Annotated in this window: 114 protein-coding genes, 1 pseudogene and 3 riboswitches (2 of these 118 cut by a window edge); of the genes and pseudogenes, 30 read left to right on the forward strand and 85 right to left on the reverse strand. The window is 43.2% G+C overall.

Translation table 11 applies throughout. The features are described from left to right. Together AE2B122_RS13235 and AE2B122_RS13240 are read right to left on the reverse strand one after the other, a co-directional pair. Positions 1 to 343, reverse strand: the beginning of a protein-coding gene (locus tag AE2B122_RS13235) for an MFS transporter (RefSeq protein WP_095272995.1). It extends 917 nt beyond the left edge of the window; the window shows 343 of its 1,260 coding nt (coding positions 1-343); it begins with the start codon at positions 341 to 343; its stop codon lies beyond the left edge, outside the window. 89 nt (positions 344 to 432) lie between these two features. Next, the gene (locus AE2B122_RS13240; protein WP_141230073.1) at positions 433 to 732 is read right to left on the reverse strand and encodes a hypothetical protein; all 300 of its coding nucleotides are present in this window, start codon (positions 730 to 732) and stop codon (positions 433 to 435) included. 43 nt (positions 733 to 775) lie between these two features. On the opposite strand from AE2B122_RS13240, the gene AE2B122_RS13245 reads away from it, so the two are divergent. Then, positions 776 to 1,636: a cation diffusion facilitator family transporter gene (locus tag AE2B122_RS13245; RefSeq protein ID WP_095219535.1), complete on the forward strand. Its 861-nt coding sequence runs from the start codon at positions 776 to 778 to the stop codon at positions 1,634 to 1,636. Positions 1,637 to 1,672: 36 nt separating this feature from the next. Here the strand turns inward: AE2B122_RS13245 and map are convergent, their stop codons facing one another. Both map and psiE read right to left on the reverse strand, forming a co-directional pair. Further along, positions 1,673 to 2,428, reverse strand: coding sequence for a type I methionyl aminopeptidase (gene map, locus AE2B122_RS13250; protein ID WP_175074382.1), 756 nt, complete (start codon positions 2,426 to 2,428; stop codon positions 1,673 to 1,675). 97 nt (positions 2,429 to 2,525) lie between these two features. Then, the gene (psiE, locus tag AE2B122_RS13255) at positions 2,526 to 2,948 is read right to left on the reverse strand and encodes a phosphate-starvation-inducible protein PsiE (RefSeq protein WP_095219537.1); all 423 of its coding nucleotides are present in this window, start codon (positions 2,946 to 2,948) and stop codon (positions 2,526 to 2,528) included. A 145-nt stretch (positions 2,949 to 3,093) separates the two neighbouring features. Here psiE and AE2B122_RS13260 point away from each other — a divergent pair, with 145 nt between their 5' ends. Both AE2B122_RS13260 and AE2B122_RS13265 read left to right on the forward strand, forming a co-directional pair. Further along, a complete protein-coding gene (locus tag AE2B122_RS13260) occupies positions 3,094 to 3,816 on the forward strand; it encodes an ABC transporter ATP-binding protein (RefSeq protein ID WP_095272180.1) in 723 nt (240 codons plus the stop codon). Next, positions 3,809 to 5,443, forward strand: a complete 1,635-nt coding sequence (locus AE2B122_RS13265) for a hypothetical protein (protein WP_175074383.1) — start codon at positions 3,809 to 3,811, stop codon at positions 5,441 to 5,443. The genes AE2B122_RS13260 and AE2B122_RS13265 overlap by 8 nt, the downstream gene beginning before the upstream one ends. 44 nt (positions 5,444 to 5,487) lie before the next feature. Here AE2B122_RS13265 and AE2B122_RS13270 read toward each other — a convergent pair whose 3' ends face one another. The 4 genes from AE2B122_RS13270 to AE2B122_RS13285 form a co-directional block, all read right to left on the reverse strand. Then, positions 5,488 to 5,604 (reverse strand): YjcZ family sporulation protein, encoded by a 117-nt coding sequence (locus AE2B122_RS13270; protein ID WP_095219540.1) that lies wholly within the window; start codon positions 5,602 to 5,604, stop codon positions 5,488 to 5,490. 78 nt (positions 5,605 to 5,682) lie between these two features. Next, positions 5,683 to 6,438: an SDR family NAD(P)-dependent oxidoreductase gene (locus AE2B122_RS13275; RefSeq protein ID WP_095219541.1), complete on the reverse strand. Its 756-nt coding sequence runs from the start codon at positions 6,436 to 6,438 to the stop codon at positions 5,683 to 5,685. Next, complete coding sequence (locus tag AE2B122_RS13280; protein WP_095219542.1) at positions 6,435 to 6,962, reverse strand: mismatch-specific DNA-glycosylase; 528 nt, start codon at positions 6,960 to 6,962, stop codon at positions 6,435 to 6,437. Before AE2B122_RS13280 ends, AE2B122_RS13275 begins: the two co-directional genes overlap by 4 nt. Before the next feature lie 80 nt (positions 6,963 to 7,042). Beyond that, positions 7,043 to 7,795 (reverse strand): C39 family peptidase, encoded by a 753-nt coding sequence (locus tag AE2B122_RS13285; RefSeq protein WP_254593504.1) that lies wholly within the window; start codon positions 7,793 to 7,795, stop codon positions 7,043 to 7,045. Positions 7,796 to 7,931: 136 nt separating this feature from the next. Here AE2B122_RS13285 and AE2B122_RS13290 point away from each other — a divergent pair, with 136 nt between their 5' ends. After that, positions 7,932 to 8,066, forward strand: a complete 135-nt coding sequence (locus tag AE2B122_RS13290) for a small, acid-soluble spore protein L (protein WP_141230074.1) — start codon at positions 7,932 to 7,934, stop codon at positions 8,064 to 8,066. A gap of 28 nt (positions 8,067 to 8,094) precedes the next feature. Here AE2B122_RS13290 and AE2B122_RS13295 read toward each other — a convergent pair whose 3' ends face one another. The 5 genes from AE2B122_RS13295 to AE2B122_RS13315 form a co-directional block, all read right to left on the reverse strand. Then, positions 8,095 to 8,754: a class I SAM-dependent methyltransferase gene (locus tag AE2B122_RS13295; protein WP_095219543.1), complete on the reverse strand. Its 660-nt coding sequence runs from the start codon at positions 8,752 to 8,754 to the stop codon at positions 8,095 to 8,097. A gap of 158 nt (positions 8,755 to 8,912) precedes the next feature. Beyond that, complete coding sequence (locus tag AE2B122_RS13300) at positions 8,913 to 9,431, reverse strand: GNAT family N-acetyltransferase (RefSeq protein ID WP_371809644.1); 519 nt, start codon at positions 9,429 to 9,431, stop codon at positions 8,913 to 8,915. Next, positions 9,424 to 9,996 carry a nucleotidyltransferase family protein gene (locus AE2B122_RS13305; RefSeq protein WP_175074384.1) on the reverse strand — a complete coding sequence of 191 codons (573 nt, stop codon included), beginning with the start codon at positions 9,994 to 9,996 and terminating at the stop codon, positions 9,424 to 9,426. The genes AE2B122_RS13300 and AE2B122_RS13305 overlap by 8 nt, the downstream gene beginning before the upstream one ends. Next, positions 9,989 to 10,828: an alpha/beta hydrolase gene (locus AE2B122_RS13310; RefSeq protein ID WP_175074385.1), complete on the reverse strand. Its 840-nt coding sequence runs from the start codon at positions 10,826 to 10,828 to the stop codon at positions 9,989 to 9,991. The genes AE2B122_RS13305 and AE2B122_RS13310 overlap by 8 nt, the downstream gene beginning before the upstream one ends. Continuing rightward, entirely contained in the window at positions 10,815 to 11,120 is a 306-nt protein-coding gene (locus AE2B122_RS13315) for an MGMT family protein (RefSeq protein WP_175074386.1), read from the reverse strand. The genes AE2B122_RS13310 and AE2B122_RS13315 overlap by 14 nt, the downstream gene beginning before the upstream one ends. Positions 11,121 to 11,290: 170 nt before the next feature. Between AE2B122_RS13315 and AE2B122_RS13320 the strand changes: the two genes are divergently transcribed. Then, on the forward strand, positions 11,291 to 11,656 hold the full coding sequence (locus AE2B122_RS13320) for a thiol-disulfide oxidoreductase DCC family protein (protein WP_095219548.1): 366 nt from the start codon (positions 11,291 to 11,293) through the stop codon (positions 11,654 to 11,656). 28 nt (positions 11,657 to 11,684) lie between these two features. On the opposite strand, the gene AE2B122_RS13325 is transcribed toward AE2B122_RS13320, so the two are convergent. After that, complete coding sequence (locus AE2B122_RS13325; protein WP_175074387.1) at positions 11,685 to 13,091, reverse strand: SpoVR family protein; 1,407 nt, start codon at positions 13,089 to 13,091, stop codon at positions 11,685 to 11,687. A gap of 82 nt (positions 13,092 to 13,173) precedes the next feature. Continuing rightward, entirely contained in the window at positions 13,174 to 14,541 is a 1,368-nt protein-coding gene (locus AE2B122_RS13330) for a dipeptidase (protein ID WP_175074388.1), read from the reverse strand. A 116-nt stretch (positions 14,542 to 14,657) separates the two neighbouring features. Between AE2B122_RS13330 and AE2B122_RS13335 the strand changes: the two genes are divergently transcribed. Then, entirely contained in the window at positions 14,658 to 15,428 is a 771-nt protein-coding gene (locus AE2B122_RS13335) for a type 1 glutamine amidotransferase domain-containing protein (RefSeq protein ID WP_175074389.1), read from the forward strand. A 16-nt stretch (positions 15,429 to 15,444) separates the two neighbouring features. Here AE2B122_RS13335 and AE2B122_RS13340 read toward each other — a convergent pair whose 3' ends face one another. The 4 genes from AE2B122_RS13340 to AE2B122_RS13355 are packed head-to-tail and all read right to left on the reverse strand — an operon-like array spanning position 15,445 to position 18,630. Further along, on the reverse strand, positions 15,445 to 16,581 hold the full coding sequence (locus AE2B122_RS13340; protein ID WP_095219557.1) for a bifunctional cystathionine gamma-lyase/homocysteine desulfhydrase: 1,137 nt from the start codon (positions 16,579 to 16,581) through the stop codon (positions 15,445 to 15,447). Further along, positions 16,578 to 17,504 (reverse strand): PLP-dependent cysteine synthase family protein, encoded by a 927-nt coding sequence (locus tag AE2B122_RS13345; protein ID WP_095272215.1) that lies wholly within the window; start codon positions 17,502 to 17,504, stop codon positions 16,578 to 16,580. The genes AE2B122_RS13340 and AE2B122_RS13345 overlap by 4 nt, the downstream gene beginning before the upstream one ends. 9 nt (positions 17,505 to 17,513) lie before the next feature. Next, on the reverse strand, positions 17,514 to 17,978 hold the full coding sequence (locus AE2B122_RS13350; protein WP_095219559.1) for an S-ribosylhomocysteine lyase: 465 nt from the start codon (positions 17,976 to 17,978) through the stop codon (positions 17,514 to 17,516). Positions 17,979 to 17,991: 13 nt separating this feature from the next. Beyond that, complete coding sequence (locus tag AE2B122_RS13355; RefSeq protein WP_095272218.1) at positions 17,992 to 18,630, reverse strand: class I SAM-dependent methyltransferase; 639 nt, start codon at positions 18,628 to 18,630, stop codon at positions 17,992 to 17,994. Positions 18,631 to 18,847: 217 nt separating this feature from the next. Between AE2B122_RS13355 and ltaE the strand changes: the two genes are divergently transcribed. Beyond that, positions 18,848 to 19,879 (forward strand): low-specificity L-threonine aldolase, encoded by a 1,032-nt coding sequence (ltaE, locus tag AE2B122_RS13360; RefSeq protein WP_095219561.1) that lies wholly within the window; start codon positions 18,848 to 18,850, stop codon positions 19,877 to 19,879. A gap of 29 nt (positions 19,880 to 19,908) precedes the next feature. Here the strand turns inward: ltaE and AE2B122_RS13365 are convergent, their stop codons facing one another. Continuing rightward, complete coding sequence (locus AE2B122_RS13365) at positions 19,909 to 20,523, reverse strand: YhcN/YlaJ family sporulation lipoprotein (RefSeq protein ID WP_175074390.1); 615 nt, start codon at positions 20,521 to 20,523, stop codon at positions 19,909 to 19,911. Positions 20,524 to 20,678: 155 nt separating this feature from the next. Here AE2B122_RS13365 and AE2B122_RS13370 point away from each other — a divergent pair, with 155 nt between their 5' ends. Then, complete coding sequence (locus AE2B122_RS13370; RefSeq protein ID WP_038559122.1) at positions 20,679 to 20,915, forward strand: YhdB family protein; 237 nt, start codon at positions 20,679 to 20,681, stop codon at positions 20,913 to 20,915. Between the two features lie 40 nt (positions 20,916 to 20,955). On the opposite strand, the gene AE2B122_RS13375 is transcribed toward AE2B122_RS13370, so the two are convergent. From AE2B122_RS13375 to AE2B122_RS13395, 5 genes are all read right to left on the reverse strand, one after another. Further along, positions 20,956 to 22,518 carry a bifunctional GNAT family N-acetyltransferase/carbon-nitrogen hydrolase family protein gene (locus AE2B122_RS13375; protein WP_095219563.1) on the reverse strand — a complete coding sequence of 521 codons (1,563 nt, stop codon included), beginning with the start codon at positions 22,516 to 22,518 and terminating at the stop codon, positions 20,956 to 20,958. 138 nt (positions 22,519 to 22,656) lie between these two features. Beyond that, positions 22,657 to 23,928, reverse strand: coding sequence for an anti-sigma factor domain-containing protein (locus AE2B122_RS13380; RefSeq protein ID WP_175074391.1), 1,272 nt, complete (start codon positions 23,926 to 23,928; stop codon positions 22,657 to 22,659). After that, complete coding sequence (gene sigI / locus AE2B122_RS13385) at positions 23,928 to 24,659, reverse strand: RNA polymerase sigma-I factor (RefSeq protein ID WP_245840379.1); 732 nt, start codon at positions 24,657 to 24,659, stop codon at positions 23,928 to 23,930. Before sigI ends, AE2B122_RS13380 begins: the two co-directional genes overlap by 1 nt. Positions 24,660 to 24,924: 265 nt before the next feature. After that, a complete protein-coding gene (locus AE2B122_RS13390; protein ID WP_175074392.1) occupies positions 24,925 to 26,958 on the reverse strand; it encodes an ABC transporter ATP-binding protein in 2,034 nt (677 codons plus the stop codon). Continuing rightward, a complete protein-coding gene (locus tag AE2B122_RS13395) occupies positions 26,955 to 28,706 on the reverse strand; it encodes an ABC transporter ATP-binding protein (protein WP_095272231.1) in 1,752 nt (583 codons plus the stop codon). The genes AE2B122_RS13390 and AE2B122_RS13395 overlap by 4 nt, the downstream gene beginning before the upstream one ends. Before the next feature lie 510 nt (positions 28,707 to 29,216). Here AE2B122_RS13395 and AE2B122_RS13400 point away from each other — a divergent pair. Beyond that, complete coding sequence (locus AE2B122_RS13400; RefSeq protein ID WP_095219567.1) at positions 29,217 to 29,783, forward strand: carbonic anhydrase; 567 nt, start codon at positions 29,217 to 29,219, stop codon at positions 29,781 to 29,783. Positions 29,784 to 29,790: 7 nt separating this feature from the next. On the opposite strand, the gene AE2B122_RS13405 is transcribed toward AE2B122_RS13400, so the two are convergent. The 9 genes from AE2B122_RS13405 to AE2B122_RS13445 form a co-directional block, all read right to left on the reverse strand. Next, positions 29,791 to 30,870 (reverse strand): undecaprenyldiphospho-muramoylpentapeptide beta-N-acetylglucosaminyltransferase, encoded by a 1,080-nt coding sequence (locus tag AE2B122_RS13405; RefSeq protein WP_095219622.1) that lies wholly within the window; start codon positions 30,868 to 30,870, stop codon positions 29,791 to 29,793. 211 nt (positions 30,871 to 31,081) lie between these two features. Further along, positions 31,082 to 32,245 carry a sporulation protein YhbH gene (gene yhbH, locus AE2B122_RS13410; protein ID WP_095272236.1) on the reverse strand — a complete coding sequence of 388 codons (1,164 nt, stop codon included), beginning with the start codon at positions 32,243 to 32,245 and terminating at the stop codon, positions 31,082 to 31,084. An 81-nt stretch (positions 32,246 to 32,326) separates the two neighbouring features. Further along, complete coding sequence (locus tag AE2B122_RS13415) at positions 32,327 to 33,445, reverse strand: Ger(x)C family spore germination protein (RefSeq protein WP_095219569.1); 1,119 nt, start codon at positions 33,443 to 33,445, stop codon at positions 32,327 to 32,329. Then, a complete protein-coding gene (locus AE2B122_RS13420) occupies positions 33,442 to 34,551 on the reverse strand; it encodes a GerAB/ArcD/ProY family transporter (RefSeq protein ID WP_175074393.1) in 1,110 nt (369 codons plus the stop codon). Before AE2B122_RS13420 ends, AE2B122_RS13415 begins: the two co-directional genes overlap by 4 nt. Continuing rightward, complete coding sequence (locus tag AE2B122_RS13425) at positions 34,544 to 36,034, reverse strand: spore germination protein (protein WP_175074394.1); 1,491 nt, start codon at positions 36,032 to 36,034, stop codon at positions 34,544 to 34,546. The genes AE2B122_RS13420 and AE2B122_RS13425 overlap by 8 nt, the downstream gene beginning before the upstream one ends. 121 nt (positions 36,035 to 36,155) lie before the next feature. Further along, positions 36,156 to 37,421, reverse strand: coding sequence for a 2-oxoglutarate dehydrogenase complex dihydrolipoyllysine-residue succinyltransferase (gene odhB, locus AE2B122_RS13430; RefSeq protein WP_095219572.1), 1,266 nt, complete (start codon positions 37,419 to 37,421; stop codon positions 36,156 to 36,158). Beyond that, on the reverse strand, positions 37,418 to 40,264 hold the full coding sequence (locus AE2B122_RS13435) for a 2-oxoglutarate dehydrogenase E1 component (RefSeq protein WP_175074395.1): 2,847 nt from the start codon (positions 40,262 to 40,264) through the stop codon (positions 37,418 to 37,420). Before AE2B122_RS13435 ends, odhB begins: the two co-directional genes overlap by 4 nt. A 307-nt stretch (positions 40,265 to 40,571) precedes the next feature. Then, entirely contained in the window at positions 40,572 to 46,349 is a 5,778-nt protein-coding gene (locus AE2B122_RS13440) for a lamin tail domain-containing protein (protein WP_175074396.1), read from the reverse strand. A 157-nt stretch (positions 46,350 to 46,506) separates the two neighbouring features. Further along, positions 46,507 to 47,391, reverse strand: coding sequence for a LysR family transcriptional regulator (locus tag AE2B122_RS13445; RefSeq protein ID WP_175074397.1), 885 nt, complete (start codon positions 47,389 to 47,391; stop codon positions 46,507 to 46,509). Between the two features lie 106 nt (positions 47,392 to 47,497). Between AE2B122_RS13445 and AE2B122_RS13450 the strand changes: the two genes are divergently transcribed. Then, positions 47,498 to 48,268, forward strand: coding sequence for a sulfite exporter TauE/SafE family protein (locus AE2B122_RS13450; protein WP_342747550.1), 771 nt, complete (start codon positions 47,498 to 47,500; stop codon positions 48,266 to 48,268). Positions 48,269 to 48,306: 38 nt separating this feature from the next. Here AE2B122_RS13450 and AE2B122_RS13455 read toward each other — a convergent pair whose 3' ends face one another. The 5 genes and pseudogenes from AE2B122_RS13455 to AE2B122_RS13475 all read right to left on the reverse strand — a co-directional run bounded on the left by AE2B122_RS13455 (position 48,307) and on the right by AE2B122_RS13475 (position 53,286). Beyond that, positions 48,307 to 50,202, reverse strand: coding sequence for a PrkA family serine protein kinase (locus tag AE2B122_RS13455; RefSeq protein WP_095219623.1), 1,896 nt, complete (start codon positions 50,200 to 50,202; stop codon positions 48,307 to 48,309). Between the two features lie 98 nt (positions 50,203 to 50,300). After that, on the reverse strand, positions 50,301 to 51,323 hold the full coding sequence (locus tag AE2B122_RS13460; RefSeq protein WP_175074398.1) for an HD-GYP domain-containing protein: 1,023 nt from the start codon (positions 51,321 to 51,323) through the stop codon (positions 50,301 to 50,303). A 58-nt stretch (positions 51,324 to 51,381) separates the two neighbouring features. Continuing rightward, positions 51,382 to 51,467: riboswitch (cyclic di-GMP riboswitch) on the reverse strand. A 77-nt stretch (positions 51,468 to 51,544) separates the two neighbouring features. Further along, a pseudogene (locus tag AE2B122_RS19375) lies at positions 51,545 to 51,760 on the reverse strand (helix-turn-helix domain-containing protein); the annotation flags it as partial. Positions 51,761 to 51,905: 145 nt separating this feature from the next. After that, complete coding sequence (gene trmL / locus AE2B122_RS13470; protein WP_095219578.1) at positions 51,906 to 52,379, reverse strand: tRNA (uridine(34)/cytosine(34)/5-carboxymethylaminomethyluridine(34)-2'-O)-methyltransferase TrmL; 474 nt, start codon at positions 52,377 to 52,379, stop codon at positions 51,906 to 51,908. A gap of 55 nt (positions 52,380 to 52,434) precedes the next feature. Further along, positions 52,435 to 53,286 carry an amidase domain-containing protein gene (locus tag AE2B122_RS13475; protein WP_254593505.1) on the reverse strand — a complete coding sequence of 284 codons (852 nt, stop codon included), beginning with the start codon at positions 53,284 to 53,286 and terminating at the stop codon, positions 52,435 to 52,437. 245 nt (positions 53,287 to 53,531) lie between these two features. Here AE2B122_RS13475 and nfsA point away from each other — a divergent pair, with 245 nt between their 5' ends. Next, positions 53,532 to 54,281 carry an oxygen-insensitive NADPH nitroreductase gene (nfsA, locus tag AE2B122_RS13480; RefSeq protein ID WP_095272266.1) on the forward strand — a complete coding sequence of 250 codons (750 nt, stop codon included), beginning with the start codon at positions 53,532 to 53,534 and terminating at the stop codon, positions 54,279 to 54,281. A 26-nt stretch (positions 54,282 to 54,307) separates the two neighbouring features. Here the strand turns inward: nfsA and AE2B122_RS19425 are convergent, their stop codons facing one another. Both AE2B122_RS19425 and queG read right to left on the reverse strand, forming a co-directional pair. Beyond that, positions 54,308 to 55,132 (reverse strand): methyl-accepting chemotaxis protein, encoded by an 825-nt coding sequence (locus AE2B122_RS19425; protein WP_175074399.1) that lies wholly within the window; start codon positions 55,130 to 55,132, stop codon positions 54,308 to 54,310. Between the two features lie 179 nt (positions 55,133 to 55,311). After that, positions 55,312 to 56,460 carry a tRNA epoxyqueuosine(34) reductase QueG gene (gene queG, locus AE2B122_RS13490; protein ID WP_175074400.1) on the reverse strand — a complete coding sequence of 383 codons (1,149 nt, stop codon included), beginning with the start codon at positions 56,458 to 56,460 and terminating at the stop codon, positions 55,312 to 55,314. Between the two features lie 273 nt (positions 56,461 to 56,733). Between queG and dat the strand changes: the two genes are divergently transcribed. Beyond that, positions 56,734 to 57,597: a D-amino-acid transaminase gene (gene dat, locus AE2B122_RS13495; protein WP_095272270.1), complete on the forward strand. Its 864-nt coding sequence runs from the start codon at positions 56,734 to 56,736 to the stop codon at positions 57,595 to 57,597. Between the two features lie 33 nt (positions 57,598 to 57,630). On the opposite strand, the gene AE2B122_RS13500 is transcribed toward dat, so the two are convergent. From AE2B122_RS13500 to AE2B122_RS13515, 4 genes are all read right to left on the reverse strand, one after another. After that, entirely contained in the window at positions 57,631 to 58,800 is a 1,170-nt protein-coding gene (locus AE2B122_RS13500; protein ID WP_175074401.1) for a hypothetical protein, read from the reverse strand. Next, entirely contained in the window at positions 58,797 to 59,981 is a 1,185-nt protein-coding gene (locus AE2B122_RS13505; protein ID WP_175074402.1) for a DUF58 domain-containing protein, read from the reverse strand. Before AE2B122_RS13505 ends, AE2B122_RS13500 begins: the two co-directional genes overlap by 4 nt. Next, positions 59,981 to 60,928: a MoxR family ATPase gene (locus tag AE2B122_RS13510; protein ID WP_095219585.1), complete on the reverse strand. Its 948-nt coding sequence runs from the start codon at positions 60,926 to 60,928 to the stop codon at positions 59,981 to 59,983. The genes AE2B122_RS13505 and AE2B122_RS13510 overlap by 1 nt, the downstream gene beginning before the upstream one ends. A 97-nt stretch (positions 60,929 to 61,025) precedes the next feature. Next, positions 61,026 to 61,667, reverse strand: coding sequence for a TVP38/TMEM64 family protein (locus AE2B122_RS13515; protein ID WP_095219586.1), 642 nt, complete (start codon positions 61,665 to 61,667; stop codon positions 61,026 to 61,028). Between the two features lie 319 nt (positions 61,668 to 61,986). On the opposite strand from AE2B122_RS13515, the gene murA reads away from it, so the two are divergent. The 3 genes from murA (at position 61,987) to AE2B122_RS13530 (ending at position 64,613) form a co-directional block, all read left to right on the forward strand. Beyond that, positions 61,987 to 63,267, forward strand: a complete 1,281-nt coding sequence (gene murA / locus AE2B122_RS13520; RefSeq protein ID WP_095219587.1) for a UDP-N-acetylglucosamine 1-carboxyvinyltransferase — start codon at positions 61,987 to 61,989, stop codon at positions 63,265 to 63,267. Between the two features lie 93 nt (positions 63,268 to 63,360). Then, positions 63,361 to 63,867, forward strand: coding sequence for a metallophosphoesterase (locus AE2B122_RS13525; protein ID WP_095219588.1), 507 nt, complete (start codon positions 63,361 to 63,363; stop codon positions 63,865 to 63,867). Positions 63,868 to 63,872: 5 nt separating this feature from the next. Next, a complete protein-coding gene (locus tag AE2B122_RS13530) occupies positions 63,873 to 64,613 on the forward strand; it encodes a glucose 1-dehydrogenase (protein WP_095272276.1) in 741 nt (246 codons plus the stop codon). Positions 64,614 to 64,646: 33 nt separating this feature from the next. Here the strand turns inward: AE2B122_RS13530 and AE2B122_RS13535 are convergent, their stop codons facing one another. The 14 genes from AE2B122_RS13535 to AE2B122_RS13600 form a co-directional block, all read right to left on the reverse strand. Continuing rightward, positions 64,647 to 65,432: an SDR family oxidoreductase gene (locus AE2B122_RS13535; protein WP_175074403.1), complete on the reverse strand. Its 786-nt coding sequence runs from the start codon at positions 65,430 to 65,432 to the stop codon at positions 64,647 to 64,649. 17 nt (positions 65,433 to 65,449) lie between these two features. After that, a complete protein-coding gene (locus AE2B122_RS13540; protein ID WP_095272281.1) occupies positions 65,450 to 66,310 on the reverse strand; it encodes a GRP family sugar transporter in 861 nt (286 codons plus the stop codon). A 93-nt stretch (positions 66,311 to 66,403) separates the two neighbouring features. Beyond that, on the reverse strand, positions 66,404 to 68,137 hold the full coding sequence (gene cydC, locus AE2B122_RS13545) for a thiol reductant ABC exporter subunit CydC (protein WP_254593506.1): 1,734 nt from the start codon (positions 68,135 to 68,137) through the stop codon (positions 66,404 to 66,406). After that, the gene (cydD, locus tag AE2B122_RS13550) at positions 68,124 to 69,845 is read right to left on the reverse strand and encodes a thiol reductant ABC exporter subunit CydD (protein WP_175074404.1); all 1,722 of its coding nucleotides are present in this window, start codon (positions 69,843 to 69,845) and stop codon (positions 68,124 to 68,126) included. The genes cydC and cydD overlap by 14 nt, the downstream gene beginning before the upstream one ends. Beyond that, positions 69,845 to 70,861: a cytochrome d ubiquinol oxidase subunit II gene (gene cydB / locus AE2B122_RS13555; RefSeq protein ID WP_175074405.1), complete on the reverse strand. Its 1,017-nt coding sequence runs from the start codon at positions 70,859 to 70,861 to the stop codon at positions 69,845 to 69,847. Before cydB ends, cydD begins: the two co-directional genes overlap by 1 nt. Then, positions 70,848 to 72,248: a cytochrome ubiquinol oxidase subunit I gene (locus AE2B122_RS13560; protein ID WP_095219594.1), complete on the reverse strand. Its 1,401-nt coding sequence runs from the start codon at positions 72,246 to 72,248 to the stop codon at positions 70,848 to 70,850. The genes cydB and AE2B122_RS13560 overlap by 14 nt, the downstream gene beginning before the upstream one ends. A 231-nt stretch (positions 72,249 to 72,479) precedes the next feature. Then, complete coding sequence (locus tag AE2B122_RS13565; RefSeq protein WP_175074406.1) at positions 72,480 to 73,013, reverse strand: hypothetical protein; 534 nt, start codon at positions 73,011 to 73,013, stop codon at positions 72,480 to 72,482. Positions 73,014 to 73,036: 23 nt separating this feature from the next. Further along, positions 73,037 to 73,507 (reverse strand): GNAT family N-acetyltransferase, encoded by a 471-nt coding sequence (locus AE2B122_RS13570; RefSeq protein ID WP_175074407.1) that lies wholly within the window; start codon positions 73,505 to 73,507, stop codon positions 73,037 to 73,039. A gap of 11 nt (positions 73,508 to 73,518) precedes the next feature. Continuing rightward, entirely contained in the window at positions 73,519 to 73,701 is a 183-nt protein-coding gene (locus AE2B122_RS13575; RefSeq protein ID WP_095219597.1) for a DUF4177 domain-containing protein, read from the reverse strand. A 49-nt stretch (positions 73,702 to 73,750) separates the two neighbouring features. Beyond that, complete coding sequence (locus tag AE2B122_RS13580; RefSeq protein ID WP_175074408.1) at positions 73,751 to 74,167, reverse strand: GNAT family N-acetyltransferase; 417 nt, start codon at positions 74,165 to 74,167, stop codon at positions 73,751 to 73,753. After that, positions 74,145 to 74,942 carry a S9 family peptidase gene (locus tag AE2B122_RS13585; RefSeq protein WP_175074409.1) on the reverse strand — a complete coding sequence of 266 codons (798 nt, stop codon included), beginning with the start codon at positions 74,940 to 74,942 and terminating at the stop codon, positions 74,145 to 74,147. Before AE2B122_RS13585 ends, AE2B122_RS13580 begins: the two co-directional genes overlap by 23 nt. 291 nt (positions 74,943 to 75,233) lie before the next feature. Further along, entirely contained in the window at positions 75,234 to 76,103 is an 870-nt protein-coding gene (locus AE2B122_RS13590; RefSeq protein WP_175074458.1) for a GAF domain-containing protein, read from the reverse strand. A 138-nt stretch (positions 76,104 to 76,241) separates the two neighbouring features. Then, positions 76,242 to 76,382: a hypothetical protein gene (locus AE2B122_RS13595; RefSeq protein ID WP_175074410.1), complete on the reverse strand. Its 141-nt coding sequence runs from the start codon at positions 76,380 to 76,382 to the stop codon at positions 76,242 to 76,244. A gap of 126 nt (positions 76,383 to 76,508) precedes the next feature. Beyond that, positions 76,509 to 77,507, reverse strand: coding sequence for an acryloyl-CoA reductase (locus tag AE2B122_RS13600; RefSeq protein ID WP_175074411.1), 999 nt, complete (start codon positions 77,505 to 77,507; stop codon positions 76,509 to 76,511). Positions 77,508 to 77,738: 231 nt separating this feature from the next. Between AE2B122_RS13600 and AE2B122_RS13605 the strand changes: the two genes are divergently transcribed. Next, entirely contained in the window at positions 77,739 to 78,587 is an 849-nt protein-coding gene (locus AE2B122_RS13605; RefSeq protein WP_217468089.1) for a YitT family protein, read from the forward strand. A gap of 270 nt (positions 78,588 to 78,857) precedes the next feature. Beyond that, entirely contained in the window at positions 78,858 to 79,868 is a 1,011-nt protein-coding gene (locus AE2B122_RS13610; RefSeq protein ID WP_175074412.1) for an STAS domain-containing protein, read from the forward strand. Positions 79,869 to 79,891: 23 nt separating this feature from the next. Here the strand turns inward: AE2B122_RS13610 and AE2B122_RS13615 are convergent, their stop codons facing one another. The 5 genes from AE2B122_RS13615 to celB form a co-directional block, all read right to left on the reverse strand. Next, positions 79,892 to 80,371, reverse strand: coding sequence for a GNAT family N-acetyltransferase (locus AE2B122_RS13615; RefSeq protein WP_254593507.1), 480 nt, complete (start codon positions 80,369 to 80,371; stop codon positions 79,892 to 79,894). After that, a complete protein-coding gene (locus AE2B122_RS13620) occupies positions 80,368 to 80,529 on the reverse strand; it encodes a hypothetical protein (RefSeq protein WP_175074413.1) in 162 nt (53 codons plus the stop codon). The genes AE2B122_RS13615 and AE2B122_RS13620 overlap by 4 nt, the downstream gene beginning before the upstream one ends. 232 nt (positions 80,530 to 80,761) lie before the next feature. Continuing rightward, on the reverse strand, positions 80,762 to 81,052 hold the full coding sequence (locus AE2B122_RS13625) for a hypothetical protein (RefSeq protein ID WP_175074414.1): 291 nt from the start codon (positions 81,050 to 81,052) through the stop codon (positions 80,762 to 80,764). 82 nt (positions 81,053 to 81,134) lie between these two features. Beyond that, complete coding sequence (locus AE2B122_RS13630) at positions 81,135 to 81,719, reverse strand: hypothetical protein (protein ID WP_095272324.1); 585 nt, start codon at positions 81,717 to 81,719, stop codon at positions 81,135 to 81,137. 167 nt (positions 81,720 to 81,886) lie between these two features. Further along, positions 81,887 to 83,200 (reverse strand): PTS cellobiose transporter subunit IIC, encoded by a 1,314-nt coding sequence (gene celB, locus AE2B122_RS13635; RefSeq protein WP_175074415.1) that lies wholly within the window; start codon positions 83,198 to 83,200, stop codon positions 81,887 to 81,889. Between the two features lie 190 nt (positions 83,201 to 83,390). Between celB and AE2B122_RS13640 the strand changes: the two genes are divergently transcribed. Continuing rightward, entirely contained in the window at positions 83,391 to 84,218 is an 828-nt protein-coding gene (locus AE2B122_RS13640; protein ID WP_095219607.1) for a dihydrodipicolinate synthase family protein, read from the forward strand. A 55-nt stretch (positions 84,219 to 84,273) separates the two neighbouring features. Here AE2B122_RS13640 and AE2B122_RS13645 read toward each other — a convergent pair whose 3' ends face one another. Together AE2B122_RS13645 and AE2B122_RS13650 are read right to left on the reverse strand one after the other, a co-directional pair. After that, positions 84,274 to 85,038: a GTP pyrophosphokinase family protein gene (locus AE2B122_RS13645; RefSeq protein ID WP_095219608.1), complete on the reverse strand. Its 765-nt coding sequence runs from the start codon at positions 85,036 to 85,038 to the stop codon at positions 84,274 to 84,276. A 179-nt stretch (positions 85,039 to 85,217) separates the two neighbouring features. Next, positions 85,218 to 87,398, reverse strand: coding sequence for an MMPL family transporter (locus AE2B122_RS13650; RefSeq protein ID WP_175074461.1), 2,181 nt, complete (start codon positions 87,396 to 87,398; stop codon positions 85,218 to 85,220). 225 nt (positions 87,399 to 87,623) lie between these two features. Between AE2B122_RS13650 and AE2B122_RS13655 the strand changes: the two genes are divergently transcribed. Further along, positions 87,624 to 88,166: a TetR/AcrR family transcriptional regulator gene (locus AE2B122_RS13655; RefSeq protein ID WP_095219610.1), complete on the forward strand. Its 543-nt coding sequence runs from the start codon at positions 87,624 to 87,626 to the stop codon at positions 88,164 to 88,166. A 101-nt stretch (positions 88,167 to 88,267) separates the two neighbouring features. Here the strand turns inward: AE2B122_RS13655 and AE2B122_RS13660 are convergent, their stop codons facing one another. Further along, positions 88,268 to 89,170 (reverse strand): AraC family transcriptional regulator, encoded by a 903-nt coding sequence (locus AE2B122_RS13660; protein WP_095272335.1) that lies wholly within the window; start codon positions 89,168 to 89,170, stop codon positions 88,268 to 88,270. Positions 89,171 to 89,329: 159 nt separating this feature from the next. Between AE2B122_RS13660 and AE2B122_RS13665 the strand changes: the two genes are divergently transcribed. Next, positions 89,330 to 90,316, forward strand: coding sequence for an aldo/keto reductase (locus tag AE2B122_RS13665; protein ID WP_175074416.1), 987 nt, complete (start codon positions 89,330 to 89,332; stop codon positions 90,314 to 90,316). Positions 90,317 to 90,386: 70 nt separating this feature from the next. Next, on the forward strand, positions 90,387 to 90,680 hold the full coding sequence (locus tag AE2B122_RS13670) for an HPr family phosphocarrier protein (protein WP_175074417.1): 294 nt from the start codon (positions 90,387 to 90,389) through the stop codon (positions 90,678 to 90,680). A gap of 6 nt (positions 90,681 to 90,686) precedes the next feature. Here the strand turns inward: AE2B122_RS13670 and AE2B122_RS13675 are convergent, their stop codons facing one another. After that, entirely contained in the window at positions 90,687 to 91,211 is a 525-nt protein-coding gene (locus tag AE2B122_RS13675; protein ID WP_175074418.1) for a hypothetical protein, read from the reverse strand. Positions 91,212 to 91,312: 101 nt separating this feature from the next. Here AE2B122_RS13675 and AE2B122_RS13680 point away from each other — a divergent pair, with 101 nt between their 5' ends. Then, positions 91,313 to 92,773: a PLP-dependent aminotransferase family protein gene (locus tag AE2B122_RS13680; RefSeq protein ID WP_175074419.1), complete on the forward strand. Its 1,461-nt coding sequence runs from the start codon at positions 91,313 to 91,315 to the stop codon at positions 92,771 to 92,773. Positions 92,774 to 92,825: 52 nt separating this feature from the next. Here AE2B122_RS13680 and AE2B122_RS13685 read toward each other — a convergent pair whose 3' ends face one another. Continuing rightward, positions 92,826 to 93,029 (reverse strand): zinc ribbon domain-containing protein, encoded by a 204-nt coding sequence (locus AE2B122_RS13685; RefSeq protein ID WP_175074420.1) that lies wholly within the window; start codon positions 93,027 to 93,029, stop codon positions 92,826 to 92,828. Between the two features lie 119 nt (positions 93,030 to 93,148). Here AE2B122_RS13685 and AE2B122_RS13690 point away from each other — a divergent pair, with 119 nt between their 5' ends. Beyond that, a complete protein-coding gene (locus AE2B122_RS13690) occupies positions 93,149 to 93,523 on the forward strand; it encodes a hypothetical protein (RefSeq protein WP_175074421.1) in 375 nt (124 codons plus the stop codon). Positions 93,524 to 93,595: 72 nt separating this feature from the next. On the opposite strand, the gene AE2B122_RS13695 is transcribed toward AE2B122_RS13690, so the two are convergent. The 3 genes from AE2B122_RS13695 to pdxS all read right to left on the reverse strand — a co-directional run bounded on the left by AE2B122_RS13695 (position 93,596) and on the right by pdxS (position 96,581). Beyond that, positions 93,596 to 94,891 (reverse strand): aldehyde dehydrogenase, encoded by a 1,296-nt coding sequence (locus AE2B122_RS13695; protein WP_175074422.1) that lies wholly within the window; start codon positions 94,889 to 94,891, stop codon positions 93,596 to 93,598. 204 nt (positions 94,892 to 95,095) lie between these two features. Beyond that, positions 95,096 to 95,677 (reverse strand): pyridoxal 5'-phosphate synthase glutaminase subunit PdxT, encoded by a 582-nt coding sequence (gene pdxT / locus AE2B122_RS13700; RefSeq protein ID WP_175074423.1) that lies wholly within the window; start codon positions 95,675 to 95,677, stop codon positions 95,096 to 95,098. Between the two features lie 19 nt (positions 95,678 to 95,696). Beyond that, positions 95,697 to 96,581 (reverse strand): pyridoxal 5'-phosphate synthase lyase subunit PdxS, encoded by an 885-nt coding sequence (gene pdxS / locus AE2B122_RS13705; protein WP_095219632.1) that lies wholly within the window; start codon positions 96,579 to 96,581, stop codon positions 95,697 to 95,699. Positions 96,582 to 97,062: 481 nt separating this feature from the next. Between pdxS and AE2B122_RS13710 the strand changes: the two genes are divergently transcribed. Further along, a complete protein-coding gene (locus tag AE2B122_RS13710; RefSeq protein WP_175074424.1) occupies positions 97,063 to 97,401 on the forward strand; it encodes a hypothetical protein in 339 nt (112 codons plus the stop codon). A 181-nt stretch (positions 97,402 to 97,582) separates the two neighbouring features. Here AE2B122_RS13710 and AE2B122_RS13715 read toward each other — a convergent pair whose 3' ends face one another. The 10 genes from AE2B122_RS13715 to AE2B122_RS13760 form a co-directional block, all read right to left on the reverse strand. Beyond that, a complete protein-coding gene (locus AE2B122_RS13715) occupies positions 97,583 to 98,470 on the reverse strand; it encodes a DMT family transporter (RefSeq protein ID WP_175074425.1) in 888 nt (295 codons plus the stop codon). 194 nt (positions 98,471 to 98,664) lie between these two features. Next, on the reverse strand, positions 98,665 to 99,342 hold the full coding sequence (locus tag AE2B122_RS13720) for a transaldolase family protein (protein ID WP_175074426.1): 678 nt from the start codon (positions 99,340 to 99,342) through the stop codon (positions 98,665 to 98,667). A 19-nt stretch (positions 99,343 to 99,361) separates the two neighbouring features. Beyond that, complete coding sequence (srlD, locus tag AE2B122_RS13725) at positions 99,362 to 100,147, reverse strand: sorbitol-6-phosphate dehydrogenase (RefSeq protein ID WP_095272367.1); 786 nt, start codon at positions 100,145 to 100,147, stop codon at positions 99,362 to 99,364. Between the two features lie 20 nt (positions 100,148 to 100,167). Beyond that, positions 100,168 to 100,527, reverse strand: a complete 360-nt coding sequence (locus tag AE2B122_RS13730; protein WP_095272369.1) for a PTS glucitol/sorbitol transporter subunit IIA — start codon at positions 100,525 to 100,527, stop codon at positions 100,168 to 100,170. A 13-nt stretch (positions 100,528 to 100,540) separates the two neighbouring features. After that, positions 100,541 to 101,548, reverse strand: coding sequence for a PTS glucitol/sorbitol transporter subunit IIB (locus tag AE2B122_RS13735; protein WP_175074427.1), 1,008 nt, complete (start codon positions 101,546 to 101,548; stop codon positions 100,541 to 100,543). Positions 101,549 to 101,552: 4 nt separating this feature from the next. Further along, positions 101,553 to 102,113 (reverse strand): PTS glucitol/sorbitol transporter subunit IIC, encoded by a 561-nt coding sequence (locus AE2B122_RS13740; RefSeq protein WP_095229619.1) that lies wholly within the window; start codon positions 102,111 to 102,113, stop codon positions 101,553 to 101,555. A 1-nt stretch (position 102,114) separates the two neighbouring features. Further along, positions 102,115 to 102,558, reverse strand: coding sequence for a transcriptional regulator GutM (locus tag AE2B122_RS13745; protein WP_175074428.1), 444 nt, complete (start codon positions 102,556 to 102,558; stop codon positions 102,115 to 102,117). Beyond that, entirely contained in the window at positions 102,555 to 103,502 is a 948-nt protein-coding gene (locus tag AE2B122_RS13750) for a sugar-binding transcriptional regulator (protein ID WP_095272382.1), read from the reverse strand. Before AE2B122_RS13750 ends, AE2B122_RS13745 begins: the two co-directional genes overlap by 4 nt. Before the next feature lie 195 nt (positions 103,503 to 103,697). Further along, a complete protein-coding gene (gene lipA, locus AE2B122_RS13755) occupies positions 103,698 to 104,618 on the reverse strand; it encodes a lipoyl synthase (RefSeq protein ID WP_256366462.1) in 921 nt (306 codons plus the stop codon). Between the two features lie 12 nt (positions 104,619 to 104,630). Continuing rightward, positions 104,631 to 105,440, reverse strand: a complete 810-nt coding sequence (locus AE2B122_RS13760; RefSeq protein ID WP_175074429.1) for a biotin/lipoate A/B protein ligase family protein — start codon at positions 105,438 to 105,440, stop codon at positions 104,631 to 104,633. A 210-nt stretch (positions 105,441 to 105,650) separates the two neighbouring features. On the opposite strand from AE2B122_RS13760, the gene AE2B122_RS13765 reads away from it, so the two are divergent. Further along, entirely contained in the window at positions 105,651 to 106,190 is a 540-nt protein-coding gene (locus tag AE2B122_RS13765; RefSeq protein WP_095219646.1) for a sugar O-acetyltransferase, read from the forward strand. A 33-nt stretch (positions 106,191 to 106,223) separates the two neighbouring features. Here the strand turns inward: AE2B122_RS13765 and AE2B122_RS13770 are convergent, their stop codons facing one another. The 3 genes from AE2B122_RS13770 to AE2B122_RS13780 are packed head-to-tail and all read right to left on the reverse strand — an operon-like array spanning position 106,224 to position 109,634. Next, entirely contained in the window at positions 106,224 to 107,330 is a 1,107-nt protein-coding gene (locus AE2B122_RS13770) for a 5-methyltetrahydropteroyltriglutamate--homocysteine S-methyltransferase (protein WP_175074430.1), read from the reverse strand. A 19-nt stretch (positions 107,331 to 107,349) separates the two neighbouring features. Further along, positions 107,350 to 108,522 (reverse strand): aminotransferase class I/II-fold pyridoxal phosphate-dependent enzyme, encoded by a 1,173-nt coding sequence (locus AE2B122_RS13775; RefSeq protein WP_175074431.1) that lies wholly within the window; start codon positions 108,520 to 108,522, stop codon positions 107,350 to 107,352. A gap of 11 nt (positions 108,523 to 108,533) precedes the next feature. Then, complete coding sequence (locus AE2B122_RS13780; RefSeq protein WP_175074432.1) at positions 108,534 to 109,634, reverse strand: methionine biosynthesis PLP-dependent protein; 1,101 nt, start codon at positions 109,632 to 109,634, stop codon at positions 108,534 to 108,536. Between the two features lie 80 nt (positions 109,635 to 109,714). Continuing rightward, positions 109,715 to 109,818: riboswitch (SAM riboswitch) on the reverse strand. A 198-nt stretch (positions 109,819 to 110,016) separates the two neighbouring features. Further along, a riboswitch (SAM riboswitch) is annotated at positions 110,017 to 110,120 on the forward strand. A 110-nt stretch (positions 110,121 to 110,230) separates the two neighbouring features. On the opposite strand from AE2B122_RS13780, the gene AE2B122_RS13785 reads away from it, so the two are divergent. From AE2B122_RS13785 to AE2B122_RS13805, 5 genes are all read left to right on the forward strand, one after another. Continuing rightward, positions 110,231 to 111,427 (forward strand): M20 family metallopeptidase, encoded by a 1,197-nt coding sequence (locus AE2B122_RS13785; RefSeq protein WP_175074433.1) that lies wholly within the window; start codon positions 110,231 to 110,233, stop codon positions 111,425 to 111,427. A gap of 12 nt (positions 111,428 to 111,439) precedes the next feature. Beyond that, the gene (locus AE2B122_RS13790) at positions 111,440 to 113,026 is read left to right on the forward strand and encodes an ABC transporter substrate-binding protein (protein WP_175074434.1); all 1,587 of its coding nucleotides are present in this window, start codon (positions 111,440 to 111,442) and stop codon (positions 113,024 to 113,026) included. A gap of 69 nt (positions 113,027 to 113,095) precedes the next feature. After that, positions 113,096 to 114,040 (forward strand): ABC transporter permease, encoded by a 945-nt coding sequence (locus AE2B122_RS13795; RefSeq protein ID WP_175074435.1) that lies wholly within the window; start codon positions 113,096 to 113,098, stop codon positions 114,038 to 114,040. Positions 114,041 to 114,061: 21 nt separating this feature from the next. Beyond that, positions 114,062 to 114,910 (forward strand): ABC transporter permease, encoded by an 849-nt coding sequence (locus AE2B122_RS13800; protein WP_175074436.1) that lies wholly within the window; start codon positions 114,062 to 114,064, stop codon positions 114,908 to 114,910. Positions 114,911 to 114,923: 13 nt separating this feature from the next. Continuing rightward, positions 114,924 to 115,343, forward strand: partial view of an ABC transporter ATP-binding protein gene (locus AE2B122_RS13805; RefSeq protein ID WP_175074437.1) — the 5' portion only. 597 nt of this gene lie beyond the right edge of the window; the window shows 420 of its 1,017 coding nt (coding positions 1-420); it begins with the start codon at positions 114,924 to 114,926; the stop codon falls past the right edge of the window.

The following is a 115,343-nucleotide window of genomic DNA, read 5'->3' on the forward strand; positions in this document are numbered from 1 at the left end:
TTAGGATCCAAAGGTAAGGACTTTCACTACCGACTGAGAATATCCCGGCTATCAGTCCACCGGCTCCAGCAATGACCAGCGAGGGCAGAATTACTGCTTTTCGTCCAAATCGATCTGATAGAAAGCCAGCAATCGGAATGAATATGATGGCTACAATGGAATAGAATGTAATGATAAAACTTGATTGCAGTTTCGTTATATCCAATTCCTCTTCCATCAACGGAAGCACAGGCAGCAGCATGCTGTTCCCAAGTGTCATTATCAAGGGAATGGAAGCCAAAGCTATAATTGCCCCGCGCATTTCCTTTGGTGAGTTACCTGATGATGTATTCTTTTCACCCATATGTCGTCTCCTGCCTTTCACATACTACTTTCATTTTTTGCAAAGCAGGAGGTTTTTATCCAATGAAAAAATCCCAGACTTATCTGGGATTAATTTGCCTGCTGCAGCAGGGCTGGAATATCTGCATAAGTCCAATAACAATTGCGCCAGCCTTGTTCTCGGGCCAGCTTCTCGAAGTTCTCTGCGTCGCTTCCGTAAAAACGGATGATCGCTCGTTCGGGCGTCTCTGCCTCGGGGCCGATCACGATATCCAGTTCCTTGTAAAACCGTACCCCTTCCAAGCTGCCTTCAATAATGATCTTTTCCTGGCTCATTTTTTTCAACCCCTTCGTATAATGATCAAACAGAAGAATATAATGTACTATCTTGTACCCATTCTGGACACGCACTAACCGTTCCTGCTCCAGAATTAGATCGGAGGAAACTTTACATATGGGCCAGTACGATAATCTGAAAGCTGGTGAGAAAGGAGCTTTGCTTAGCATCGCAGCTTATTTGCTGTTATCCTTTATCAAATTGCTTGTCGCCTACATTGGAGATTCAGATGCCTTGCTTGCCGACGGGCTGAACAATACAACGGATGTCGTAGCCTCTGTTGCCGTGCTGGTCGGACTGCGCATCTCCCGCAAACCGCCTGACCCCGACCATAGATATGGGCATTTCCGAGCGGAGACCATTGCATCACTTGTTGCTGCTTTTATTATGATCTCGGTTGGACTTCATGTCTTATTCGATACACTTGAGCGTTTAATGGAGCCAGATTATGTCCAGCCTGATATGCTGACAGGTTGGACTGCCTTAGGATCAGCTTTCGTTATGATGCTGGTATACCGTTACAACTATGCCCTGGCCAAACGAATTCAAAGTCCTGCCCTTATGGCTGCTGCACAAGATAATCGTTCTGACGGAATGGTCAGTATAGGTGCTTTCGTCGGAATCTTCGGGGCTCAGTTCGGCTATTATTGGCTTGATCCGCTGGCAGGATTCGTCGTTGGAATATTGATCTGTAAGACAGCATGGGATATTTTCTATGATGCAACGTATGCGCTTACCGATGGTTATGATGTGGACAGGTTATTGAAGATCCGTCACAGTATTCTCGAGGATAAAGATGTTCTGGAGGTAGTCGAAATCAAAGCAAGACTGCACGGCAATCAATCACTCGTTGATGTCATCATCCGGGTGGATGCATCCCTCAATGTGAAAGAAAGCCATGCCATCACGGAAAGATTGGAAAAGCTCCTCACCAAGAAGCATGACATCTTTCATACTTTTATCCATATTGAGCCATAGAAAAAAGCCTATACCAAGCGTGGTATAGGCTTCTCTTTATTCTTCGTCTTGATTTGTCAGGATGACTGGTCCATCTTTTGTGATAACGATTGTATGTTCATATTGAGCAGACAAAGAACCGTCCACCGTTCGAGCAGTCCAATTATTATCATCCATCTGGCTGCCCCATTCGCCGATATTAAGCATCGGCTCGATTGTTATGACCATACCTTCTTTCAAACGAGGTCCTTTATTAGGCAAACCGAAATGAGGAATATGCGGTTCTTCATGGATAGTTGGTCCAATTCCGTGTCCTGTGAAATCACGTACAACAGAATAGCCTTCTGCTTCTGCAAATTGTTGAATTGCATGGCCGATATCACCAATTCTGGCGCCAGGTTGTGCTTTTTCAATTCCTTTGTACAAAGATTCCTTTGTTACTTCCAGCAAACGCTGTGCTGCTTCACTGATTTCGCCGACACCATAAGTCCAAGCAGAATCAGCCAGACCTCCATTTAAGTTAACAACCATATCGATTGTTACAATATCTCCATTTTTCAATGGCTCATTTCTTGGGAATCCGTGGCAGATTTCATCGTTGAGAGAAGCACAAGTTGCAAATGCATAGCCATTGTAGCCCTTCTGCTCAGCTGTTGCGCCATGCTTGGCCAAGTAATCTTCCACGAATGAATCGATTTCCATTGTTGTGATTCCTGGCTTGATCATGTTACGAATTTCTTTATGAATATCGGCAAGCAGCTGACCCGCTGCCCGCATCATTTCTATCTCACGCTCACTTTTGCGATTAATCATTTGTTTCTCTTCCTTTCTGACGGCAAAGCTTACTTTTCCACTATAGAGTGTATCATATTATGCCAAATCGTTTAAATCGTTACGCTGTTTACTTTATTCAATCCAACGGTTCATTGTCCTTTATATTAGAATGGTTGGCAATCAGCAAAGCAAATACAAGCAAGACTATCGCCAACGCATACAGAAGGATAGTGAGAGGATTTTCGTGGTCAATGATAATGAGCCGAATGATTGCTGTAATTCCTATGTAGATAAAATAGCGAAGGGGAAAATGGTAGTCATGCGTAAAGTACTTGATGATTAAACTGATGAACTCGAAATAGAGAAAATAGACGATGATACCTTCCGCCAAATAAAAATAGCCTACCTCTTCATTACGGATAAGCAGTACATCAAAAATGAATACTGTTTTCTTTAACAGAAAGACCACAAGGATCATCGCAAGGATGGTCAAAGTGATATTTAATATCGTTTGCAGAAATCCAGCGATAAACGCCGTTTTCTTTTGCAGTTCCCGCATTTTTCACCCTCCTATGCTTGTCTTAAATATACTGGTGTTAGCAAAATTATATGCGTCGAAGGTATAGGCTTTTTTTATACAAGATACCCTTGAATAATTGGAAAGGAAAGGCCAGAATGGAAGTAACATACAAGGAGGTCATGCAGTGATTCAAATCGATCATGTACATAAGCAATATGGAAATAAGAAGGCTGTGAGCGACGTGAGTCTGACAGTCCCTACCGGAAAGATATTCGGTTTTCTGGGACCAAATGGTGCAGGTAAGTCCACTACGATTAAAATGGTGACTGGTATCCTGCCAGTTGATTCAGGAACAATCACCGTTAATGGGAAGGACATCACGTCGGATACAATCGCTGCAAAACAGGAATTCGGCTACGTTCCGGATAGTCCAGATCTATTTCTACGGCTAAAAGGCTTGGATTATCTTCATTTCCTAAGTGATATTTATGGGATTGCCGCCGATGTGAGAGAAGCAAGAATTGAGGAATACAGCAAGATGTTCAGTATCTACGAAGCATTAGGAGATCAGATTAAAACATATTCGCATGGAATGCGGCAGAAGCTGTTTATAACCGGAATGCTCGTACAGCAGCCATCTGTCTGGATTCTGGATGAGCCAATGACTGGATTAGATCCGAAATCTTCTTATCAACTGAAGGAACTAATGCGAAATCATGCTGCGAACGGCCATACGGTCTTTTTCTCCTCTCATGTGTTAGAGGTTGTGGAACAGCTTTGTGATGAAGTGGCCATTATTCGTAAGGGTGAGCTTCTTTTCCAAGGTACTTTAACGGAAATGAGGGAGAAATTCCAATCAGATGATAGCTTGGAGCATATTTTCCTGGAGCTGACTCAGGATGCATAAGCCGATCCGCTCGCTCATCCGCATTCAGCTGAAAATGCAGTATGCCAACGTATTCCAGAAACCTAGTGTAGTTATCGGTTTGGTATTCGGGATAATCGGACTCCTTTTTCTAGGCATGATGTTCGGCGGGTATATGCTGCAAATCATTGATGTTATGTACGGCTTGCTGGAACCGTCGGGTAATACCAATGTGATATTAGGGTCGTTATTCTTGATGAATTTCTTCCTCATTTTCATCCTATCGTTGATGCTGATCATGAATACGTTCTATTTCACGGAGGATATTACGTCATTCCTTCATCTGCCTGTCCATTCTTACCAGCTGCTTATCGCCAAATCGCTGAATCCGCTGATTTATGTTTATTTGCTTACAGCGGCCATGTATTTACCTGTCAGTATTTACTATGGCATATTAAGTGGTGCTGATTTGATGTATTACGTCTTTGTTCTTCTCCTCTTCCTCCTGATTCCGACCATACCTTATGCTTTGGCAGCTGCTGTGGTCATGTTCGCTATGCAGTTCGTCAATAAAGGAAAGAACAAAGATAGAAGTAAGGTCATCGGCGGTATTATTGGATTTGTTTTAATCATCTTATTAAATGTCGTCTTACGGTTACAGCAAGATCCAGAGCAAATTGCTCAGGTAATTGCAGACAGTGCTGAAAAAGGCGGACTGCTGCAGATGGCCACACTGTATTACCCACTTGCATCGCTGATGTCACATATACTTACAAGTCCAGGCACCTGGCAAAGCCTGCTGTACTTTTTCATCGTATTGCTGCTTGCACTTTTTGCGGGGCTGATATTCTTTGCAGCTGCACAGAAATTTTATTTGAAAGGTGCATTAGGCCTTAATACTGGTACAGGAAAAGTATACAGTGGCAAAGGTCTGCACCGAAAACCAAGGTCGATTATCAGTACATACCGCGCAAAAGAATTACAGACTATCTTCCGGACACCGACATTCTTCCTGCAATGTGTCGCTGGCGCTTTTGTCATGCCTGCACTATTGATCGTTATCTTTTTCATGGGGGATTTCGCTTCTGCTACAACCATGATTGAAGGAATAAGCGGCAGCATGTTATTTGTGGTCATCCTTTTCGCGAATGTCTTCTCGGTCGGACTAAACCCGATCAGCATCGTCAGCTTCTCCAAAGATGGGCAGAGCTGGGAAGCACATCTATTTCTGCCATTAACCATGCGGCAGATTGTCCTTTCCAAGCTGCAAGCTGCGTTCCTGATCAATTTGCTCCCGCTTACCGTTTTATTTGTGATAGCTGTGCCTGTGATACAGATGAATCTATGGGAAGCCTTGCTATGGGTGATCATTGCATTGTTTGTTAATGCGGCGGTCACAGTCATCGGAATGGTCAGCGATTTACTTTATCCGAAGCTTGGCTGGACAGAAGAGACAGAGCTATTTCAGAACAGGCTGGCAAATCTAATCTCCATTGTAATTTCAGCAGGGGCATTCGCTTTCCTGTTAGCTTTGCTGCTCATCCTGAAAATGTCGATGGTCGTTTCGTTTATTGTCACCTTGCTTTACATCAGTGCGATGATTGTTCTCTTACTCTATATTGTCAGTAGGCTGCTGAAGACTGCCGACCGAACAAGTCTCTCCAGATAAAAAGAAGCTTTGCACGATTTGTGCAAAGCTTCTTCATTTATAAATTAATAGCCGTAACCGTAATCGTTGCCACCTACATAAGATGAACCGACAATGATTAAAAGGATGAATAATACAACCAAAAATGCGAAGCCGAAGCCTCCCTCATTCCCTTTAGACATTTTACTTCCCCCTTTTCTTACAGGATAATGCATTGTATGTGCAGAACCCAAAAAGGAAAGGGCGCATACCTAAACTACTTAAACAAAATCCTTCACTGCATAACGTTTCCCGTTTTCGATTTCACTTCCAGTTAGGACATCGGCTAGTACACCCGCGACAAACATCGGATCCCTAAGCGACTTGTTCTTTACATAATCCTTGAACTTCTGTACGTCTTGGAATTGTTCCGGTTCGCTTGAACGTATATCTGCCTGCATATCCGTGTCCATGATGCCGGGATTATAAGCGATAGCGATATTATTGGTACCAGCTTCTGCCTCTTCAAGAGCTACTGTTTCCGTGTAGCGGTTCAGACCAGCTTTCGATGTACTATAAGCACTCCAGCCATGCACAGAGCGTTCCGCTGCACCGGAAGTAACATTTACGATAACAAGCGGGATGTTATGCGTTTTAGCATATTTCAAAAAAATGGAGCACGCCAGCATCGGCGCAGTTAAATTGATGGCCATATGCGCTTCCCATTCGGCTAGACTGTATGCATCAGCAGTAGCAATCGGGCCAACCACACCTGCATTGTTAATCAAGTAGACAGTATCATCGGCTTTTGTGAAAATGTCTGCTGCCAATTCCTCAAAAGCCTTCGCACAAGCAGCTGTATCCTGTAAGTCACCATAACGGTATGTATAACTGGCATTATCCTTTCCTTCATAAGAAGGCAGATTGTCACTATTCTTCCTTGCAACTCCAATTACTTGAATTCCTTTTTCCATCATTTGCTTGGCGATTGCTTCCCCTAACCCGCGAGAAGCCCCTGTCACTACTGCTGTTTTCATTTTCTCTCCTCCAATTCCTCTAATATAGCTGGGATTTCTGCATAGATACTGACGATTTCTTTTATCGGCATTCGTACCAGTCCGCTTGAAGACGGCGCAACAAATTCTATTACATCTTGCGTCACCGAAGACTCCTGAATTCCCCAGCCTGTCTGTTTCACCTTACTGTATTGTTGGTAAACACCTTTGCCGACAAAACAAGCCACTTGCGGACGATAACAAGCCAGTTTCTCACGAAGCAGCTGCGCCCCTTCTATGTATTCTTCCTTGGTTATATCTGCTGCAGCCTTAGTCGGCCTTGCCACTATATTCGTAAATCCTATTCCCTTACCTAGCAGATCCTGATCTTCAAAAGGTTCACATTTCCGTTCAGTAATGCCTGCTTGATACAGGATATTCCAGAAACGGTTATTCCGATTTGCGTAGTGATGACCAGTTTCGCTTGAGCGTACACTCGGATTAAACCCGATGAACAAAAGTCGCAGTCCTTTTTCTATATGATCTGGTATTGGTTCAAGTCCCATTTCAGCACCTCCGCTCTTCTTACATTGTAGCTTGAGGGTCCTAAAGACGCAAAAAAAGCACAGTTTCAGCTGTGCTTTTCTCAGTTTTCGATATAAATTGCTTGGCTGCCAAGCTGCTCCCAAGCCTTTTCGAAATTTTCCCGGTCCACTTCCTGATCTTTCTGGCCATATGGATTATTGACGAATACAGTATCTTCTGTATAACCTGTGACTGCAACGCTATGAACACTGTAGGTTACGTCTACCTCTCCATTTGGTGTGTCCCATGTTTCCATGTCATTAACCGGAGCCAGATTTGCAGTTGTAATGATCCAGACTGGATTGCCATTGTCCAATGGTTTGTAAATAGCATCCTCGACCGATTTCCCAGTCATATCGACTGCTTTATCACCGGCTACTTCTTTTGCTACATCCATGACTGGCCCATGATAAACGCCAAGTCCTGGTCCATTCGGCATGTCTCCGACAAACCCCTCATTTGGATCGCCATGAAGACCGTTGTCATAATTCAGCGGAACGTTTGCAATTTGATCGGCCAAGTCATTCTTTGTCACATCGTATCCTGCATACAGCAGGACCATCGCCAAGCTCGTTACCTCACAGCCATTATATAATCGTGGTGCATCCATTTGATTGAGCAGCGGTACATCCAACGGACCTTCCTCTACAGCTGATATCTGTGGTGTATCTTCTTTTTTTGTAACCTCTGTTTTTCTTGTAGCAGTCCCTGATTCCGCCCGTAAATCATCCGCACGGTTCTGGTAAGTAAGAACTGCCAAGACAAGAGTAATTGCTGCCATGCTCACTAAGATTGCTACATATATATTCTTCATACATTTCTCTCCAATTTGATGGCTAGTTAGAAATCATGACACTAATTATAAAGTAGCCAAGCTAACGATTACAATACACATGATTATTTTAATAAGATTTAGGACAAATGCCATACTAATCAGGAGGTGATTGGAAATGAGCAGAAAAAAAAGCCAGAATGAAAAAGCGGCTACTAGTGTAAATAGACAAGGATTGACTGAAGACGCAGCAAATCAGGAACCGAAAAGCCAGCTGGAGCAGCGTGCTAAAAAGAAGAACACGAAGATATAAGAAAAACAGCCTCACTAGAGGCTGTTTTTCATTTTTTCCGTGCTACGACGAACCAAAGCTGGGCATCTTGTTCCGCACCTGCTTTAAAATCTATTCGCTGTTTATGAAGTGTCATCTCGACAACTTGATATTGATCCTCAAGCATCCCAAACAATTCTTCTTCCTGGAAGAAATGCGCAATCCGCTCATGCACGAGGAATGTATCCTTCTCAATTTCCACTCCTGTACCATACAGCTTCTCATCCCTTGCCGACAGGCAAGAGAAAATCAACAATCCATCCTTGCGCAATAGTGATGTGAAATGGGTAAGTAATTGTTGTCTTTCTTCTTCTGTATACATATGAAGTATATTCGATAGATAAATGCCGTCGAATCTTTCAGTCGAAGGAAACGGTAGATTCAAATAATCCCCGACAAAATGATTTACATTGGCTAATCCCACTGCCTTTGCATGACTGCTGGCACGCTCGATCGCCACTTCAGATATGTCACAAGCTGTCACTTCAAATGCATATTCTCCAAAGAAGTTGCTATTCCTTCCATATCCGCATCCAGGTACGAATAACTGCTTCGCTTGATCCGCCGCAAAATATGGATAAGCCATCACAGCTGATGGTGTTGCTTCCGTTCCCCAAATGTCCCCTGCTTCAAAACGACTATTCCAATATGTTTGTAACATCATACTCATAGCGCCATTTCCCCCAGCATAGAGTTATATATACTTTTGGTAAATTATTTTACAAAGAATTTACTAAGCATAGTGTAACATTTTTGGACAAGGTTGAAAGGGTTATTTTCAAAAAAGATTGTAAAGAAATAATTACTACAATTTGTGCATTTCTTCACTTATTCCCACTCTTCCCGAAGCAGTCCCATCCGAATAGAATCATAATACTTCCCATTATAATATCTGCATTTCCTCATACGGGCTTCCATCGTCATACCAAGTTTTTCTCCTAGTCTCATCATCCGCTTATTCCCTGACCAAGTTGTATAGCCTACCCTCGCAATTGGTAGCGTGTGGAATAGATGTGTAATCCATTGCCGGAGAGCCGCTGTTCCGTACCCTCCATTCCAATAAGCAGGATCATAGATTGTGATGCCCATCTCCAGCCACTTGGAAGGCTCATGTTCCCAGTAATATCCTACCGTCCCAATGATAGTTCCATCTGTCTCAACCACCCATTGATCCGGGGCGTTTTCTCCAAATCGATAGGTAGCCAAAAACTTTTCCTTTGGCACGTGAACTAAAGGGAAATAAGGTGCGTCCCATTTTTTCCACTCTGGCTCTTTTTCTCCATATTTCAGCTCCCAAAGAATCGGTCCGTCTTCTTCTCTCGCCGGTCTGATTTTAACATTAGTCATCATCTATTTCCTCCACTCGAACATGCGGCCACAGCCGCTGCCAGTTTTTCTGCTTTACTCTTTTCAGATAGATAGGATGATAGCTTGTGCCCTTCACGTATAAAGGAGTCGGCGCAATACGGCAAGCTAGTAAATCATCCACTCCATATGGCGCAAGCAAGCGCAGCTTCTCTCCCTCAAAACTTACACCAATACTGGTAGCTGTTTCCGGATAGCATGCAATAGCATGCTCCGTATCTCGAAAAGCAGGCATCCTATTGACTTCATGCATCCTTGCCTGGTTTTTCACTGACCACGGCACATCTGGTAACATTTGCAGCAGCATATTTTCATATATCTTTTCTGTCACTTCATCTGTATCAGAAGCATCAAAATACACGACATCTACATCCGGAAGCGGAGTACGCCGCGTATACCCAAGTTGGACATCCCAAACCTTTGATCTGACAAAACCGGCACTTATACAGAAATCAGGCAGTTGTAACCTTGCTGCCGCTCCGAGTACTTCCATCATCCATTTGTCTTGTCTGATTGCTTTTAGTACATCTGCTTCTGTTTTAAGCATAAGACGCGTTCCTCTTTAGATAAGCGGCAATATATTGATGGGTATCCTCTCGGAATTGGACAAAGTGAGTTCCTGATACTTTTTTGAGCAGTACATGCTCGTTATGCATTGCTTCTGCTGCCTTTTGACTTCTGATTGCTTCCTTTTCGTCTATACCTGCAAAATCTGCCCAAATGAGTAATGTACTAACCTTTAACTCATGAGTCAGCTTAGGTAAATTCGTACGGTAATAAAGCATGTATAGATTGATTGCTGCATCAGATATAGTTGGCATATTATCAAACATTTGCTTGATATACTGATTTGGATCTGTCTGATGAGTTTCACAAAAACGATGCAATAATTCCCTCGTATCGTTTGGACTGCGGAAAAGTTTTGCTAATCGACCATTAGTAGGTGCAGGGAAAAATCTATGTACGAGGGAAATGAAGGGCAGTACCAACCCCAGCACTCCGAATTCACTTACTGGAAAAGTGCCAAGTGCCTTATGTCCAGCATCAAGGAGTATAAGCTTGTCTATCTTTTCTGGATTGTGCAGTGCAAAAGATATGGCAGCAAGTCCTCCTAATGAATGACCAATGATGGATAATCTCTCTAAGCGTTGTGCATCTGCGTAACTTTTCACCCACTCAGCGAGCTTCTTCACAGAAATTGACTTCTCGATTCCATCACTTTGACCAAGTCCTGGAAGATCAAGTAAATGAACAGCATATCCTTCCTCCAATTGATCAGCCAATTGCTGCCCCTGATTTCCAGTAAAGTCTGCACTAGGCAAAAACAATACTGGTTTGCCCTCCCCTATTATCTCAGCATGTATTTTATTCAGGCTCATACCGATACACCTCCAAATCGACACGGCCATTCAAGATTTCCAGACCTTCTTCATACAATCTCTCCAGCTGTTCGTTTCGTGTCTCTTCGTCTTGTATCTTCAGCTTTCCATCGGCACTGATGACGCGATGCCACGGAAGATCATGTTTCCTGCTCATGCTATGTAATATTCGTGATACTTGCCTAGCTCCGCGTGCTTTACCTGCCGCTGCACCGATTTGGCCGTAGGTCATTACTTTTCCTTTTGGTATCGACTTGATGATACCAATCACATTCTCGGTGAAGGGATCCATTATATACCCTCCTTTTTTTAGAACTATCTGTCAATTAGTATAGCAAACTTCCAGCTACTGTGAAATTCACATGGAAATATGATAGACTCTATCTGAATAGTCTAAGTAGGTCAACTTCTGTTTAACATCTTGCTGGAAGGGCTATGTAGTAAACGAGAGGAGAATGTGTGATGAAGCATATTGTATTTTTTGACGCAAGCTGCCCACTTTGTTCAACTGCAAAGCAAGTAATTCAAAAATTAGACTGGTTAGATAATGTGAAATGGATTCCGGCACAAAATATCGAGAATTACGAGCGTTTCCGTTTCCTTGCCAAAGGGGATGTGTATGACCGTATTCATATGATGTCTTTCAAAGGTGATATCTACAAAGGACATGAAACTGTTAAAAAGGTTTTGACACTGCTGCCTGTTACCGCAGTGTTAGGATGGATTCTGCATCTTCCGTTCCTTGACCCTTATTTGGAATCCCTATATAAATGGGTGTCTGATAACCGCCATGACTGGTTCGGCACAAAACAACTAAAAGCAATTTAAAAAGAAGGGGCAGCCGCCCCTTCTTTTTTTACAGGTACTTCTTCAATACTCGTTTTCCTTCATAGCTGAATAACACATGTTTTCCCTCGATATACGTCTCCATATGAACGAACCGTCCCCATAGCTGATAAAAGTAAGGCAATGTCCGCTCAAGATACGTCAAATCCAATTCGACACCTTCATAATGATGCTTCAGATACAGCTCACCATTAGACATGTAATCGCCATCTGTTACGGTCAAATAAGGAAAACCTCCATTCACCCGCATCGTGATCAGCTGATCGCGTACCGCTTCCCAGTCTTTATCGGTGATTTTATATTCATTGCCTTGTTTCTGGAACAAATACATATCTTCCCGGTATACAAGATCTTTAGTCAGGTAATTTCGCAGGAAGGAGATATCCGATTCTATCTCCCGAACCTCAAACATCTTCTCCCTGCCGGAGCCTGGCTTCACACCATACCGTTTCATTTCTTCGGTTGGATTGTCGTACCGCTCTTCGATATCTTCAAAAATCTTGATGCCAAGATAATATGGATTAATCTGGGATGGAGACGGCTGCACAACACCAGCATTGAGCTTTGCATACTCGATTGCTTCATCACTTGTCAGATCCATCTCACGGAGAATGCGAGCATGCCAGTAGGAAGCCCAGCCTTCATTCATGATCTTTGTCTCGAGCTGCGGCCAGAAATACAGCATTTCCTCCCGCATCATGGTCAGGACATCCCGCTGCCAGTCTTCTAAAGTTCGGCTGTATTCCTCTATGAACAGAAGAATATCTTTTTCTGGACGAGGCGGAAATGCTTTACGTTTTCTTTCATTTTTATCTTTTGATTTACCTCGGTCAACAAACCAAATATCATCATATTCCGTCGCTCTCTCCGGACTTTCTTCTGCCTCATCGCCGGCTTCCCAACCAAGCTTCGGGCGCAGCAAGGACGGATCGATATGCTCCTGTATTGCCAGCACGGCATCGAGGAAATCCTCCACTTCTTTCTTGCCGAATTCTTTTTCGTATGCAGCAACTCTTTCTGCAGTAGCTGCCATACTATCGACCATATTCCGATTTGTATTCTGGAATCTGACATTATTTTTAAAGAAATCACAATGGGCAAGCACATGGGCAACAATCAATTTATTCTGAACAAGACTATTGGAATTTAATAAGAAGGCATAACAAGGATTGCTATTGATAACAAGCTCATAAATCTTACTCAAGCCAAGGTCATATTGCAGCTTCATCTTATGAAACTGTTTCCCGAAGCTCCAATGCGTGAATCTCGTCGGCATCCCATAAGCACCGAATGTATAAATGATGTCAGCAGGACATATTTCGTAGCGCATCGGGTAGAAATCCAGACCGAAGCCCTTAGCGATTTCCGTTATTTCCCCAATTGCCCTTTCCAATGCGTGTGTGTCGGATTGCAGCACGGGCTTTCTCCCCTTTGTACGTAATAGTACTCATACATATGCTATGAAAACAGAAAAAAGACACCCATTCGGGTGTCTTTTTTCACTCGCTCGCTTTTTGGTAATAATAGACAAGCGTCTCCATCCCTTTATCAAAGCTCTCAAGCGGGAAACTTTCATTCGGTGAATGCAGTCTGTCCTCAGGTGTTCCGAAGCCAAGCAGAACTACTGGCATCTGATAAACCGTATCAATCCATTCTACAACAGGAATCGATCCGCCCATACGGACGAAGACAGTTTCCTTACCAAAGGCTTGGGTCAAGCTTTCCGCAGCTTTTTGGATCAGCGGATGATTCGGATCTACTTTATATGCCTTCGCTTTGAAAGGCTCCGGTCTCACTTCAACACGCACGCCAGCAGGCGCATGCTTCTCGATATGTGCTGTAATTTTCTCCACGATATCCACTGGATCTTGTCCAGGTACGAGACGGCTGGTAATTTTCGCTGTTGCCTCAGCCGGGATGATTGTTTTCGTGCCTTCTCCTTGGTAACCGCCGTACATACCATTGATTTCCAAAGTCGGACGAGCCATTGTATGCTCCTTGGCTGTGTATCCTTTTTCAGAAACAGCTTCTGGTACACCGACTGTCTGAACAAAATCTTCTCCTGGTGCTTGAGCCATCAGTTTACGTTCTTCTTCAGGTAATTCCTCTACACCATCATAGAAACCTTCTACTTGAACAACTTCTTCTTCATCCTTCAAGGAACTTAGGATATGTGCCAATGCCTGAAGCGGATTACGGACAGCACCACCATACATACCGGAATGCAAATCACGATCTGGTCCGTACACAGAGAATTCAAGTGCAGCTGCACCTTTCAAGCCATAAAGCATCGTTGGCTGCCCTGCTTCGACCATGCCCGAATCGCTGATGATGGCAAAATCGGCTTGGAATTGTTCTGTCTGCTCATGCAATACTGCATGCAAATTCGTACTTCCGATTTCTTCTTCACCTTCGATACATACTTTTACATTGATCGGCAGCGCGCCTTCTGTTTTCATAAAAGCTTCGAACACTGCTAGATGCATGAATACTTGACCTTTGTCATCACTCACGCCTCGGGCATAAATCCGTCCATTTCGTTCTGTCGGTTCGAATGGCTCGCTGTCCCAAAGCGGAAGCGGATCTGCTGGCTGGACATCATAATGTCCGTAAAAAAGTGCAGTAGGTTTATCTGGACCTGCACCAAGCCATTCACCTGTTACGATAGGATGACGCTCTGTCTCTTGGATGGTTACCTTATCAAAGCCGATTTCCTTCAAATAGTCAGCCGTAAAGCCGGCTGTCTTTGCAACATCTTCCTTATATGTACTATCTGTGCTGATACTGGGGATCCGAAGATATGTATAAAGCTTCTCCAGCAATTTCTCCCGATTTTCCTGTAAATAAGCGACAACTTGATTCGACATATATGCCACCCTTTCCTTTTCTTACTAGTGTAGCATAAATCGGCTGTTTCTTGTTTAGCTTGTACCTGCCGGTGGAAACTAAACAAGAAATACACAGTTACGTCAGGAGGAGAACAATGGGTAATGTATTGATTGTTGCAACAAACCACGACAGCCTGAAACAGACACCTCATACAACAGGACTCTGGTTCAGTGAACTGACGAATTTTTACGATAAGCTAAAGACACGTCATATAATGACAGTTATCAGTCCAAAAGGTGGTAATATACCTATAGATCATCGCAGCCTCACAGGTTTGTTCAAAAGCCATAAGCTGCGTAAGTACTACCGGGCTCCGGGGTTCAGAAGATTATTGGAGAACAGCCTTTCCCCAAAAGAAGTAAATGCTGCTGATTATGATGCCATTTATTTCACTGGAGGCCACGGTACGATGTGGGATTTCCCTGAAAATAAAGAGTTGCAGCAGATAACAAGGGATATCTATGAAAATGGTGGTATTGTTGCCGCAGTTTGTCATGGCCCCGCTGCATTGCTGAATGTAAGATTGTCTGACGGGACTTACTTATTGCAAGATAAGACAGTCACAGGCTATTCCGACCGTGAAGAAACAACTAGTCTGAACAAGCACGAAATTCCCTATAGCTTGGAAGAGCAGCTTAAAATACGTGCACTTACTTACCATAAAGCAAAAGTGCCTTTCAAAGGACATATAGAAGCTGATGACAGACTGATTACCGGCCAAAATCCAGCCAGTGTCAAAGATGTTGCAACAGCGGTCATCAAGCGCATCGAACAAAAAGAATTTGCCGAAAATCCTCGTTCCTTCCGCGCTGTACTGCGAATTCCAGAAGAAGAACAGATCCTAAGAAGAAAGCCAGCTCCGTAATCGGAGCTGGCTTTAATCAATCTTCCATTGCTTGCTTCAAATCTTCAATCAAATCTTCGCTATCTTCAATACCGACACTGATTCGGATCAAACCATCTGTAATTCCCAATTCTGCTCTGCGTTCCTGCGGAATGGATGCATGCGTCATTTTAGCGGGAAGGGAAATAAGACTTTCTACTGCGCCGAGGCTCTCCGCCAAAATGAAATATTTCGTTTTACGCAGTACTTGATCTGCTTTTTCAGCACTTCCTACATCAAAGGAGATCATACCGCCAAAGCCTTCTGCTTGGCTCGCAGCAATGTCATGCCCTTTATGTTCAGGCAGACCAGGATAATAAATCGTACTCACTCCTGGATGAGATTTCAGGAAATCGACTAACTTGGCACTGTTCTTCTCGATCGCTTCCATCCGGATACCAAGTGTCTTGATGCCACGGAGAAGCAGCCAACTGTCCTGAGGTCCAAGTACAGCACCAGCTGAATTCTGGATGAAGTGCAGCTCTTCGGCTAGCTTATCATCGTTTACGGCTACAAGGCCCGATACGACATCGCTATGACCGCCGATATATTTCGTAGCACTGTGGAGAACAATATCTGCTCCTAAATCAATCGGATTCTGCCAATAAGGTGTAGCGAATGTATTATCAACAATCAGCAGCAAGTCGTGCTTCTTCGCGATTTCTGCCATCTTCTTGATATCTGTGATCTTCAATAACGGATTAGTTGGTGTCTCAACATAAATCGCTTTTGTTTCTGGTTTGATTGCCTGTTCAACAGCTTCTGGTGAACTTGTATCAACAAATGTGTGCCCCAGCTGATAGCGTGTCAGCACCTTTGTCGCAAGACGGTAGCTGCCGCCGTATACATCGTCAGTCATGACAACGTGACTGCCCGCTTCAAACAGCATCATAACAGAAGTGATGGCTGCCATACCGGAACTGAAAGCAAAACCAGCTTTTCCGTTTTCCAATGCTGCAATTGTTTCTTCCAATGCATGCCGCGTTGGATTGCCCGTACGGGAATATTCATAGCCTGTATGTTCACCAGGTCCAGGCTGTTTATACGTACTTACTTGGTAGATTGGCACACTGACTGCACCCGTTTTTTCGTCCGATGTAATTCCACCGTGAATCATTTTTGTTTTACGTCTCATCCTAATCCTCCTTTGTATATCTGCTGGCTGAGGTAGCGCTCACTGCTGTCTGGGAAGATGGTGACAATCGTCGTTCCCGGCTTCGCATGCTCTGCTTCTTTAAGCGCTGCAGTAAAAGCAGACCCTGAGGAACTCCCGACAAGCAGCCCTTCTTTGGCAGCCAGTTCTTTTACGTAATAAAACGCATCGTCATCTGTAATCGTATGGATCGCATCAAAATATGCAGTATCCATATAATCCGGTAAAAATTCCATGCCTATACCTTCTGTCCGGTGTGAACCTGGATTTCCTCCATTCAGAATGGAACCCTCCGGCTCAACAATGACTGTCTTCACTTCCGGATTCTGATCCTTTAAATAACGCGCGGTTCCCATGAACGTACCGCCTGTACCACCGCCGGCAACGAAGATATCAACATTACCTTCGAGGTCACGCCATATCTCCGGACCAAGCGTCTTATAGTATGTCTCTGGGTTTGCAGGGTTAGCAAATTGCTGCGGGCAATAGCTGTCAGGAATTTCGTCCAGAAGCTCTTTCGCCTTTTTGATGGCACCTGTCATCCCAGCGGATGTCGGTGTATTGATTACCTTAGCTCCAAGCGCACGCATCAGCTCTTGTTTTTCCTGGCTGAATTTCTCTGGTACGCAGAAGATTACGGAAACCTTGCGTTTCAAAGCAGCAAGTGCAATACCAATGCCCGTATTACCCGCTGTTGGTTCAATGATCGTACCGTTTTCCTTCAGTTTCCCCGTCCGGAACGCTTCGTCTATCAAATTGACACCAAGCCGATCCTTCACACTTCCTCCAGGGTTATAAAACTCCAGTTTCGCAAATAAACGAACTCCCTCTGGAAGAGAAAAGTTCGTTATTTGTACAATCGGTGTATTCCCAATCAGTTCATGTACTGAATTATAAACAGCCATTTTCTCCCTCTATTCAGCGAAAACTTGACGCCATTCATCTTTTTTGGAAAGCATTTCTTTCGCAATCTCCTGCGCGCCTTCCAGGCTGTGGTTAGCTGCCCAGCCGCATTGCACTTCATTGCAAGCAGGAACTTCTGTAGCATCGAGCACATCTTGCAATGTTTTTTCTAAAGCTGTAAGGATGTCATCATAGCTGTCGTTGTTCAAGATAGAAACATAGAATCCAGTCTGGCAGCCCATAGGACCGATATCAAGGATATTTTCGATATTGTTACGGATGTTTTCTGCCATCAAATGTTCCAAAGAATGCAAACCCGGCATTTCCATATACTCTTTGTTTGGCTGCTTGAAGCGGATATCGTATTTGTAGACTTTATCGTGCGCTCCCTCTGTAATACCAACTAAACGTACATAAGGTGCAGCAACTTTAGTATGGTCAAGGTTGAAGCTTTCTACGTTCATTTTCTTTGTCATGATTATCTCTCCCTTACGCTTTTTCTGCTGTGATCAAGTAGACGAAGCGGTTCATTTGCTTAAATGTAACATGAAATCCATTCGTTTGGAAAATGTTACGAAGCACTTGCATCGTTGTATAATATTCTGTCGTCAAATCCTGGACAAGTCTGTCATAGCCCTTATCCTTCTCTTCTTGAATCAGCTGGTCACGGCTCTCTTCACTTGAGAATACCGTATCAGCAAATATTACTTTCCCGCCTTTAGGCAGCAGCTTTGCATACCTAGAGATTGCCTGCTCCTTCTCCTCGTCTGTCAGATGGTGGAAGGCCCATGTACTGACAATGGCTGAAACCTCATGATGAGGCTCAGGGAAGGAAAGAAAATCACCGTCCACTATTTGGAGCTGCGGAAATTTTCGGGATGCATGCTCGCGCATCTCTTTAGATGGTTCTATTCCAGTAACATTCAGTCCTTTTGCTAACAGCTTTTCGGAAAGATTGCCTGTTCCGACACCGAATTCCAGTGTGTTTCCTTCTGCAGCATCTGCGACTGTTTGCAGAATTTCGTTGTATTTATCAAATACTTCTTTATATTGTGGATCCTGACCAGTAACCGTATCATCATACGTTTCTGCCCATTCATCGAACATATCGATAAATTCGCGGCCCATTTCATCACCTCAAGTGTAATATCTTACATATCCAAGTAAACTAATAAGGATTATCATGTTTATGACAGAAGGATACCATAGTACCCCAGTTTATTCAATGAAAAGTTATGATGTCAGTCATATATTCCCCTTTTTAGGAATACAAGATCACAACTATAAAAATAGTGGAAAAGTTACAAATTCATACTATATAATAAGGAGGAGAGGAGTGGTCGTTATGATCGATCTGCGTAGCGATACGGTCACCAAGCCATCAGAAGCGATGCGAAAAGCTGCTTATGAAGCAGAAGTCGGAGATGATGTCTATGGAGAGGATCCAGCTGTAAATGAGCTAGAGGAAACGGTTGCCGATTTACTTGGAAAGGAAGCCGCACTATTCGTACCAAGCGGTACTCAGGGGAATCAAATCGCAGTACTATCTCATTGCAACCCTGGTAATGAAATCATCCTTGAAGAGGAATCTCATATCTTCCTCTATGAAGGAGCAGCTACATCCATTTTTGCAGGTGTGCAGACACGTACACTGAAAGGTCAACGCGGCGCGATATGTCCAGAGGGATTAGCTGCTGCGATTCGCAAGGACGATATTCATTTTCCGGAAACAGGCTTGATTTGCTTGGAAAATACGCATAACAAAGCAGGCGGAGCTGTCATCCCAATTGAAAATATGATGGTAATTGCCCAAATAGCACGTGAACATCGAATTCCAATTCACTTGGATGGCGCGCGTTTGTTTAATGCCTCTGTAGCTTCCGGTATTAGTGTAGCAAAGTATGCGCAGCTAACAGATACTGTCCAGGTTTGTTTATCTAAAGGCTTAGGAGCGCCTGTCGGTTCTGTTCTGGCAGGGTCAGAACTATTCATTAATAAAGCTAGAAAATGGAGAAAACGTCTTGGGGGCGGCATGCGACAAGCCGGCATCCTGGCAGCACCTGGTCTTGTTGCACTGCGTGAAAATATTGAGCGTCTTGCAGATGATCACGAAAATGCTAAGCTATTAGCAGATGGTCTTGCTGAGATCGACGGTATTGAAATATTGAATAAAGTCGAAACGAATATTGTACTTGCTGATGTACAAGGTACTGGTATGACAGCGGACGCTTATGTACAGCTGCTCAAGGAACAGCAGGTATTGGCAAATGCTTTCGGTCCTTATAGTGTTCGTTTTGTTACACATTATGACGTTGGTAAAGGGGCAATTAAGAAAGCTTTGGCAGTTGCTTCATCACTTTCGAAACAGCCAAATTGAAGAGAGGCTCCCACATGGGAGCCTCTCTTTTATCTTTCGTTATTCGGGAAGACACGATTCAGCATATTGCCGAATTCAAGGAAGAAGCCTTTTACTGGCTGACCTTCATCAATTTTGTTGTTGTAGTCCTCTGCCATTCCCAGAAAATCTGGATCTGCAGACACGTATACGTTGTCGATATCTTCATCAACTGATTTCACTGCTTTTTCTACATCTTTTTTCATCTTATCTGTTACTTCGTTGTTATTGTTATCACCAGTTGCTGTGTTTCCCATACCATTGTTTCCTGAGTTACCGTTATTTCCATTATTGCCGTTATTGTTATCGTCCTTCATATCAACAGCTACAAAAGCGTTGTTATCCGTTGTAAAAACATACGCTCTATCTACACCTTCAACTTCTTCCACTTTTTTTGCTACATCATCTGCAACCTGGTAACGCGGCTGCTGATCATCACCATTTTTCTGGCGATCATCCACATCTCGAGTATTGTCACTATTACGGTGTACCAAGTTATTGTCGGTATTATTGTATCTCGTCGGTTCTACATTACCCATGCCATTATCTTTGTCGTCATTATTTTGACAAGCTGTAAGCGTAATGGCAGCAAGGGCAGCCATGCTGATTAATTTCCATTTTTTCATTGGTGTTTCCTCCTTTGATTTGCCATACTGCGCTTAGTATGTACGGATTTTTTAACCCTATACAAAGGAGGAAGCGTGGCTGCTTATATCTGCCAGCAATGTTCCTGCTGATTGGAGAGATACTATCTATACCCTGACAGGAAGGGGATAGCGCAATGAAAGTCCAGGATTACGAAAAAGCACTGCTATTTACGATTTGGGGACAGTGGGATGATCTGCTTGTCCTCATGGTACGCACGAAGGATGATCTGCTTTCCAAGCGGATTGAAATCTTCCTGCACGCCTTTCATTATCCCTCCGAACAGCACACCGTCGTGAAATCACATGAAGAGTTAATTCAATATATCGATCATGCTTTAGGTCATACAACTCTGTATGCTTTGGACATGTAAAATAAGACTCGGGCACTTAGCTCGAGTCTTATTCATTCACTCACTGATCTTCCGGCGTTTCGCTCTCCAGATTTTTGAACTTTAATTCGAATAAGTCTTTGCGGCGATCATGCAAATGACGTACAGTCCCCGTCTTACGCTGTCGCTGCAAAATCTCCAAATCAACATCGCCGACAACGACTGTCTCAATATTCGGCGGACATTCTCCAACAATGCCGTCCCGCGCAAATTCAAAGTCAGAAGGCGTGAAAATACCGGATTGGGCATATTGAATATCCATATTTTCTACTTGGGTCAAGTTACCGACAGTTCCTGCTATTACAGTATACACTTGGTTTTCGACAGCGCGCGCCTGTGCACAATAGCGCACTCGTAAGTATCCCTGGCGATCATCCGTACAGAATGGTACGAAAATGATATTTGCCCCTTGATCAACGGCATAGCGCGCCAGCTCTGGGAATTCGATATCATAACAAATCTGAATTGCAATACGTCCGCAATCTGTATCAAATACCTTTACTGTATCACCAGGCTGTATGCCCCACCATTTCCTCTCGTTCGGAGTGACATGTATCTTGTACTGCTTCTCAATTGTGCCATCCCGACGGAATAAATAGGCAATATTATAAATATGATCGTCCTCTTCCACAAAGTGAGAGCCTCCGACAATATTGACATTGTAGCGGACAGCCAGACTTGTGAATAGCTCGATATATTGCTCCGTGAATTCAGATAATTTACGAACCGCTTGAGAAGGCACTTTCTCCTCTAAGAAGCTCATGAGCTGGGTTGTAAAGATTTCTGGAAACACAGCAAAATCAGATCCAAAATCGTAAGCAACATCCACATAATACTCCACTTGCCGTGCAAATTCTTCAAACGATTCGATTTGCTTCATCATATATTGAATCACCGTAATTCGAACCGGATAAGACGTCTTGAAATGACGTTTTGACTTTGCATGATACTCAATATTATTCCACTCCATCAAGGTAGCGAAAGTAGCGGATTGTTTGTCATCAGGCAGATAGTCGCGATTAATCCGCATCACACGGAATCCGTTCATCATTTGGAAAGTAAGTACGGGATCATAGATATTCTGTGCTTCTACCTCCTCGACATACTGCCGAGGTGTCATTTCATGCTTGTACTTATGGTAATTCGGGATTCTTCCGCCGATGATGATGCTTTTCAGGTTCATCTCTGCGGCCAGTTCCCTCCTCGCCTCATAAAGACGCTTCCCTATCTTCATACCGCGATAATCCGGATGGACCATGACCTCAATGCCATACAAATTAAACCCATCTGGATTATGATTAGTGATATATCCTTCATCGGTGATATCATCCCATGTATGATGATCATCGTATTCATTGAAATTGACAATCAAGCTGGAGCAGCTGCCAATGATCTTGCCGTCAACTTCCACACAAAATTGTCCTTCTGGGAATATGTCGATATGACTTTTTAAATGGCTTTTCTTCCATGGCTCCATACCCGGAAAGCATACTTTCTGCATGTCCAGGATTTGATCAATATCTGCTTCCGTAATATTACGTAAAACAACCTTTTTCTCAAACTGCGACAAATCAAGTTCAGACATAGTAGGTATCCTCTCTATTCAGCAAAGTTCACTACTGTTTTACCCTTACCAATATACATGTAGTCCTATTATGTGCTAAAAGTCTGGCTAGAATTGATACTTCCCTGCTCGGAATACCTACTTCGAATCTAAAAAGGCTTAGTGGTCGTTATTTTCTCTATGTCTTTCATCGTATATATCATATTGATAATCCCTTTTATGGTCATTATCTTTTTTATTTCCTTGCTCTCTCTCATAAGAATGTTTATTTTCTTCGTGTTCCCTGCTTTTATTATCACGATGATTTGATTGATTTTCTTTTTGTTTCTTCGACTCATCTTTTGCATGTTGCTTTTCTTTTTCTCTAGATTCCTTCTGAGCTTCTCTCAACTGCTTTTCAGCTTCTTTTGCTCGCTTTTTTTCATCTTTGCTTTGTTTTTCTGCTTCTTTTGCTTTTTCTTTATCTTCTTTCATTGATTCTCTTGAACGCACAGCTTTTTCTTTCTTCTTCTGTTCAGCTGGTGCTTTAAGCGGTTTGGCTTCTGCCTGTTCCGCCTCTGTTTTCACTATATCTGCTTGTTGATCCGCTTTCTCTCTCTTTTCTGCGGAGTTTGTAACAGCATACATTGGCTCTGGGTCAGGGTCTTCATTTGTCTGAAGGGAAGTCTCTTCCGCTTCTGTACCATCTTCCTCCACATCATCTTTATAAAAATCTTTAATAATAGCTGAATCTGATTGTGTAAGAGCAGGTACAGACTTGGATGCATTTCCTTCAAGTATGGACTCAGCCATGATTTCATTCATGGATTTTTGCTCGTCCTGTGCTGTTTCGCGTACCTTATCAGGTACTTGATAGGAAGCAATATGTAATGTGTTGTTAAATCCGTTGATTGACCCCTCCAAAATATTTGTCAGCTGCTTGTCTTCTTGCTTGGTATCAATATAATTCACACCAATTATAATACTTTCCGAGTCAGCCAAAAGACCTAAGTCACTCGATATTCGCAAAATACTAGCCGCGACTGTCTTAACATCCTCATCCTGCCAATCATCCAGATTAGCGAGGACCGTTTTCGCATCTTCGTTCAAAGCTGCCACAGAGACGACATCCATACGATTATTCACTTTTAATTCAATACTCGGATTAAAATCCAAACTGACATAAGCGTATGCTTTGTTGCCATTAAACCAGGAATAAACCGGGAACAATGCCAGAACAAATACAAGCACTAATACGGCAACCCGCATGAAATTCTTCATGGAAGGTGTCCAATGCGTGATTCTTGTTCTCCGAACTAGTTCCTGTGCACTGAATTCGACTTCTTGCCCGATCTCTGCCTGCCCTTGTGCACTGATTTCCAGGAATGTGCCTTCACTGGTCAGTACAATCGTGCTCCGGCGGCTTTGCTTCACGACGACTCCTCTCTTCACTAACTCACCCCCTTCATGTAGTCCTTCAGGTAGATATAATCCTCACTCAGTATAATGAAAATAGCGAGAATATACTTCCTGTTCCTTTCTAACGTCTTCTTGCTTACTGTTACCTTTTCGACAAGCTGCTTAATCGGGATTTTCTTTTTTCTTATCACATAATCCCGCAGCTCATAATCCTTATGAAGAATCTTGGCTGCTTCGATTGCCGATTCCCTTGCATCACGATGCTTTGGCGCAACTTGGATCAGCTCCTGAAAGGAAAGCTTATATTCCTTCAGTTTCTTATCGTACTCCTCGATTTCAGCACGACGATACCACGCTTCTGTTTCCTGATTATAAGCTGTCTGCGCAGCTTCAGCTTCCCGCGGATTCTCGCTGTCATCTTCATACAGCTCATCCAGCGAAGCAGCAGGAAGGCGGATCCGTTCACGTCTGATATAATCGATCGTCTTACGTTTGATCACAAGCTTTGCAAATGAAAGGAAAGAGCTCCCTTTGTCATCTGCATAGGCCAGCATCGCTTCATTGAAAGCAGAAAGGCCAATACTGAATTCTTCATCCTTTGAAGGATCAATAAATCTGCGGCAAACCTCGGAAACAGATTTTGCTATGAAAGGCTGATAACTCTCAATCAGTTCATTCTGCATCTCGGTATTTCCGGCCTGCACTTTTTTGATCTGTTCTTCTAATTTTCCGCGGTTAGGATCATTAGACTGGCGTAGATACAAGACCTATCACCTCCAGCCTTCTATATTTTTCGTAACATAATTGTAATTTTCGGGTGTAACAAGCTAAATTCAATTGTAAATTTCGTATAAATTCATTCGTATTTTTTATATATGACATATGACTTACTCCAATACTTAACCAATATGCCTATCATACAACACTTAGAGTGAAAGCCGCTTCTCAAAATAATTACAAAAAAATTAAATCTCTGCAACAATGACCCCCATAAAAAAGCCGCCCTGCATAAATCAGGACGGCTTTTTATTAACCGGCAGAACGTTTGATGCCACTTTGCTGCATCAAGTACATCTGATAATATTGTCCCTGTTTCTCCAATAGGGACATATGATTGCCTTGTTCCAATATCTTCCCATGATCCAGGACTAAAATCTGGTCGGCATGCATAATCGTCGAAAGTCGATGTGCAATAACCAATGTTGTCCTGCCCTGTTTCAATACATCCAAAGCTCGTTGGATAATAGCTTCAGTTTCCGTATCGATATTGGCTGTTGCTTCATCCAGGATTAAAATAGAAGGATTGAAAGCCAATGCTCTCGCAAATGAGACTAGCTGGCGCTCTCCCATGGAAAGCGTGGATCCGCCTTCCTTGACTGGTTCATCATATTGCTTTGGAAGCTTGGAGATGAATTGATCCGCTCCTACAGCTTGCAATGCCTGGATAGCCATTTCCCGAGAAATATCCGGATTGTTCATCGTCACATTCGTCAAAATAGTGCCGGTGAAAAGGAACGGATCCTGTAATACGATACCCATACTGCTGCGAACCTGCTGACGTGACATTTCTTTTGTATCGATACCATCAATCGTTATTTTACCTTTCTGATGATCATAAAACCGGAATAGTAAATTCATAATTGAACTTTTTCCAGAACCAGTATGACCAACAAAGGCTGCCGTCTGGCCACTTTTCACCTTAAAGCTAAGATCTTTAAGGACATAATCTTTGTCATTATAAGCGAAGCTTACATTTTCGAAAGCTATCTCTCCGCGGTTCTTCTCCCGTCTAGCTCCTGAATCCACATCTTCACCCGGCTGATCAAGCAGCTGGAACACCCGGGAAGCAGCAACACGTGCCTGCTCCAGTAGCGGCAGCTGGTTCACAGCATCTGTTACAGGATTAAATAAGCGGTTCAAGTAATCAACAAATGCATATAGTACACCGACGGTAACGATTGAGCCACCTGTTACAGCAGCGCTGCCGAAATACCAGATGAATGCAACAAAAGCTAAATTACGAAGAACCGTCACTAAGTTATGCGAGGTTAAAGCGCTAAGCTTCATCAGCTTACGCTGATATGTGAAGTTTCGCGTATTCAGCACTTCGAATTCCGCTTTTGTCTCTTTTTCGCGGTTGAACGCCTGAATAATCGGCATGCCCTGGATTGATTCATTGATACTGCCGTTAATCTCACTTACTGTTTTTCGGACAACTTTATTATATTTGGTACCGAAATACTTATAAACTTTCATCCAAGCCCAGAAAATAGGAATTACGAGCAAGCAGATAGCAGCAAGCCGAGCATTCAAGAAGAACATCGCTACGAAAATTCCGGCCATGTACACGAAACTCGTTACAAAGGTTGCTAGTACCCTTTCATATAAATCACGGATTGCCTCCGTATCATTGGTGATGCGAGCTACGATTGTACCGGCTGGCCGATCCACATAATAATTGATCGGAACGCGCTGTGTGTGGGCAAAAATGTCATTCCGCATCGTGCGGACAATTTTATTGGATGCCTGTTGTAGCAGGAATGTCTTCCAAAACTGGAATATAGCTGCGATAAACAGAAGCGCTGCATAGATAATCAAAAGGATGATTATCGGCTGGAACTGCGGACTGAAAAATTCATACAGTTCACTTGCTGAAAGTCTTGTACCTTCCGCTTCTTCTATCCCTCCAGGACTGTCAACCGTGATAATTCCGTCCCCAAACGTTCTGGAACCATCCAAATACAAAACCGCATCCGTAAAATAAAAATGCCTGCCAATCTGCAATATCGTTGCTTCTCCAACTGCATCTTCTTTCGTTTGTATTTCATCAGACCGTACATAGGTCTTTCCTTCATAATCTACTGTTTTATCTGTTTTACCTTCGACCTCGTACCAAGTAGCTTCGATACCAAGGATGTGATGATCGATAATTCTAGCGGCAATTAAAGGACCTGCCAGCTCCAATACTACTGCGATCAGCAGACAGACAAGACCGATATTGATGGTTTTTTTATTGCTTAAAGCGTATCGGAACAGTCTTCGTTCCGTCGTGTTTTTCTTCATGAGGAGATAACCTCCTTATCCTCTAGCTGCTGCAAGTAATACTGACTTGCATACCAGCCGTTTGCGGCTAAAAGTTCTTCATGCGTACCCTGTTCTTTAATCCCGCCGGCATCCAGCACGATGATCTGTTCCGCGTGCTTAACAGCTGAAAGACGGTGAGCTGCAATGATTGTTGTTTTATCCTGGCGCTCTGTTTTCAAATGTTCGATAATATTCGCTTCAGTCTTACCGTCGACGGCACTCATCGAATCATCCAGGATCAATACCTCCGGATTTTTTACAAAGGCACGCGCCAGAGCTACGCGCTGCTTCTGGCCTCCAGAAAGCGTTACGCCGCTCTCGCCCACTTTTGTATCCAGTCCTTCTGGCAAGCTCTGAATATCTGTAAGAAAGTGCGCTAGTTCCATTACGCGGAATATCTCTTCATCGGTTGCATCATGTTTACCATATTGGATGTTCTCCCTAATCGACTTAGAGAAGAGAATCTGTTCCTGCGGCACATAACCAATCCAACTGCGTGTCTTTTCCAATGTAAACTGCTCGATTGGAATACCTCCAAGGAGCAATCGGCCTTCTCCTGGGGGATATTGCCGAAGCAACTGCTTGAATAGCGTCGACTTTCCGGCACCAGTCTTTCCAACAACACCAAGTGTTGTTCCTTGCTTGATTTCCAGGGTGATGTTATGAAGACGTTCTGTATCATTCCCTGGATAGCGGAAGCTCACAGAATCGAAAATGATATCCCCTGGCTTTTCCTTGTCAGCGGGCCTTCCAGGATCTGTTACATCGGCAGGATAATCGAGTGTCGTATTGACACGATCCAAAGAGGCATTCCCCCGCTGCAGGACATTGATCAGTTCACCAACTGCAAACATCGGCCAAATCAGCATGCCGAGATACATATTGAATGACACTAAATTTCCTAGCGTGATCTCATTCCGAAAGACAAGCAAGGCGCCATAACCGATACCAATCGTATAGGAAAGTCCGACAAGAATTTTCATTGTAGGTTCGAACAATGCATCAATCTTGGCAACCTTTATATTCTTTTGATAGACATCCTCCGTCATAGCCTGGAATCGCTGCTCATCTTGTTTTTCTTGAACGAACGCTCGGGTGACACGAATGCCGCGAATTGATTCCAATACGTCGTTATTCAGGTTCCCGAAAGCTTCCTGAGCTTCTGTGAAGCGCTCATTGATTGCTTCTCCGTATTTATGCATTACAATAGCCATGATAGGCATCGGGATAAGAGCGACTAAAGTCAGTTCCCAGCTGATTGAAAAACCCATGATTCCGATAATCATCAGCATGAAAATGCTCGAGTCGACCAATGTCAGCACTCCGAAACCGCTTGTCATGTAAATGGCCCTTAAGTCATTCGTTCCTTGGGCCATCAAATCACCTACTTTTTTCTTGTCAAAGAACGTAGGCGTCATACGGAAGAAATGCCCCATCAGCTTGGAACGCATCAATCTCTCAAGAATTGCGGAACCACTGAACAGTGTGTAATCCCATACATAAGAAATGACGTAGTGTAAGACGATCAGCACCGCAAACAGACCGATGACTTGCCAAAGCCTCTCCGACGTAAGCGAGTTATAATTAATCTCATCAATGGTCTGGCCGATCAGCATCGGCGGAATTAACCCGATCAAGCTTGCTATAATAAGTGCGATAATTGCAACCGTGTATCGCTTCCAATATTTCAGGAAAAACCAATCTAACTTCTTCAATACATCAAACATACTTTCCCCAACCTTCTCTCTCGAATTTGTCTCAGCCGTTCAGCTAGCCATCATCATTCCAATCTTCTCCCCATTGTTTCGTCTGAACGTTCAGCATAACCTTTCCTCCTTGTTTTCTAGTTATGATAAAAAGCCGAAAGGGAACTCCGGCTTGTATCAACTATCCCTTGAATTTGCGCATAAAAAAAACGCGCACGCCCGCAGACGTACACGTTCTTAGAAGTAAGCAGCAAGCGATATGCGGCAGACTCCGTCCAGATAATTTATCCTTGTAAAGATTCCGAACAAAGGAGGAGCTGCCCATTATGAAATTGGCTGAAAAAAACTATTTTCCGGTTATTCATTGTGGGTTCCTCCTTTCAATTGTTATTTTATGCATAATAAGTATATACATACCGGTTCAAAAAGGTCAATGTAATTTTCAAATAATTTGATCAATAAGCAATATGTAAACATTTGTCCTGATATGGTAAACTAAAGAAGATAACTAAAAAAGGAGTGTCACGATCTATGTTATTAGATGACATCTTGGTTCATAACCAAAAATTCGTAGAAGACAAAGCATATGCACAGTATGAAACAGACAAGTTTCCTTCCAAGAAAGCTGTCATTCTAACTTGTATGGATGCCCGCTTGCTTGAATTGCTGCCAAAAGCAGTTAATTTGAAGAATGGAGATGCAAAAATCATTCAGAATGCTGGCGCAATGCTCGTTGACACTTCTGACAGTGCCATGAAAAGTATTTTAGTAGCCATTCATGCCTTAAAGGGCGAAGAAGTCTTCGTAATAGGTCACAAAGACTGCGGTATGCATCATCTGCACGGCTCTGACATGCTGCAACAAATCAGCAAACAAGGTGGAGATGTTGAGACGTATTTGCGTCAATCATCTAGCGAAGATATTGCAAATACATGGTTCGATGGGTTCAATAGCGTGGAAGAGTCCGTAGAAAGCAGCGCTACCTTGATTGCTAATCATCCATTGCTTCCAAAACAGGTTCCAGTGCATGCGCTCGTAATTGATCCTGCAACTGGTGAACTGACTGTCATCCGTAACGGATACGAAAAAACCAACTGACAATTTGTCAGTTGGTTTTTTTTGAATGTTCTTTTATGATTTCAATTACACGTTGTTTCGCTTCTTGGCTTTCATAATGACTCATGTTTCGTAGAATTTCGTTTTTATGTTCCTTGAGATCCTGTAAATGCTGAATTAAGGTAGCACTTGTCAGATCTTCTTCTTCCAGTACATCGGCATAACCTTGTTTCTTGAAGGAGCTTGCATTAAGCAGTTGATCGCCTCGGCTGGCTTTACGAGATAACGGAACCAGCAGCATCGGCTTGCGCAGAGCCAAAAATTCAAAAATCGCATTTGAACCTGCTCGTGACAAGACAAAATCAGAAGCTGCAAACAAATCGTTCAGTCCTTCGTTCACATATTCAAATTGTACGTATCCATCTCGCTTGATTGTATCATCCATTTGATTTTTTCCGCAGATATGAACAATCTGGAATTCTTTTAGAAGTGTATCCAAGCTGGAACGAACAGCTTCGTTTATCAATTGGGAGCCACCGCTTCCTCCCATGATAAACAGCACAGCTTTTTCAGGAGCAAAACCGAGTTGCTCCAAACCGACCCGGCGATTACCTTGAATTAGCTCATCCCGTACAACTGCTCCAACCCATTCTGCTTTCTTGGCAGAAACATGTGATACCGTTTCTGCAAATGTCGTCACGATCTTCTTTGCGAATGGCATTGCAAGCTTATTCGCAAGTCCCGGTGTGATATCTGATTCATGAATGACAGCTGGAATATGACGGAGCCAAGATGCAAACAACACCGGCACCGAAACAAATCCACCTTTGGAGAAAATCACATGTGGTTTCACTTTACCCATGATTCGATACGCCTGCATCGTACCTTTCATTACTTTGAAAGGATCTTTGAAATTCTCTTTAGACATGTACCTTCTCAGTTTTCCTGTTGAGATACTATGATAGGTCACGCCTTCCATCGGTTCAATCAGGTCACGCTCTATTCCATTTTTTGAACCAATGTAATCGATCTTCCATCCTTCCTGCCTGAATACAGGAATCAAGGCCACGTTCACGATTACATGGCCGGCAGTGCCGCCCCCCGTAAATAGAATCCGTTTTTCCTTCATGTTGTAAATCCTTCCCTTTCCCATTAAAGCACTTCTCTATTTAATATATCTGTAATTTATTTGTAATATAAACGAAACATTTTATCGCCTTCTCTATCCTAAAGTATATCACAAAAAAAAGAAAGGGCTTTTTGGCATATGACTAATATATGCTTTTTCAAGCCTATTCTTTCCAAAAAAACAGAAAAAACAGCAGTGAAAACACTGCTGTTCAGACGGGAACTTCTGCTTCTTCGTTCGAGAAGAAGCGATGCATTGCATAGAAGACATCGGTTTTCTTTCGCAGTACGTAATAACGGAATTTCGGATGATCCATCTTACGGAAAATCTGCATCAATGTAGAATGACGGTTATACTGGTTGACCTCTCCGTAGCCGAACATACTTGATTTCTCGATAAGCTGGTTGATTAAACCAATGCAGCGACTATTATCAGAAGTAAGGTTGTCGCCATCTGAAAAATGGAACGGGTAAATATTATAAGCCGATGGTGGATACTTCTCATCTATTAACTGCAATGCTTTCCTGTAAGCTGAGGAACAGATTGTACCGCCGCTTTCTCCTTTTGAGAAAAAGGACTCTTCATCTACAACATTCGCTTCTGTATGATGGGCAATAAACTCAATTTCGACTGTTTCGTATTTCGTTCGCAAGAATCTCGTCATCCAAAAGAAGAAGCTTCTTGCCACATATTTCTCCCAATTCCCCATACTGCCGCTCGTGTCAAGCATAGCAAGTACGACAGCCTTTGAATCCGGTTTTTCAATCGCGTCCCATGTTTTGTAACGTACATCTTCCGGATAAATCGGAGCGAATGCGGCAGTGCCACTTAAAGCATTTCGTTTGAACGCCTCCAGCATTGTTCGTTTTTTATCGATATTACCGACAAGTCCTGTTTTACGGATGTCATGGAACGCAATATCCGTTACAATCATTTGTTGTTCATCTTTTTGCTCCAGATTCGGCAGCTCCAGCTGACTGTAAAAATTCTCTTCCAGTTCTTCAAAAGATACTTCTGCTTCATAGTAGTCTTGACCAGGCTGATCTCCAGCTTCCCCTTGCCCCTTTCCAGGTGCCTTCTGCTGACCGCCAGCACGCCCAAGCACATCTCCTACTTTACTGCCGCCTTTTCCTTGGCCGGCATGTTTATTCTTGTCTTGGCTATAGCGGATTTTGTATTCATCCAATGATCTAATCGGTATTTTGATCAGATCTTTTCCATTAGACATGATAATATTTTCTTCTGTGATCAAATCGGGCAGCTTGTTCTTCAATACTTCCTGGACCTTCTCCTGATGCCGCTTTTGATCATCATATCCTTTTCGATGGAGGGACCAGTCTTCTTCTGACACTGCAAAATGATTGGAATCACTCATTCGCCAGCCTCCTTAAGATAATTAGTCTATCTTATGCGGGAGTGCTGGTATTGATTAAACAAACTATAGAAAAGTGTTAAATTATCTGAAAATTCCACGCGAACGGATGTTTACATTGATATGAGGTACTATTTCAATCTCTTTAAAATCCTTTTCCCAATCGAGTTTTTTCCAATAGGAAGGATAATGGCCATAGATACTTCGACCGATTCCGAATACGTCGCTATTTGCTTCTTGAATTGTGCTGATTGTCTCATTGGCCTGGTCGGTCAATGCCTGCTCCAGTTTTTTCTTAACTTTAGGCAATTCATTCAATGAGAGGTGGTCTTGTGGGTATTCTTGGATCATTACCGTTAAATCCAATTTGATATCAGTCCTGACTTTGTTCTGTTTATCTGGTCGGGACTTAATTTTGCTGGAAAAGTCTTCTATATTAATCGTCGTATAGTTAACTGGTTCCGGGTTCTTCCCATCAAATATCTTAGCAGTGATTCTGGCTACCTTCCCTTTTTGTTTCTTCATCAACAGGAACAGAGTGGTATGTTCGAATGCAATATCCTTCCCCGTATAACTTGATTTATGAAATAATGCTAACCCGTCATAAGATACTGTCTTCCCGCCATCTCCAACCTGCAATAGAGGCAAAGCAAAGTCTTCCCCCTCTTCATATAGCTCTGATCCAATTGCTTGCAAACTGCTCTCAAATGAGTTTGTAGTATCTACTTCAGAGTCAAGTATGCCTTCTATATATTCACTCGGACGTAACTCTGATTTTGGGACTACTTTCAGCGCTTGTTCCGCACTGCCCTTCACTACCGCCGGGACGACATCAAGATGCATCCTAGGATCACGGTAATAAGCATCGACATACGGATAAATATCCTGTTTGGCAAGATTCGATCCGAATAAAAGGACATCGAGTTGCGCCGGACTATAGGTGGACGATAGCCGTCTATCAATATTCGTGCGTGCTTCAGAAGGCGTATTTCCGGTAGCTGTAAGAAATTGTGTTGATTCTTTCCCAGGTCCCTGCGCACTATTTTGTACATTCGGGATGAGAATCGTGTTTTTATAGACACCATCTTCTGTCATATCATAGGCTGCCGTAATGCCAAGCTTCACTTCCTTAAATTCCCGGGTATCCCAGCAGCCAGACAAAAGCAGTATGCAGCTTATCAATATGATAATCAGCTTTTTCATTGTACTGCCTCCTTTTTCTTATCTTTTCTGCGCAGAAATGATAGCAGGAATAAAAGAATCGGAATAAGTACAGTGAAGTATTCCGTTATCTTATCTTGGAAATCAATAATCACTCTGAAATTTTTCTCATTAAGTCCACTCCAATAAGAAACAGCGAGCACGATAATGGCAGCCGTATAGACATTCAGCATCTTTTTCTTAGATTTCGGGATCTTAGCAAAAGCCCTTTCTGCACCATACAAGTACGCAGCGAAAGCCGTCATGGCAAAAACCGTCCACAACGAAAGGACAAATATATCAATCCTCGTGATAATGACAGAATCAGCAGTGCGAAGCATATATAGAACGGGCTGGGACACATGATCGATCTGATCAGATCCGAAATGAGCAAAAGAAACAATAACTGTATATAGATAGAAGAAGATAACGATTAAGTTGGCACCGATTAACGTCCGTATTTGCTTTTTATAGGAGCCTTGAGCATAAGGCAGAAATAACAATAGCAAGACATAGCTGCTAAGCGAATAGAGAGTGACCCGTATTCCTTCTATATAACCGGAAAAGGATGCCTGACCTATCGGAAGCATATAAATGAACTTCGCATCTACAAATCCAAAAAGGAATAAAACGGAAATAAGAAACAAGATGACCCCGAAAAAGGTGAACACCTTAGCGATTAGTGTCAGCCCCCCCGAAATGGTGTAGACTGCACAAATGAGCATTAATGCGTATAACACAACAATCGGTGTCTCTGGAAGCAGCCATTCGTTAATTAATTCGCCGAAGGATGTAAGAAGGTAGATCGCAACAACAAGAAAATAAACATAATAGCCAAACCCCGCAACACTTCCCAACGTCTTACCAAAAATACTTTTCATGATATCGAATAGACCTTCTCCCGGAAAGCATCTGCTAATTTGCACTATCATCAGTACAAAGAAAATAGAAATCACACCGCCGATAAGCAACGAAATCCAACCATCTGCCCCCACTTCTCTATGGAGCACTGTCGGGAGATTCAGGATATCCACACCGATTTGACTCTGGATAAAGATATAAGCAAGCTGAGATAGGGTGATTTTCTGCTTCGTGTCACTTTTAGTCATTTTCATCACTCAGTTCATTTGACTTATATGGGCGCGGTGATGCTAATTGCTCTGGCCGGCGCTTCATTAGAAATTGCGGTACCCGTATTATGGTATCTTTTAAATCCCGGAATTGGATTGGTGTAAAGTAACTAAGACCCAAAGATTCCACCCGGCACAGATGAATCAAAACCATCAGTAAACCGAAAGCAATACCGATGAAGCCAAGTACTGAGCTAAGGATAATCAGTGGGAAAGTCAATATCCGCAACGAATCGCTCATTTCATTCGATGGCACAACAAATGATGCGAGTGATGTGAGGGCAATAACGATTACCATCAAATTAGAGACCAATCCAGCTGTCACTATCGCATCCCCGATAACAAGACCTCCGACAATACCAATTGTTGAACCGATTGGAGACGGCAGCCGGATACCAGATTCCCGGATTAGCTCTATGACAATAACCATGAGAATTGCTTCTACAATAGGCGGGTAAGCAATATCCCGAATAGACCCTAATACAGGAGAAATAAGTGCTTCCGGAATCACTTCGAAGTGAAAGCCGACTACTGCAATATAAAAGGATGGCAGCGTGATAGCCAGAATAAAACTGAACAGACGAATAAATCGAAGATAAGTTGCCACGAGCCAGCGAGTGTTATAATCATCCGGCGATTGATAGAAAGCATAAAATGTAACCGGTGCAATCAAACAAGTAGGATTGTTCGCGAATAAAATAGCAATCCTCCCCTCCATAAGCTGCGAAACAGTTTTATCCGGTCTTTCCGTACTCAAGAACTGCGGGAAGATACTATAAGTGCGATCCTCGATGTATTCACTGAACGCTCCTGCGCTTAATAAGGAATCATTGCTGATATTTTTCACCCTTTTTTCCAGTTCCTTCACTACACCTGGATTGACTATACCCTCCACATAAACTAAAGCAATTTCAGACTCTGTATAATCACCAACTGTCAGCTTCTTTATCGTAAGACTGCGATGCTGGATACGGCGCCGAATAAGGTTGATATTCTGCTTGATATCCTCATTGAATCCATCATGCGATCCTTTGATAACTTTTTCATTCACAGGTTCCGTGATCGCCCGGGTCACATTCTGCTGAACATTAAAGAGGTAGAAAGTGGCATTCCCTTCAATCATATAGACAGCCTTGCCTGCAAGCAGGGAAGACACTGCTTTATTAAGATCATCATTTTCTTCCCGATCTTTTATCTTCTTTATATCACCGTCCGTCTTGAGCAGCGGCTCGAATATATAACGCTGCATTTTATCTGGATCCGTAATATCATCCAAATAGACCAGTGCCTGTTTATTCCCTGGAAGCAGACGAATCTTAAGATCTGTCGAATTTCGTAATTCCTCTTTCATATATTGAATATTCTTCTCCAGTGATGCTGTGGATTGATGCGGCGGCATCTTGTCTTCCCGAATAACTTTTTCCTGTACCGGCTGGTTCTTTTTCTGTTTGAAAAAACCCATGGCGACGCACCTTTCCAGTTTCATTTCAGTTAGTTTGTGCAGGTACAGGAAAGATATGTAGGAAATTGAGCACACAAAAAAACCACCCTCATTTTTACAGAGGGCGGTTCTTCGTATAGATTTAACCTTCTAATAGTAAATCGTACGGATCTTCAAGCAATTGCTTGATACGTACAAGGAACTGGACCGCATCTTTTCCATCTACAATACGGTGATCGTAAGACAATGCAAGGTACATCATCGGACGAATTTGAATTGTATCATCCGGCATGGCAATCGGACGTTTCTGGATTGTATGCATTCCCAGGATACCAACTTGCGGTGTGTTCAGAATCGGTGTGGAAACGAGTGAACCGAAGATACCGCCATTTGTAATCGTGAATGAACCACCGTTCAATTCATCCAAGCTAAGCTCTTTGTTACGAGCCTTTTTGCCTAATCGGGAAATCTCACTTTCAATGCCTGCAAAGTCAAGTCGATCAGCGTCCCGGACGACTGGAACAACTAGTCCATCGTCGGTAGATACAGCGATTCCAACATCATAGAATTTCTTCAGAACAATTTCATTATCCTGAATCTCTGCATTGATGTAAGGGAACTCCTTCAATGCACCTACAACTGCTTTCGTGAAGAAGGACATAAATCCAAGCTTCACATCATGTTTTTCAAGGAATTTATCTTTCCGTTCACTGCGTAGCTGCATGACTGCTGTCATATCGACTTCATTGAAAGTGGTGAGCATTGCGGACGTGTGCTGTGCTTCCACGAGCCTGTTCGCAATCGTTTGACGGCGGCGAGTCATTTTTACACGCTCGACTGGTTTTTCAAACTCTGTCTTTGCAGATTGCTTCGATTTATCATCTTTGGCCTGCTTGGCAGGCTTTGCTTTCGGTTTCGCTGCTTCCTCGACATCTTCTGGCCGAACTCTTCCAAATGGGTCACGTGCTGAGATCTCATCCAGGCTGATACCTAACTCACGAGCACGTTTACGAGCTGCCGGAGTTGCTAGCGTATTTTTATTAGCCGCAGCAGGTTCTGCTGCTTCTACTTTGGTCTCTTCCTTCTTCTCTTCAGCCGGTGCTTCTGCTACAGCTGCCGCTTCTGCTTTCGTCTCTTCTGCTGCAGAAGTGTCCGCTTCACCGCCAGCTTCTCCATTCTCGTCAACTGTCGCAATGATATCGCCTACTTCTACATCATCTCCAGCTTCCTTTAGCAGTTCCTTCACCACACCGCTATATTCAGCATTGACTTCCACATTTACCTTATCTGTTTCCAATTCAAGAACAGGATCCCCCTTCTCAACATGGTCACCTGGATTGACTAACCACTCGGAGATTGTTCCCTCTGTAATTGATTCTGCCAGCTCTGGTACTTTTAGTTCCTTCATACGCTAACTCCTCCCTTGGACAGCTTTAAGGCTTGATTGATGATCTGCTTTTGTTCTGTTTTATGGACAGCAGGCTTTCCTACTGCAGGTGATGCGCGATCCGGACGGCCGATATACTCAAGCGTCTGATCTTCTGAAAGGATTGCTTCAATTCTGTCACGGACGAATGTCCAGGCTCCCATATTACGTGGTTCTTCCTGCACCCATCTTACTTCACTGATAGAAGGGTAATCTTCTAGGATTTGTTTGATTTTTTGGGCAGGGAATGGATAAAGCTGCTCCAGACGGACGATATGGAGTTCTTCAAATGCACCCGCTTCTTTTTCCATTGCTTCTTCCAGGTCCACCATCACTTTTCCGCTTCCTAATACGAGTGTTTTAGCTGTTTCAGATGTCGCCTCGTTGTTAGGCTGAACACGCAAGGACGAAAAACTTCCTTCTGTGAATTCTTCCAGCTTACTTGCCAGACGAGCACTCCGCATCAAGCTTTTCGGCGTCATGAGTACAAGAGGCCTTGCCTCTTCCCTTCCCCCAAGTTTTGCTTGTCTGCGAAGCAGGTGAAACAGCTGGGCGGAACTTGTTACATTTGCGATAATCAAATTATTCTCTGCTGCAAGCTGAAGGAATCTTTCCACCCGGCCGCTTGAATGCTCCGGACCTTGCCCTTCGTATCCATGCGGCAGCAACATAGCCATATTGGACTTTTCGCCCCATTTTGCACGACCAGCTGCAATAAACTGATCGAAAAGAACCTGTCCTGTATTAGCAAAGTCACCGAATTGCGCTTCCCAAAGTACGAAAGCATTTGGATTGTGTACGCTATAGCCATACTCAAAGCCGATAACACCCGCTTCTGATAGCGGACTATTATGAAGAGCAAATGATTTTGCTTCATCTAACCCATGCAGCGGTGAATACGTCGCGTCTGTTTCGACATCATGCAGCACGGCATGTCGATGGGCAAATGTGCCTCGTTCTGAATCCTGACCCGTCAGACGTATTGGCGTGCCGTCCTGCAAGATGCTAGCATAAGCCAAAATCTCACCGACAGCCCAGTCTGCTTTGCCTTCTTCTTCAAAAGCCTGGTGCCGCTTCGAAATAATCTTGATTAACTTTTTAAAGACTTGGAATCCTTCTGGCCTCTTTTGAAGCTGTCTATTAAGGGAGAACAGTGTATCTGCTGGGACACTAGTTTTGATATTGGGCAGATCACATTTCAAAGCTTCCGGTTCTGGCTTCGGCAGCTTCTCCTTCGCATCTTCTTCCTTCATATTTTGGAAGATATCCTTCAGATGTTCACCGACTTGCGCACTAAGAGAATCGTAGCCTTCTTGTCCTGTGATAACTTTTTCTTCTTCCAGTTTCGCAGAGAAGATTTTCGCTACCGTATCATGTGCATCGATATCTTGATACAGGATCGGCTGTGTCGAACGCGGTTCATCCATCTCGTTATGTCCATATCGGCGGTAGCCGACAAGATCAATCAGGATACTCTTATGGAAACGCTGGCGGTAACGGAAAGCAAGCAATGCTGCTGCCACACATGCAAGTGGGTCGTCAGCGTTTACATGAACAATTGGAATTTCGAAACCTTTTGCTAAATCACTTGCGTATCGAGTAGAACGTCCATCCCGGCGATTCGTTGTAAAGCCGACCTGGTTGTTTGCAATAATATGCACTGAGCCAGCAGTCGAATAACCCGGTAAATCACCTAGGTTAAGCGTTTCAGCTACAACTCCTTCTCCGATAAAAGCAGCATCTCCATGGATGAGGATACTAAGCGCTTTTGATGGGTCTTGATCCGGATACCCTGCAAGTGAGGTATTATCCTGCGCCGCTCTTGTAAATCCTTCTACAATCGGATTCACAAATTCCAAGTGGGACGGGTTGTTAGCCAATGTGATGGTTGTATGCTTTTCTTGCCCTTCGTGATGTTCTGCTACAGCTCCGAAATGGTACTTCACATCACCAGTCCAACCACCATGCAGCCCACCTGATCCTTCTGAAGGAAGCAATTCTTTCTCACCCGTATGATTGAATTCAGAGAAGATAAGATCGAAAGGCTTGCCTAATACATGTGCCAGTACGGATAGCCTTCCTCTATGTGCCATACCAAGCATCACTTCATCTGTATCAGCGAGACACGCTTCTTTAATGATAGAATCCAGCATCGGAACCATCGCTTCAAGACCTTCGATGGAGAAACGCTTCTGACCGACGAAAGTACGAGCTAAGAATGATTCAAAGCCTTCTACATCTGTAAGCCGTTTCAAAATTTCCTTTTTATCAGATTCACTCCACCCAGGAATATAGGATGCAGTCTCAATTTGGTCTTGTAGCCATTTTCGCTCTTCATGATTGCCGACATGATCATACTCGAAGGAAGTAGTGCCTGCATACCTTTCCTTCAATAGCTGCACGGCATCCAGGGCCGTATGTACATTCTTCGGAGCGTCTCCCCATACAAAGCTTGCCGGTATATCCCGCAAGTCAGATTCAGTCAGCTGATAATCTTCCATTTTGGTCAGCACTGTAGTTTCCGCATGCTCTTTGCCTACTGGATAAATATCTGCTTCTAAATGTCCATAGCGGCGAATTGCTTCTACAAGCTGAATCGCTGCCGTGATTTTCTTAATGGATGCTTCGGACATTCCTGTTGATGGAGCGTCTTCCCCTTGACGCTGCATCACCCTTGGCTCTCCATGCGTATCGAATAGTTCCTTTAATGATGCTTCCACTGATTCCGGATTTTGCCTGTATTTGTCGTATTGCTCTTCCACATAACCCATATTCGGTCCATGGAAGTTCTCCCAGAATCTTTCGCTAGATTCCTTTTGTCCCACGACTGTTCCCCCCAATAGAAGTAACTTTTTTTAAAATAGTAAAGGCTTAGAAATTGGAAATTATTTTAAGTGGCTTAATACGTTTTCACACTCCCAATATACCGTAACGAGACAAAACTTACAACTAAAACAAGAATTTTTTTAAAACGCTTTCTTTATTGATATATAAGGGTTTATATAATACCACTTCATAAATATCAACATTTTGAAAGCGTTTTTACATTTTTGTTTCAGCAAGAAAAAATCATTGCTTTTTTAAGTTGAAAAAAGGATAATCGGAAAGTTATTTTCCAATTATCCTCCATCTTTATTTGTCCGCTGTTCTTCTTTTATTAAACCAATACAATGCCCCACCTAACACCAGCAGTGCAGCGCCAGCCAACAGGTAATTGAATAGCTGACTTGCTGTATCAGGGAGGATTCCGCCGAATGGTGTCGATTTTTTAGAATCCCCAGGTACATGCGATACAGTCTTCGCTGTATTGTCACCAGATGGTTGTGTTTGATTCACTGGAATATTCGTATTTCCATCTTGATTGTTACCATCAGGTTTCTCTCCTGGATCAGCCGGTGGATTCTCTCCTCCATCGATTATCGGGTCTTCTTGCCCGTCGCCGGCCCCATCATTTTCTGACGGATCTTCAACAGGCGGTTCGTTGCCATTGTCTCCAGGGGCGGGAGCTCCCCCGCCCGTAGTGAATGTCCATAGATCGGATTTCGTCTTGCCGCCATGGTCATCCTCTGCGACAGCATACCAGGCATATTCATGGTCAGAGGTCAATCCCTCCCATGTCACAGAAGCATTTTCTCCACTTTTAACATCTTCTTCCTTACCGATTTCCTTTGTACCGAAAACATTCACTTCCACATAGTTAGTGGCAACACGTTTCTTTTGAGCATCCAATTCAAGCCCAATAGAGAACTCATCTGTTCCCGGGAATTCTTCTTCATCATAATAGTTGTAATCATCCATATATGGAGAATACGTTTTTACTTTTATTTGATTTGTCTCGGCATCAAAGAGCAAGATACGCATATAGCCTTGTCCGCCCTCAGGACCTGCCTGGTAATCGGCAAGCATTTGATAGACTTTACGATCGGTTACGCCATCGCCATCGTCGTCGATTTCATCGACAAGCATATCTGCAGCATGATAGTGACCGCATAGGACAGCGAACACATTTTCATTATCCAGTACAAGCTCCTGATATAGCTTTTCACCCACTGGATGACGGTTTCCGGATGACAGCAGATACTCATGGAAGTTCAGAATCGCCTTCCGATCTGGATGTGCTTTTAGAACCTCATCTGCCCATGCAATACCTTCATCATCGATGCCCCAGCCAAGATAGACCATAATATAGTCATTGCCGTTAGAGGAAATCAAATCATAATGTCCTCTGTTATTCTTATAAGAACCGCCATACCAAGGTTTATCTTTGAAACGATCCTCTCCGAAATAACGGTAATAATCTGTATAGTCATTACTCTTTTGCTCCACATCATGGTTACCGGCCAATACACCGTAAGGCACGTCTGCATCATCTAGCACCTGCATCGCTTTATCTGCGACTTCCCATTGGTATTCCTGGTCTGAGAAGTTCACCAAATCACCAGTATGGAATACATAATCAATGTTGAGTTTATCCTTGTTTTCCGCTATCCAATTCACTTGTTTATCGTAGATATGCGGGTAACTCTCAGAATAATACTGTGTATCAGACATCCAGACGAAGGAATAATCATAATCTTCATCCTCGATTGCAATTTCATCCTGAATGAGAACATTGATCTTGTAGTCTTTTACAAACTCATCAACATTTACAGACCCTTGCAAATCAAAGTCTTCATCTCCTGCTACCTTGTAATCGATTAGCTGCCAATCTTCTTCTTGATGATTCCACGCATACATGGAAACCTTTCGTCCTGGCAGTGAATTACCGCTCCAATTGACTTCGACGATATTTTTATCGTCAACATCCTTGGAAACAGGAACCTCAAATCGATGGTAAGGGAACTGCGTTTCGCTGTCGTTAATCAAATACTTGTCATCTACATCCGCAACCTTATCAATATCTTCGTTGCTGAATGCTTCTTCCCCTTCTGGTGCATAGTCGGATGGCGGCTCATAATCAGCTGCATTCTTGTAAGCTTTAATTTCACTATCTTGGCTGACTTTATATTTATGTCCTTGATAGAAAGTAACGTCCATATCATCTCCGGTAGGATCTGTTACTTTCACTTCAAGCTCTGGATTCTTCCCGACATTACCCGCTTCATCTTCCGGCTTGATCAATTCTGGAGCAACAGGCTGCTCTTCAGGGGTGGAGAAGTTAATTGTACGAACTTCTTCATTTCCGGCTTTATCCGCCGCTCGCAACACAAGCCGATGATCACCGGCAGATAAGGCTGCAGAAGAAGTCTCATAAGGAAGCTGAATTTCTTCTCCATCCAGTTCTGCCGTAAGGCTATCAAGACCGCTTAAAGCATCTTCTGCACTTGCCTCAATCGTGAATGGACCTTTGTATGATTTTCCATCTTCCATTGATGTTTCAAGGACAGGAACAGTATTGTCGACTGTTACGGAGACTTTGTCTGATGCTTCTTCATCCTTAGCTTCAATCGTGTGTGTACCATCTGCTGTTTCCGTCGTATCCCAGTCATATGCATTTGCCCGGAATTTCTCCGGCTGGATAGTGAAAGTAAAGTCTTGAACTGGACGATAATTACCGTTATCTCCAATATCAATTACTTGATTTGGATCAGCAAACGCCGGATCATACAAGACAGTACCATCTCCTAAAACAAGCCGAACATTCTTCGCATCAAAGTCATCTCGGTTTTCCGGTGATTCCAACTGGAACGGAGAAGCTTTGTTTCCGGCATGGATACTGATTGTATTCTGTCCTTCCTTCAACGTATCCGGGTCAACTGGAACAGTAATAGTCGTGTACGTATCGATCCAGTCATCGAATATACGCAGCACTTCCCCATCCTGTACAACTGCATTTTGGAAATACGTATTGATTCCATTCACATCAAACGCGAAATAAGCTTCTGTTTCCAATGCTTTGTCTGTCTGCTTGACTTCTTTTCCGTCAATCAGTAATGAAGTTTCTTGATCTGTCGTATCAGAAGTCGCTTTTAGCTTATATGTTCCAGAAATCAGCTGTCCATCTTTCACATTCAACCGAGGACTGGACTCTTTCTGATCGCGCTCAATACTTACTCGTTTTGTTTCTGTTTTCGTTTCATTGAAGCCATCTGTAGCAGCTACGTAATATTCCACATAGTCCTTTGCAATCAGCTCTGGAGTATAAACCGTATGATGGTAGTAGCCTGTCTGTTCATTTTTAGTTAGATCAACTCGTTTAAAGTTACTGGTGCCATCTGTACGATAGAATACGGATACGCGTTTGACACCTTTATCATCAGAAGCTTCAACAGAAATCTGCAGATCTTCCGTTTGATTAACGATATCTTTATCCGTCAGATCCTTCACTTCCGGTGCCACGCTATCATCTTCCACTTGAACAGGTTCGCCTGGAACTTGATCAGTCGTGACACTTCCAGGAGTACCAACGATTGTACCAGCATTCAGCTTCAACATACTCGTCGAGCCATCAAGCGGATATTTAAAGTTGATTCCCATATTAGCAACCGTATCTTTGACGCCCGATACCTCATTATAAGTCGCCATTGTAATTGCACTGCCAGCTTTCGTGGCAACCCCGACTCCTCGCTGGTCGCCGTTGGCCATCCCACCTGACTGTATTTTGAACAAGTTTTCACCAAGGGTTAGATTCGTACTGTAATTTTTATTGAAATCCTCAGCAGTCAAATCATTATTGGAGCCATTGATAATCCAGAATACAGCAGCCTCTCCCGGCTGGATGATTGGACTTTCGTCCGGCTTCCAATTGGTCACCCTCGTATCTGGATACATGTACGTCAAATCATAATCCTGCATGTCGACCGGAGCTGACGTATTGTTGTAAATCTCGATGAATTCATATCCGTCTGCCCCATTCACATTAGAAGAGTCAGGGACCAATTCTGTCACTAGTAGAGATGGAAGCGCAGAAAAATCGGTATCCGGCTGTTTAACTTCCACTTTAAAAGTCTCTGTTTTGGAACTGTTGAACCCATCGGAAGTTTCAATATAATATTCAAGCGTCCCAGCTTCCAGCTCAGCAGTAGGAATCTCAGCTTTATACAATTCTCCTGTGTGCTGCATGCTGTATTGCTCGAATTCATCTGTGCCCTCTTTCTTAATATAAAGCGTCACATGCTGAATGAAATTCTCATCTTTTATTGCAGCTTCAATTTGAAGAGGAGCAGGAATGGTGACTGTTTTCACTGGCTCAAGACTAATTTCCGGAGCAGTTTCGTCTTTTTCGACCTTAACGGTTTCTGCTGGAACTTGTCCATCAATCAAAGCGCCAGGAGAAGCTTTCAGCTGCAGTCCTACCTTCGTCATCTGTGCGGTACCAGAAGCTTTGTACGTAATTCCTTGATTTGGATACGTATCATCGATTCCTTCTGAGTCATTGTAGCTTGCTGCAGCAAGCTGAGCACCGCTGTCAGTCTGGAATGCAATCGTACGGGCTGATCCATTTGCCATACCGTCATTGCGGATTTCAATTACTTGATCTTCTGTCAAGTCAGTCTGATAATGGCTATTAAAATCAGCTAGCTCAAGCGATTGGTTCGCACCATTCTTGATCCAAATTACAGCCTTCCCCTTAGGCTCCAACGTAACAGATCGATCGATATCCCAATCTGTCTGTCTTCCATCAGGATATTGATAGGAAAGTTTGTAATCCTTTAAATCCATCGATTGATCAGAGTTGTTATAAACTTCGATGAACTCATACGCGTCAGCACCGCTGATATTATCACTATCTGGAACTATTTCCGTGATAAGGACCGGCGGCTGTGTCTGCGGATCAGGCTCGGTAATTGCTACCTGTATGCTTTGAAGCCCATTGTCAGGAAAACGCAGCTGCGTATCTCCGCTAACCACATCAATGCTGTATTGGAAAGACGGGCTCCATAGCACTTCTTTTGGAACGACAGCTTCCCAATTGCCATCACCTTTGTCTGTCATGTCCACCTTTTGTTCGCTCATACCAGGAGCAGTAACATATGTGAGGATTGCCGAATCTGCATTCCCGTTTTCAATAGCTGCACGAATGGTAAGGTCCTCGCTGCTATCAGCATTGATGATGGCCTCGTGAACGAGTGCAGGCTGCTCAAGTTGTTCCTCTTGGGCTGGCTCATCTGTTTCTGCTGTTTTTTCCTGTTCACCTTTTTCGGACTGCTCTTTATTCTCTTCAACTGGCTGCTCCTCGTCTGCAACATCAGCTTGTTCTTCTTGGTCCTGATTTTCTGTCTCTGACTCAGACGCTGAATCCGACTCTTGTTCGTCTACAGCAGGTGCTTCCTTCACATCGTCCCCTGGGGTCTCCTGCTGCGAGTCTTCCGCTGATTTCTCTTGTTCAGTTTGCTCTATCTTTTCGGACCCTGGTGACGGCGCTGCCAGAATGGTTGGTGTTTTTTGATCATTTGCAAAGTGGATACTTTCTGCCTGTTCCACGTCTTGGAAGTGGAAAACAGAAACGGAGGTCTGCTCAGTCGTTGTATCAGTGATGGAAAGCTGTTGTTCATCATCTTGGAATATGTAAGGTTCTGTTACGTTGGTGAATGCTGCATCTGTCAATTCAGTTCCGAAATGACTATTAAAAGTTTCTACTGTGGTCTCATTGTTCAAAGCAAGCACTGCATATCCGCCTGCTGGGATTTGCTCCTCTTGCTCTTGGATTACAAGCTTTTCTTTCTGGTCAGTTTTGTATGTGATTCCGATGTCCTTCCAGGATTTCGCTTCCTCTGTTCCATTATGTATTTCAATAAAAGATAAACCATCAGCACCTTGTTTCTCGCTGCCATAGACTTCTGTAATAGAAACCTTGTCTTCCCGAAGCTTTTCCTCTGCATTTACGACTGGAATGGATGCAGGTACAACTGTCTGCATGAGCAGCAAACATGCGCTGAGACCAGCAGCCATTCGATATGAACGCTTCATATAGCTCCCCCTATCTTTTATCGGGATTGTCCTCCCGCATTAATTCTAGAATTTATGTATTAAGAACCAATAAAGAGATTGTAAATTGTTGTCATAATACTTCGACAAAATATCCTAAAGTATTAACCAGAAAAAAATAAAGCAACATAAAGCCGCTTTATTCTCCAAATTTTGTTGAGTAAGTGACAAGCTGTTCAATAAAATGATCACTGGCTGGAGAGCGTACACTGCCTTCCCGCCAAGCTACACCAATTTGCCTTTCTGTCGGTTCGATAAGAGGAATACTCCTGACATGGGACATTTGAAGTGTTTCCAAGGATGGAAGCAGAGCAATGCCCTGTCCCGCCGCGACAAATCCCAGAATTGTCATCATATCCTCACTTTCGAACGCTACTTTCGGTTCCAGTCCATATTTTTCGACTATCTGTTCAAACATTACCCGGGCACTATAGCCTGGGCGAATAAGCAGGAAGGGCTCTTCTTCTATCTGATGTAATGCCAGCTGCTCTTCATTTGCAAGCGGATGTGTATCTGATACATATACATAAAGCTGATCTGTCCACAGCTTTCGCCAAGTTAGGCCTTCCACCCCCTGATCCATATTACAGATACATAAATCAAGCTTACCTTCTCTTAACTGATTGATTAGCTCTTCTGTCGAGCCTTGGTTCAGGGAGAACTCGACGGAAGGATAAATCTCCTTGTACTGTTTTAACAGTCGGGGTATATGCTGCAGTCCTTGCGACCTCATAAATCCAAGTGTTATTTCCCCATACTGTGGATCCTTCATCTTCCGTATGTGTTTTTCTGCCTTCTCCATTTCCTCTAATATTTTGACGGCATGTGTATAGAAAGCATCCCCGTAACTGCTCCGAACAATTCCTCGTCCCCTTTTCTCAAAAAGCGGCACTCCCAGCTGCTCTTCCAGCTTCTGAATCGAACGGCTCAAGGCAGGCTGAGAGATAGCCAGAGCCTTTGCTGCCTGAAGATAATGCTCTCGCTCCGCTACTTCCTTAAAATAAACTAACTGTTGCCACTCCATAAGCTCACCCATACCTTTTCTGCATCTTTTATATGTTATTTATGCATTATACAATACCATTTCATTATGGTTAACTAAAAGTACAACAAGAAATGAGGGAATTATTATGGCTATTGAAATTATCCTTATTATGATTGCCGCCGGTCTTATCGTCGGCTTTGTCGGGGCTGGAGGATCTGGTTTCATCATCAGCATTCTGACAGTGCTGTTCGGTTTCCCCATTCACGTGGCATTAGGCACTGCTCTGGCATCCATGCTATTCTCCTCGTTTTCGGGTGCAGTCAGCCACTACCGCGAAGGAAACGTGACATTACGGGCCGGTTTAATCATTGGAATCTTTGGAGCGGTTGGCGCTTTCATCAGTTCCCATTTTTCCGGATTCATCCCAGAAGATATCTTAAATTATCTTACGGCTGGTATGCTTGTCCTATCTGGGGTAGTTCTTTGCATTCGTCTTCTGCTGATGGGCAAGCCTTCAGACAAAGGGACTACAATTAGTGCATTCATCTACCAAAACAAAGTTATCTATTTTATTTCAGCTGCACTGCTCGGCATCTTAACCGGGGCACTATCCGGATTGTTCGGGATCGGTTCCGCTCCATTCATCCAAATCGGACTGCTTATCTTGCTCGGACTGTCTGCGCAGCAATCTGCAGGTACGACAATGATGATTATCATTCCAATCGCCTTGGCTGGCGGAGTCGGCTATGCACAGCTCGGCTTCCTTGATATCAAATTACTTCTCGAAGTAGTTGCAGGAACGATGATTGGTTCTTATATTGGAGCGAAATTCACAAAACGCGTTCGCCCTGTTTACTTGAAGACAGCGATGGTACTGCTTCCGATATTTGCAGGATTTTTACTATTATCTGCCTAAACACATAAATAAGCCGCCGGGATCCCGGCGGCTTATTTTTATCTGTTCAACAAACTTCCTACATAGCGGAGCAGGTCGTTTGCCGATGTGGAGTTATAATCATATTCATCAATCAATGTTGCGACTACTTCATTCATTTTCTTTAACTGCTGCTCATCTGGAGTTTTGATGGACGTTGTGATTTTCACTACATCCTTCAGATCAGAAAATAGCTTTTTCTGGATTGCTTCCCGCAGCCGTTCATGAGATTGATAATCGAACTTCTTCCCTTTACGTGCATACGCCGAGATTCGGATAAGGATCTCTTCACGGAAAGCCTTCTTCGCATTCTCCGAAATCCCAATTTGCTCCTCAATGGAACGCATAAGCTTTTCATCAGAAGGCATTTCATCCCCTGTTAATGGATCATGCAGCTTTGTCTTATTGCAATAAGCTTCGACATTATCTAGATAATTATCCATCAACGTTTTAGCAGATTCTTCATAAGCATAGACGAATGCTTTCTGCACTTCCTTCTTCGCGATTTCATCATATTCTTTCCTTGCTACAGCGATGTAGTTCAAATAGCGCTCCCGGTCTTCCTTCGAAATGGATGCATGACTGCTAAGGCCATCCTTTAAAGAACGGAGTACGTCCAATGCATTAATGGAACGCATTTCTTTTTTAATGATCGTACTGGAAATTCGGTTGATTACATAGCGCGGATCAATTCCGCTCATTCCTTCATCGCTGTGTTCTTTTTTAAGTTCTTGGATATCTGCGTCACTGAAGCCTTCCAGCTGCCTCCCATTATAGAGATGCATCTTCTTCAGCAAACTGATGCCGCCTTGGTTCGATTCTTTCAATCTCGTAAGAATGGTGAACATCGCTGCAATCTTCAGTGTATGCGGAGCGATATGGACATCTTTGATATCGCTTTCCGATATCATTTTTTGATAGATTTTTTCTTCTTCATCAACCTTAAGATTATAAGGAACCGGCATGACGATCATCCGGGAATGCAATGCTTCATTCTTCTTATTCGAAATGAATGAACGATACTCTGATTCGTTCGTATGTGCCACGATCAATTCATCCGCACTGATTAAGGCAAAGCGGCCGGCTTTGAAATTACCTTCCTGCGTCAAGGAAAGCAGATGCCAAAGAAACTTCTCATCACATTTCAGCATTTCCTGAAATTCCATCAGTCCACGATTGGCTTTATTAAGCTCCCCATCAAAGCGATAAGCCCTCGGATCCGATTCTGATCCATATTCCGCGATGGTGGAGAAATCGATGGAACCCGTCAGATCTGCAATATCCTGCGATTTAGGATCAGAAGGGCTGAACGTACCAATTCCTGATCGTTTATCTTCGGAAAAGAAAATCCGTTCAACAACAACATCCTCGATTCTTCCATCATACTCTTCTTCCAAGCGCATTACGTTTAATGGAGAGAGATTCCCCTCAATCCGGATTCCATACTCATCTTCGAAATCCTTGCGAAGATGTGCCGGAATCAGATGAAGCGGATCCTCATGCATTGGGCAGCCTTTTATGGCATAAACTGCCCCTTCATCTGTCAGTGTATATTCCTCCAGCCCTCGTTTGAGCAAACTGACAAGCGTGGATTTCCCTCCACTTACTGGTCCCATGAGCAGAAGAATTCGTTTGCGTACATCCAGTCTCCGAGCAGCCGGATGGAAGTATTCTTCCACTAGCTTTTCAAGCGGTTCTTCCAAACCGAATAACGAGTCCTTGAAGAAGCTATAGTTTTTTACTCCATCTTCTTCTTCAATGCCTTTATGCTTGATCATGTTATATACACGGGAATGTGCAGACTGAGCAAGATAAGGCCGGTCTTTCAACAAACGCAGATAATCAGCGAGCGTTCCTTCCCAGTGGAGCTTCTCTTGTTCCTGGCGATACTGCTGTACCTTATCCAATATATTCATCATTCATTAACCTCCCAGGCATTGTTAAACAAAAGGCGATTACCTTAATGTATGCCCAGGGTTTGGCTATAATGCCAGCAAATCCATTTCACGTCTGCTTACGGCTTCTGCTTCCATCCAATTTCCATGTATGATTCGTTCGTATATTTATCCAGCATGACATCATCAAGCTGAAGTGTTTTTTTATCATTAGGGAAAATATGCATCAGCTGCGCCAGCTTCTTCACGATCTTCTTCGGATATGCTTCCGACATCTCCAGCATCAGCTGAATAGCTTCTGTTGCTGGCAATACTTCCCGATAAGTACGGGAAAGTGTCAAAGCTGAAAACGTATCGACCACAGCTAAAATCTGCAGATCCATCCCTAGTTCTGGTAAATAAGCGCCATCTGGATAGCCTTTACGATTCAGCCGTTCGTGATGACTTCGCGCATAACGACCTAGTAAAGGCTCACCTGTCTGGTGCAGGAGTGTCTCTCCTTTGACCGTATGCGTTTGTACAATTTCATATTCCTCTTTTGTCAGTGTAGATGTTTTATCGAGGATTTCGCGAGGAATTTCAAGCTTTCCGATATCGTGGAATAGATACCCTGTTGCACAAAGATCCAACTGGACGACATTCATATGGTAAGCGAGCATTGTACCGATTACAAAAACATCTAAAGAATGAATAAAAGCATAGGGATCTCTTTGCTCAAGCATATGCCAAAGACTGCTCCTCCCCATTGTCTTCAGGCTTTTGATGTACAAATCCTTCAAGAAACGAATGCTTTCTTCCTCATAAAGTAGTTTTCCATAGCGGTACTCAAAAGCGATATAAGACAAATTTGTGTAAAAATGCTTTTCCATACTCCGCTTATATGTTGCTTGATGATCAGTTTCTTTCTCCAGCAGCTGCTGAATCATCTGCTGGAGGCGATCTGTCTTGCTAAATAGATCAGTAGTTTCCTCTTCCTCGGTTTCAACGACGACCGAAGGCACTCTGTTATGCTTCAGCTGTTCCAGTAAAGCTGCAGTGACGACTGTCCCTTTATTTAATTTTGTCTTGTCTGCCAGGACAATATCACTGCCCAAATAATCACCTAGTAGTATGTCTTGGATGCGTTTACGTTTTAAAATCAATTTCATTCTCCTTTTTCAAAAAAAGCTGCCATGTCTGGCAGCCTGAGAATCCCTCTTCGTTCGCACCTGGCTGGCATAGAATCTCATCCCTTAGCCCCTCAAGTTTTGCGTAACTGCCTTTCAACAGTGCTGCCGTATATGTATGTAATTGTTTCCTGGTTGTGTTTTGCTTCCGAATCAAGCAGCTGATGATAGTCCTCTTTTGCCGGCAGCAGCTCACACATTTCCACATCTAGCGCTATCGCCAATTTACTGATGCCAACAAAAGAAATATTCCGCTTCCCGTTTTCAATATCGGAGTAGTACGATCGATTAAAACCCGCCATGCCAGCCAATTCTTCCTGTGTCAGCATCTGTTTTTTTCTCAGATAACGAAGCTTATCTCCAAATGCCCGAAGCAATAGCGTGTAATCTCTCATATTATTCATGCACTCCATTATACCTTGCCACACCAGCAAATCCACCGGATATAAGTTACATTAGTATAATGCTACCAAATAAAACTGGTGAAAGTACTATTTTTGTCCCATTTTATGCATGTCTAAACAACTATAAAAAAATAAACTGCACACTAGGTGCAGTTTAGGATAACCCATCGAAGCGCTGCTGACGAAGAGCTTCATAAATAATAATTGCTGCCGTATTCGATAGATTTAAAGATCGGACTTTATCTGTCATATGAATACGAAGACATTGCTCCTCTTTCCCTACAAGCAAATCTTTCGGAATGCCAGTCGACTCTCGACCAAAAACGAATAGCAGATCTTGATCTGTATTGCTGAAATCATAATCTGAATAATGCTTGGTACCGAAGTTCTCTATATAATAAAAGACACCTTCCGGAAATTTTTCATATAACTCTTCTATACTATCGTAGTAATGAATATCCACGTCATGCCAATAGTCCAATCCTGATCTTCTCAGCATTTTGTCATCCGTCGAGAAACCAAGCGGACGAATTAGATGCAAAGCCGTATCAGTCGCAAGGCAGGTACGTGCAATATTACCTGTATTAGCTGGGATTTCGGGTTGGAATAGTACGATATGTCTTGGCATATACTTTCACCTCTGCTTTTCAACTTTCAACCTTACCAGTATAGCACAGCAGAGATCATAGCCCAATCTGGAAAAATTTATACACAACGTTCTCTGTATAAGCCGGAGAGTCAACGTAAGCCCAATGACGCATTCTGCTGTTGGCAGTATGGGCATTGACCAACGGCTCACCCTGTGCGTTCCGGGCTACCACTATCGTATTGTGATTATAGTTCCCATCACCCTCAAAATCATAGCAAATCACATCGCCAGGCCTCAGCAGCCTCGCATCCGCTACTTCCTTACCGCGTAAGCCTTGTGTCGATCCGCTCAAATACCACCGCAAGGCATTAGCTACTGTGAAACTATAGCTCCAGTTTTCACCATTGAACCACCACCCTGAATTCCTGTCTGGTTCCCCTCGCATTGGCGCCCCGCCTGCCCGTAAGCACTGGGAGACATAATTTGTGCAATCGACTTCAAATTTCTTGTAAGCAGGATTATAATCATTCCACCATCGTTCGGCATACTGAACAGCTGCCCGTCTATCATAGGTGAATTGCCGGTCAAAATCCTGATCGTTGCTCTCAAAGACGACAAGCCCTTGTACATGAGGCTGGACAGCGTCCTCAACTCGCTCATCATGAATGATTTGTCCATCTCGCATACGAGCTCTATGCGTATGCACTTCTTCTTCATGATACGTTGCATGCTGCTTATGCACGAGAAAAGTTGCGCACAAGCGATAGGTAATGATGTCTTCCTCCCCTTCGTGTTCCTCGCTCAGAATTATTCCTTCTCCTCGAATCTGTGCAACCTTCGCCCCGTCTTTTTCATGAAAAACAATCCGGTTGACGAGCCAATTCTCATCCTTCTTCCCATCAACTCTCTGCATCCAATAATCTGCCAGCTGTTCACTCTTCCCCATCTCTATCCCTCCTGTTCTTTCTTCGATATGACATGGCATATCCTCGTAGGAGGAGCAAGCCTCCTACGACGAATACAGATAAAACAGTCATGAATGTCTCCATGCTCCCACCTCACTTGTATGTATGTAGAATCATGACAGTATATGCTTCATCAGCTTGTCTCATTCTATTAATGAAAGCGCAAACATTTTTAGTTACAAATTTGACAATTTTGTGTATCCTTATAAAAAAGGGGGAGAATACGATGTCTGATGTTTTGCAAACTATCCTTAGCCACAAATCAGTAAGATCATTTACTTCCGAGCGCCTTACAGAGGAACAGATCAAGGAACTCGTTTCCGCTGCTCAAGCAGCATCCACGTCGAGCTTCCTCCAGGCGTACTCCATCATCGGTGTTAGCGATCCTTTGGTGAAAAAAGAGCTTAGCACTTATGCAGGCAGCCAGGAATATGTCGTGAACAATGGCCACTTCTTTGTTTTTTGTGCTGATTTCTACCGCCATAAGGAAATGGCAAGCAATCTGCGGGCAGACATTTCTGAAACAATTCAAGGAACAGAAGCTTTGCTGATCGGTACAATTGATGCTTCGCTCGCTGCTCAAAATCTTGCCATTGCAGCAGAATCGATGGGGCTGGGCATTTGTTACATAGGCGGTCTTCGAAATAATCTGGCCGGTGTTTCTGCAAGCCTTGGCGTACCTGCTCAAGTATTACCGCTGTTCGGGATTGCTGTTGGCTATCCCGAAAAAGTGAATGAAAAGAAACCGCGGCTGCCGTTCGGAAGTGTTTATCATGAAAACAGATATAACGTGGATAAAGGTTTGCTGAATGCTCAGTTGGAGGAATATGACCGTACCATCCAGTCATATTATGTGGATCGGATTGAAAACAGTCGGAAGACAACCTGGACCGAGCAGGCTACAGATAATCTTCGCATCCCGAAACGTGTTTATATGAGGGATTTTATAACGCAAAAGGGTTGGGCAAAGCATTAAAATAGGGCCGCTGCAGCGGCCCTATTTTATGAAGATGTTACTGATTTAAAGAATGATTCCATATCTTCGCCTAAAAGATGCAATTGATCGATAAGCCGGCTGAAGTTATTTACTAGATCTGCTTGCTCACCGGATGCATTCCTAATTTGCTCCACACTTCCGGATAGAGCAGTAATATTATTTTTAATATTCTCTAGAGAGACGCTCATACTTTTCGTAACATCCGTCGTTTGGGAAGACAGTTTCCTGACCTCACTTGCAACAACAGCAAATCCTGCACCAGCTTTTCCAGCTCGAGCTGCTTCAATTGATGCATTCAAACCTAGGATGTTGGTCTGCTGCTGAATTTGGCAAATCTCACTTATTGATCCAACTGTTGTTTCTGTCAGAAGCATGGATTCCTGTGACTGGGCTGCGATTTCCTCGCTGGAGGCCGCAAGTTCTTCTGAATGGGCTGAAACAGTGTGCAATTTATCCTGGAGGCCGTCAATTATTTGACGCAGGTTCCCAATGTACCCTTCCATTTTTTCTTGCGCATCCAGAGGGACCGCAATTGCGAAAGCTCCAACTACCTCTTTATTGTCGTTTCGAATTGGAAAGGACTTCGCATGCAGAGGAATACCATATACTTCCCGCGGCAATAAAACCGAACCATATCGTCCCGCTAATGCGGCTTCTAAGTTTTTATCTCCGACTGGTATAGGGCTTCCCACATGAATCCCAAAATCGACCTTTGTAGTAGGCAGATAACTCAAGAACTTTTCTCTATCTGTAATTCCAATCATCGTATCGGTACCGATTATTTTTTGCAGATCTTCTGCCGACTCGACTAGGTTATGTAATAATTCCATTATGATCCCTTCGTTTCTTGTACACTTATTTAATAGAAAAAGGACAAAAGTTTTAGGTATTTCATACCACTTAAATCACAAAAAAATATCCTTGTATTCCATCTCATTACTTATACCCAGTCTTTTAAACAGCTAAACTATAAGAAATAAAAAAAGGAGCATTTAATTTATGCCCCTTTTCAGTGTGATTCTGCATATTCCTCTTCGAACTGTAGTCCTTTACGCATTTCTTCAAGTACTTGATCGTCCTGCTCTTTGTCCATCGCTTTCCTTACTGCATCGAAACCTTCCGGTAACCCAATCTTACCAATGGCCCAAGCGGCTGTCCCACGAATAACAGGTCTTGGATCTTGCTCCATCAGCTCAATCAAATCCGGTACGGCTGATGTAGTCTTATAATGTGCAATGGCTAGTATTGCATTGCGCTGAATCGGTTTCTTTCCTCGCCAAGAACCGGAGATCAGGCCGAATTTTGCTTTGAATTCTTTATTCGACATCTTGAGTAACGGTTTCAGCAGCGGTTTCACGACCTCTGGATCTGGCTCCATTTCTTCATGAAGGTGGAAATCCATGCCTTTGTTCTTTGGACAAACCAGCTGGCATGTATCACAGCCATAGATACGGTTTCCGATTTTTGAACGAAATTCGTCTGGCAGGAAATCTTTCGTCTGCGTAAGATAGGCAATACAACGCTGAGCATTCAGCTGGCCGCCTTGGACAAGGGCCCCTGTGGGACAGGAGTCAATGCATTTTGTGCATGTTCCGCAACTATCCTCTACAGCTTCATCCGGTAAGAATGGAATGTTGGTAATCACTTCACCAAGATACACATACGATCCGAATTCGGGCGTAATGACAAAACTGTTTTTAGCACTGAAACCGATCCCCGCTCGCTCAGCTACAGCTCGATCAGATAACTCACCTGTATCAACCATTGAACGATAGGTAAATCCTTCTACCCTTTCTGAAAGAAAAGCAGTCAGTTTTTTCATTCGATCGCGCAGCACTTCATGATAATCCATTCCCCAGGAGGCCCGACAGAACAATCCGCGCGGTTCTTCCTTCGTACTTTTTGGTGCATTAGGCAATCTGGAAGGATACGCGAGCGCTATTGCGATAATGGATTGAGCAGAAGGCATAAGCTTCTTCGGTTCAGTCCGTTCCTCGATTGTACCTTTCTCAAAACCTGACTGATAATTGTTTTCTTGCTGCTGTTTTAATCTTTCCTTCAGCTCCTGAAAGACATCCGCCGTTGTGAACCTGATTTTATCTACACCGATCTCCTTGCTGTAGGCAATCAGCTCCTGCTTCAGCTGTTCTGTATCCATTATACGGCCTCCTTTCTTTATCATTATTTCCATAATATACATAGTAAAAACGCAATGCCTCGTTACGTTTAAAACGAGACACTGCGTTGGCTCAGGGGTAGTAAACAAGTGCATGACAAGCGAAATGATTACCCCGGTTTATAAATAGTATGTTAAGTAGTATAACAAGGTTTTTACATGCACGCAACATTCTAAACATAATTCGACAAATTTTTTTCTCGCCTCTGCTTTCACCTCTGCTATACTGGATTTTAACAAGAGGGAGGTAAGGATATGAGCTTGTACGATTACTTACTAACGCAAGATGGGATAATCACCAAAGAATCACTTTTATATCCCTTTGAAGAAAGAGGTTTGCAATTCGGGGACGGTGTTTACGAGGTCATCCGTATATATCAAGGGACATTTGATTTGCTGGAGGAACATATCGATCGGCTTTATCGTTCCGCTGAAGCGATTCGGCTGGAGGTTCCATTTGCTAAAGATGCATTGATTGCTTCTCTCCATCAACTGTCAGAGAAGAATGATGTACAAACAGATGCAAAGCTTTATCTGCAAATCACTCGCGGTTCTGCACCACGAGAGCACAGTTTTCCAGATGTGCCGAGTAATTTCTATGCTTATATGGAACCTAGTGAAAGGCCTGTGTCTCCGCTTCAGCAAGGCGTACGTGCTGTTTTGGCAGATGATATCAGATGGGATTTATGCTACATCAAAAGTCTGAATTTGCTGCCAAATATACTAGCCAAGCAAACTGCCAAGGAAAAAGGAGCTTTTGAAGCTATTCTCCACAAAAATGGCACTGTTACAGAAGGATCATCCTCCAATGTATTCATCATTAAGGATAAGATTCTTTTCACACATCCGGCTGCAGAAAACATCCTGCATGGCTGTGTCCGCAGCAGAGTATTGGCACTTGCACCAAAAGCAGGATTGCAGGTGGAGGAAACAGCCTTTACAACTGACCAGTTACTCCAAGCAGATGAGGTATTCATCACCAGTACGACCAGTGAAATCATGCCCGTCATCGAAATTGAGGGGAGTCTTATCGGTAATGGGAAGCCGGGCAGCGATACGCGCACTCTCCAACTTGCCTATGAAAAAGAAAGCGGAATTCAAACTACAGCATTTGTATGAATAAAAGACCAATAGGATTGGGACTGTCCCATCCTATTGGTCTTTTATTTGTTTCTTAGCCTCTCGGACATCCTGCTCAAAAGCTTGCAATTCTTTCTTAGAAATTTCTGCTTCTCCATACCTTACTTTCTCATAAATTGAGAGACTAGTGTCGGGGATACCGATGCGGGTGAGCCATTCTTGCCAAGTCTCCGAGCTTCTCCTCCCTTTCTTATACCTATTGGCGTAGCGTTCCAGCTGGAACACATGCTTGCGAACTAGCTGCACCGGCGGCATAATCCGAACCGACTGATTTTCTTCCGATTTGTCAGCAAGTGGTGTAAAAATCATCTGCTGTTCTGCTTGCATTGCACCATCATCAATGCTGATTCCACCGAGCCTTTGCCTTTTGTAAAGCCAAATTACGAGCAGGATCAACAGAACTCCGCCAACAGCAATCCAAACCCAAGTACTACCCACACTGACCGTTTCTTCCACTATTTCCGTCCTAAATAACGGCGGCAAATCTGGAATCTGAACCATATTGCTTCCTTGCTCCTCGGCTGTCGTGGAGGAAGACTCGATAAACTGATCACCAACCCCAAATCTTGTCAGCGCCCATTCCAGTCCATTTCCTGCATAGCGGAAAACTGAACTGAACATCGCTCCTGCAATTGCTTGAACAACAGGATAAAGAAGCCATGCCAGCCCTCCTGTAGAAATAGCGGCTAACAGAAAAAGAACGACAGGTGTCTCAAGCATCCCTTTAGGCTCTTGACCTTGGGTATGATAAATCCAATAGCCTGCAAAAAATATGATGATTGTCGTTAAACCTGCTGCAACCAGCTCTGTTCGATAGAAGAAGAGCAAGATCGTTATCAATAAGGAGAGATAAAGCATGAGGTAAACATATCCATAAACAGGTTCTGCCTCTGTCTCCTGAACGGTGAGTCTCCAATAAAGAATGCCTGCAACAATGATAGTGAACCAAATCGGCCATCCGAGCACCACACTGCCAATGAGAATGCCGGTCGAAAGAAGCGGTACAATCAGCAGCTGACTGCGAATATATCGATTCATTACCCAAAAGACAAGGAGCATGGATACGAGCAAAAAGTGATAACCGAAGAAAAGCGACTGCTCGAATCGTATCAGAAACGGCACACAGAGCAGATAAAGGAAAAATCCCTCTAACAGAAAAGTAAACCCTGCTGCATACCTCATGCTCTCACCCATTCCCGGTTCAAAGTTACTTCCTCCAGAACAGCCTTTATTGGGTCGACGTGGTACAATCGACCGTTCATCCCATGCAGGGAAGTCGGTAATTCGCCTATCAAAATAGAAACGGTTTGATTCCTTCTCATTTTCAAGTGATGCAGCACAGAGGTGATTTCAGTCATTCCATCCTCAGCATGTACGCTTGCCAGCAGATCGAGGGCATTTTTCACATCTGTTTCGGCCTGCCCTGCACTTTCTGTATAGATATGCGTCTGCCCTTTTGCCCGCAGATTTATGTGCATATCAATCGGATATCCGTTCTCAGCTGCTTGGTAGATGATAAAAGCAGCACAAGATAGAATTCTCTCTAGCTCCGGAGAGACATACGCATTACCCAGTCTGCTTGTTGTACTAATATTCAAGATAAGCGTAATTGTCATATCATAAGTGCGCTCTAAAACTTTTGTCTGCAGCATATTTTTTCTTACACTGGCCTTCCAATGGATACGACGGAAATCATCTGTCGGTAGATAATCCCTGATTGACTTAATTTGGAGCGGATCCTCTGTCAGGGCAAGATCTGCTAGAACATGACCAGCTTGCTGACTGAAAAATTTTTCCACTCCGTGAACCAACTCCTGGGTGGGATAAACGATTACACTCGTCTGGTATCTGCCTAGGTATGTCAGCTGAAGAGGCTGCATCCTGAACAGCGGTAAATAAAGCATGATACTAGATGGTGCTGCTATTCCTCTTTTCACGGCAATAAATGGAAAACTGACTTCGAGCGCTTGTTTTTTTGGTATATGAAACGATGTCTCATATAGCTGTGCATCTGATCCAACTATCGGCTTTCCCCGCAGGCTGTCAGCTGCAAGAGCATCTTTTACTTGGAATTTAAGATTAGCATTAGGAAGAGACAGGTTTCCCTTATTTTCGAACCGGAAGTTAATGACTGCTCTTTCCCCAGGAAAAAGCCGAATTGTTTTCCGTTCACTTTGCAAATCCAGATGACGACCAAGGCACTTATCGTAATACCGCTGGACAAGAATGATCGCAGCAATTACTCCTGCTAGGATAAAGAAAGCCCTGATACCAACCCATAAGCCGAGAAGGAATACAATAATAGCCAAAAAAGACAGCAGATCAGAAAAACGATCTTCCGGCATTTCCCTTCTCCATAACATCAGGACTGACTCCCTGACTCGACAGGAACAGTAGTATTAGCTAAGATCTCTTCCACGATTTCCTGCTTTGTTTTCCGGATGGCTCCCTCCATGGTCAGCATGATCCGATGTCCCAGAATGAACTTGGCTAATAGTTTAATATCCTGAGGTGAAACGAAGTCTCTACCATCCAAAAGAGCATACGCCTGTCCCGCTTTCAGCCATGCAAGTGCCGCCCGCGTACTTGCTCCAAGCCGAACTTCAGGATGATTTCGACTGGCGTGAATGATGGATAACAAATAATCCTTTACATCATCTGTAATATGGATACTGTTTACTTCCTGCTGCAGCTGAAGCACTGTCTCTGGATTCAATATCGCTTCATTACTAATTCCAACTTGCTTATATGTATTGAGAATGTTCCTTTCATCCTCCAGCTCTGGATAATCAAGCTGGATACGCAGTAAAAAACGATCCAGCTGTGCTTCAGGCAGTGGATAAGTTCCTTGCCCTTGTTCAACAGGATTTTGCGTAGCAATAACCGTAAATGGAACAGGAACGGGCAGTGTCTCACCATCAATTGTAAGCTGCTGCTCTTCCATTACCTCCAGCAAACTGGATTGTGTTTTCGGCGCAGCCCGGTTGATTTCATCAGCAAGCAGCAGATTCGTAAATGCAGGACCGTACCTGATCTCGAATTCCTGTTTCTTCGGATTGAAAAATTGAATTCCAGTTACGTCACTTGGCAAAACATCGGGTGTGAACTGAACACGGCGGAATTGTCCGCCATAGACAGCTGCTACCGTTTTGGCAAGTTTTGTTTTACCCGTCCCTGGCACGCTCTCTAATAGCACATGACCATTTGCCAGTAATGCTACAAATAAAAGTTCAACTGCTTGATCTTGGCCGATAATTTCTCGTTTTACATATTGTATGCTGCGTCGTAAAGACTGTTTTTTATCCTCCATGCACACATCACCTCCATTTGGAATATTCTTTCAATTATCTCATCATAGCATAACTCTTACATTCTAAAGAAAATAAAAAAAGACAGCCTCAGCTGTCTTATGTCAGTATTTCTTTTATCTTGTCTCTTTTCCAAAAGCCTATCAGAGCACAAATCAATATAATCAATAGAATAATAGCGATATACGTATAGTTTAAGGATACGATACTTGACCCGACAAGTGCATAAGTCATCGTCCCCGGAAGCACGCCTAATACACTGGCGGCCATATATTGCTTGAACTTAACACGTGTCAGACCGGCAACATAACTGACCAGATCATAATTGAAAACCGGCAGCACCCGCATGACTAATACATAAAAGAAACCTTCGTCATGCAATTTCTGCTTGATTTTCTCCACTCTTTCACCTAAATCCTTATCCCCGAATCGCTCGGAGAAAAAGTGAGCTAGAAAATATGCGACGATAGCAGCACCCGCAGAACCAATTAAAATGAAGATAGTCCCTTTAACAAAGCCGAACGCTAAACCACCAGCAATCGATAATACAGAGGAAGGAAAAAATATGACGGGTTTAACCGCATAGATTCCCATGTAGATTAATGGAGATACGATCCCAAATGAAACAATCCACCCTTGGATATCCTCAGGTGACAGTTTAATATGTTCCCGGACGAACCAAAACAGAAAAAGAACAAGCAGCCCGATAGCCGTGCCCTTGATAACCTTTTTTCCTTTCATGATGAGCCTGCCTTTCTTTTGGTATAGTCCAGTCCTTTTTATTGTAGCACAAAAGTCTGTTACCGCTAGTATATGAAACTCTTACCTTAGGGGTTCGAAGATATAGGTAAAAACTGCATACAGGAATACTTATTCCCTATCTACTTCTTAGCTGATTAATGGTAAAATGAAATTTATGTGCATATGAGAGCAGATAAAAAGCGCTAAAGGCTGTTCAGAAATACTGGATTATACAAAGAAGCTAGGTATATTCCTATTTTCTTAATTCCTTTTGTTTCTGACCTTTCAGGCGCTGTAATTAGACAAGGAGCGTAATAGAGTGGACAATGCATGGTTTGAAGTCAGAAAAAGCGGCCCGCTAACCGGAGAAGTTACCATTCCAGGTGCCAAGAACAGTGCGCTTGCACTGGTTGTAGCAGGCTGTTTGACAGATGAGACAATCACAATTCATGATATTCCCGCTATCCGGGATATCTTATTGATAAAAGAACTTGCCGAGGATATCGGCTTGCATATGAATGAAAAAGAGAAAAATACGTATGAGCTTACTGGTAGACATATTACTTCCGGAAAACTTGATTTAGCCAAGACATCGGATTTCCGCGCGTCGTATTACTTTGTCGGAGCTTTGCTGCATAAAGTCAAAACCGTGCAAATCGGTTATCCAGGCGGAGATGACTTCGGTTCCCGTCCAATTGATCAACATGTGAAGGCTCTTTCTGCACTTGGAGCAACATTTGATTTCAAGCAGCAGTATTATGAAGTAACTAGCGAGAAATTGACAGGTGCGGAGATTACATTTGATGTGATTACATCAGGTGCTACCATCAACGCTATGCTCGCAGCAGCAAAAGCTGAAGGACGCACAACACTGCATAATGCTGCAAAAGATCCGGAAGTAGTTGATTTAGCGAACCTCCTGAACTTAATGGGAGCAAAAATCAAAGGTGCCGGTACAGAGAAGATTACGATTGACGGCGTGGAGTCTCTTCATGGTGGAATCGAACACACAGTAATTCCGGATCGTTTGATTGCTGGTGCATTTTTGATGGCAGCAGGTGTGACGAATGGCCGGATTACAGTTAAAAATGTCATTCCTGAGCACTTAGCAAGCTGTACGAACAAACTGATTGAGCTAGGTATGACAATTACAGAAGACGATGACTCGATGACAGCTTCAGGAACTGCGCTGCAAGGTGCTCGCATCCAGACAGGCATGTATCCAGAACTTGCAACTGATTTGCAGCAGCCTCTTACTACGCTGCTCACGTTAGCAGCTGGCTCTAGTACGATTTTGGACAAAGTATATCCAAACCGTAATGGGCATGTTGCTGAGCTGAAGAAGCTTGGTGCTGACATCGAAGTAGTTGATCATCAGATCCTAATTCATGGCGTTGCTAAACTAACGGGCGCAACAGTAAAAGCACATGACGTTCGCGCTGGTACTTCTTTGATTTTGGCTGGCCTTGCAGCTGATGGCGTAACCAAAATCACGGATGTTAAGCATATTCAGCGTGGTTATGAGGATATCGTCGGGCTGTTCACACAGCTTGGGGCAAATATCACGTTGCATCAGCCAGAGCATCAGACTCAAATCTAACATCAACCGCTCCCCTACTTGTAGGTGAGCGGTTTTTTTATGATTGCTGAAACATGCTTTAGGGTAATATGAGATTGATTGGAGGAGAAGCTGATGCGAATCATTATTTTAGCTGATACACATATGCCGCGTATGGCAAAGGTTTGGCCAGCTGCGCTGCTTCCCTATCTAGAGCAAGCTGACCATATTATCCATGCTGGTGATCTTCAGGACAGCCGAGTTCTTGATTCACTTGCATCTTTCGCTCCAGTTACAGCTGTCTCAGGAAATATAGACAGTCCCGAGCTGATTGATAACTTACCAAAAAAACAGCTCCTTACCTTTCATGGATTAAGAATTGGGTTAACACATGGACACGGAAAGGGAAAAACCACTGAAAAACGAGCGAAGCTGGCATTTGAAGGCGAATACCTAGATTTGCTCATCTTCGGACACTCACATATTCCTGTTCATAAAGAAGAAGCAGGTCTTGTTCTATTCAACCCCGGATCTCCAACAGATAAGCGGCGGCAGGAGCAATTCTCATTTGGCGAATTGATTGTTCAAAAGAATGGCACATGGTCTCTAAAACATATTTTCTATAGCGATAAGAAAGGATGAATGTAATGGAATTCTCAGGCAAAGTAGTTGTCGTTACTGGAGCAGGAAACGGAATTGGAAAGGCGGTTGCCCTTCAGTACGCTGCTAAAGGAGCGAAAGTAGCCGCAGTTGATATGGATCTAGAAGCAGTCGAACAAACTGTACAGGAAATGGCAGGAGAAGGACTTGCCCTCCAAGCAGACATGCGGCAACACACACAAGTGACTGACTTTATGAAACAAGCCTTTGACCATTTTGGGCAAATAGATATTTTGATTAACAATGCTGGTATTAGTGCGTTTAAGAATATGTATGAACTAGAGGTCGAAGAATGGGATAGCATTATCAACACGAATTTGCGCGGTACTTTCCTAGCCAGCAGAGAAGCCGCCGGATATATGAAGCACAGCGGAAAAGGCGGCTCGATTGTAAACATTGCATCGACTCGTGCAACCATGTCGGAACCTGATACCGAGGCATACGCTGCAACCAAAGGCGGGATCGTCGCTCTTACACATGCACTTTCCATGTCATTACAGGATGACTACATTACGGTAAACAGCATCAGTCCAGGCTGGATCGAAACGAAGGAATATGACAGCCTTCGTCCTGTCGATCATGATCAGCACCCTTCCAAGCGCGTTGGAACACCATCAGATATCGCCAGAGCATGCGTTTTCCTGACATCAGCTGAAAATAATTTCATCAACGGCGAAAACCTTGTTGTCGATGGCGGCATGACACGCAAAATGATTTATGAACACTAAAAAAGACAATGCCCGCGGGGCATTGTCTTTTTTTCAGCCTCTTCCTGCTTGGAAGCTTGGATATTTGGTCATACCGCCATCTGCAAATAATGTAATACCTGTAACGTAGCTGGATTCATCAGAAGCAAGCCAGACAGCGACAGCTGCAATTTCCTCTGGCTTTCCGATATAACCCATTGGAATCATACTCTCTACATCTGCTTTTTGTTTTGGATCTGCGAATTTTTCAGCATTGATTGGCGTGTTGATTGCTCCTGGTCCGATATTGTTCACACGAATCTGTTTCGGAGCATATTCAAGAGCTAATGTTTCGGTTAATAGCTTTACCCCGCCTTTACTAGCTGCATAATGTGCAAATAATGGCCAAGGAATCATTTCATGTACACTAGACATATTGATGATGTTTCCTTTTACATCATTTTCAACAAAATACTTCAATGCTTCACGCGAACCTAAGAAGGCACCTGTCAAATTCGTTCCGATAACACGATCCCAATCCTTTAGCGACAATTCATGAGAAGGAACCGGATTTTCGACGCCAGCGTTATTAATCATGATATCTAATTTACCAAATGAATCGATAGCTGTCTGAACAAGTTTTTTAACGTCCTCTTCCACCATTACATTTCCTTGTATCGCTACTGCATCACTGCCGCTGTTTTTGATTTCTTTGACTACCTCATCGGCCTTTTCGCCATTGTTGTAAAAATTCACAACTACTTTGGCACCTTCTTGCCCAAAACGTAAAGCCATAGCTCTCCCGAGACCAGTAGATGAACCTGTAATGACGACTACTTTTCCTTGCAAACTTGGATACATTAGAAACTCTCCTTTTATCATGATTTTGTATAGCCTAAGAGGAAACCGGCAAGTACGATTAGGACAATACCGATACTAATGCTGATTAACTGTCCCCTCGTTTTCTTCTCACCTAAAATGAAAATACCGCCTAGTGTGGAAATGACGATGCCCATTTGAGATAAAGAGAAACTCGTTGCAACCCCTACACGCGGCTGCGAAATAAATAGGAACATATTCCCTGCAGCCCATATCAAACCAGGAAGTATATTTTTTATGGTATAGAAATCATATGGTCGGTATTTCACTGTCAATATTATTCCGCCTGCCACCATGCCGACAGCCTGTGGGAATAAAGCAGTCCACCCATCGACACCGAATAGTCTGGCGATAACAACATAAACGAGATAGCCGACTGTCGAGATAGCAATGTAAATTAGACCTTTACGGAAAGCACCACGACTCTCTTCATCGCCCCCCTCTCCTTTTGCTCGTCTGGAAGTCAGGATTGCACCGACGATTATCAACAATAATGCCAGGATTCCAAGAATGACCGCTCTGGTTGTATTCCATTCTCCGAACACAATCACACCGAAAAGAGAAGTGGAAACAAGCTGTGCTCCGGTCGAGATAGGCATTGTTCTAGAAACACCGATTGCATGGACACTTTTCAGCTGGAAAGTTTGTCCAAGTGACCAAAACACCCCAGACAAGAAACCGATCAAAAAGATAAAGCCGGTCAGTTCGGGCCGTACGAAGAAATACAGTACAATCGAAAGCAGCAGAGCACCGATAGTCGTACCAAGTATCTGGTGATAAGGGCTCCCCCCAAGCTTGACATTGAATAACACGATACTGCCCCAAAACAATGCAGGCAGAACGGCAAGAAGTATATCCATCACGTCACTCCATTTCCAATATGCTTACGGGTAGTATGATGCGTTTTCTATCGATTTATGCATAAAAAAGATCCAAAGCTATATAGCTTTGGATCAAACACGCTGGAGTGCCGCCGGGCGGTCCAGCTCATATAGTTTTCTGTAATGCGGGGACTCCTTCAGCAATTGCGCATGCGTCCCGCGCATTTTGATTTTCCCTTCCTCAAGGAAAATAATTTCATCCATCTGTTCCATCCCTACAAGGTGGTGTGTTACCCAAAGCAAGGATTTTCCGGCCAGGCTATCGAAAATCGTCTTCAGCAAATCACGTTCTGTGATCGGATCAAGACCTACAGTCGGTTCATCTAGCATGACGATCGGCGTATTCTGGAGCAAAACCCGCGCCAGAGCAATACGCTGACGCTCCCCGCCGGAGAAACGCTGTCCGGTTTCTTGCATCGATGTCTGATATCCTTCTGGCTGACTGGCTACTAAATCATGTAATTTGACTTGTTTCATAATAGCTTTCACTTCTGCTTCAGTCGCAGATTCATTCGCCAGCAGTAGGTTATTCGCCACACTTGTATAGAAAAGATAAGGATTTTGATTCAATACAGAGACCAGGTTTGTCATATCCGAACGAATGGATGATGCTTCATAACCATTGATTCGTACAGAACCGGAATCTGGAACCAGCATCCCTTGCAGAAGCTTTAGCAATGTTGATTTACCCGCACCACTCTTACCGATAATGGCAATTTTTTTACCTTGTGTCAGCTCGAGTGATAAGTTCTTGATAACATTTTCCTGTTCCTCATAACCAAAACCTACATCATCCATAGTCAGCTGAACATTCTCAAACGAACCTTCATAGGAGACCGCTTGAACGATTGTTTCCTGATTTGATTCCAGTTCGGTGACACGGTTAAGTGACTCCTCATACCGAGGATACTTTTCCACAGCATTCGATACAGGTAAAATCGCCTCTGACAGTGGAATAATGACAAGAACAAAAGCAGCAATGAATACATCTGCTATTCTTCCATCCGTAAACAAACTAGCACCGAAAGCAAGCATTGTTACCAGCATGGCCGCAACCACGACCTGCCCGATGAATTCACGATAATAAGACCAGTTCTTCGACCGTTTGTCAGCTTTATCCTGTGTTTCCTGGCGCTTGAAAAAGCGACTGAAGAAATGCTGTTTTTGTCCGCTCAGCAGCCAGTCATGGATGCCAAGGAAACCATCTGTCACATATTGATAAAGCTTATCCTTGTCCTTCTTGTAAGCCTGATTGGCTGCTCGCATATGCAACAGCGAGAAAATCGGCATAACAACAACCAGCACGAAGAAGTATATCGCCATAAGAAAAGCAAATCCAATACTAAAGTAACCAAGTACACAGATACTGATAACGTATAGAAGAACCGCGGATGCAGTCGGCAGAATCGTACGCAGGTACAAATCCTGCAGGCTTTCGATATCCTCAGCCAATATACCGAGCACTTCTCCGGTTTTCATCGTTTTGCTCGTTGCTGCTTTGGGTTCTACTAGATGATAAAGCCTAGTCCGCATCTTAGCCAGCACACGGAGAATGAAATCATGACTCACCAGTCGTTCGGAATAACGGAATACAGAGCGTCCAAGTCCGAATGCCCGAACGAGCACAATTGGCACATACACAAGCAGGATGTTCTCCGGCCGAAGTGATGATTTAGAAATCAAGAAGCCAGATGTGAACATCAATGCCGCAGCTGATCCCACTGTCAGCATACTTAGCAGCAATATGGTTAGCATGCGATATTTATATCTTTTAACATATGGCATGATCCAGTCACGATGCTTCATGATTATCCCCCATTTGTGCTTCCAGCAAACGGACATATAAGCCGCGGTTCGCCATTAATTGTTCATGCGTGCCACACTCTGCTATTCTGCCGTTATCCATGACGACAATCTGATCCATTTCCTGCATCCAATGAAGCCGATGGGATGCGAAGAACAACAGTTTATCTGCAGCAAGCTCTTCGATTACTTCTTTCAATTCATATTCCGTTTCAATATCAAGCTGCGCTGTTGGTTCATCCAGCAGGACAATCGAACGATCGCTCAAGAATGCCCGTGCCAGGACTACACGCTGTGCTTGACCACCGCTTAAGCTGCGGGCCCCTTCCCCAATCAAAGTGTCAGAGCCCTCTGGAAGTCTTTCGACAACTTCTCTGAGCCCAGCATGATCAATCGCTTTTTCCACTCGTTCATCAGAGGCTTCCGGCGCATAGAATCTTACATTGTCCTTGATGCTGCCTTGGAAGATAAATGGATGCTGCGGAATGTATGCTGTCTGTTTCTGCCATGCTTCAGCTGAGAAATCTAGAGGCTTCCCGTCCAGCTCCATTTCACCAGAAACAGGATCGATAAAGCCACTGAGTAAATCAATGAAAGTTGATTTGCCGGCACCACTTGCTCCAATCAAACCGACCTTCTGATTCCCTTTGATACTTAGCTTTATCTCTGACAAAGCAGGACGGTCATTGTCGTACGTAACCGTCACATCGTTTAAGACAAGCTCACTGACTTCTCTCCAAATCCCTGCTTGATTTCCTTTATGCTTCTCTTCTGCCAGCTTGATAACTGCAATCATCTGATCACCTGCATCCTTACCATCCAATGTAGCATGATAATCATTCCCTACCTCACGAATCGGAAGGAAGTACTCTGGTGCAAGCAGCAGGATCATCAATGCTGGCTCCAGCAAAAGTGTCCCATCAATCAATCTGAGACCAAGCGTAACAGCAACGAAAGCAATTGCAAGCTGTGTGAATAAGTCCAGCGCAAATGAGGAAAGAAACGCGATTCGCAATGTACCTAACGTAGATTTACGATACTGTCCGCTTACCTTTTCAATCGTCTCGCCATGCTCCTTGCTGCGACCTAGGAATTTTAATGTTTCCAATCCTCTTAACGAATCAACAAAGTGATTGGAAAGCATACGGTATGCCTTCCACTGACTGTCCATTTTCTTCTGTGCAGCTAACCCAAGCAAAATCATAAATGCAACCAAAATAGGAATGGTAACCAATAAAATGACAGCCGAGATATCATCGTGCAGCCAGATATAAACTAGTACAAGCCATGGCGTAATCATATTGGAAACAAGCTTTGGCAGGAACAGCTCCAGATAGTCCCGCAGCTTACCTGCTCCCTCCAGCAAGAAGGTAACCAGATTCCCGGTTCCTTCCTGTCTAGTGTAGCGTGGTCCCAGCTTGAATACACTTTCCAAAAATGCTTTCCGCATATCCTCAACAGTTGCTTCTGCGAATCGAAAACATATTTTTTTAATGATAAGCTGCAAAAGCTGCCTAGCAAGAAAGGCTGCTATAAAGCAGCCTATAAGTGGTATTTGGGAAGGGAAGCTTTCCCCATGGAATAGGTGCGTGATGGCTTCCGCCAGCCATTTCGCTTGAAAGATAATGGCCACAGCTTGCAGCAGCGTTAATGCGGATAGCCCTAGCAGCACCGTTTTTATTCCTTTATAAGCCATTAAATTTCTGCCCATTAGTATTCCATATGCTCCTTATGATCTACACGTTTACGGAAAACGTAGTAGCTCCAGATTTGATAGCCTAATACGAATGGCAGTAACGCCAAACTGATATAGGTCATTACTTTTAAAGAATAATCTCCTGATGATGCCGACTGTACAGTTAAGCTGTATGCTTCACTGATGGAACTGATCATTACCCGTGGGAATAGACCAATAAATACGGAAGCAATCAGCAGAATCATCATTAAACCAGACATCAGGAATGCCCAGCCATCACGTTTACGTGTGATGAAGTAGCCAGATGCGATATAAACAAGAATACCGACCATGAATAGATACTCTAAAATATTGCCATGTACACTGAACATATCAGTTTTAAAGAATGTCATTCCAAGGAATGACACCAATAATATTGCGTTAATCGGCAGCAAATTTTTCGCTGCACGACGGCATCGCTCCCGCAATGTGTCCATCAAGCGTAGTGTTCCGAAGATAAGACCATGCCATACGCAGAGCATTGTCAATGTCACTCCGCCAAGAACTGTATAGACATTGATAACATCGGATATACCAGCATGCATGTGCATATTCTCGTCAATTGGTACACCTTGGATTAAGGCAGTGAACATGATACCGAACACGAGTGGCGGAATAATACTGCCGAAGAGTATCACCCAATCCCAAGTCTTGCGCCATGTCGGATGCTCTGCTTTACCGCGGAACTCGAATGCTACCCCGCGGCCGATCAGCCCGAACAAAATGAAAGCAAAGCAAAGATAAAAACCGCTCAGCATCGACGCATACCAGTTAGGGAAGGCTGCGAACATCGCACCAATAGCTGTAATCAGCCATACCTCATTCGCATCCCAATATGGACCGATGGAATTGATGAACGCGCGTCTTTCCAAATCATCTTTAGCTACAAATTTACTTGCAATCCCTACGCCGAAATCGAAGCCTTCCAGGAAGAAGAAGCCAACGAACAAAACTGCGACGAGGATGAACCAGAATTCATTAAGAGAAAGCATGTTGACCCTCCTTCGTGAATGGATCTGCGATTGGTTCTGTTTCTTCGATATCATGCTCTGGTCCTTTTTTGATTTCACGGACGAACAAAGTAATCATAACCGCGAACAGAATCAAATACAGAGCCGAGAACGTGATAAGGGAGAAAAGAACTTCTCCTGCTGTTACACCGGCACTGACCGCATCCTCTGTTTTCATATAACCGAATACAACCCAAGGCTGACGACCGATTTCAGTCATAATCCAACCGGCAGAGTTGCCGATGAACGGGAAGCTGATAGCAACAATCATGATGCGCAAATACCATTTGCTAGTAACAAGTTTTTTACGTGCATAAAGGTAAGCACCCCAGATAGATAAAGCAAGAACTGCTCCGCCTAAAACCGTCATGACACGGAAACTCCAGAATGTTGTCTTAACCGGCGGGATGTAATTACCAGGACCATATAGCTCTGTATAACGTTCCTGCAACGAATTCATCCCTTCTACTGAACCGCTGAACTCACCGTAAGATAAGAAACTTAGTACATAAGGGATTTTAAGCTCACCCGAATTTTCTTTCGCTTCTGTATCGATATTGGCAAATACTGTCCAAGGTGCAGGATCGGCACTGTCTTCCCACAGACCTTCACTTGCAGCCATTTTCATTGGCTGTGTTTCAACAAGATATAATGCCTGCTCATGACCAGATAATGCAATACCAATACCACTGATCAAAGCGACAACAATAGCTACCTTAAATGAACCTTTATAGAACGCCACATGTTTCTTGCGTAAAAGCGCAATAGCACTAATACCTACGATGAATAATGCACCAGTCGCAAACGATCCGAAGACTGTATGAGGGAATTCGACCCAGAGCTGACCATTAGTCATGATTGCTAAGAAGTCATTCATTTCAAGTCTGCCATTTTGTAATACTTCTCCGACCGGATGCTGCATGAATGAGTTCGCAGACAGAATGAAGAATGCGGAGAAAATCGTACCTAGAGACACAAGCCAAATACATAATGCATGTACCCATTTCGGTAAGCGATCCCAACCGAAAATCCACAAACCAAGGAAAGTGGACTCCAAAAAGAATGCTAGCAGCGCTTCAATAGCAAGCGGTGCACCGAAAACGTCCCCTACAAAACGGGAGTATTCCGACCAGTTCATCCCGAATTGGAATTCCTGTAATATACCGGTGACAACACCGACTGCGAAGTTAATCAGGAATATATGTCCCCAGAACTTCGCCATTTTTTTATATTTATCATCTTTTTTGACCACATACATCGTTTCCATGATTGCAATGATAAATGCCAACCCTATACTTAACGGAACGAATAGGAAGTGGAACAATGTCGTTGATGCAAATTGGATACGCGAAAGCTCTACAACATCCATTTTGCCGCCTTCTTTCTTTTCATGATTTTATCGGAAACTTTGTGAAAATAGTCACAATGTCCTGTTACATTTAGTATACTCCTGCTTTCCTATTTAAGTTTGTGAAATATTGAACAATTTGTGGCGTAATCGTAACAGCTTTGTTAACAAACAAAAAAATCCCTTAAGAAAGGGATTTTCAAGTAGTTAATATGAAATTATTTTGACATTGAGTTGAGCATTGCTTCTTATTTATGCTAATAACACACGTAACGCGTCAGATGCACCTTCTGGTAGTTCAAGTTCGAACGCTTGCTGCAAATAATGCCGATCTTTCAGTCCGCAGCTGCGGAAATAATGTTCCATTATAGAGCGCTTATCTTCTTTTCCGGGTAACAGCCAATACATGATATACCACGCCTCCATACTAGCCAGCGGCAATGCACCTGCTCTTGTTTGTTCCCTGACGGCAGAGAAGGGCATCTCAAAAACACTATTAGCATAGGAAACTGCAAAACCAGTCATCAAATCCACTTGCACCCCATCTGACATAGTGAAGGTTGTACACGACTTTGTTTTGAATCGGCCCTGTGCCAGCTTGTCCTCGGATTTAACTGCTCTGTTTTGAAGTACTTCCTTTGCTATGGCAAACTGCCAAGGCTCTACTAGTATATCGACATCGTTTGGACTAACAGACAGCCCTTTTAAATACAGCAGCAGCGAACCCCCTACTGCATATTCAATCTCATTTGCTTCCAGCAACATCACAATTGGTTTGAAATGCAACAGTTCGCCTTCCCTCCATTACATTATAAATCCTTGATATACCAAACATCACAAGCGTAATGTTCCGTTTCACTCAAAGGCTTGTCCAAAAGATGAAATCCTTGCTTTATATAAAAACGATTTGCAGCAGTCATATTGCTCAGCGTCTCCAAGTAACATCGACTATAATGCTGCTTAGCAAAAGCAAGAGCTGTCAGCAGTAACGCGTGGGCTACACCTGTTCCGCGCATATTCTCAGCTGCATACATCTTCTGCAGCTCACAAACTTCTGGATGTCCCTCGACAGGTCCAATTCCGCAGCCCGCAACAATCGTACCTTCCTGTTCTACAACCCAATACTTTGAACCAGGCTGCTGATACAAAGAATAGAAACGGCCAAGATCTGGATCACTCCAGGCTGTTCCAGGCTTATCAGCACCAAATTCCTTCAAGCATGTTCGAATGAGCTGCTCGACTGGTTGATTGTCTTTTTCTTCTATTTCTCTAATTTGCATACTTCCACCTCTTACGCTTCTCTCTCGAAAATCAGCTCAATACTGAGAGCCATCCCGTCATGACCTGGTATCGGGTTCATACTATGTAAACGCCAGCCGTTTCTTGCATATTCCTGCACAACTTTCCGATAGTCTGTCTTCATTTTGCCGGAAAAAGCCTTCATCTCAATCGTTTCAAATGCGTATGTCATCATACTTTATTGCCCCTTTTACATTCCAACGTTAATCAACTTTAAAAGGTTTCTACAACTTCTTAACCAAATAATATTGAGTATGCCCGGCTGGATGATCCTCTACTTTTCCGAATACTGTATACCCATGCTTCTGATAAAAAGCAGGTGCCTGGAAGCTGAAGCTGTCCAATTTAATAAGCCTTGCATTGTTTTGTCTGGCATAATTTTCAGCCTCGGCTAACAGCTTCTCCCCAAACCCAACTTTTCGCTTTGATTCTTCTACCCAAAGAAAATCAATATGCAGATGCTGCCAAAAAAGCGTGCAGGTGATACCGCCAATAATATTGCCTGTGTCATCGCGAACCGTGAATGCTGTGGATTCCTTTTTGGCTCCTCTTTCTTCTGGCAATTGTTCCATATTATACGCAATTACTTTCTCTCGGATATATTCCCTTGCTTCTTCATTACTCTCCTGTCGTATCTTCATCTTCGTTTCCGCCTTTCAGGAAAAACCGCTCGGTTTCGTCAAATAAGATACCCCTATCTTCAAGGTTCGCCCAGCCATGATCTGCTCCAGCCACTGTTACAAGCTCCGCAGATTCTGGATAAATCTCCATATATTTCTCAGCATACGCAATAGGGGCGATATCATCTGCATCACCATGGATAATCTTTACTAACCCTTGGTAACTTTTAGCTGTCTCATAAATGTCCAATGTCTTTACATCTTCTATTAAAGCTGGTCCAAGTTTTCTTCCGCGAATGTCCATAAACCCTTGTTTTCTGATGATATCTACGGGCTTCCCCTGTATGGTGCCTTGTTTCGTAATTTCATCCACAATGACAGCAGCCGGTGACCATAAGCAAAGCGTCTTGATCAGCTCCGGATACTTACCCGCAGCCATACTGGCTACGACACTTCCAAGACTCATCCCAAGTAAATGGAATTGATCTGGATCGACCTCAGATTGCTGGCGGCAAAAATGAATGAGCGCTATCGCTTCTTCTATTTCCCTCGTCACCGTCAAGTTAAAGAAATCCCCTTCGCTCTCCCCACAGCCACTGAAATCAAAGCGGAACACGGCAAAACCGGCCGCCACCAGTCGATCCCCCATGTGCACAAAGCTGTCCTGGTTCCCCATCCGGTTGGAAGCGAATCCATGTAGCATGAGTATTGCCGGAAACGGTCCCTTGCCTTCGGGAATATGTACAGAACCTTGCAGCAGTGTACCCTTATGTTTATAAACGAGCGATTTCTTCATTTTAAGTTCCTCCTTATTTTACCATTCCCAAGATGATTGTGTAGAAAATACCAGGGATACAGAAATACAATAACGCTGCTAAATTTCCTTGTTCCTGCATGCACCCGATAGTGTATGCTGGCAGGGATAGGATCGAGGTATTCAGATAAAAAATGAATCACAGCGAAAAGACAAACAAACACGAAACTTGTTAACAGCACGATACTTCTTCCTCTCTATCAGATGATAACCCATTACCACTCCGGACCAAACCTAAACAAAAAAAAACCAGACAGTTATTTCTGTCTGGTTTTAAAAGCTATCATCTCGCTTCTCTAATTTTAATCCGATCTTATTCAATGCACGCTCTAAATTGGCCTCTATTATTATGTCTTTTAATTCCATCTGCAACGATAAAGCTTTTAATGCTAAATCCGGATGGAATCCGGTCAGAATTGGTTTTACACCAATAAGCTTCAATAAAGTAGCTATCTTTAATAACGAATTGCTTACAACATGATCAATCTGAGAGATACCCGATAAGTCGATGACAAGGTAATCCAAATTCAACTCCTGGCTCTTTTGCAAAGATAGCTGAATGATTTTTTCAGCTCTGTCCTCATGTATGAACCCAATGATCGGAAGCACCGCAACCCCAGCAGTAATCGGAACGAATGGTGCCGATAGATTTTGTATCTGTTTGTTGGCGTTCTCAAGCTCTAGCACAAACGTCAAAAGTGATGCCATCGTTTCGAATAAACGAATATGCTCTTCCGTAAACGGAAATGATTTCGAATCAAGTCCGCAAATAGTTCCGTAATTCTCTCCGTTCTCAAAATAGATCGGAATCCCGATAAAGCTACCGCCCCCGAGGTTATTTGCTACTTCAAGTGATTGAGATAGTTCGCTCTTCGCTAAGTCTGGGATAATTAGTATTTCTCTCCCATGATCGACACTAAGCTTGCATAATGTCTCATTAAAGGGAAGCTTTTCTCCTTCCTGGAGGAGATTTTCTTTTTGATTCACAACTTTAATGATTTTATTATGAACGTTGTCATTTTTAGCGATAAATAATGTATTAATCTTCACGAATTCACTGATAATATTCAGCACACCCTGTGCCGCTTCATCGAAATTAGCAAAAGTACTTACACTTTTGGTCATCTCTGCAAATGTTTTCATTTCCAAGTACCTTTCTCCTTACTCAAATTCGAATACCATACCTTTACCCTAATTAAGTAAGGTTATAACACATTTTCTGAAGAAAAGTTTATTGGCATATAAAAAAAGCGTGCTGCCAGGGCAGCACGCTAATATCATTTAGTTAGCTTTTTTATATGTTTCTGTCTGAGTTTCCGTCACACTTGCAAATTGCTCTTCGTCTTGCTTGACCATTTTCAACCAAGCTGCAAAACAGCCAACAACACAAGCTACTGCGAACACAATTAAAAGATAAATCATTTTGTGCACCTCACATAGTCATTTGATTATGATTATGCCATGGTTGAACGCTTAGGAAAACAATTTGTGACGATGTTCACAAACAGTTCAAATTTCACCGACACATTAATGTCACATTATTTCACTTTAATCGCCGATACGGACAAGATATCTGCCGCGAGCATGACCTTGCAATAACTTAGGTAATGCATCCGGCAATTGTTCCAGCGTCAATTCTTCTATAACGAAACGTTCCAAGTCTCCTGGATTGAAGGCAGTTGCCAGCTGCAACCAAACTTTATCACGTGTTGGTTTCGGACAATAAACGGAGTCGATACCGAGTAAGTTGATTCCGCGAAGAATGAATGGGAATACACTAGTCGGGACTTTGCCTCCGGCAGTTAATCCGCTCACTGCAGCGGATCCGTTATACTTGAGCTGGCTGAGAACTGATGCAAGCGGTTCCCCGCCGACCGGATCGACTGCTGCTGCCCATCTCTGGCTTGCAATCTGCTTAAGATTGCCATCATACACCTCGTCGCGCGAAATGATACGAGTAGCTCCAAGCTCCTTAAGATATTCGTGTTCCTCTTGTTTGCCTGTACTCGCTTCCACTTCGAAGCCAAGCTTGTACAAAATAGCTACTGCAAAACTGCCGACTCCTCCGGTTGCTCCGGTAACAAGTACTGGGCCATTCTCTTTATCCAATCCGTTCTCCAACAAACGCTGAACAGATAGTGCAGCTGTAAACCCTGCTGTACCGATGATCATTGCTTCTCTCGTCGTCATTCCTTCCGGCACTGGTACGATATAATCAGCTGGCACTCTCGCGTACTCGCTGTATCCACCATGACGAGCAACTCCGATTTCATAGCTCGTGGCAATGACATGATCTCCCGGCTGAAAGCGCTCATCCTCGGAAGATACAACTTCTCCAGCTAAATCTATACCTGGAACTATAGGGTAAGACTTCACTACATTTCCATTTGGTATCGTCGCTAGGCTATCTTTATAGTTGACACCGGAGTAGTGAACCTTGATCAATACTTCTCCCTCCGGCAACTGGTCAACGGCCAATTCTTTCACTTGAACAGAGAAATCTTCTCCTTGTTTATCTGCAATTAATGCTTTAAATGTATCACTCATCTGCATACCCTCCTACTAATTACATACTAATCTTTTTCATAATCAGACACAATTTATGCGCATTTTGCTAAGAAATCATTCTCCGTATATTAATACCCTTTCTGTCTCTTCTGCAAAACAGGAAGATATTCTTTCAAAATCTTGTCAAGTAATATGGCAAGCTATAATGCAGTGTGATATAATCTCGTGGTCTATCAGAGAAGAAACAACATATTAAAAGGGGGTTATCAGATGAAACAGATAAAGCAGAACTTCCTCAGAGACCTGGTATTCCTCATGGCTGGATCCTTTCTTTTCGCCCTGGCAGTGAATATTTTCGCTATTCCGAGTGAACTTGGCGAAGGCGGCGTAACAGGTGTTACTATTATTTTATTTTATGCACTTGGCTGGGCTCCGAGTATTATGAACCTTATTTTGAATGGTCTTTTAATTATCATAGGATACCGATTCCTAGACAAGCAGACCGTTTTTTATACAATCATTGTCGTCATACTTAATTCTTTCTTTCTTCATTTAACGGAAAGCTGGGAGATAGCTTCGAATCAAGTACTAGTAAACGCAGTCTTTGGCGGCTTATTTGCTGGTGTCGGCATCGGACTTGTACTTAAAGTAGGCGGTACGACAGCTGGTACTGCTATTCTTGCCCGGCTTGCGAATAAGTATCTCGATTGGAATACAAGCTTTGCCTTATTGTTCTTTGATTTGATTGTTGTAGCAGCTTCTTGGTTCATCATCGGCACAGAAAAGCTTCTAATTACTGTGATTATGCTATACATCGCAACGAAGGTAATGGAATTTGTTATTGAAGGATTGAATCCGAAGAAAGCTGTCTTCATCATTTCTAACCAAAAGGATACGATTGCCAAGACAATCTCCACGCAGCTCGATAGAGGTGTTACGCTGCTGGAAGGACGCGGATATTATACACAGAACCAGAAGGAAATTCTGTATGTAGTCATCAATAAGCAAGAACTGCTCCCATTGAAAAAAATAGTCCGTTCTATTGATACAAAAGCATTCATCACGTTATACGATGTGCGCGATGTATTTGGTGAAGGATTTATGGATATTACAAAATAAAACAGAAGCGTACCAGATTGGTACGCTTCTGTTTTATTTAATGCCTCACTAGCAGTAAATTATGCACATTAACAAGTTAAGAACATATTGAAATTTTTAGATTGCATTCCATCATCTAACTGTATTATGTGCTATGGTTGGTATAAAGGAATAATTTAGAGAAATGATAGATAAGACTTACTGCGGCCCGCAAAGAACTGGCATTGTATCTGGATAATATTTATAATGATACTTAGACTATAAAACGCACGAAAAAGGGGAACGGAACCATTGGATAAGATAGAAATTGGCGGCCTCCAGTTTGCTTGGGAACTGGATAAAGGCAGATTTATATATGAAGATCAGGATTCAGTTCTTTTTTGGATTTCCAGTGCTATGCGTGAATTTTTTGACACGATAGAGGAGATTTCTGGAGAAGAGGTTTCCAATCTTGTTTTCGAAACAACAGGATATCGGCAAGGCACTGTTGTCGGCGAATATTTCCAAAACAAACCTGACGTTGGCATCCATAAAGCTGCGGAACTGATTAAGAATACGTATGCTTCTGCAGGCTGGGGAAGAACTACAATAAAGAATCTTGATCCAGAAAAACATACGTTGACAGCAGAATTGGTTGACAGCTGGGAACATAAGATAAATATTTCTCAAGGCAAAACTGAAGGAGGCCGTTTCTTGCCAGCCCATTATGCGGGCATCTTCAGCGGCATGTTCGGAACAAATATATGGTATAAGGTAGAGCATTATCAATTGGAAGGCTACGAAAGTACTATCATCCATTACTTCCCTTCAGAAGTTACAGTTTCGGAGAATATCCACCAGCTGGCCCGGAAAAAAGAATCACAGCAAATTTTGGAACTGGAAGCAACAGTCGAGGATAAGACCAGGGAATTGAAAAAGCTGGTGCGTGATCTATCCTCCCCGATCATACCTGTTCTTGATCATGTCGTTGTCGTTCCCTTGATCGGAAAATATGATGAAGAACGGTCAGAGGAGCTTCTATTCAAGACGCTGGAAAACTTGCCGGCCTATAAAGCAAGATACCTGCTTCTGGATTTGACAGGCCTGGATAAGGATGTCAGCCAATATACGGCGAACCTGATCAGCAAGGTTGGATCTGCTTCATCCTTAATCGGTACTCAGACATTACTCGTCGGTATTTCACCAGAGCTCGGCTTGCAGATATCCAACTCTGGGATCTCGCTCGCCTCCTTCGATTGTTTCCAAACGCTACAGCACGGAATCCATTATGCGCTTGGGCAAATGGGTAAACAGATCATCTGAAAATAACGAACCTCTCCATCTATCTAGCTGGAGAGGTTTTTTACATCTAGCACCATGCGAATAAAAGGATACACCGACCCGTTTGTTTGCTGATCGAAACATTCAGTAAGATGGAACCCAATTCGTTCGTACAACGTAATAGCCCGCTTATTGAATGAAGCTACAGCAAGGGAAATTTTTTCTGGGTGATATGCTTTTATGATGTGTTCAACCAGAAATGACACAAATTCCTGTCCAAAGCCTTTGCCAGTCAGATCTGGACGCATACCAAATCCTATTTCGACTTCATCATTTTCTGATTGTATACTGCAAAAGCCCATGACCGCTTCCATCTGTGTCACCGCATAAACATTTCCTTTTCTTGCTTCCGGATCAAGGAATTCAGCCATGTCCTCTTCATCTTGATCCATATCATAGAAAGCATAGATGCCTTCATATCTCCATGTGTTCGCAATAAGTTCAGCCTGTGACTGCGTCATAGGTACAATCTGGTACATTGTCATTCTCGTTGCCTCCGATCTGCTTGCCATTCAGCCATGTAAGTCTGCTGGCGTCTTCGGTTGTACGTTCTAAATACTAGATAGATTCCGATGATAACACCTAACACAATTAGCAAAATAAGTGCAACGATGGCAACGGTATAAAAGGATAATGCCGTCATGAGATTGTTACTCCCTCTTTTTTTATTAATTCCATTATAGATAGAAAACAAACGGAAAACTAGGAATACTTTTTACAAATACTGCTTACTCCATGCGAATGGCTCTAGAAGATTACAAGAAAAGACTGCATACCGATTACACAATATCTTTACTCAAAGTCTCACTTACTAATATGAAAATGCCCAAAAAAACCGGCTATAAAGTATATTTTATAGCCGGTTTCAAATTAAATTATTTATTCACTTTTTCTTCCGCCGCTTTAATCTCTTCTTCAGTCGGTGTAATTGTATTTGCCACCCACTCTTCCCGGTACGCATGATCCAGCGCACTCAGGCCTCTTTCCTCTTTTTCAAAATCCGCTTCCGGACTAGGCATCTTGTCCTCCCGCTCTTTATCCTGCAAATTCGATCCTGTCACATTCGGATCATCCTTCTTGCTTTTCAAATAAGAAAAGGTACCTGCTGCTGCGGCTATTGCGACTGTTCCTCCTGCGATCAATCCGATATTCGTTTTCTTCATCATGTTACTTCCCTCCACTCATTTGTGATGATTCAGTAACGCTCTAAATTCTATATTCCTTGTTTACGCTTTCTCTAAACTAAAATTAAGCTTCCTGCTTCAGCTCGAACTCCACTAGATTCTCCCCAAGGACACTAAGAGTAATATGATTGTCACTCATATTGATGTAGCCATATTTGGAGCTGGAGGTATCTGTAATACTTTGTCTTAGATTGCCTGGCACCTTACGCTCGCCATTTTTGTAGCATGTATAAATATGATCAATCGTCACATCAGGTATATGCAGGATATTTTTCAAATAGTAGACTGCCACTGTATTGAATTTTATATTGGAATTCACTTCATATCGCTCCAGGAAATCACGGAATGGTTCCACACCGCTTTTGCCTAGTAAATCAAGGTCTTTCACCATGCTATAGGAGTCCTTATTCCGTCGGATCGGACGCTTCTTGATTGATTGGACTCGATTGGAGTCGACAACCGAAATGTGCTGTACTGTTTCTGTTTCTGGCTCCTCTGCTGCTGCCGCCTCATAGCCAAAACCCTGCTCACCAAGATAGCTCTTTACCATTATGTCGAAAACCTTGCCTTGCAGATTTTCCGGAAACTTCTGTATCACTGTCGAAATACGTTCCATTTCTGCTACTAATGCCTCGTACGACGTCGTCATAATTCCCCTCCCATAGCTTTTTCTATTTGTTTCTCGATTGTTTGTGCTATTTCCTGCAAAGTTTTCAATTTTTCTATATTGAAAGATTATCTTTATTAACATTCCACTATCCTTATCTTTTCACACCTTCTTTAATTTAAGGTTTTCTATGTAGAAAGAAGAGCAGATTACTGCTCTTCTCCTCCTGCCGCTTCTTCCTTTGCTTTTTGTTTATCCCATAGCCGGAAAAAAGGGTAATAAATAAGGAATGATAGGACAAGAATGACAATCTGCAGAATTGCCCCTGATATGCTGCCTGTAATTAGATAGCCTTGTAATATAGGCGGCATAGTCCAAGGTGGCACTATTCCTATAGGCTTCGCAACGATTCCCCAGTCCATAGCCAAATACGTAATCAGTACCGAAATAAGCGGTGTGAAAATGAAGGGCACGATCAAGAGCGGGTTCATGACAATAGGCATTCCGAATAGTACCGGTTCATTGATATTGAATATACCTGGTCCGATACTCAGTCTTCCAAGCTGCTTCATCTGCTGACTTTTTGCAAATAATAACATTGCCAGCACAAGGCCCAGTGTTGTTCCAGAACCTCCCATAAAGACGATATCATTTATTTCATTTGTAACGATATGCTGCACGGTCTCGCCAAGCTCAAAGGATTTAGCGTTCTCCGCTGTCAACGTCAGCCAAATCGGTCCTGTTACAGCTCCAACAATCGTCGCTCCGTGTAAACCAGTACTCCAAAGCAATGTGATTAACAGAAAAATAATCATTGTACCAGCAAGACTCGTTCCGATAGATGTTAGCGGCTTTTGCAGGAGCACTGTGATGACATTATGGATACTGCCAAAAGAACCGACGTTCTCTACTAGCAAACGAATGACCCAGATTGCAATGATTGCAAAAAATCCTGGTATCAGGGCGGTAAAAGAGCGAGCAACAGCTGGCGGTACACCGTCAGGCAGTTTGATGACTAAATTACGCTGTACAATCAACCGATATATTTCAGTACACAGAAGCGCAATCAGCATCCCGACAAAAAGCCCTTTACTTGTGAACATCGCTGTCTGATAAGCTGTCTCTGTGATATCCACGCCTTCTGGTGTCTTGCCGATGATATACGTTACATATGGTGTGCCGACGAAATAAGCCGATAAAGATACAGCACCAGCCGCAAGTGGATCAACCTTATATGACTCAGCCAAACGATAACCGATTCCAAAAACGGCAATCAAGGTCATTAGTTCAAACGTGCCGCGATATGGATATAGCAAACTCTCCTTGAGCTGGGGCCGTTCAGCAAGGAAATCCATATACGACTGGATCGGGAAATTGGCTAGAATTAAAAAGAAAGAACCTATGATGATGAGTGGCATTGATAAAATTAGTCCATCACGGAGTGCATTCAAGTGTCGCTGCTGCGCTATCTTTGCGGCGACAGGCATTACTTTCTCCTCTAGGAACTGATTCACTTTACTCATGACTGTACCTCCTCAGCGGATTTACAGCATTTTATGTAACCGCTTTCATTGTGATGAGGTTTTTCCAGCCCAATTATTTTCTATACAATTCTTGTTAAACTAGGTTATGGTGAGTACTACATACACACGGCTTTAGAGCAACTGATCCTTAAGTGGTCAGCAAATAAATTTTCACGAAGGAGTTAAGCTCATGTTGAAAGAAATTTATCATATCGCTGTACCTACTGCTTTTCAAGACAACGAGGCACTCGATACAAAGCATACTCTAGATCACATAAGACAACTATATAACCAAGGTATTCGATCTGTACTAGTTTGCGGTTCAACCGGGGAGCAGCATAGCCTTAGTTTAAAGGAAAAAGTGGAGCTGCTAACAGCTTTAGAAGAGGAAGAATTGCTCGTTAGCGATATGGAAATTATCTTCGGTGTTTCAGCGATCAGACAATCTGAAGCTGAAGTACTTGCTAAAGAAATCAGTAAGACCAATATTGCCGCAATTCTCTTAGGCTATCCCCCCTACCTCTTACCTACTCAGAACGAAGCATTGATATATTCAAAAAGTATTATTTCTTTGGTCAAGAAACCAGTAATCTTATACAATAACCCGGCTCGCACAGGCTTTGATTTATCTGTTGAAAGCGTACTTGAACTTGCAAAATCAGATTCGGTTATTGGCTTAAAAGAAGCAGGAAATTCAAGCAAAGCTTCCGATATATTGAGGAACGTATCAGATGGTGTATTTTATATTTATGCTGGAGGAGAGCGGGACCTGTTGCAGAAAATTCAATATGGCTTTTCACGTTTATCTTCTATTGCCGGCAATATTGCTCCTATTAGAATACAATCATGGTTTGAAGGTCTGTTATCTGGAAACATGATAGAACAAAAAGAGATTGATTGTATTAATGACGTCCTAGAAACAATTTACAACGGTTCGCCTATTGTTAATCTGAAAAGAGAGTTGAGTCATGAAGGTGTTGACTTAGGTAGATGCAGAAAACCTCTCGGAAACAGTTAGTGAATGAAATAGAACCGTTCAAAAAAATGCAGGAACGGTTCTTCATTTCAAATTTTTATTCAAGTCTCTTCGGCTTGTCTATTAGCTGCTGAAGTATACCCTGCATTATCTTGTCCCGGGTTGCAGTCATGCTGCTCACGTCGAGAACTTCATCGAGTTGTTCATTTAAACTTTCATTCTTTAGCTCTTTTACTTCATTATGAATTTTTTCCATCTTATCATCCAACGCGGATGCAGAATCAGCAGCTGCTTTTAATTCATTCGCCAGCCGATTCGGTATTGCTTTATCATATTTATAATAAATTTTATGTTCCAGACTGGCCCAAAAATCCATCGCTATCGTCCTGATTTGAATCTCCACACACACGCTTTCTTCCCTATCAGACAAAAATACGGGTACTTTCACAATTAGGTGCAGGCTCTGATAGCCATTTGGTTTCGGGTTCTTTATATAATCTTTCCTATCGATAAGTTCGATATCTTTTTGCTTCTCGATCATATCGCTTATTGCATAGATATCCGATTTAAATGAGCAGGTAATTCTGATACCAGCGATATCCTTGATATTTTCCTTAATAGCATCCAATGAAAAATCAATATTCTTCTTAAAGATTTTCTTTAAAATGCTTTCTGGTGATTTCAATCGGGAACTGCAGTGTTCAATTGGATTATAATCGTGAATATAAGAAAATTCTTCATTTAAGATATTGATTTTCGTATTCACTTCATCCAGAGCGAATTTGTATACGGCGGTAAATCTCGTAAGTTCTGTCTTCAGTTCTTTAAGCTGCGTTAAATTCTCATGTGTCAGTGACTGCATATTAAAGTTCCTTTCTACTAGCTGCACGGAATATTTTCTATCATTAAAATGGCAGCAAATGGCGAATCAATCACCGCCTTATTCTCATTTTATCAGTAATTCAATTTTCCCTCAGCAATTTTGAGCTTGGCTTCTATAAGAAAAGAGACGCTCTCCCGTGAGAACGTCTCTTTTTACACTCAGCTTGTTTTTCTTTCTTTTTCTTTCTCATGAAGGAGTGCTTCCCCTTCTATGTCAATGTTCGGCAAAATCTTATCGAGCCACTTTGGCATATACCACGCTGCATTGCCCATTAAGGACATAACAGCTGGAACAATTGTCATACGAACTACGAAGGCATCGAATAGGACCCCAAATGTCAGCGCCATCCCGATTGATTTAATCATCGCATCAGGCGTTACCATAAAGCCGACGAATACCGACATCATGATCAATCCTGCTGCAACGACAACCTTACCGCTATCACGCATACCCGCGAGTATCGCTTCTTTTGGATCACGAGTTTGGGAATATATTTCCCGCATGCGGCTTACGAGGAATACTTCATAGTCCATCGCCAAACCGAATAGGATACCGATCGCAATGATCGGCAGGAATGCCAGTATCGGGCTTTCTCCTGGGAATCCGAACAAGTTGATCATATTCCCGTCCTGAACAACAAACGTAACAAACCCTAATGTTGCGCCGATGGAAAGCAGGAATCCTAAAACTGCCTTAAGCGGCAGAAGGATAGATCTGAATACTAATACAAGAAGGACATATGCAAGCCCCACGATTAGTAATGCAAATATTGGCAGTGCATCATTCAGTTTTTGTGCAATATCAATATTGACTGCGGCAGTACCTGTAACAAGCAATTCCGTATCTTCATTAGATAAATCTCTGATTTCATTTACGATATCTTTTGTTTCCTGGTCATTTGGTCCAGTGACCGGTGTCACACTGATGATAAATACATCCCCAGCTTCATTCGGCATTGCTGGAGTAACTGTTTTTACATCATCCAGTTCACTGATGTCCTGGCTGACAGCTTGTAAATCCTGCTGAACTGCTTCTGGATTTTCATCCGCATCGATTTTAGCTGCAACGATTAAAGTAGAATGGAACCCTTCTCCATAAGCATCCGCCAGTATATCGTATGCTTTCCGTTCTGTTGTGTCCTCTTGTTTCGCTGTTCCATCATCCGGCAGACCTAAATTCATATGAGTAAATGGAATAGCAATAACCAAAAGTATTGCTACAGAAAGGAACGTAACAAGCAATGGACGTCGCGTAACAAATTTACCCCATCTATTTTTGCTAGGCTTTCCTTCCGTAGTCCGCGTGATTTTCTTCAGGAATCGATTTCCTTTAGAAGGAGAAATTCGGTGACCAAGCATCCCCAGAATTGCCGGTAGTACCGTAATTGATACTATTACAGACAATAGAATACTGATAGAAGCCGCTACACCCATTACTGTCAGGAACGGAATTCCAGTTACAGCAAGACCCAACAGACCGATAATAACTGTCAATCCTGCGAATACAACAGCGCTCCCGGAAGTACCAGTTGCAATTGCCACCGATTCTTTAACGGAATGCCCCTCAGTCAGCTGCTGTCTGAATCGTGTCATGATGAACAAAGCGTAATCTATTCCTACTGCAATACCCAGCATCGCTGCCAAAGTCAACGATACATTTTGCATTTCGAAGAAGTTGGAACCGATCACGATTGTCAGCAAACTTATTCCAAGTCCAATTAAAGCAGATAGAATTGGCATACCTGCTGCCAGAAAACTAGTGAACGTCACTGCCAGCACGAGGAAGGCAACAATAACCCCGACAATCTCTCCTGCACCCAAATGCATGCCAGAGAATTCTACGTCACCAGTTAATTCAGTTTGAATTCCCGCATCGCGTGTCTCTTCGACTTTCTCTGTCACATTATCAATTGACTCTTGCGTTACTTCTGCTGCTTCATCCTTGAAAATAACTGTACCGTAACCGACCGTTCTATCTTCATTCAAATTCTGAAGCTGAACTGGTGTTGCTACGGAGACAACGTCCGAATCATCTTCTTGAATACTGTTTAGCATATCTGTAATAACTTTATTAGATGCTTCGGAATCGAGTGTCTCACCCTCCGATGCTTTGAACACAACCTGCACTTGCGCTCCTGATTCTGAATCAGGGAATGCATTCTTCAGCAAATCATTGGCTTCTTCAGCAGGTGTATTCGGAATACTCAAGTCTTCATTAAATGCCGTTCCTAAACTAATAGTTACGACAGCTAAAGCGATAAGAAGAGCTAACGCCCCGAAAACAACGCTTTTTTTATAGTTTACAGCCCATTTTCCTAACTTATATAAAAGTTTCGCTATTGTAATCTCCTCCAATGTCATCTATTTCGTACAATCGTGTTTAGAAATAAAGATGCTGTGAACACAGTTCATGTTGACTCTGCTTTCACAATCGGCTAAACTTGCATCATCATTAAAGCTAACGTTTGTACTTACATTTGTAAGTATACTAACGTATTAATATCTTTCAATAATAATGTGATAAATTGAGCATAAAACGAACAAAACAAGGAGAAGTGTTAGCTTTTGAGGAAATCGAGACAGGATAGTTTGTATTCGCAGCAATATATCATGGAAGCTCTAGATCAATTATTGGAAGAAAATCACCTGGAAGATATCACGATAACGGAGATTTGCAAAAAAGCAGGAGTTGCCAGGGTTACTTTTTACAAGTACTATCACACAATTTATGATGTGTTGAATGCATCTGTAGAAGTTAGTATAAAAAGCGCTATCGAGCAGCTTTCTAACATAAACCCTCAAGACAATATACAAGATGTGCTTGCAGACATAATAGCAAGGATAGCTGCCAGCCCTACATCGCTGCAACGCCAGATTAACTCTAATACACACGGCGTGGTGCTTGAGTATTTTGTCCACGCAATTAGCCGCCTTTCGCAAGCTGATACAGTCTTCACCAAAAAGCTGAACCAGGCAGAGGTGTTATTTATAGCAGGCGGCATGTTCAGCATCATCACCCACTGGTTCAAGAATGACTTGCAAGAGTCCCCACAGTCCGTTGCGGCAATGATAACAGATGTGCTCCCAAGTTCAGCTTTGAAACAATAAAATGCATTAAATGAAAAAAGAGAAAGGTTACTCCCTTTCTCTTTTTTCATTGTATATACGAATATTAGAGATGTTCTCCAATAGCTAAATTCTTTGACTGGTTACATCCAATCCTCTTTCAAACGATTAATATCCCTGCGCGGAGGAAAACCAAACATCCTTGCATACTCCCTGCTGAATTGAGAGACACTTTCATATCCTACCTGCAATGCTGCATCTGTTGTGTCTGCATCATCATATAACAAAAGGTGTCGCGCTTCCTGCAGCCTTATTTGTTTCTGGAATTGGATTGGACTCATAGCGGTAACTTCACGGAAATGACGGTGAAGCGTTGATACACTCATTCCTGCAATTTCAGCAAGCTCCTCTATTCGGAAGGATTGATCATAGTGATTTCTTATATGATCGATCACATCACGGATACGCTGGGTGTAACTGCCTTGTACAGCCATTTGCGCTAAGGCACTACCGTGTTTTCCTTGCAGTAGACGATAAAGTATCTCTTTCTTAACTAACGGTGCAAGCACAGGGATATCCTCTGGCTTCTCCAGCAAACTAGCTAATCGGACAGCCACATCCAATATTGGTGCTTCAATTTCATTCACATACATACCTCGTTTTGGATCCTCTCCAGAAACGATCTGTATAGCAGCCTCCTCCATTACCTTCAATATTTCAGCTGGTGTAAATTCCAGTTTCATAGCCAAATAAGGAGCAGAAGCAGATGCTTCCAGAATTTGTCCGGAAACAGGCAAATCCACCGAAGCGACCAGATAATGCTTTGGACCATAAAGCAAGCGGTCCTGGCCTAATAGAATCTCTTTCTCCCCTTGTACGATAATACAGACAGAAGGTTTATAGACTCCGCGCACTGGCCCGTAAGTACTTGTATGGTGAATGAAAAATAAGGACGGGATATTGGTTTCGCCAACCCCCTCTCTCGGAGCAAATTTATTAATCACTCCGGCGAGTGTTGATTGCTTTTCTGACGTTGCTTCTGTCATGAAACCTCCTCCTTCTCCACTTCATCATAGTAATAGTATAAATCAATTCTGTGCTGATGACATGATTAGGCATGTATATGATATGAATTGGATAACACTCCTTTGCAGATTCGCTGCATAATAAAACGGACAATATGAATCAGGAAAGGAAGATATACATTGCAGAAGCGCAAACTTGGAAACAGCGACATCGAAATTTCTGCTATCGGACTTGGCTGCATGGGAATGAGTTATGGATATGGTCCGGCATCCGACCGGAATGAGATGATTGCTGTTATAAGGAACGCAGTGGAACAAGGTGTGACTTTCTTTGATACAGCAGAAGTATACGGCCCATATATAAATGAAGAGCTAGTCGGAGAAGCATTGCTTCCGTACCAAAATGATGTTGTTATCGCCACGAAATTCGGTTTCGATATCCAGGATGGCAAACAATCCGGCATGAACAGCCGTCCCGAACATATTAAACAAGTAGTAGAACAATCTCTTAAGCGGCTTAAATTAGACGCAATCGATCTCTATTATCAGCATCGCGTCGATCCGGATGTACCGATCGAGGAAGTTGCTGGTGCTGTAAAGGATTTGATTCAGGAAGGCAAAGTGAAGCATTGGGGATTGTCGGAAGCAGGCGTTCAGACAATACGCCGGGCACATGATGTACATCCGCTGGCAGCAGTCCAAAGTGAATATTCTCTTTGGTGGCGTCGTCCGGAAGAAGCATTGCTGCCAACTCTGGAAGAGCTCGGTATTGGATTCGTCCCATTCAGTCCTTTAGGCAAAGGGTACCTGACAGGCCGATTCAAAGCTGACGCTACCTTTGCCGAAAATGATCTGCGCAATATCCTGCCGCGATTTACACCAGAAGCACTGGAAGCAAATCAATCTATGGTGGTACTGCTTGAAGATGTAGCCAAACAGAAGAATGCTACACCAGCACAAATCGCTCTTGCCTGGCTTTTGGCTCAGAAAGATTGGATCGTACCGATTCCAGGTACAACCAAAAGAGAACGACTGACTGAAAACCTGGGAGCTGCAGCTATTGATTTATCTGCCGAAGAATTAAGCCAAATTAATACAGCGGCTTCAAAAATAGAACTGTTGGGAGCACGCTACCCAGAAGAACTCGAGAAAAGAACAGGTTTGTAAGATACAAAGATTATCAGAGCCCTTTCTTTGGGCTCTGACTATCATTTACTATTTTATAGGAGTACTGAGTATGCTTGAAAAAAACTTTTATGTAACCATCGAAACCGGATTTGCACGGTATGCTGCTAGATTAGTCAGCATTGCGGGAAATTTCTCTTCCAGCATAAACATTTTGTATAAAGGGCAATCCGTTGATTTAAAGAAGGCTCCTGAATGTATCATGCAGGTCATGAATCTTGGTATTAGTAAGCATAGTTCATTTACAGTGAAAGTACATGGGACAGATGAAGCTCAGGCCATAGATGAAATAACTGACCATTTAATGAGTCTGAATACGATGCATGCAATCGTTAATAAAAGGTGATGTTTTTCAGCGCTGTATCACAGCATATTGGCGATCATACCACCTGAATTTTCGAGCCAGATCAGCCACCTGATTTTCCTTGCTAATCGGAAAAGATGCTCCTCCAGATATGTATAGACCGGCATCCAAATGAATAACAGTATCACAAGCTGTACGGCGGGCAGCATCTTCTTCACCATCTAAGCAAGTGTACAACTCTATCTTATCCCCAAACCATAGCTGCTCTTCGACAAATCGGAAAAGAGCTTCGTAAGCAAGCCTTTCATCGGGACAATCCAATTCATAGATAAACTTGTTAGCAACATGCGGTATCGCTAGATCCCTCCTGCGCTCAATCTTAATACCATGACAATCATTTTTGGTCTTATATATAAGCCAGTATTTTTGTTCCTTCCACTCATGCATCTGTCTAAAATATACGTTTTTCAGCTCACTTTCATCTATTTCTTCAGCTAGAACCCAAAATGGGTTGCTTCCATATTCACCTTGCTTGAGTCTTTTATTAGCAACCAGATAATGTTTTTCCGTCATGTCATTCACCTGTTCTTTCGCTCATCTATCACCTAGTATACTGGAAACATGCTATACTAACAGAACACTATAACAAGCTATAACACATAGGGGCAGTATAGATGATTACAATCAATAAAAATGAAGCTATTCCGCTTTCCAAGCAAATATATGTTTCTTTCGTCGATAAAATTCGATCCGGCTTACTGACAGGCGGAACGAAGCTGCCGACAGTCAGACAGCTTGCAAAAGACATCGAGGTTAGTCTCGTCACTGTAATGAAAGCATACAAACAGCTAGAAGAAGATGGATTCCTTGAATTGAGCAAGGGAAAAGGCACGTATGTGAAAACGCAGCAGCAGCCAGAACCAAGTAAATCAGGACAGGATCTTGATTGGCAGCTGAGCATTCCTGATTATTTGCACCGTTCCCAATATGCTCGTTTTCAGGATTCGGATGCGAGTTACCATTTCTCCTCTTCAATGATTGATCCGGCTTTGTTCCCGAATCAATATATGGATCAGCTGATTGCACAAGTATTCATGCAAAATCCCCGTATTCTCTCGCAATATGGCGGCATTCAAGGAGATCTTGCATTACGGGAGAAAATGGCCCAAAACATGGAGAAATCAAAAATCACCACCACACCAGAAAATCTGCTCATTACAAGCGGATCCCAGCAAGGTATCGACCTTGTTGCCCGGACTTTCATCGGTCCTGGTGATGTCGTGATCATGGAAGCACCGACTTATCCTGGCGCCATTGATGTTTTCCGCAGCCGTGGTGCAACCATCCTTACCGTTCCAGTTGATGAAGATGGCATGCGCGTAGATATGCTGCATAGCTTATGCGAGAAGTATAAACCAAAGCTGATTTATACAACACCAACATTCCATAATCCGACCGGAACTATTATGCCGCTGCAGCGGCGAAAAGTACTGCTCGATATCGCTGAAAGCCATCATTGCCTTGTTATGGAGGATGATCCATTCAGTGATATCTATTTTGACCGTAAGCCCCCGCTTCCGATCAAAAGTATGGATAAAACAGGGCATGTTATTTATTTAAAAGGATTAAGCAAAACAATCGCACCAGGATGCAGGATTGGACTAATTGCAGCTTCAGGATCAATCTTTAAACGGCTGTATGCAGCAAAAGCGAACATGGATTTGGGCAGCCCGCTCCTGCCGCAGAAGGTAATTCTTCCGTTAGTAGATTCTACCAAGATGGAGCAGCATTTGAAACGACTGCGGGCTGCACTGAAGAGCCGCCGGGATACCGTGCTGGCAGTACTGTCAAAGCAGGCGCCTTCAGGCGTTACATGGCATATTCCAAAGGGCGGCTTGAATGTCTGGATTCAGCTTCCCGCTTGGCTGGACAGCAATGTCCTCCTGTATGAAGCGACAAAACGGCATGTTTCCTTCTTAACAGGATCAGCTTGCTTTGCCATTGAAAATGAACATAGCACATTCCGGCTTAGCTATTCGTACGCGAATGAAAAGCTATTACAGGAAGGCGTCATGATTCTCTGCGACATTATGCAGGCGATGCAGCCTTCAAGCGCTTCTTCGCCTACTTTTTAAAGAAAACACCCTTCCCAGACCTAACAAAAAAGCTATCCTAATCGGATAGCTTTTAACCAAAAAATAAGTCCAGTAGATTACTACCTTGTGAAGATTGTTTATTATATAATTCCGAATAACCACACTGCGTACATGAAATTACTAGTAATTGATTGTGCTGGACATCAAATAATTTAGACAGACCAGTTCCTGTCATCGCAACTTCCTTTTGTGAAACCTCCGTACCACCGCATTTCAGACAGCCTTTCTCATTCATGTACGTCACTTCCTTTATCTTTTTCTAACATACGTAGATAACATAATACAGGTTTCAATAATTTATTAAGTCACCAATATATTCCTTCTATTGTAAAATACAAAAAGAGGTGACAATATATGAAAAAAATAATTGTTGGTATTTTAATAGTCTGCTTGTACTGTTTTCCTTTTGTTTATAATTCCATGTATCAGGATTTTGCAAACCGTTCTATGCTTGGCTATTTACTTATGCTGATGGCGACTTTACTTCTTGCTTTTTTAGGAAAACTCTTTAGTAGTTCAATCTATCTTATTATTGGTAACATAATATCGATTATAATTTCATTTTATTTCATAAATGAAATGTCTTGGAATGAAGAATGGGGCGGCTATTTTAAGCCTCTCACTCCAAACCAATTATTAATCTTTGCTAGTGTTTTGTTTTTGATTCCTCAGTTATTTGCTATGCGGTTAGCTAAAAAACTAAAAGATAGAGATAGAGTTAAAGGTTGAATTTTCCATACATATTAAACAAAAAAAAAGAGGAGTCAGTCCTTTGACTGACTCCTCTTTCCTTTATTTACTTCAACGCTTTAAGATGCTCTTGTAATGAGAAAAAGTATCAAAGCTGGCTTTACCGTGATATGCTCCCATACCGCTTGCACCAACTCCTCCGAATGGAAGGTAGTGGGAAGTCATATGGCTGATTGTATCGTTGATTGCACCACCGCCGAATGAAATCCTGTTTAATATTTCATCCTGGAAGTTTTCATCTTCAGAGAACAAATAAAGTGCTAGTGGTTTTGGTCGTCTCACAATTTGATTGATGATGTCAGCCGGATCATCATATGCGATGACCGGTAAGATTGGTCCGAAGATTTCATCCTGCATAATTGGATCATCCCATGAAATAGAATCAAGAATTGTCGGCTCTATTATTAGCTGGGAACGATCTGATTGTCCGCCTGCTGCAATTGTTCCGTTGTTCAGGAAGCCTGCCAGACGATCAAAATGTCTTTCACTGACCACATGTCCGAAGTTTGGATTTTGGACGACGTTGTCTCCATATGTTGCAGTAATGACGTCTTTCAGTTTTTCCAACAGTGTTTCTTTTACACTGCTATGAACAAGAAGATAATCTGGCGCAACACATGTCTGCCCAGCATTGGCGAATTTCCCACGAGCGATTCGCTGAGCTGCTTCATCCAGATTCGCATCCTTATGGACGATTGTCGGACTTTTACCACCAAGCTCCAGTGTCATTGGCGTCAAATGCTTCGCTGCAGCTTCTGCCACAATCTTACCGACGCCAGTGCTGCCTGTGAAGAAGATGTAGTCAAAGTCTTCTTTGAGCAATGCAGTACTTGTTTCCACTTCCCCTTCAACAACACTCAGATATTCTTCTGGGAAGTTATCATTGAATATGGTTGAAAGTATTGCTGACGTGTTCGGCGTCAATTCAGATGGTTTCAATACAGCAGTATTTCCACCAGCAATCGCTCCTACCAGTGGGGATACCGCCAGCTGGAATGGGTAGTTCCATGGTGCGATTACGAGTGCAGCCCCATAAGGTTCTGGCTTGATGAAGCTTTTTGCTCCTTCATGCGAAGCTGCTGTAGGGACTTCCTTCGTTTCAGCCCAAGACTCCAAATTCGCTAAAGTGAAGTTAATTTCAGCAACAACAAGACCTACCTCGGCCCGTTTAGCTTCCAATTCAGATTTGTTCAAATCCTGCTTCACTGCGTCCAAAATGCTTTGTTCATGCTTCTGGATTAAATCTTTCAATCTATTTAGTGTATCTATACGAAATTGTACATCCATCGTTTGTCCGCTTCTGAAGAAAGTACGCTGTTTCATCAAAAGGTCTTGATAGTTCTCCATTTTAAAATCTCCTTTGCAATTTTGAGATGTTTCATTAAATTGCATACAATTAGTTGACGCATCAAATATTCAACGATGAAAAATATAATACACAAAAGACTAGATTGCAAGAGATACGAATTGAAGATAGAAAGGGAAAATAATCCACATAGCATGCAAAAAAAGAAGATCATAAAATGATCTTCTTTTCTGTAAGAATACTATTTAAGCTTTTACAGCAGCATCTTTTACCATCTCAACAAAATATCCCATCAATCTAGTATCTGCAGTAAGCTCCGGATGAAAAGCAGTCGCCAAATAGTGTCCATCTCTTGCTGCTACAATACGTCCTGTATCTTCACTCAGCACTTCAACACCTGGTCCTGCTTCGATAATATAAGGCGCACGGATGAATACTGCTGGGAAATCTTGTGCCACACCTTTGATTTCAAGCTCTGTTTCAAAGCTGTCTACCTGACGGCCGAAAGCATTTCGTTCCACTGTCACATCCATTAAACCAAGATGACTCGTCACCTGGTTGTTAATTCGTTTTGCCAGCAGAATCATTCCTGCACAAGTACCGAAGATTGGTTTTCCAGCTGCGCCAAAAGCTCTTAACGGCTCCAGGAAATCATACCGATCGATAAGCCTGCGCATTGCCGTACTCTCGCCTCCTGGCAAAATCAGTCCATCCAATTCAGCAAGCTGCTCCACGCGCTTGACTAGGATAGCTTCTGCTCCGACAGCTTCTACTGTCCGTGCATGCTCAACCACCGCACCTTGAAGTGCCAATACACCAATTTTCATAGAGCAGATCTCCCTTCCCTTACCAACCACGTTCTTGCATTCTGTTTTCTGGAGATAGGCTTGCTATGTCGATTCCTTTCATCGGCGTGCCAAGTCCTTTGGAAAGTTCTGCAATCAGCTTGTAATCCTGATAATGCGTTGTCGCTTCAACAATAGCTTTAGCAAACTTCGCTGGGTTATCAGATTTAAAGATACCAGAACCAACGAACACTCCATCCGCTCCAAGCTGCATCATTAGTGCAGCATCTGCTGGAGTCGCCACACCACCGGCAGCGAAGTTTACAACTGGAAGCTTACCAGCTTCACGAATCTGAAGCAATACGTCGTATGGTGCACCAAGATCTTTAGCAAATGTCATCACTTCATCCAAATCCATGGAGATTAGTTTGCGTACTTGGGACTGCACCTTACGCATATGACGTACAGCTTCCACGATATTACCTGTTCCTGGCTCTCCTTTCGTCCGGAGCATGGAAGCACCTTCGCCGATACGACGGGCAGCTTCACCAAGATCTCGGCTTCCGCAGACGAACGGTACCGTAAATTCACTTTTGTTCAAATGATATTCTTCATCCGCTGGGGTCAGCACTTCACTTTCATCTATGTAATCGACACCCATAGATTCCAGCACCCGTGCTTCCACAATATGTCCAATTCGAGCCTTAGCCATGACCGGGATAGAAACAGCATTCAATACCTCTTCTGTAATTGTCGGATCCGCCATCCGCGCAACACCACCGGCAGCACGAATATCAGAAGGGACACGCTCAAGCGCCATAACCGCTACTGCGCCCGCCTCTTCCGCAATCTTTGCCTGCTCTGCATTCACGACATCCATGATGACGCCGCCCTTTTGCATTTCCGCCATACCACGTTTTACTAAATCTGTTCCTGTTTTCGCCATGTTGACTCCTCCTGCTTTTCTTTCCCGTTGTCGGAAAAGTTTGATAGGAGTATTGTACATAGGCTTGGGGTATAACACGCAAGGTTAGAGTATAACAACTTAGTCTGCTGTATGCTTTTGCAGGAGATAGTTATATTCCTGCCAGAATTCTGTATACATTTCTTGGTCGAAATCGTCTTCAATCTTTTTCGTTTTCGAACTCTCGTATTTGTTTTGCAGGTAATACAAAAACCTCTATTTTTGAAGTGAATTCTCAACAATTATTTACTGCCCCTTTGGAGAACTTATTGCATTTACACTGATCTTCCCCTACTTAGCTAAAAGAATAATGATTAACTCTGAGTATAGCTGGGTTGGCAGGTTACATTATTATTTAAATAGAAAAGATTGTCTTCTAAGGAAATTCCAATATTATTCTCATTAAATTCTCATTAATAGGGGGTAAAGTAAGTATCAGAACGCACAAAAGGAGGTAATATCTTTGAAGACATTTTTAATAACTACAGCAGCAGCTACACTACTATTATCAGGTGTTACACTCAACACCGATCATTCTCAGCAAAATGACAATGCCAGTTTAATTCAAAACAACGAAATGAAATTGGAAGACTATACAGAATATGAGGTATTAAACGAGAAGGTAAATATTCAAAAATACCAAACAAAAGTTGAAACGGATAACAAAAATACACGCATCCTTATTATGAGTGATGATGAGGATCAAGAACAGTATAAGAGCATCTTTATTAAAGATACCAACCGACTTAAAATTATAGAATTTAAACGTGGTTTAATCTTCAATGAGGAACTGAAGAAATAAAAATATGAGTTATTTCTTTATAAAATATTAGTTCAAAAAGAAAACATTACGTTTGGCAGGCCAGGACACTGTATTATACAGGATCCACCTGCCAATTTTTTAGCCTTTCTCCTAATAGCTACACACATTTCTAAAATAAACGTTAAAAATCTTCTGCTGTTATGTGTTAATGTACCTCCCGTTAATTTTCTTCCACAACACGATACTCACTATTCTGCCGAATCAAAAACATAAGAACGCCAAGCAATGCAATAGCTCCTCCAACAATTTGCAGCGGGCTTAATTTCTCCCCTAATAACCAGACCGCCAAGAGAGTTGCACCTACTGGTTCTCCCAATACACTCATTGAAATCGTAGTCGAATTTACAAAATTCAAGAGCATATTAAATATGACGTGCGCAACTGTCGGGAAGATAGCTAATAGTAAAAAGATTTTCCACTCGTTGAAATCATAACCACGAATTGGTACTCCGGTTACTAGATTATAAACGTTCAACCATACAGCTGCTGAAAGAAAGACACAGAAACTATATATCCAATGCGACACTTTCTTCACATTGCTCTGCCCGATTAATAAATAACCTACAACAGCGATTACACATAGAAAGGATAAAAGATCTCCGATCAAAACGGATGGTGTTTGTAATCCGAAGTCTCCCCATCCTACCATCACAACCCCAACAATGGAGATACCGATAGTTACAATCACAGCTTTTGACGCCCGCTCTCTATAAATCAAAAATCCTCCTACCATCGCAACAATCGGCTGAAGAGAAAGAATGATGGTAGAGCTTGCCACAGTCGTTAGTTTCAAGGAACTGAACCAGAGCGCAAAATGTGCAGCTAGACATGCACCTGACAATATAAAAGCTAGCGCTTCTTTCCTTCCAATCTTTTTAAACTCCTTTCGCTTTATCCACACAATCGGCACCAGTAAAAGGCATGCCAGATACATACGGTTCATACTGAGAATCGTCGCTGGTGCATCAGACCATTTGACGAATATGGCCGCGAAAGATATGGCAATGATGGATATAACTAATAAAATGGCAGTTTGGTTTTGTTTCATATGCAGCCCCCTTCTTCATTCATAATTATGTATATTGTCTTATATTTTAGAGCTTGATTGTTTTATTGTCTCGTTCTATTTTAAATTTCTTATAAATTAATTAATATTTATCCTAGATTGTAGCTCTATTCTTTTTCAACAACAAAATACCGCTAAGATTGTTCAACAACCTTAGCGGATTCTATGACTTTCAGCTATGTTAAAAACATTTCAATTTTATTTTCAAATCTACTAGCGAAATCTTCCGTGAATGCCTCAATGCTCTTTTCTGTTTCTTTATGATGGATAAGATTCTTTAGTATATCTGTTGAAAGGGTCACTTCTTCTACACCAGCTTCCATTACACTAATTACTTGGCGCGTATTTTTGAAACTGGCTGCTAACACCTTAGTAGAGAAACCGTAAGTTCGGTATGTCTGAACAATTTGGTTAATGACAATTTCACTGTCTCCATGAGCAAGATCAATACGATTGATATATGGTGCTACATAGGCTGCTCCTGCTTTTGCTGCCATCACGGCCTGCATCGTTGTGTAGACTCCTGTCACCGTCGTACGAATGCCTTCCTCACTTAGACTTCTCACTGCCTTCAACCCATCTGGGGATACAGGTATTTTTATAAAAACATCACGTGATAAAGTTTCACTTATCCGTTTTGCTTCTTCAATCATTCGTTCATATTTAGAGGATACCACTTGAACATGCAGGGTCTGCTGCTTATCTAGCAAATCTGCTAGTTGGAGCACTTGTTCTTCTGCCGTTCCCTTTCCTTTTGCAAGAATGGAAGGGTTGGTAGTTACGCCATCCAGTGGTAAATACTCGTTCAATTGTCGGAATACATCTGCATCTGATCCATCCATTAAGATTTTCATGTACTTCTCCTCCTTTAGCTTAGTGCATAACTTGCCCGCCGGTCACATTGATGGACTGCCCTGTCATATAGGAAGCAGCATCGGAAGCATAGAAAATAACGGCATTTGCAACATCATCGTAGGAGCAGCCCCTTTTCAAAGGAACCTTATCAATGTAAATTTGTTCTACTTCACTGTCTTCCACACCAAGCTTTTTGGCATATGATGGTATAAGGCTTTGGAACATAGGGGAATGCAACAGATTCCCAGGCATTATGCTATTGACGCGGACATTATGTTCAGCGAGATCAAGTGCTAAACTTTGCGTCAGTCCAACGCCCCCAAATTTGGAAGCAGAATAGCCTGAATTGTGCTTGCTGCCGACTTTGCCTGATTTGGAATTGATTTGAATGATGCTCCCGGATTTTTGCTTGATCATATACATACTAGCGTGCTTTGCACAAAGGAAATATCCTGTTAAATTAACATCCAAGGACAACTCCCAATCTGAGAGAGTGAATTCAGTAATCTTTGTACTTCTGGCTACACCCGCATTGTATACTAGCAAATCAATTGAACCAAAGCGCTGATTGACATCGGTCATCGCTGTTTCGATAGCTATCTCATCTGTAACATCCACTGCATAGCCTGCAGTTTTGATGGAGAATTGGCTCGCAATCTCACCGGCTACGGCTTCCGCTTGATCACCTTGCTTATCAAAAACGACGACATTATATCCTTCTTCTCCTAATCGCTTCGCCAAGTGGGCGCCTAAGTTCTGTGCTCCTCCAGCTACGATTACAGTTTTATTTAATTCTTGTACCATTTTTTGTACATCTCCCTCATTTATCTTTTAATAGTAAGTGTTGCTCCTTCTTTTAAAGCTGGAATATCTCCTTGTTCAATTACTAGTGTTCCAGGAAGGTTTTCTTCCTCTCCAGCTTCAGGCCGTATTGTTATGTGACCAAGTGCAGCTAGATTTTTGTTCACTGCTTCTCCCACCTCCAAAATTCGGAAGGGCTGATCACCAATATAAAGTGTATCGCCAGCAGATATATCCTCGCTCAGTTCATTCTGCTCATGCAGCAGGCAATAATCTGCCAATTCTGCCGGAGCGTCTGTTTTAAAGAGAATAAGCATATCAGCTTCTATGAATTCGGACGCTAAAGGTCCTATTTTAGTGATTTCTGTTTGATAAATTAACATTGTGTATTCCTCCTTATGAATCGTACATTCCGAAACTAGCCAGCCAAGCAACGAATACGGTTGGAGCTCCCGTTAGGAATCTTCCGTAAAGCACAGCTGGCACTCCTACCTCGACTGTTTCTGTTTCTGCTTCTGCCAGTCCCAACCCTACAGGAACAAAATCAGCAGCTGCTTGGGAATTGATTGCAAATACAGCTGGCAAAGCGAAGTTTGGCGGGATATTTCCTCTGCCAATTTCTACACCGATCAATGTTCCGATTACTTGGGCAATTACTGCTCCTGGTCCAAGGAATGGAGAAAGTAACGGGAACGAGACAATTGCTGATAAAGCAAGCAGCCCCCAAATACTCCCTGCAAGCGGCGATAAGATATTCGCAAACACATCACCGATACCTGAGCCGAGAATCAAACCAATCAACAAAGAGACAAACGCCATAAAAGGCAAAATCGTTTTAAGAACAGTATCAATTGCGTCACGCCCTGCTTGATAGAAGACGTTAACAAATCCACCCATTAACTTTCCAATCCTGGTCATCAATCCGCCAGATTGATCACTGATCTTCTTACTCGAATCATATTTTGGTTTCGAAGCCTGCTCTTTCACTTCAACTGCTGCGCTGGCCTCAGTTACGCTTGCTTCGTGAACACCTTGCTTTTCTATTTGTGCCGGCTTCACTCCGGATACGTATATATCTTCCGTAATGAATTTCGCCATCGGACCGCTTTGACCAGTTAGCATGATATTGATTGTCGGGATTCGTTTCTTCGGATAAAGTCCTGCTCGCAATGTTCCGCCGCAATCGATGATGACACATGCTATTTCCTCTTCAGGTACGGAAGTTTTAAATCCGTTCACCACTTCCGCCCCTGTGAGCTCAGCAATTGTATTTGCTACTTCACTAATCGGACCACCTGTGATATTTACAATCTTATTTTTTTCAGGTGTAGGCTGGATGACTAACGGTCCACCAAATCCGCCATTTCCTTTTGAAATTTTAACAGCGCTAAATTGCTCTCCCATTGCTCTACACTCCTTTTCCGACGTTGTTGACTGTCGCGCTCAGTTTTACGTTTTGCTGCTTCTCGACATAGCTGACCATTAAATCTGTAACCCAACCGCGAATCATATTCATAACAAGACCTACTAACAGATAACGCAACGCCAAATCAGTTGTCGAATGACCGAGCTGCGTAATTCCTGATGCGATACCGAGAAAAACGAAGAGCTCTGCTGGATTGACATGTGGAAAGAAACCATTCATGCTGTGACAGGAATAGCTTGCTGCAGCATAATATCCTGGTTTATAGCGTTCCGGAAGAAATCTCCCTAGAGAAAGCGTCATAGGATTAAGAAGGAAGAAAGTTCCTAGGAATGGCAGTACCATATAACGAGTAAAGATATTCTTCGAAGATTTTGTAGCCAATTTTTCGATTTTGTCAGGACCTACAAATTGGATCAAGGCGTTCATTGCCACAAGCAGCATGATCAGCAAAGGTACAATATCGCCGACTAATCCAAGAAACGTCTCTCCTCCTCGTTCAAATAATCCAATAAATCCTTCAGCAGCTTTTACGATAAAATCCATCTCACTTCACCTCTCTGTTTATTTTGAATAATCTAAATATTGATTGCATAGGTGACTTTGGTTTCTCCACTGTTCCGCCAGACATGATAATTTCATATGTTCTTTGCGCGTCCTTTAATGCTTTTCGCAAGAATGGATCCATGCCTTTTATAGCATCTTCATCCATATATAATAATGGCTGTCCCTCTAATGATTGAACACGCTTACATCTTGCTAAAATCGTAAGACCTTGCATCTTTTCTGCCTGAATGATGTTTGCCTTCGCATCCAGCGCCAGCATAAGCACAGCACCCGAACGGAAGATTCCCTTTGAACGTCCTATGGCCACTCTGCCGACTTTCCTTAGCTCGCTGTAATGCTTATTGAAATTCTTGATTTGAAATACACCTAAAACACTCTGTAACAGGAACCCGAGCGCTAATAAAATGATAAATAATAAGATCAAAGTATCCCCTCCCTCTTTCTCTTAATAATTGACCTTGCAGTTACTTCGTCTGTGATCAAGACATTGGCTATTCGGCCGTTGAGAGCACCAATAATGGAATCGGTTTTGGATACAGACTCTACCAGCGCGATAGAATACTTTACTTCCTTCAATTTGGAGAAAGGAATAGCAATAGCTCTTTCTTTTAAGTCCGTAGCCAATTCCTGTCCTTTAATATCGTAGAATCGTGAGCATACATCTCCGACAACTTCTTGATTCTCCAATTTCTCTACTTCTTCTTTTCCGAGAAAACCACTCCATACCAGATTAGAAGATTTCATAGGAGAGCCGATACCTATAAGTGCTATTGACAAGCTTTCCCAAAGATCTCTGATATGTGTCATATAGCCGGACTTCAGTATTTCACTTTGTGTTTCGACTGATTTTACGATTGCTGCAGCATCAATGAAATTTGTCTCTCCTCCGAAAGCTCTTGCCATCGAATAGACAATTGCATTCACATGCTCCTCAACAGGCATTTGACCTGGACCACCTACGAGGGGGACGAATCTTCCTCCCCGCTTATATTGGAATTGCGCCTCCTGTGCCATCATTCCAAGTGTCCTGCCCCATGCACAGCCAACCACATCATCCTTTGTTATGATTCCATCCAGATAACGGAGGGCTGCTTTTCCAATCTCTTTCAAACTATCTGCCGAAGATGGCACGATTACAACATCCTTCAGTCCAAAAAGCTGACACAGCTCTTTTTCGATAGATACATATTCCAAGAGCGCGCTCTCGATATGGATCGTGACAATCTTCTGGTCTTTTGCTTTTTGCAGCAAGCGCGTAACAGTTGTTCTGTATACACCAAGTTCCTTAGCTATTTCATTTTGGGTCATATTCTCTTCGTAATACATTCTGGCTACTTTAACGAGACGTCTCTCTTCTTGCCAATCCATAGGTAAGCTCCTTTATGCGCATTGTGATTTCATATGAATGTTGGATGCCTTATGCACTTAATATAAAACGCTTTCAAAGTAGAATCAACAAAAAACCGCTCATATGACACAACTTATCTCTCGCGCGCACATATGTGCATATCTGATAAAAATTTAAAAAGGAACATGCCAACAGGCATGTTCCTTTATCGATTATTACGAACAACCGCCAAACTGACGCTGTCTCGCTTCTGGATTCACTTGTTCGTCCGCATGATAGGAGGAGCGGACCATCGGACCTGATTCGCAGTGTCGGAAGCCCTTTTGCAAGGCTATTTCCTTCAGTTCGGCGAATTCGTCAGGATGGTAATATTTCTGTACTTTCAGGTGCTTGAATGATGGCTGTAAGTATTGGCCGATTGTCATGATATCAACACGATGTTCCAGCAAATCGTCCATTGCCTGCTCAATCTCTTCCTTCGTCTCTCCCAAACCTAGCATGATACTTGATTTTGTCGGTGTATCCGGGGAAATCGATTTGACGCGATCAAGTAATTCAAGTGAGCGATCATAAGTTGCACGATGACGGACGGAAGGTGTCAATCGCCGTACTGTCTCGATATTATGGTTAAAAATATCCGGCTTGGCATCCATCAGCGTCTTGATGCTCTCATACGTTCCTTTCATATCGGACGGCAGTACCTCCACCGTTGTATTCGGCATTCTGCGATGGATGGCACGGACTGTTTCCGCGAATACTGCTGATCCTCCGTCTTCCAGATCATCTCTGGCAACAGCTGTAACAACCGCATGGCGCAGTCCCATTTTAGCAACAGAATCAGCGACGCGCTCTGGTTCTGCCCAGTCCAATTCTGTCGGTTTACCAGAAGTAACTGCACAGAAGCGGCAGCCTCTCGTACAAATTGATCCAAGAATCATGAAAGTCGCTGTTTTTCGTACTGACCAGCACTCATAAATATTCGGACATTTTGCCTCTTCACATACTGTATGTAGATTCATTTCCCTCATCATTTTCTTCAGATCCATATAGTCTTCATTCGTATTGAAGTCGATCTTCAGCCACTCTGGTTTGCGGAGCATGCCTTCCCGTCGTTGCGCCATTGTTTTCTTTACCATTTCCGTTCCTCCTTAACGTGCGTATAAGAATTCATGATTTTGGTATTTCTCTTTGGCTAGCTGTTCGATTGTTTTTAGTTGCTCTTCATCCAGTTCAAGTCTTTCAAATGTTACATCGAGTCCTTTTTGAAAACCATCATAGAATGCCGCTCTTATTTCTTCCAGTGTCGTCTGTGGAGAGATGAATTCCTGCAGACTGGCAGCTTTGTTCATAAAGCTCTTGTAAGCACGCTCTTTGACACGGTCACTTGGATATAGGAACAATTCCAGCAAATCCTCTTGTTTCAGCCAGATTGGGATTGACCCGTGCTGGAGGATGACGCCCTTCTGTCTGGTTTGGGCGCTTCCAGCTGCTTTCTTTCCGTCCACATTGATTTCATACCAAGAAGCTTCCTCAAAGCAATTGGCTGTGCCCTTCGGTTTTGAGTCAGCAGGTAAGGCGAATTCCGCTTTGATGCCCAGGTTGTCAAAGCCGAGCAGCAACCCTTCGGATAAAACTTTGTATGCCTCTTTGATTGTCGATGGTATTCCTAAATACTCCTCCGATACGATAATGCTGTACGTCAGTTCCTGATGATGCAGTACTGCTTGGCCGCCAGTAGGCCGGCGTACCAGTTTAAATCCTCGCTTCTCGATTTCTTCCAAGTTGAATTTTGTTGTTTTCTGGAAGTACCCGACGGAAAAACCGCCAGGCTTCCATCCGTAAAAACGTAGCACAGGGGCGATCCGTCCCTCACGGTGCCATTGCATCAGCATTTCATCCGCCGCCATATTAAAGGCTGGCGAATGATCACCATCGTCCCAGAAAACCCATTTCTGCACACTGTCACCTTCTTATTTACAAAGTTCAAATAATATTAACAATTTAATTTTAACCAACGGTAAGATATGGAAGCAACCGCTTTCTCAAAAGCCTACTATCTTACTAGGATTAAATACTCCCTATTACTTTCCAATTTGAATTATTCGTACATACTTATGTAAGTCAGCGTGTTAAAATAGACAAAAATTAAAAAAGTCAGGTGAATTATTGTGGGAAACAAAGAGAAAGTTACATATTTAAGAGACTCTCTCGACCTTAAACAAAAAACAAAACGTGCTGCTATGTTAACGCATGCTTTCAATACTAGCTCGCCAGATGAAGAAAGTAAGAAAGAAGAATTGTTAAGAGAATTGCTAGGAAAATGTGGTCAGCATCTTTCCATAGAGCATAACTTTCACTGTGACTTGGGCTATAACATAGAAGTAGGCGAAAATTTCTATGCTGGATTTAACTTTACTGTGCTCGATATGGCAAAGGTGACGGTCGGAGACAATTGCATGATCGGACCTAATGTCGGAATATATACAGCTGGTCACTCTATACAGCCAGTTGACAGGACAAAAGACGGCTATGCCATTCCAATTACAATAGGGAATGATGTTTGGATCGGCGGAAGCTGTACCATACTTGCCGGCGTATCTATCGGTGACAATTCCATTGTGGCTGCAGGATCTGTCGTAACGAAAGATGTACCATCAAATACGATTGTTGCTGGTAACCCAGCGAAGCGTATTAAGGATATAGAATAGAGAAAAAAGCCGTCAACATTGACGGCTTCTGTATTACTCTTCTGGCCAAACTGTCTTCGCTACATCGACGATGAAGCGCAGTTTTTCCCACTGTTCCTCTTCTGTCAGTTTATTGCCATGATGTGTAGAGGCAAAGCCGCATTGCGGGCTTAAGCAGATCTGATCAAGAGGGATATACTTTGTTGCCTCCTCAATCCGGCTAATCACAGCATCTTTATCTTCCAATTCCCCGAATTTTGAAGTCACAACGCCTAGAACGACTCTTGGTCCGTCCTTCGGAATATAGGTAAGCGGTTCGAATGTACCGGAGCGCTCATCGTCATATTCAAGGAAGAAACCATCGACTTTCTCCTTCGCTAATAAGTCCTGGGCAATCAAGTCATAGCTGCCTCCAAACATATATGTGGAGCGGTAGTTGCCGCGACAGAGATGTGTCGTCACAGTAAGATCCTCTGGCTTACCTTCCAATACACCATTGATCACGCGGCGAGCCAAATCAATCAGGAATTCTCGAGAATGCTCTCCATCGAATTTCGCATCAGGAGAAGAAAGTGTAGCAATGTAAACATCATCCAACTGTAAATAGCGCACCCCTGCATCATAGAAAGCTTGAATGGCATCTTTATAAGCCTGGATTACGTCAGCAGCAAAATCCTCGATATCTGGATAAATCGTTTGATCACGGATATCTGTATGGAAGAGCTGATTCGGACTAGGAATTGTCTGTTTAGCTACTGCCCTGCCAGCGACAATGTCTTGGAATACTTTATAATCCTCGAGGAAAGGATGATCATGATTGAATGAAACTTTACCAGTATTTTTAATGTTATACCGTTCTGTCTCTTCACCTTTAAACAGATAGCCTGTGTCCGGTACATAACCCGTAATACCATTCAGATGCTCCAGAAAATCCGTATGCCAGAATCTTCTCCTGAATTCTCCGTCTGTCACAAGCTCCAAGCCAACTTCAATCTGTTTGTCGACGATTCTTTTAATTTCTGACGTTTCGATTCCGCGAAGTTCTTGTTTGCTGATTTGGCCTTCTTTGAATTGCTGTCTTGCTTTGTGCAGTACATCTGGACGAAGCAAGCTCCCTACGTGATCTGCTCTGAATGGTGCCGTTTTTGTTTTAGTTGTCATGTTCATCATCTCTCCCATTTTAGTTTTCTACTTTTTCTGTTACTCGTTCAGCAGCTCTCAAGGCCTGCTGCAGATCTCCTATGAGATCCTCCACATGCTCCAGTCCAACAGATAAACGCAAGAGCCCATCTGTTATACCTCGTTTTTTGCGCTCAGCTTCCGGCATGGCAGCATGTGACATCGCAGCCGGATACGAAAGAATGGATTCTACCGCACCGAGACTAACGGCAAAAATAGGAATGCAAAGCTGTTCCACAAAAACCTTCGCGTGCGCCCTGCTTGGCAGAGCGAACGATAGTACTGCTCCATTTCCACTGGCCTGCCCGGTATGTATGTCATGTCCGTTATGGGTGGGCAAGCCAGGGTAGAAAACATCTTCCACAAGCGGATGCTCCTGCAGGAACAAAGCTATCTTCTCTGCTGTTTCAGTCGACTGTCGCAATCTTGCGCCTAACGTCTTTATTCCTTGGAGCAGCAAATAGCTGTCTTGGGCACCGAGAATAGCACCAAATGTATTCTGGATGAAAGCTAGTCGTTCTCCCAGCTCCATATCCTTTGTGACCAGCAATCCGGCGATAATATCACTATGCCCTGACAGAAACTTGGTTGCACTATGGATGATCACATCCACACCTAGTGCCAATGGCTGCTGATACAGCGGCGTCAAAAAGGTATTGTCTAGGAAAGTTAAACAATCGTTCTGCCTTGCTATCCGCACAACTGCCCGGATGTCTGTCACCTTCAAGCAGGGATTAGACGGTGTTTCCAGGTAAATGACTTTTGTATTTGGGCGGACAGCTGCTTCAACAGCATCCAAATCGGTTAAATCTACAAAGGAATGACTAATCTGGAATTTCGGAAGGATCTCTGTCACAAAACGATACGTTCCACCGTATACATCCTCGGTTACAATTACATGATCACCTGCCGACAGCAGCATGAACGCTGAGGATATTGCTGCCATTCCAGATGAAAATGCTAAAGCTTTTGAACCGGACTCCAATTCAGCGGCCTTCTGCTCCAGTGCATTTCGTGTCGGATTGCCAGAACGACTGTAATCAAATGGACCGAAATCATCGAAGCTTTCCTGATGGAAGGTTGACGATAGATAAATCGGCACGTTCACCGCACTAGTCCGCTGCTCGTTGTATGATTCCCGTATACACGTCGTCTCAGCATGTTGATCTTCCATTAGATGACCTCCTAATCCAGTTTGGCGAATGCTTGCTGTAAATCACCAATCAAATCCTCTGCTTCTTCAATTCCAACCGAGAAACGAAGCAGACAATCGCAAATTCCTCTGGCTTCCCTCTCCTCAACAGGGATGTCCGCATGTGTTTGTGTTGTCGGATACGTAATAAAGCTCTCCACTCCGCCAAGGCTTTCGGCAAAGGTGATGATGTTCATGCTGCGAAGGAATGTATCAATCCAGCTGCTTTCCTGGACGCGGAACGAGAGCATCCCACCTTTTCCTGTATACAGGACATTTTTCACCTTTGGCTCCTCTGCCAGGTAACCTGCGATACGCTGTGCATTTGCTTGGTGCTGCCGCATTCGAAGCGGCAGCGTCTTCAATCCGCGGATGAGAAGCCAGGAATCGAGCGGAGATAAGACAGCTCCGGTACCGTTATGCAATACTGCTAACCGATCTGATAGCTCGCTGCCTTTACTCACAACAAGACCAGCTAAAACGTCATTGTGCCCGCCGATATATTTCGTCGCACTATGAATGACGATATCTGCACCTTCTGTAATTGGCTGCTGGAAGTAAGGCGTCAGAAACGTATTATCAACAATTAACAGCAGATTGTATGCTTTTGCCAGCTGCGCATAGGCAGCAATATCTATCTCCTGCATAAGCGGGTTTGTCGGTGTTTCAAGGAAAATTGCTTTTGTATCATCCGTTATCATCATCGCTGTCTCTTCGACGGAACGAAACGGTGCATAAATCGGCGACACATCATATGCATCCGAATAGAAATCAAATAGTCGATACGTACCTCCATAAATATCCTCTGGCACTAGCAGGGAATCGCCTGAACGGAAAAGTGACAATACGAGCTGAATAGCTGCCATGCCTGAGCTGCATGCAAATGCCCGGTCGCCTTTTTCCAGCTCTGCGAACCCTTCTTCCAGGACAGTACGAGTAGGATTCTTTGTCCGTGAATAATCATACCCGGTAGATTCGCCGATTCCGCCATGTGCATAAGCAGTAGACAGATACACTGGCGGATTGACTGCCCCAGTTACTCCATCACTCTTATTTCCGAGCTGCACGAATGTTGTTTCTAAACTATATCCCATACCGCTTCTCACCCTTCTCTTCAACAAAAAAAGAACCTTCTCCCCAAAAAGGAAGAAGGTTCAGCCATGACCGAATCAGCTTCTTATCTTTAAGGCGGATACCTTTTGGATTTAGCACCGTGTCTTCTCAGACTGGTTGCTGAGACATCACTGGGCCAAGTCCCTCCGTCTCTCTTGATAAGAAAAGTTCTATATAATTTTTATATTAAAGCTATGTTATCACACAAGAATGTACAGTCAAGCATTTTTTAAAATTTTCTGCCAAATGAAATTTTTTCTAATGGAATTTTTAGCAAGGTGATGCACATCAAGGAAAGTAGTGACAAAAAATAGGATTGACACCTAGAACTTTTCGGTCTATCCTTTTCTTTACAACTGATATTTCTTATCGAGATTGGTGGAGGGAATGGCCCAACGAAACCAAAGCAACAGGCTGCAAGACGCAGTACTGTGCTAATTCCAGGTGTTTGACACTGAAGATAAGAAGAGCGGAAAATCTTTAAAAGACCCTCTTCTGTCTGGAAGAGGGTCTTTTTTTAGGTTCAATTCCGATTATTTTCATTGGAAATATCAAGATTGTTACAGGAGGTTGGAAAATGGAACAGATAAAGCAAACGCTTGCGGAAGTACATACGGAGTTAGAAAACAATTTCACCGAAGTCGTTGAGTGGAGACGTTATTTGCATCAGCATCCCGAATTGAGTTTCCAGGAGACGGAGACAGCCCGTTTCATCGCTGATAAACTGCGCAGCTTCGGCTACGAAGATATCCAGACAAACATCGGCGGCTATGGCATCGTGGCTGCACTTACAGGAAAGACAGCGGGTCCGACGATTGCGCTGCGAGCCGATTTCGATGCCCTTCCGATAGAAGATGAAAAAGAAACAGCTTATCGATCCAAAACACCTGGCGTGATGCATGCTTGTGGTCATGACGGCCATACTGCGGCATTACTCGGAACTGCCAAAGCATTGATCAAACATAAAGATAGCCTGAAAGGTAAAGTGGTCTTTTTGTTCCAGCCTGCTGAGGAAGTCCCGCCAGGCGGGGCCAATGCGATGATTGAAGATGGTGCGCTCGACGGTGTGGACTATGTATACGGTGCTCATCTTAATTCAGCTGCTCCTATCGGAAAGATCGGCGTTGGTGAAGGTTTCAAGATGGCAGCAGTGGATAAATTCGCGATTACCATCCAAGGAAAAGGCGGTCATGGCGCAGCTCCTCAAGAGGCTGTAGATCCAATTGTCATTGGAAGTGATATTGTCAGCGCCCTGCAGAAGATTGTCAGCCGCAGAGTCAACCCGCTGGAGTCAGCAGTCGTCACACTCGGTGTATTTCAATCTGGCCAGGCATTCAATGTTATTCCTGATACCGCAAGATTGGAAGGAACCGTACGGACATTTAATGCCGACATCCGCCAGCAGGTGAGGAAACAAATAGAGTCCATTGTAGCCGGTATCGCAACTGGTTTCGGTGCAACTTATTCGATCGATTATTTGCACGGCTATCCTGCTCTTTTCAACCACCCAGAAGAAACTTCACTTCTGCAGCGTCTATTTGCCGAAGAATTCGGTGAAGAACAAGTCATTCCACTTGAAACCGGGATGGGAGCAGAGGATTTCGCTTATTATTTACAGGAGATACCAGGAAGCTTCTTCAAAGTCGGATCCCGCAATGATGATACAGGTACCCATTACCCGCATCACCATCCTAAGTTCGACATCGATGAGCGTGCTTTACTCATCACGGAAAAAGCATTCACGAAAATTGTATTCTCGTTATTGGGAAGCTAAGGAGGAATTATATTGAATAAGAAGTTTGCACTTATATTATTCGGCTTAATGGCCACCATCGCCCTGTTCGGGTGCTCCAGCAATTCCAGTAGCAGTTCCGGCGCAAGCGGCGGGGACCCTGTGGAAGGCGGCGACTTGAACGTTGCGATGACTGCTGACCCTGATACGCTAGACTGGATGTATTCCGGAGAAAGTGCTACTAGGAAGATCGGCTGGCATATTTATGAAGGTTTGTTTGCACTGGATCATGATTATCAAGTACGCCCTTTGCTTGCTGACGATTACACTGTTAGTGATGATAAGAAGACTTACACGATCACGCTTCGTGACGGATTGAAATTCCATAACGGGCAAGACGTTACAGCTGAAGATGCGAAGGCTTCAATCAATCGCTGGCTGAAGGTCTCCTCTGTCGGTAAAATCACTGCAACGCATGTTGATTCAGTTGAAGCAACAGATGACCTGACATTGGTCATTACGCTTAACGATCCGTATACCGCTTTGCTTACTGATATGTCCGCACCAAAAGCATCAGCAGTCATTATTCCAGCTGACATTGCTGAAGCAGCAGGCGAACAGCCGCTGACAAACGAGCAGCTGATCGGTACAGGTCCATTCAAATTTGATTCCTGGAAGCGTGGGAATGAGATTATTCTATCCAAATTCAAAGACTATCAATCTCGTGAAGAAGAAGACTGGGGCGGTTTGACAGGTAAGAAAACTGCATACCTGGATACAATTCACTTTAAAATCGTAAAGGACCCGCAAGTTATGCTTAACGGTTTGAAGACAGATTTATATGATTACGTACAATCCATTCCGCTTGATTTGTATGATGTAGTTGATACGACACCGAATGTCGAACCAGCTATTTCCAGCAACGGCTATTCCGTCATTACACCTGATAAGTCAGAAGCACCTTTCGATGACATTCAAGTCAGAGAAGCACTTCACGCTGCACTTGATAAAGAAGCCATTGCCAAAGCAACTTACGGCAACAGCGAGTTTTATAATTTAGATGGTGCCTTGTTTACACCAGATCAGACAGCTCTTTATTCGGATGAAAACATCGATAACTTCGAGGCCTTTAATCAGGATGAAGCTAAAAAACTGCTTGAGGAGAGCTCTTATGATGGGCAGCCAGTGAAGATCATCTTCTCTAATGACCATGCAGAGTATAAGAAAATTGCCGAAATCGCAGAACAGCAGCTTGAAGCAGTCGGTTTCAACGTTGAGCTGGAGTCCTATGAATGGGCAACTTACCTGGAAAAATGGAGCGATGGCGCTAACTGGGATATGGTCGTAGTCGGCTGGTCTCCATTCTTCTCGCCTAATCAAGCTGGTGTAGTAAGCCAGGATTCCAACAGCAGCGGCTGGTACAACAGCGAACGCTGGCAAGAGCTTATCGCACAGTGGGGTGAAGCAGAAGATGAAGCAGCCCAGCAAGAGATTCTCGCTGAGCTGAACAAGACGATCTATGACGAGCTTCCATTTGAGAAAGTAAGTAACCTTTCCACTCTGGATGCACGCACTTCCAAGTTGCAGGATTATGATGATTGGTATGGTCCTCGCTTCTGGAATACATGGAAATCACAGTAATGCCCCGAGAAAATCGCCTGCGTTACCGCTGGCGATTTTCTTCCATTTCTAAATAAAGGAGTGACGTATGTGCTTAATTACACGATTCGCAGGCTACTATCTGTCATACCAGTTATGCTTGTTGTCAGCATCATTGTATTTCTGCTCGTTCACTTGACACCCGGAAATCCAGCTTTCATCATCCTTGGAGAAGACGCTTCACCGGAAGCCATCGCACAGCTGGAAGAACAGCTTGGTTTGAATGAGCCTTTGTATATCCAATTCTTCGACTGGATCAAACAAGTCATCACAGGTGACCTAGGGACGAGTGTCTACTCTGCCCAGCCAGTTACGGAACTGATCTTTGGTAACTTTGGACCGACTATTAGCTTGATGGTATTGTCCCTGCTCTTTATTTTGGTCATCTCCATTCCGCTTGCGATACTGATTGTGTCCCTGCGCAAAACGATTCTCGATCCATTATTTACCAATGCTTCCCTTCTAGGTGTATCAATTCCAGAATTCTGGCTGGCAATTTTGCTTGTGCTCGTGTTCGGTGTGACATTCCCGATCTTCCCGGTCGCCGGCTATATGCCGCTTGCCGAAGGCTTCGGTCCATGGATCTACCATTTGCTGCTGCCTGCTTTTGTGCTGGCATTAGTGGAAATCGGTATCATTGCCCGAATGCTCCGGGACAGCATGCTTGATTCCGTAAACCAGGATTATACAAAAACAGCACGGGCAAAAGGCGTTCGTGAACGCGATGTCTTGATGAAGCATGTTTTCTCCAATGCGCTCATCCCGACTACAACTGTTCTTGGTGCCACGGTCGCCGGTCTGCTAGGCGGGACGGTTATTATTGAAACACTTTTCACTATCCCAGGCATCGGGCAGCTTTTAATCGACTCGATTCACCGACGGGACTACCCGGTAATTCAAGGTGTCGTGTTATTTATTGCCGCGATTTACGTCCTGGTCAACTTAATCGTCGACCTTTTGTATGCATTTCTTGATCCGAGGATCCGCTATGACTGAGCCGAAGGAGGTACATAAACGATGATGTCCAAGAAGAGGAATATTATAGCTCTTACGATTTTCTTACTCGTTGCATTAGCGACGATAACTGCCAATGTGTGGCTGCCGGTCTCCCCCACAGCGATAGACGCTAACCAGCGCCTGCTTGCACCATCTGGCACCCATTGGTTCGGTACAGATGATTTCGGGCGTGACATCTTTGCCCGGGTTGTCGTTGCAGCTCGCGTGTCACTCGCTGTCGGCGTCATTGTTGCTGTCGCGGCGACTATAATCGGCACACTGATCGGCCTTGTATCCGGCTATTTCCGGAAAACTGATTTTATCCTAATGCGGATTGTAGATGGCTTCCTTGCCTTCCCTGCCCTTTTACTTGCTTTAGCTCTCGTTGCAGCCTTAGGCGGAAGCATTACGAACATCGTCATCGCCCTGACAATTGCCTTCTTTCCAGTCATGGCACGTGTTGTCCGCTCTGCCGTGCTGCAAATCAAAAACGCACAATACATTGAAGCAGCAAGAACGACCGGAACGAATAATGTAGTGATCATTTTCCGTTATATCCTGCCAAACGTACTCTCTCCGATTATTGTGCAAAGTACTTTCATCTTTGCCAAAGCAATACTGGCAGAAGCAGCACTAAGCTTCCTCGGTGTCGGAGTCAATCCATCAACACCGACCTGGGGTAATATGCTGCAGGAATCACAAATTTATATCACGATCGCTCCTTGGTTCTCTATCTTTCCTGGTATCGCAATCGTCATTACTGTTTTGTCATTGAATATACTCGGTGACGGTCTCCGTGATGCTTTCGATCCGCATAGCGTCAAGAAGAAACGAAAACGCAAACCAAAGCAAACAGCACCAGCTGCCTAGAGGAGGTTTCATTATGCTAGAAGTGAACAATCTGCATGTACACCTGGATACACCAGCTGGCCTCGTCAAAGCGGTTGATGGTGTATCCTTCCGGCTCGAAGCCGGGCAGACAATCGGCATTGTCGGGGAATCCGGCAGCGGGAAAAGTGTGCTCGCCCACTCGCTGACAAAGCTAAATCCGGAGCCTCCAGCAACTTATCCGAAAGGAGAAATCCTTTTTGAAGGCGAGAACATCCTGAAAATGGATAAGAAGCGTCTGCGTAATTTGCGTGGAAAAGAAATTGCCATGATCTTTCAAGACCCAATGTCGAGCCTTAATCCTGTCTTCAAGATAGGCAGACAGTTGATGGAAGCCATTCAGACACACCAGAAGCTTTCGAAAAAAGAAGCTCGCCAAAAAGCAATCGAGCTGCTGATAGATGTCGGCATTCCA

It is taken from the genome of Terribacillus sp. AE2B 122, from assembly GCF_902497585.1.
Lineage (GTDB): Bacteria > Bacillota > Bacilli > Bacillales > Amphibacillaceae > Terribacillus > Terribacillus saccharophilus_A.

Bases quoted from the DNA above. Each gene is read 5' to 3' on its own strand.
- AE2B122_RS13595 (WP_175074410.1), bottom strand. From the start codon at position 76,382: ATGATTTATCTTTTAATTGTGTTCGCAGTAGCTTGTGTTGTTGGCTGT.
- psiE (WP_095219537.1), bottom strand. From the start codon at position 2,948: ATGCGGGAACTGCAAAAGAAAACGGCGTTTATCGCTGGATTTCTGCAA.
- AE2B122_RS13695 (WP_175074422.1), bottom strand. From the start codon at position 94,891: ATGGAGAACTATCAAGACCTTTTGATGAAACAGCGTACTTTCTTCAGA.
- AE2B122_RS13420 (WP_175074393.1), bottom strand. From the start codon at position 34,551: ATGACTAAAAGTGACACGAAGCAGAAAATCACCCTATCTCAGCTTGCT.
- cydD (WP_175074404.1), bottom strand. From the start codon at position 69,845: ATGGGCAGAAATTTAATGGCTTATAAAGGAATAAAAACGGTGCTGCTA.
- AE2B122_RS13505 (WP_175074402.1), bottom strand. From the start codon at position 59,981: ATGTTATGGAGAAGGGAAATGCCGGAAGATCGTTTTTCTGATCTGCTG.
- AE2B122_RS13525 (WP_095219588.1), top strand. From the start codon at position 63,361: ATGCGAATCATTATTTTAGCTGATACACATATGCCGCGTATGGCAAAG.
- AE2B122_RS13735 (WP_175074427.1), bottom strand. From the start codon at position 101,548: ATGGGAGAGCAATTTAGCGCTGTTAAAATTTCAAAAGGAAATGGCGGA.
- AE2B122_RS13530 (WP_095272276.1), top strand. From the start codon at position 63,873: ATGGAATTCTCAGGCAAAGTAGTTGTCGTTACTGGAGCAGGAAACGGA.
- AE2B122_RS13585 (WP_175074409.1), bottom strand. From the start codon at position 74,942: ATGAAGAAATCGCTCGTTTATAAACATAAGGGTACACTGCTGCAAGGT.
- AE2B122_RS13295 (WP_095219543.1), bottom strand. From the start codon at position 8,754: ATGAGTATGATGTTACAAACATATTGGAATAGTCGTTTTGAAGCAGGG.
- pdxS (WP_095219632.1), bottom strand. From the start codon at position 96,581: ATGGCGAAAACAGGAACAGATTTAGTAAAACGTGGTATGGCGGAAATG.
- yhbH (WP_095272236.1), bottom strand. From the start codon at position 32,245: ATGAGTGATTCCAATCATTTTGCAGTGTCAGAAGAAGACTGGTCCCTC.
- AE2B122_RS13660 (WP_095272335.1), bottom strand. From the start codon at position 89,170: ATGACAGAAGCAACGTCAGAAAAGCAATCAACACTCGCCGGAGTGATT.
- AE2B122_RS13455 (WP_095219623.1), bottom strand. From the start codon at position 50,202: ATGAATATATTGGATAAGGTACAGCAGTATCGCCAGGAACAAGAGAAG.
- celB (WP_175074415.1), bottom strand. From the start codon at position 83,200: ATGAGTAAAGTGAATCAGTTCCTAGAGGAGAAAGTAATGCCTGTCGCC.
- AE2B122_RS13375 (WP_095219563.1), bottom strand. From the start codon at position 22,518: ATGTCTGAACTTGATTTGTCGCAGTTTGAGAAAAAGGTTGTTTTACGT.
- AE2B122_RS13500 (WP_175074401.1), bottom strand. From the start codon at position 58,800: ATGAGGTATGCAGCAGGGTTTACTTTTCTGTTAGAGGGATTTTTCCTT.
- dat (WP_095272270.1), top strand. From the start codon at position 56,734: ATGAGCTTGTACGATTACTTACTAACGCAAGATGGGATAATCACCAAA.
- AE2B122_RS13290 (WP_141230074.1), top strand. From the start codon at position 7,932: ATGAGCAGAAAAAAAAGCCAGAATGAAAAAGCGGCTACTAGTGTAAAT.
- AE2B122_RS13770 (WP_175074430.1), bottom strand. From the start codon at position 107,330: ATGACAACTAAAACAAAAACGGCACCATTCAGAGCAGATCACGTAGGG.
- AE2B122_RS13750 (WP_095272382.1), bottom strand. From the start codon at position 103,502: ATGGATTGGCAAGAAGAGAGACGTCTCGTTAAAGTAGCCAGAATGTAT.
- AE2B122_RS13720 (WP_175074426.1), bottom strand. From the start codon at position 99,342: ATGAAAATCTTAATGGATGGATCAGATGCAGATGTATTCCGACAATTG.
- AE2B122_RS13335 (WP_175074389.1), top strand. From the start codon at position 14,658: ATGGGTAATGTATTGATTGTTGCAACAAACCACGACAGCCTGAAACAG.
- AE2B122_RS13690 (WP_175074421.1), top strand. From the start codon at position 93,149: ATGAAAAAAATAATTGTTGGTATTTTAATAGTCTGCTTGTACTGTTTT.
- AE2B122_RS13730 (WP_095272369.1), bottom strand. From the start codon at position 100,527: ATGTTAATTTATCAAACAGAAATCACTAAAATAGGACCTTTAGCGTCC.
- AE2B122_RS13670 (WP_175074417.1), top strand. From the start codon at position 90,387: ATGCTTGAAAAAAACTTTTATGTAACCATCGAAACCGGATTTGCACGG.
- AE2B122_RS13800 (WP_175074436.1), top strand. From the start codon at position 114,062: ATGATGTCCAAGAAGAGGAATATTATAGCTCTTACGATTTTCTTACTC.
- lipA (WP_256366462.1), bottom strand. From the start codon at position 104,618: ATGGTAAAGAAAACAATGGCGCAACGACGGGAAGGCATGCTCCGCAAA.
- ltaE (WP_095219561.1), top strand. From the start codon at position 18,848: ATGATCGATCTGCGTAGCGATACGGTCACCAAGCCATCAGAAGCGATG.
- cydB (WP_175074405.1), bottom strand. From the start codon at position 70,861: ATGCTTTCTCTTAATGAATTCTGGTTCATCCTCGTCGCAGTTTTGTTC.
- AE2B122_RS13365 (WP_175074390.1), bottom strand. From the start codon at position 20,523: ATGAAAAAATGGAAATTAATCAGCATGGCTGCCCTTGCTGCCATTACG.
- AE2B122_RS13685 (WP_175074420.1), bottom strand. From the start codon at position 93,029: ATGAATGAGAAAGGCTGTCTGAAATGCGGTGGTACGGAGGTTTCACAA.
- AE2B122_RS13300 (WP_371809644.1), bottom strand. From the start codon at position 9,431: ATGACTAATGTTAAAATCAGACCGGCGAGAGAAGAAGACGGACCGATT.
- AE2B122_RS13355 (WP_095272218.1), bottom strand. From the start codon at position 18,630: ATGGGCCGCGAATTTATCGATATGTTCGATGAATGGGCAGAAACGTAT.
- AE2B122_RS13450 (WP_342747550.1), top strand. From the start codon at position 47,498: ATGGCTATTGAAATTATCCTTATTATGATTGCCGCCGGTCTTATCGTC.
- map (WP_175074382.1), bottom strand. From the start codon at position 2,428: ATGATTAATCGCAAAAGTGAGCGTGAGATAGAAATGATGCGGGCAGCG.
- AE2B122_RS13440 (WP_175074396.1), bottom strand. From the start codon at position 46,349: ATGAAGCGTTCATATCGAATGGCTGCTGGTCTCAGCGCATGTTTGCTG.
- AE2B122_RS13405 (WP_095219622.1), bottom strand. From the start codon at position 30,870: ATGAAGGAAAAACGGATTCTATTTACGGGGGGCGGCACTGCCGGCCAT.
- AE2B122_RS13475 (WP_254593505.1), bottom strand. From the start codon at position 53,286: ATGGGGAAGAGTGAACAGCTGGCAGATTATTGGATGCAGAGAGTTGAT.
- AE2B122_RS13715 (WP_175074425.1), bottom strand. From the start codon at position 98,470: ATGAAACAAAACCAAACTGCCATTTTATTAGTTATATCCATCATTGCC.
- odhB (WP_095219572.1), bottom strand. From the start codon at position 37,421: ATGAAGGAACTAAAAGTACCAGAGCTGGCAGAATCAATTACAGAGGGA.
- AE2B122_RS13675 (WP_175074418.1), bottom strand. From the start codon at position 91,211: ATGACGGAAAAACATTATCTGGTTGCTAATAAAAGACTCAAGCAAGGT.
- AE2B122_RS13540 (WP_095272281.1), bottom strand. From the start codon at position 66,310: ATGGATATACTTCTTGCCGTTCTGCCTGCATTGTTTTGGGGCAGTATC.
- AE2B122_RS13680 (WP_175074419.1), top strand. From the start codon at position 91,313: ATGATTACAATCAATAAAAATGAAGCTATTCCGCTTTCCAAGCAAATA.
- AE2B122_RS13600 (WP_175074411.1), bottom strand. From the start codon at position 77,507: ATGAGTGATACATTTAAAGCATTAATTGCAGATAAACAAGGAGAAGAT.
- AE2B122_RS13620 (WP_175074413.1), bottom strand. From the start codon at position 80,529: ATGACGGCATTATCCTTTTATACCGTTGCCATCGTTGCACTTATTTTG.
- nfsA (WP_095272266.1), top strand. From the start codon at position 53,532: ATGTCTGATGTTTTGCAAACTATCCTTAGCCACAAATCAGTAAGATCA.
- AE2B122_RS13575 (WP_095219597.1), bottom strand. From the start codon at position 73,701: ATGATGACATACGCATTTGAAACGATTGAGATGAAGGCTTTTTCCGGC.
- AE2B122_RS13320 (WP_095219548.1), top strand. From the start codon at position 11,291: ATGAAGCATATTGTATTTTTTGACGCAAGCTGCCCACTTTGTTCAACT.
- AE2B122_RS13350 (WP_095219559.1), bottom strand. From the start codon at position 17,978: ATGACAAAGAAAATGAACGTAGAAAGCTTCAACCTTGACCATACTAAA.
- AE2B122_RS13310 (WP_175074385.1), bottom strand. From the start codon at position 10,828: ATGAGCCTGAATAAAATACATGCTGAGATAATAGGGGAGGGCAAACCA.
- AE2B122_RS13305 (WP_175074384.1), bottom strand. From the start codon at position 9,996: ATGCTTAAAACAGAAGCAGATGTACTAAAAGCAATCAGACAAGACAAA.
- AE2B122_RS13580 (WP_175074408.1), bottom strand. From the start codon at position 74,167: ATGAAGATACGACAGGAGAGTAATGAAGAAGCAAGGGAATATATCCGA.
- AE2B122_RS13625 (WP_175074414.1), bottom strand. From the start codon at position 81,052: ATGATGAAGAAAACGAATATCGGATTGATCGCAGGAGGAACAGTCGCA.
- AE2B122_RS13560 (WP_095219594.1), bottom strand. From the start codon at position 72,248: ATGGATGTTGTAGAGCTTTCGCGTATCCAATTTGCATCAACGACATTG.
- AE2B122_RS13780 (WP_175074432.1), bottom strand. From the start codon at position 109,634: ATGGGATATAGTTTAGAAACAACATTCGTGCAGCTCGGAAATAAGAGT.
- AE2B122_RS13370 (WP_038559122.1), top strand. From the start codon at position 20,679: ATGAAAGTCCAGGATTACGAAAAAGCACTGCTATTTACGATTTGGGGA.
- AE2B122_RS13570 (WP_175074407.1), bottom strand. From the start codon at position 73,507: ATGCAAATTAGAGAAATAGAAGAAAAAGACAATCAACCAGTCGAGCAG.
- AE2B122_RS13615 (WP_254593507.1), bottom strand. From the start codon at position 80,371: ATGACAATGTACCAGATTGTACCTATGACGCAGTCACAGGCTGAACTT.
- AE2B122_RS19425 (WP_175074399.1), bottom strand. From the start codon at position 55,132: ATGGAATTATTACATAACCTAGTCGAGTCGGCAGAAGATCTGCAAAAA.
- AE2B122_RS13245 (WP_095219535.1), top strand. From the start codon at position 776: ATGGGCCAGTACGATAATCTGAAAGCTGGTGAGAAAGGAGCTTTGCTT.
- queG (WP_175074400.1), bottom strand. From the start codon at position 56,460: ATGGATACAGAACAGCTGAAGCAGGAGCTGATTGCCTACAGCAAGGAG.
- trmL (WP_095219578.1), bottom strand. From the start codon at position 52,379: ATGCCAAGACATATCGTACTATTCCAACCCGAAATCCCAGCTAATACA.
- AE2B122_RS13515 (WP_095219586.1), bottom strand. From the start codon at position 61,667: ATGAAAGGAAAAAAGGTTATCAAGGGCACGGCTATCGGGCTGCTTGTT.
- cydC (WP_254593506.1), bottom strand. From the start codon at position 68,137: ATGAAGCATCGTGACTGGATCATGCCATATGTTAAAAGATATAAATAT.
- AE2B122_RS13510 (WP_095219585.1), bottom strand. From the start codon at position 60,928: ATGGAGGATAAAAAACAGTCTTTACGACGCAGCATACAATATGTAAAA.
- AE2B122_RS13645 (WP_095219608.1), bottom strand. From the start codon at position 85,038: ATGCAGTCACTGACACATGAGAATTTAACGCAGCTTAAAGAACTGAAG.
- AE2B122_RS13630 (WP_095272324.1), bottom strand. From the start codon at position 81,719: ATGACGACGTCGTACGAGGCATTAGTAGCAGAAATGGAACGTATTTCG.
- AE2B122_RS13270 (WP_095219540.1), bottom strand. From the start codon at position 5,604: ATGTCTAAAGGGAATGAGGGAGGCTTCGGCTTCGCATTTTTGGTTGTA.
- AE2B122_RS13315 (WP_175074386.1), bottom strand. From the start codon at position 11,120: ATGGATCCCTTCACCGAGAATGTGATTGGTATCATCAAGTCGATACCA.
- AE2B122_RS13330 (WP_175074388.1), bottom strand. From the start codon at position 14,541: ATGTCGAATCAAGTTGTCGCTTATTTACAGGAAAATCGGGAGAAATTG.
- AE2B122_RS13280 (WP_095219542.1), bottom strand. From the start codon at position 6,962: ATGGGACTTGAACCAATACCAGATCATATAGAAAAAGGACTGCGACTT.
- pdxT (WP_175074423.1), bottom strand. From the start codon at position 95,677: ATGAAAATTGGTGTATTGGCACTTCAAGGTGCGGTGGTTGAGCATGCA.
- AE2B122_RS13445 (WP_175074397.1), bottom strand. From the start codon at position 47,391: ATGGAGTGGCAACAGTTAGTTTATTTTAAGGAAGTAGCGGAGCGAGAG.
- AE2B122_RS13390 (WP_175074392.1), bottom strand. From the start codon at position 26,958: ATGAAGAAAAACACGACGGAACGAAGACTGTTCCGATACGCTTTAAGC.
- srlD (WP_095272367.1), bottom strand. From the start codon at position 100,147: ATGGTACAAGAATTAAATAAAACTGTAATCGTAGCTGGAGGAGCACAG.
- AE2B122_RS13395 (WP_095272231.1), bottom strand. From the start codon at position 28,706: ATGTTTGATGTATTGAAGAAGTTAGATTGGTTTTTCCTGAAATATTGG.
- AE2B122_RS13265 (WP_175074383.1), top strand. From the start codon at position 3,809: ATGCATAAGCCGATCCGCTCGCTCATCCGCATTCAGCTGAAAATGCAG.
- AE2B122_RS13740 (WP_095229619.1), bottom strand. From the start codon at position 102,113: ATGGATTTTATCGTAAAAGCTGCTGAAGGATTTATTGGATTATTTGAA.
- AE2B122_RS13275 (WP_095219541.1), bottom strand. From the start codon at position 6,438: ATGAAAACAGCAGTAGTGACAGGGGCTTCTCGCGGGTTAGGGGAAGCA.
- AE2B122_RS13340 (WP_095219557.1), bottom strand. From the start codon at position 16,581: ATGAGACGTAAAACAAAAATGATTCACGGTGGAATTACATCGGACGAA.
- AE2B122_RS13605 (WP_217468089.1), top strand. From the start codon at position 77,739: ATGAAACAGATAAAGCAGAACTTCCTCAGAGACCTGGTATTCCTCATG.
- AE2B122_RS13785 (WP_175074433.1), top strand. From the start codon at position 110,231: ATGGAACAGATAAAGCAAACGCTTGCGGAAGTACATACGGAGTTAGAA.
- AE2B122_RS13590 (WP_175074458.1), bottom strand. From the start codon at position 76,103: ATGAAAACATTTGCAGAGATGACCAAAAGTGTAAGTACTTTTGCTAAT.
- AE2B122_RS13535 (WP_175074403.1), bottom strand. From the start codon at position 65,432: ATGTATCCAAGTTTGCAAGGAAAAGTAGTCGTCATTACAGGTTCATCT.
- AE2B122_RS13400 (WP_095219567.1), top strand. From the start codon at position 29,217: ATGTTATTAGATGACATCTTGGTTCATAACCAAAAATTCGTAGAAGAC.
- AE2B122_RS13285 (WP_254593504.1), bottom strand. From the start codon at position 7,795: ATGAAGAATATATATGTAGCAATCTTAGTGAGCATGGCAGCAATTACT.
- AE2B122_RS13775 (WP_175074431.1), bottom strand. From the start codon at position 108,522: ATGGAAGATCAACATGCTGAGACGACGTGTATACGGGAATCATACAAC.
- AE2B122_RS13415 (WP_095219569.1), bottom strand. From the start codon at position 33,445: ATGAAAAAGCTGATTATCATATTGATAAGCTGCATACTGCTTTTGTCT.
- AE2B122_RS13425 (WP_175074394.1), bottom strand. From the start codon at position 36,034: ATGGGTTTTTTCAAACAGAAAAAGAACCAGCCGGTACAGGAAAAAGTT.
- AE2B122_RS13345 (WP_095272215.1), bottom strand. From the start codon at position 17,504: ATGGCTGTTTATAATTCAGTACATGAACTGATTGGGAATACACCGATT.
- AE2B122_RS13640 (WP_095219607.1), top strand. From the start codon at position 83,391: ATGTTGAAAGAAATTTATCATATCGCTGTACCTACTGCTTTTCAAGAC.